Annotated in this window: 102 protein-coding genes and 1 pseudogene (1 of these 103 cut by a window edge); 62 read left to right on the forward strand and 41 right to left on the reverse strand. The window is 71.7% G+C overall.

Annotation, left to right across the window (positions count from 1 at the left end; genetic code table 11):
* Positions 1-402 precede the first annotated feature (402 nt).
* The 14 genes from ABEB00_RS01390 (at position 403) to ABEB00_RS01455 (ending at position 11863) form a co-directional block, all read left to right on the forward strand.
* Positions 403-1329, forward strand: coding sequence for a hypothetical protein (locus tag ABEB00_RS01390; RefSeq protein ID WP_345617020.1), 927 nt, complete (start codon positions 403-405; stop codon positions 1327-1329).
* Positions 1326-2033: a Flp pilus assembly protein CpaB gene (gene cpaB / locus ABEB00_RS01395; protein WP_345616896.1), complete on the forward strand. Its 708-nt coding sequence runs from the start codon at positions 1326-1328 to the stop codon at positions 2031-2033. The genes ABEB00_RS01390 and cpaB overlap by 4 nt, the downstream gene beginning before the upstream one ends.
* Positions 2034-2042: 9 nt before the next feature.
* The gene (locus tag ABEB00_RS01400) at positions 2043-3299 is read left to right on the forward strand and encodes a CpaE/TadZ family protein (RefSeq protein WP_345616897.1); all 1257 of its coding nucleotides are present in this window, start codon (positions 2043-2045) and stop codon (positions 3297-3299) included.
* A gap of 242 nt (positions 3300-3541) precedes the next feature.
* Entirely contained in the window at positions 3542-3865 is a 324-nt protein-coding gene (locus tag ABEB00_RS01405) for a pilus assembly protein (protein WP_345617021.1), read from the forward strand.
* Position 3866: 1 nt separating this feature from the next.
* Entirely contained in the window at positions 3867-4217 is a 351-nt protein-coding gene (locus ABEB00_RS01410) for a TadE/TadG family type IV pilus assembly protein (protein WP_345616898.1), read from the forward strand.
* Positions 4218-4235: 18 nt separating this feature from the next.
* Positions 4236-5573 carry a TadA family conjugal transfer-associated ATPase gene (locus ABEB00_RS01415; protein WP_345616899.1) on the forward strand — a complete coding sequence of 446 codons (1338 nt, stop codon included), beginning with the start codon at positions 4236-4238 and terminating at the stop codon, positions 5571-5573.
* 11 nt (positions 5574-5584) lie between these two features.
* The gene (locus ABEB00_RS01420; RefSeq protein WP_345616900.1) at positions 5585-6529 is read left to right on the forward strand and encodes a type II secretion system F family protein; all 945 of its coding nucleotides are present in this window, start codon (positions 5585-5587) and stop codon (positions 6527-6529) included.
* A 14-nt stretch (positions 6530-6543) separates the two neighbouring features.
* A complete protein-coding gene (locus ABEB00_RS01425; protein ID WP_345616901.1) occupies positions 6544-7431 on the forward strand; it encodes a DUF5936 domain-containing protein in 888 nt (295 codons plus the stop codon).
* 85 nt (positions 7432-7516) lie between these two features.
* Positions 7517-8905 carry a sensor histidine kinase gene (locus ABEB00_RS01430; RefSeq protein ID WP_425586414.1) on the forward strand — a complete coding sequence of 463 codons (1389 nt, stop codon included), beginning with the start codon at positions 7517-7519 and terminating at the stop codon, positions 8903-8905.
* A complete protein-coding gene (locus tag ABEB00_RS01435) occupies positions 8902-9702 on the forward strand; it encodes a response regulator (protein WP_425586411.1) in 801 nt (266 codons plus the stop codon). The genes ABEB00_RS01430 and ABEB00_RS01435 overlap by 4 nt, the downstream gene beginning before the upstream one ends.
* 114 nt (positions 9703-9816) lie before the next feature.
* Complete coding sequence (locus ABEB00_RS01440; RefSeq protein ID WP_345616902.1) at positions 9817-10014, forward strand: Flp family type IVb pilin; 198 nt, start codon at positions 9817-9819, stop codon at positions 10012-10014.
* On the forward strand, positions 10011-10634 hold the full coding sequence (locus ABEB00_RS01445; RefSeq protein WP_345616903.1) for a pilus assembly protein TadG-related protein: 624 nt from the start codon (positions 10011-10013) through the stop codon (positions 10632-10634). The genes ABEB00_RS01440 and ABEB00_RS01445 overlap by 4 nt, the downstream gene beginning before the upstream one ends.
* Before the next feature lie 27 nt (positions 10635-10661).
* Positions 10662-11243: a hypothetical protein gene (locus ABEB00_RS01450; RefSeq protein WP_345616904.1), complete on the forward strand. Its 582-nt coding sequence runs from the start codon at positions 10662-10664 to the stop codon at positions 11241-11243.
* A gap of 8 nt (positions 11244-11251) precedes the next feature.
* Complete coding sequence (locus tag ABEB00_RS01455) at positions 11252-11863, forward strand: OmpA family protein (RefSeq protein WP_345616905.1); 612 nt, start codon at positions 11252-11254, stop codon at positions 11861-11863.
* 23 nt (positions 11864-11886) lie between these two features.
* Here the strand turns inward: ABEB00_RS01455 and ABEB00_RS01460 are convergent, their stop codons facing one another.
* Complete coding sequence (locus tag ABEB00_RS01460; RefSeq protein ID WP_345616907.1) at positions 11887-12264, reverse strand: DUF192 domain-containing protein; 378 nt, start codon at positions 12262-12264, stop codon at positions 11887-11889.
* Between the two features lie 783 nt (positions 12265-13047).
* On the opposite strand from ABEB00_RS01460, the gene phoH2 reads away from it, so the two are divergent.
* The 3 genes from phoH2 (at position 13048) to ABEB00_RS01475 (ending at position 17024) form a co-directional block, all read left to right on the forward strand.
* Positions 13048-14373 (forward strand): RNA 5'-3' helicase PhoH2, encoded by a 1326-nt coding sequence (gene phoH2, locus ABEB00_RS01465; protein ID WP_345616908.1) that lies wholly within the window; start codon positions 13048-13050, stop codon positions 14371-14373.
* Positions 14374-14789: 416 nt separating this feature from the next.
* Positions 14790-15503: an aggregation-promoting factor C-terminal-like domain-containing protein gene (locus ABEB00_RS01470; RefSeq protein WP_345616909.1), complete on the forward strand. Its 714-nt coding sequence runs from the start codon at positions 14790-14792 to the stop codon at positions 15501-15503.
* A gap of 156 nt (positions 15504-15659) precedes the next feature.
* Positions 15660-17024 (forward strand): AI-2E family transporter, encoded by a 1365-nt coding sequence (locus tag ABEB00_RS01475; RefSeq protein WP_345616911.1) that lies wholly within the window; start codon positions 15660-15662, stop codon positions 17022-17024.
* A gap of 87 nt (positions 17025-17111) precedes the next feature.
* Here ABEB00_RS01475 and ABEB00_RS01480 read toward each other — a convergent pair whose 3' ends face one another.
* Positions 17112-17648 (reverse strand): alkyl hydroperoxide reductase, encoded by a 537-nt coding sequence (locus ABEB00_RS01480; RefSeq protein ID WP_345616912.1) that lies wholly within the window; start codon positions 17646-17648, stop codon positions 17112-17114.
* Positions 17649-17654: 6 nt separating this feature from the next.
* Positions 17655-18209, reverse strand: a complete 555-nt coding sequence (locus tag ABEB00_RS01485; protein ID WP_345616913.1) for a peroxiredoxin — start codon at positions 18207-18209, stop codon at positions 17655-17657.
* 140 nt (positions 18210-18349) lie between these two features.
* Between ABEB00_RS01485 and ABEB00_RS01490 the strand changes: the two genes are divergently transcribed.
* Positions 18350-19297 (forward strand): LysR substrate-binding domain-containing protein, encoded by a 948-nt coding sequence (locus ABEB00_RS01490; protein WP_345617024.1) that lies wholly within the window; start codon positions 18350-18352, stop codon positions 19295-19297.
* Between the two features lie 75 nt (positions 19298-19372).
* On the opposite strand, the gene ABEB00_RS01495 is transcribed toward ABEB00_RS01490, so the two are convergent.
* The 5 genes from ABEB00_RS01495 to ABEB00_RS01515 all read right to left on the reverse strand — a co-directional run bounded on the left by ABEB00_RS01495 (position 19373) and on the right by ABEB00_RS01515 (position 24408).
* Positions 19373-21706 carry an ABC transporter permease gene (locus ABEB00_RS01495; protein ID WP_345616914.1) on the reverse strand — a complete coding sequence of 778 codons (2334 nt, stop codon included), beginning with the start codon at positions 21704-21706 and terminating at the stop codon, positions 19373-19375.
* Entirely contained in the window at positions 21703-22392 is a 690-nt protein-coding gene (locus ABEB00_RS01500) for an ABC transporter ATP-binding protein (protein WP_345616915.1), read from the reverse strand. The genes ABEB00_RS01495 and ABEB00_RS01500 overlap by 4 nt, the downstream gene beginning before the upstream one ends.
* On the reverse strand, positions 22389-22913 hold the full coding sequence (locus ABEB00_RS01505; protein WP_345616916.1) for a PadR family transcriptional regulator: 525 nt from the start codon (positions 22911-22913) through the stop codon (positions 22389-22391). The genes ABEB00_RS01500 and ABEB00_RS01505 overlap by 4 nt, the downstream gene beginning before the upstream one ends.
* 188 nt (positions 22914-23101) lie before the next feature.
* The gene (locus tag ABEB00_RS01510; protein ID WP_425586412.1) at positions 23102-23491 is read right to left on the reverse strand and encodes a type II toxin-antitoxin system antitoxin; all 390 of its coding nucleotides are present in this window, start codon (positions 23489-23491) and stop codon (positions 23102-23104) included.
* The gene (locus ABEB00_RS01515; RefSeq protein WP_345616918.1) at positions 23437-24408 is read right to left on the reverse strand and encodes an SPFH domain-containing protein; all 972 of its coding nucleotides are present in this window, start codon (positions 24406-24408) and stop codon (positions 23437-23439) included. The genes ABEB00_RS01510 and ABEB00_RS01515 overlap by 55 nt, the downstream gene beginning before the upstream one ends.
* A 260-nt stretch (positions 24409-24668) precedes the next feature.
* Here ABEB00_RS01515 and ABEB00_RS01520 point away from each other — a divergent pair, with 260 nt between their 5' ends.
* Positions 24669-26978: a transglycosylase domain-containing protein gene (locus ABEB00_RS01520; protein WP_345616919.1), complete on the forward strand. Its 2310-nt coding sequence runs from the start codon at positions 24669-24671 to the stop codon at positions 26976-26978.
* A 70-nt stretch (positions 26979-27048) separates the two neighbouring features.
* On the opposite strand, the gene ABEB00_RS01525 is transcribed toward ABEB00_RS01520, so the two are convergent.
* The 4 genes from ABEB00_RS01525 to ABEB00_RS01540 form a co-directional block, all read right to left on the reverse strand.
* Complete coding sequence (locus ABEB00_RS01525) at positions 27049-29067, reverse strand: SpoIIE family protein phosphatase (protein ID WP_345616920.1); 2019 nt, start codon at positions 29065-29067, stop codon at positions 27049-27051.
* A gap of 287 nt (positions 29068-29354) precedes the next feature.
* The gene (gene fomD / locus ABEB00_RS01530) at positions 29355-30059 is read right to left on the reverse strand and encodes a cytidylyl-2-hydroxypropylphosphonate hydrolase (RefSeq protein ID WP_345616921.1); all 705 of its coding nucleotides are present in this window, start codon (positions 30057-30059) and stop codon (positions 29355-29357) included.
* Between the two features lie 89 nt (positions 30060-30148).
* On the reverse strand, positions 30149-31534 hold the full coding sequence (locus tag ABEB00_RS01535; protein ID WP_345616922.1) for a class II fumarate hydratase: 1386 nt from the start codon (positions 31532-31534) through the stop codon (positions 30149-30151).
* 137 nt (positions 31535-31671) lie between these two features.
* On the reverse strand, positions 31672-33339 hold the full coding sequence (locus ABEB00_RS01540; RefSeq protein ID WP_345616923.1) for a fumarate hydratase: 1668 nt from the start codon (positions 33337-33339) through the stop codon (positions 31672-31674).
* A 180-nt stretch (positions 33340-33519) separates the two neighbouring features.
* On the opposite strand from ABEB00_RS01540, the gene ABEB00_RS01545 reads away from it, so the two are divergent.
* Both ABEB00_RS01545 and ABEB00_RS01550 read left to right on the forward strand, forming a co-directional pair.
* Positions 33520-34218, forward strand: a complete 699-nt coding sequence (locus ABEB00_RS01545; protein WP_345616924.1) for a DUF1707 SHOCT-like domain-containing protein — start codon at positions 33520-33522, stop codon at positions 34216-34218.
* A 118-nt stretch (positions 34219-34336) separates the two neighbouring features.
* Positions 34337-34714: a WhiB family transcriptional regulator gene (locus ABEB00_RS01550; protein WP_345616925.1), complete on the forward strand. Its 378-nt coding sequence runs from the start codon at positions 34337-34339 to the stop codon at positions 34712-34714.
* A 91-nt stretch (positions 34715-34805) separates the two neighbouring features.
* On the opposite strand, the gene glpX is transcribed toward ABEB00_RS01550, so the two are convergent.
* Positions 34806-35843 carry a class II fructose-bisphosphatase gene (gene glpX / locus ABEB00_RS01555; protein WP_345616926.1) on the reverse strand — a complete coding sequence of 346 codons (1038 nt, stop codon included), beginning with the start codon at positions 35841-35843 and terminating at the stop codon, positions 34806-34808.
* A gap of 124 nt (positions 35844-35967) precedes the next feature.
* On the opposite strand from glpX, the gene ABEB00_RS01560 reads away from it, so the two are divergent.
* Positions 35968-36501: a DUF4245 domain-containing protein gene (locus ABEB00_RS01560; RefSeq protein ID WP_345616927.1), complete on the forward strand. Its 534-nt coding sequence runs from the start codon at positions 35968-35970 to the stop codon at positions 36499-36501.
* A 94-nt stretch (positions 36502-36595) separates the two neighbouring features.
* On the opposite strand, the gene ABEB00_RS01565 is transcribed toward ABEB00_RS01560, so the two are convergent.
* The 4 genes from ABEB00_RS01565 to ABEB00_RS01580 all read right to left on the reverse strand — a co-directional run bounded on the left by ABEB00_RS01565 (position 36596) and on the right by ABEB00_RS01580 (position 40447).
* Complete coding sequence (locus ABEB00_RS01565) at positions 36596-37186, reverse strand: malonic semialdehyde reductase (protein ID WP_345616928.1); 591 nt, start codon at positions 37184-37186, stop codon at positions 36596-36598.
* Positions 37187-37344: 158 nt separating this feature from the next.
* A complete protein-coding gene (locus tag ABEB00_RS01570; RefSeq protein ID WP_345616929.1) occupies positions 37345-37602 on the reverse strand; it encodes an exodeoxyribonuclease VII small subunit in 258 nt (85 codons plus the stop codon).
* A 9-nt stretch (positions 37603-37611) separates the two neighbouring features.
* Positions 37612-38820, reverse strand: a complete 1209-nt coding sequence (xseA, locus tag ABEB00_RS01575) for an exodeoxyribonuclease VII large subunit (RefSeq protein ID WP_345616930.1) — start codon at positions 38818-38820, stop codon at positions 37612-37614.
* A 262-nt stretch (positions 38821-39082) separates the two neighbouring features.
* Positions 39083-40447 carry an APC family permease gene (locus ABEB00_RS01580; RefSeq protein ID WP_345616931.1) on the reverse strand — a complete coding sequence of 455 codons (1365 nt, stop codon included), beginning with the start codon at positions 40445-40447 and terminating at the stop codon, positions 39083-39085.
* Between the two features lie 92 nt (positions 40448-40539).
* Here ABEB00_RS01580 and ABEB00_RS01585 point away from each other — a divergent pair, with 92 nt between their 5' ends.
* Together ABEB00_RS01585 and ppgK are read left to right on the forward strand one after the other, a co-directional pair.
* The gene (locus ABEB00_RS01585) at positions 40540-41556 is read left to right on the forward strand and encodes a 4-hydroxy-3-methylbut-2-enyl diphosphate reductase (RefSeq protein ID WP_345616932.1); all 1017 of its coding nucleotides are present in this window, start codon (positions 40540-40542) and stop codon (positions 41554-41556) included.
* A gap of 29 nt (positions 41557-41585) precedes the next feature.
* The gene (gene ppgK / locus ABEB00_RS01590; RefSeq protein ID WP_345616933.1) at positions 41586-42341 is read left to right on the forward strand and encodes a polyphosphate--glucose phosphotransferase; all 756 of its coding nucleotides are present in this window, start codon (positions 41586-41588) and stop codon (positions 42339-42341) included.
* Positions 42342-42381: 40 nt separating this feature from the next.
* Here ppgK and ABEB00_RS01595 read toward each other — a convergent pair whose 3' ends face one another.
* Positions 42382-42978, reverse strand: coding sequence for a DUF6542 domain-containing protein (locus ABEB00_RS01595; RefSeq protein WP_345616934.1), 597 nt, complete (start codon positions 42976-42978; stop codon positions 42382-42384).
* A 174-nt stretch (positions 42979-43152) separates the two neighbouring features.
* Between ABEB00_RS01595 and ychF the strand changes: the two genes are divergently transcribed.
* The gene (gene ychF / locus ABEB00_RS01600; protein ID WP_345616935.1) at positions 43153-44241 is read left to right on the forward strand and encodes a redox-regulated ATPase YchF; all 1089 of its coding nucleotides are present in this window, start codon (positions 43153-43155) and stop codon (positions 44239-44241) included.
* Positions 44242-44288: 47 nt separating this feature from the next.
* On the forward strand, positions 44289-45305 hold the full coding sequence (locus ABEB00_RS01605) for a hypothetical protein (RefSeq protein ID WP_345616936.1): 1017 nt from the start codon (positions 44289-44291) through the stop codon (positions 45303-45305).
* 363 nt (positions 45306-45668) lie between these two features.
* On the opposite strand, the gene ABEB00_RS01610 is transcribed toward ABEB00_RS01605, so the two are convergent.
* The 3 genes from ABEB00_RS01610 to ABEB00_RS01620 form a co-directional block, all read right to left on the reverse strand.
* Positions 45669-47549 carry a DNA/RNA helicase domain-containing protein gene (locus ABEB00_RS01610; RefSeq protein ID WP_345616937.1) on the reverse strand — a complete coding sequence of 627 codons (1881 nt, stop codon included), beginning with the start codon at positions 47547-47549 and terminating at the stop codon, positions 45669-45671.
* Positions 47550-47659: 110 nt separating this feature from the next.
* A complete protein-coding gene (locus tag ABEB00_RS01615; protein WP_345616939.1) occupies positions 47660-49717 on the reverse strand; it encodes a DUF2075 domain-containing protein in 2058 nt (685 codons plus the stop codon).
* Positions 49718-49878: 161 nt separating this feature from the next.
* Positions 49879-50007, reverse strand: a complete 129-nt coding sequence (locus ABEB00_RS01620) for a DUF6408 family protein (RefSeq protein ID WP_345616941.1) — start codon at positions 50005-50007, stop codon at positions 49879-49881.
* 654 nt (positions 50008-50661) lie between these two features.
* Between ABEB00_RS01620 and ABEB00_RS01625 the strand changes: the two genes are divergently transcribed.
* From ABEB00_RS01625 to ABEB00_RS01655, 7 genes and pseudogenes are all read left to right on the forward strand, one after another.
* The gene (locus ABEB00_RS01625; RefSeq protein ID WP_345616942.1) at positions 50662-51798 is read left to right on the forward strand and encodes a DUF4190 domain-containing protein; all 1137 of its coding nucleotides are present in this window, start codon (positions 50662-50664) and stop codon (positions 51796-51798) included.
* 149 nt (positions 51799-51947) lie between these two features.
* Positions 51948-52700: a GntR family transcriptional regulator gene (locus tag ABEB00_RS01630; protein WP_345616943.1), complete on the forward strand. Its 753-nt coding sequence runs from the start codon at positions 51948-51950 to the stop codon at positions 52698-52700.
* A 372-nt stretch (positions 52701-53072) separates the two neighbouring features.
* On the forward strand, positions 53073-53291 hold the full coding sequence (locus ABEB00_RS01635) for an SPOR domain-containing protein (RefSeq protein ID WP_345616944.1): 219 nt from the start codon (positions 53073-53075) through the stop codon (positions 53289-53291).
* Between the two features lie 17 nt (positions 53292-53308).
* Positions 53309-53821, forward strand: a pseudogene (locus ABEB00_RS01640) ((deoxy)nucleoside triphosphate pyrophosphohydrolase); the annotation flags it as partial.
* Between the two features lie 403 nt (positions 53822-54224).
* Entirely contained in the window at positions 54225-54638 is a 414-nt protein-coding gene (locus ABEB00_RS01645) for an ATP-binding protein (RefSeq protein ID WP_425586413.1), read from the forward strand.
* Positions 54639-54888: 250 nt separating this feature from the next.
* The gene (locus ABEB00_RS01650; RefSeq protein WP_345616946.1) at positions 54889-57549 is read left to right on the forward strand and encodes a SpoIIE family protein phosphatase; all 2661 of its coding nucleotides are present in this window, start codon (positions 54889-54891) and stop codon (positions 57547-57549) included.
* A gap of 118 nt (positions 57550-57667) precedes the next feature.
* Positions 57668-58807 carry a glycoside hydrolase family 18 protein gene (locus ABEB00_RS01655; RefSeq protein WP_345616947.1) on the forward strand — a complete coding sequence of 380 codons (1140 nt, stop codon included), beginning with the start codon at positions 57668-57670 and terminating at the stop codon, positions 58805-58807.
* 25 nt (positions 58808-58832) lie between these two features.
* Here the strand turns inward: ABEB00_RS01655 and ABEB00_RS01660 are convergent, their stop codons facing one another.
* Genes ABEB00_RS01660 through ABEB00_RS01675 form a run of 4 tightly spaced genes read right to left on the reverse strand, consistent with a single transcriptional unit; the run spans position 58833 to position 62720 of the window.
* Positions 58833-59618 (reverse strand): succinate dehydrogenase/fumarate reductase iron-sulfur subunit, encoded by a 786-nt coding sequence (locus tag ABEB00_RS01660; protein ID WP_345616948.1) that lies wholly within the window; start codon positions 59616-59618, stop codon positions 58833-58835.
* Entirely contained in the window at positions 59615-61561 is a 1947-nt protein-coding gene (locus ABEB00_RS01665) for a fumarate reductase/succinate dehydrogenase flavoprotein subunit (protein WP_345616949.1), read from the reverse strand. Before ABEB00_RS01665 ends, ABEB00_RS01660 begins: the two co-directional genes overlap by 4 nt.
* Before the next feature lie 17 nt (positions 61562-61578).
* Positions 61579-62415 carry a hypothetical protein gene (locus ABEB00_RS01670; RefSeq protein WP_345616950.1) on the reverse strand — a complete coding sequence of 279 codons (837 nt, stop codon included), beginning with the start codon at positions 62413-62415 and terminating at the stop codon, positions 61579-61581.
* Positions 62416-62435: 20 nt separating this feature from the next.
* Positions 62436-62720: a hypothetical protein gene (locus tag ABEB00_RS01675; protein WP_345616951.1), complete on the reverse strand. Its 285-nt coding sequence runs from the start codon at positions 62718-62720 to the stop codon at positions 62436-62438.
* Positions 62721-63029: 309 nt separating this feature from the next.
* Here ABEB00_RS01675 and ABEB00_RS01680 point away from each other — a divergent pair, with 309 nt between their 5' ends.
* From ABEB00_RS01680 to ABEB00_RS01710, 7 genes are all read left to right on the forward strand, one after another.
* On the forward strand, positions 63030-65327 hold the full coding sequence (locus tag ABEB00_RS01680) for an ABC transporter substrate-binding protein (RefSeq protein WP_345616952.1): 2298 nt from the start codon (positions 63030-63032) through the stop codon (positions 65325-65327).
* Positions 65328-65489: 162 nt separating this feature from the next.
* Positions 65490-67406, forward strand: coding sequence for a translational GTPase TypA (gene typA, locus ABEB00_RS01685; protein ID WP_345616954.1), 1917 nt, complete (start codon positions 65490-65492; stop codon positions 67404-67406).
* 771 nt (positions 67407-68177) lie between these two features.
* Entirely contained in the window at positions 68178-69209 is a 1032-nt protein-coding gene (locus ABEB00_RS01690) for an ABC transporter permease (RefSeq protein ID WP_345616956.1), read from the forward strand.
* A 113-nt stretch (positions 69210-69322) separates the two neighbouring features.
* Positions 69323-71119 (forward strand): ABC transporter substrate-binding protein, encoded by a 1797-nt coding sequence (locus tag ABEB00_RS01695; RefSeq protein WP_345616958.1) that lies wholly within the window; start codon positions 69323-69325, stop codon positions 71117-71119.
* A gap of 113 nt (positions 71120-71232) precedes the next feature.
* Positions 71233-72210 carry an ABC transporter permease gene (locus ABEB00_RS01700; RefSeq protein WP_345616959.1) on the forward strand — a complete coding sequence of 326 codons (978 nt, stop codon included), beginning with the start codon at positions 71233-71235 and terminating at the stop codon, positions 72208-72210.
* A 10-nt stretch (positions 72211-72220) separates the two neighbouring features.
* Positions 72221-73282 (forward strand): ABC transporter ATP-binding protein, encoded by a 1062-nt coding sequence (locus ABEB00_RS01705; protein ID WP_345616960.1) that lies wholly within the window; start codon positions 72221-72223, stop codon positions 73280-73282.
* Between the two features lie 27 nt (positions 73283-73309).
* Positions 73310-74446: an ABC transporter ATP-binding protein gene (locus ABEB00_RS01710; RefSeq protein WP_345616961.1), complete on the forward strand. Its 1137-nt coding sequence runs from the start codon at positions 73310-73312 to the stop codon at positions 74444-74446.
* A gap of 118 nt (positions 74447-74564) precedes the next feature.
* Here ABEB00_RS01710 and ABEB00_RS01715 read toward each other — a convergent pair whose 3' ends face one another.
* The 5 genes from ABEB00_RS01715 to ABEB00_RS01735 are packed head-to-tail and all read right to left on the reverse strand — an operon-like array spanning position 74565 to position 80532.
* Positions 74565-75572, reverse strand: coding sequence for an ABC transporter ATP-binding protein (locus tag ABEB00_RS01715; RefSeq protein ID WP_345616962.1), 1008 nt, complete (start codon positions 75570-75572; stop codon positions 74565-74567).
* Positions 75569-76624 carry an ABC transporter ATP-binding protein gene (locus ABEB00_RS01720; RefSeq protein ID WP_345616964.1) on the reverse strand — a complete coding sequence of 352 codons (1056 nt, stop codon included), beginning with the start codon at positions 76622-76624 and terminating at the stop codon, positions 75569-75571. The genes ABEB00_RS01715 and ABEB00_RS01720 overlap by 4 nt, the downstream gene beginning before the upstream one ends.
* The gene (locus ABEB00_RS01725; protein WP_345616965.1) at positions 76621-77550 is read right to left on the reverse strand and encodes an ABC transporter permease; all 930 of its coding nucleotides are present in this window, start codon (positions 77548-77550) and stop codon (positions 76621-76623) included. Before ABEB00_RS01725 ends, ABEB00_RS01720 begins: the two co-directional genes overlap by 4 nt.
* Positions 77547-78596 carry an ABC transporter permease gene (locus ABEB00_RS01730; protein WP_345616966.1) on the reverse strand — a complete coding sequence of 350 codons (1050 nt, stop codon included), beginning with the start codon at positions 78594-78596 and terminating at the stop codon, positions 77547-77549. Before ABEB00_RS01730 ends, ABEB00_RS01725 begins: the two co-directional genes overlap by 4 nt.
* A 43-nt stretch (positions 78597-78639) precedes the next feature.
* Positions 78640-80532: an ABC transporter substrate-binding protein gene (locus tag ABEB00_RS01735; protein ID WP_345616967.1), complete on the reverse strand. Its 1893-nt coding sequence runs from the start codon at positions 80530-80532 to the stop codon at positions 78640-78642.
* 310 nt (positions 80533-80842) lie between these two features.
* Between ABEB00_RS01735 and ABEB00_RS01740 the strand changes: the two genes are divergently transcribed.
* The 5 genes from ABEB00_RS01740 to ABEB00_RS01760 are packed head-to-tail and all read left to right on the forward strand — an operon-like array spanning position 80843 to position 86457.
* Entirely contained in the window at positions 80843-82471 is a 1629-nt protein-coding gene (locus tag ABEB00_RS01740) for a peptide ABC transporter substrate-binding protein (protein WP_345616968.1), read from the forward strand.
* Between the two features lie 6 nt (positions 82472-82477).
* Positions 82478-83401 (forward strand): ABC transporter permease, encoded by a 924-nt coding sequence (locus ABEB00_RS01745; RefSeq protein WP_345616969.1) that lies wholly within the window; start codon positions 82478-82480, stop codon positions 83399-83401.
* The gene (locus tag ABEB00_RS01750) at positions 83394-84416 is read left to right on the forward strand and encodes an ABC transporter permease (protein WP_345616971.1); all 1023 of its coding nucleotides are present in this window, start codon (positions 83394-83396) and stop codon (positions 84414-84416) included. The genes ABEB00_RS01745 and ABEB00_RS01750 overlap by 8 nt, the downstream gene beginning before the upstream one ends.
* Positions 84417-84425: 9 nt before the next feature.
* Positions 84426-85418 carry an ABC transporter ATP-binding protein gene (locus ABEB00_RS01755; RefSeq protein ID WP_345616972.1) on the forward strand — a complete coding sequence of 331 codons (993 nt, stop codon included), beginning with the start codon at positions 84426-84428 and terminating at the stop codon, positions 85416-85418.
* Positions 85411-86457 carry an ABC transporter ATP-binding protein gene (locus tag ABEB00_RS01760; RefSeq protein ID WP_345616973.1) on the forward strand — a complete coding sequence of 349 codons (1047 nt, stop codon included), beginning with the start codon at positions 85411-85413 and terminating at the stop codon, positions 86455-86457. The genes ABEB00_RS01755 and ABEB00_RS01760 overlap by 8 nt, the downstream gene beginning before the upstream one ends.
* A 135-nt stretch (positions 86458-86592) precedes the next feature.
* Here ABEB00_RS01760 and ABEB00_RS01765 read toward each other — a convergent pair whose 3' ends face one another.
* A complete protein-coding gene (locus ABEB00_RS01765; protein WP_345616974.1) occupies positions 86593-88722 on the reverse strand; it encodes a S9 family peptidase in 2130 nt (709 codons plus the stop codon).
* Between the two features lie 188 nt (positions 88723-88910).
* On the opposite strand from ABEB00_RS01765, the gene ABEB00_RS01770 reads away from it, so the two are divergent.
* The 4 genes from ABEB00_RS01770 to ABEB00_RS01785 all read left to right on the forward strand — a co-directional run bounded on the left by ABEB00_RS01770 (position 88911) and on the right by ABEB00_RS01785 (position 92961).
* On the forward strand, positions 88911-89105 hold the full coding sequence (locus ABEB00_RS01770; RefSeq protein WP_345616975.1) for a hypothetical protein: 195 nt from the start codon (positions 88911-88913) through the stop codon (positions 89103-89105).
* Between the two features lie 19 nt (positions 89106-89124).
* Positions 89125-89988 carry an N-acetyl-1-D-myo-inositol-2-amino-2-deoxy-alpha-D-glucopyranoside deacetylase gene (gene mshB / locus ABEB00_RS01775; protein WP_345616976.1) on the forward strand — a complete coding sequence of 288 codons (864 nt, stop codon included), beginning with the start codon at positions 89125-89127 and terminating at the stop codon, positions 89986-89988.
* Positions 89985-90404 carry a DUF6113 family protein gene (locus ABEB00_RS01780; protein WP_345616977.1) on the forward strand — a complete coding sequence of 140 codons (420 nt, stop codon included), beginning with the start codon at positions 89985-89987 and terminating at the stop codon, positions 90402-90404. Before mshB ends, ABEB00_RS01780 begins: the two co-directional genes overlap by 4 nt.
* 217 nt (positions 90405-90621) lie before the next feature.
* Positions 90622-92961 (forward strand): hypothetical protein, encoded by a 2340-nt coding sequence (locus tag ABEB00_RS01785; RefSeq protein ID WP_345616978.1) that lies wholly within the window; start codon positions 90622-90624, stop codon positions 92959-92961.
* Positions 92962-93040: 79 nt separating this feature from the next.
* Here the strand turns inward: ABEB00_RS01785 and ABEB00_RS01790 are convergent, their stop codons facing one another.
* Positions 93041-93904, reverse strand: a complete 864-nt coding sequence (locus tag ABEB00_RS01790) for a transglutaminase-like and tetratricopeptide repeat-containing protein (protein ID WP_345616979.1) — start codon at positions 93902-93904, stop codon at positions 93041-93043.
* Between the two features lie 26 nt (positions 93905-93930).
* The gene (locus tag ABEB00_RS01795) at positions 93931-94944 is read right to left on the reverse strand and encodes a GNAT family N-acetyltransferase (protein WP_345616981.1); all 1014 of its coding nucleotides are present in this window, start codon (positions 94942-94944) and stop codon (positions 93931-93933) included.
* Between the two features lie 141 nt (positions 94945-95085).
* On the opposite strand from ABEB00_RS01795, the gene fdxA reads away from it, so the two are divergent.
* Positions 95086-95406 carry a ferredoxin gene (gene fdxA / locus ABEB00_RS01800; protein WP_345616982.1) on the forward strand — a complete coding sequence of 107 codons (321 nt, stop codon included), beginning with the start codon at positions 95086-95088 and terminating at the stop codon, positions 95404-95406.
* Between the two features lie 122 nt (positions 95407-95528).
* Entirely contained in the window at positions 95529-96620 is a 1092-nt protein-coding gene (locus ABEB00_RS01805) for a bifunctional succinyldiaminopimelate transaminase/glutamate-prephenate aminotransferase (protein ID WP_345616983.1), read from the forward strand.
* Between the two features lie 80 nt (positions 96621-96700).
* Here the strand turns inward: ABEB00_RS01805 and ABEB00_RS01810 are convergent, their stop codons facing one another.
* Together ABEB00_RS01810 and ABEB00_RS01815 are read right to left on the reverse strand one after the other, a co-directional pair.
* Complete coding sequence (locus ABEB00_RS01810) at positions 96701-97150, reverse strand: ATP-binding protein (RefSeq protein WP_345616984.1); 450 nt, start codon at positions 97148-97150, stop codon at positions 96701-96703.
* A gap of 308 nt (positions 97151-97458) precedes the next feature.
* On the reverse strand, positions 97459-98508 hold the full coding sequence (locus tag ABEB00_RS01815; RefSeq protein ID WP_345616986.1) for a heavy metal transporter: 1050 nt from the start codon (positions 98506-98508) through the stop codon (positions 97459-97461).
* Between the two features lie 85 nt (positions 98509-98593).
* On the opposite strand from ABEB00_RS01815, the gene dapE reads away from it, so the two are divergent.
* Together dapE and ABEB00_RS01825 are read left to right on the forward strand one after the other, a co-directional pair.
* Positions 98594-99673, forward strand: a complete 1080-nt coding sequence (dapE, locus tag ABEB00_RS01820; RefSeq protein ID WP_345616987.1) for a succinyl-diaminopimelate desuccinylase — start codon at positions 98594-98596, stop codon at positions 99671-99673.
* 126 nt (positions 99674-99799) lie between these two features.
* Entirely contained in the window at positions 99800-100558 is a 759-nt protein-coding gene (locus ABEB00_RS01825; RefSeq protein WP_345616988.1) for an LOG family protein, read from the forward strand.
* Between the two features lie 88 nt (positions 100559-100646).
* On the opposite strand, the gene folP is transcribed toward ABEB00_RS01825, so the two are convergent.
* Positions 100647-101507: a dihydropteroate synthase gene (gene folP / locus ABEB00_RS01830; RefSeq protein WP_345616989.1), complete on the reverse strand. Its 861-nt coding sequence runs from the start codon at positions 101505-101507 to the stop codon at positions 100647-100649.
* A gap of 207 nt (positions 101508-101714) precedes the next feature.
* Here folP and ABEB00_RS01835 point away from each other — a divergent pair, with 207 nt between their 5' ends.
* Together ABEB00_RS01835 and ABEB00_RS01840 are read left to right on the forward strand one after the other, a co-directional pair.
* Positions 101715-102080 (forward strand): DivIVA domain-containing protein, encoded by a 366-nt coding sequence (locus ABEB00_RS01835; RefSeq protein ID WP_345616990.1) that lies wholly within the window; start codon positions 101715-101717, stop codon positions 102078-102080.
* Positions 102077-102661: a DNA-3-methyladenine glycosylase I gene (locus tag ABEB00_RS01840; RefSeq protein WP_345616991.1), complete on the forward strand. Its 585-nt coding sequence runs from the start codon at positions 102077-102079 to the stop codon at positions 102659-102661. Before ABEB00_RS01835 ends, ABEB00_RS01840 begins: the two co-directional genes overlap by 4 nt.
* A 3-nt stretch (positions 102662-102664) precedes the next feature.
* On the opposite strand, the gene chcB is transcribed toward ABEB00_RS01840, so the two are convergent.
* Positions 102665-103468, reverse strand: coding sequence for a 2-cyclohexenylcarbonyl CoA isomerase (gene chcB / locus ABEB00_RS01845; RefSeq protein ID WP_345616992.1), 804 nt, complete (start codon positions 103466-103468; stop codon positions 102665-102667).
* Positions 103469-103845: 377 nt separating this feature from the next.
* On the opposite strand from chcB, the gene ABEB00_RS01850 reads away from it, so the two are divergent.
* Complete coding sequence (locus ABEB00_RS01850; protein ID WP_069086806.1) at positions 103846-104013, forward strand: DUF3117 domain-containing protein; 168 nt, start codon at positions 103846-103848, stop codon at positions 104011-104013.
* Between the two features lie 159 nt (positions 104014-104172).
* Here the strand turns inward: ABEB00_RS01850 and ABEB00_RS01855 are convergent, their stop codons facing one another.
* Positions 104173-104871 carry an O-methyltransferase gene (locus ABEB00_RS01855; protein ID WP_425586415.1) on the reverse strand — a complete coding sequence of 233 codons (699 nt, stop codon included), beginning with the start codon at positions 104869-104871 and terminating at the stop codon, positions 104173-104175.
* Positions 104872-105127: 256 nt separating this feature from the next.
* Here ABEB00_RS01855 and sigE point away from each other — a divergent pair, with 256 nt between their 5' ends.
* From sigE to ABEB00_RS01880, 5 genes are all read left to right on the forward strand, one after another.
* A complete protein-coding gene (sigE, locus tag ABEB00_RS01860; protein WP_345616995.1) occupies positions 105128-105832 on the forward strand; it encodes an RNA polymerase sigma factor SigE in 705 nt (234 codons plus the stop codon).
* Positions 105829-106830, forward strand: a complete 1002-nt coding sequence (locus ABEB00_RS01865) for an anti-sigma factor family protein (protein ID WP_345616996.1) — start codon at positions 105829-105831, stop codon at positions 106828-106830. Before sigE ends, ABEB00_RS01865 begins: the two co-directional genes overlap by 4 nt.
* 72 nt (positions 106831-106902) lie before the next feature.
* Positions 106903-108594 carry a S1C family serine protease gene (locus ABEB00_RS01870; protein ID WP_345616997.1) on the forward strand — a complete coding sequence of 564 codons (1692 nt, stop codon included), beginning with the start codon at positions 106903-106905 and terminating at the stop codon, positions 108592-108594.
* Between the two features lie 145 nt (positions 108595-108739).
* Positions 108740-109192, forward strand: coding sequence for a sec-independent translocase (locus ABEB00_RS01875; protein WP_345616998.1), 453 nt, complete (start codon positions 108740-108742; stop codon positions 109190-109192).
* A gap of 295 nt (positions 109193-109487) precedes the next feature.
* The gene (locus ABEB00_RS01880; protein ID WP_345616999.1) at positions 109488-110156 is read left to right on the forward strand and encodes a hypothetical protein; all 669 of its coding nucleotides are present in this window, start codon (positions 109488-109490) and stop codon (positions 110154-110156) included.
* A 112-nt stretch (positions 110157-110268) separates the two neighbouring features.
* On the opposite strand, the gene ABEB00_RS01885 is transcribed toward ABEB00_RS01880, so the two are convergent.
* From ABEB00_RS01885 to ABEB00_RS01895, 3 genes are read right to left on the reverse strand one after another with little or no spacing between them, the layout of a single operon-like run.
* Positions 110269-111402, reverse strand: coding sequence for an Mrp/NBP35 family ATP-binding protein (locus tag ABEB00_RS01885; RefSeq protein ID WP_345617001.1), 1134 nt, complete (start codon positions 111400-111402; stop codon positions 110269-110271).
* Between the two features lie 43 nt (positions 111403-111445).
* The gene (locus tag ABEB00_RS01890; protein ID WP_345617002.1) at positions 111446-112057 is read right to left on the reverse strand and encodes a DUF1003 domain-containing protein; all 612 of its coding nucleotides are present in this window, start codon (positions 112055-112057) and stop codon (positions 111446-111448) included.
* Positions 112047-113339: a magnesium transporter MgtE N-terminal domain-containing protein gene (locus tag ABEB00_RS01895; protein WP_345617003.1), complete on the reverse strand. Its 1293-nt coding sequence runs from the start codon at positions 113337-113339 to the stop codon at positions 112047-112049. The genes ABEB00_RS01890 and ABEB00_RS01895 overlap by 11 nt, the downstream gene beginning before the upstream one ends.
* Positions 113340-113594: 255 nt before the next feature.
* On the opposite strand from ABEB00_RS01895, the gene ABEB00_RS01900 reads away from it, so the two are divergent.
* A protein-coding gene (locus tag ABEB00_RS01900) for a hypothetical protein (RefSeq protein WP_345617004.1) crosses the window boundary here: on the forward strand, positions 113595-113838 show its 5' portion. It continues 503 nt past the right edge of the window; only the first 244 of its 747 coding nucleotides appear in the window; the start codon lies at positions 113595-113597; its stop codon lies off the right edge, out of view.

The following is a 113838-nucleotide window of genomic DNA, read 5'->3' on the forward strand; positions in this document are numbered from 1 at the left end:
GACGGTGGCCACCGCTGGCCCCAAAGGTGGTCCAGACCAATTGCGAAGTCAAGGGGTAGGTCCGTACCAACTCCCCTCCCGCCCGCCCCCGCACCCCCTCGCCCCCTCCCCCTCCCTTCGTTCTCGGTGGGGTGGGTGGTGTGAGACCCCATAGGTCCTGGGCAGGTCCGACATATGACCGAGGCCCGCTCAACCTGTCCCCGTTTCGCACCACTTGTGCCACTGGAGTTCGCGGGTAGCTACAGAAACGCTGTTCTCCGGTCACAGGCGCGTGGTTACAGTGCTGAGGTAGTCACGCAGTGAAGTCATCCAGGTGTGCCGCAGTGACCTCCGGCGGACCGACGGCCATGGGGAGACGGGGAGCCGCGCGTGCCAACTGCCATTGCCGTGACCAGCGCCGACATGGCGCTGCCGCCACAGGACGAACGAACCGTGCCCGCCGTCGTCCTGACGGACATCGCCGAACGGCCGCTGGAACAGGCGCTGGCCGACCTCCAGACCCTCATCGACCAGCACGGACACGTCATCGTGGTCTGCTCGGGGGCCGTCCCCGCCGCCGTACGGCGTCGGCTGTACACCATCCGCGCCCTGCTGGAGACCGACCGGATCGCCCTGTTCCGGCCGCCCCTGCCGCCCCTCTCGGTCGCCGTCCTGGTCCGGCAGTTGCGCCAGCTCGCCTCCTGCGACCTCAGCCCCGGCGTGCTCGCCTCGGCCGGCCGGCTGCTCACCCACTACCTGCACTGCGGCGCGGTGCTCGGCTCCGTCGCCCGGCTCGACCGGGTCCCCGTCGGCCTGACGTCGCACGCCAAGTCCTGGCTGCCGGGCAGTCAGTTCGGCGTCCTCGCCCACCCCGAGCCGCGGCTGCTGCGCATCGACCCCGAGGCCGCCCTGCCCGGCCCGGACTTCGGCACCTGGCTGCTGGTCGCCAAGGGCCAGCTCCACTCCGACTGGGTCACCGGCACCCTCGCCCCCTCCTGGAACGTCTCCGGGGTGCGCGAGGCCACGCTCCCGGCCGAGTCCGCCGACTGGTGGGGCACCCCGCGGCTGACCGAGTTCTGCGCCTTCCTCCCCGACCTCTCGGTCCTCTACCAACTGGTCGCCTCGGTCCGCCGCTCCCTCTGCCACTGGTGCGGCATCGACGTCATCGGCGACCGCTGCGTCTTCTGCTCCGCCACCCCGCCGCCGCCCGACGAGCACCGGCGCCGCGGGGCCCGGCACGCCCTCACCCAGGGCGCGGCCGGCACCCCCGCCGCCGGGATCCCGGCCTCCGGCGCCCTGTCCCCCGTCCCCGCCCGACCGAGATCACCCATGAGGACGTACGGTTCATGAACTCCCGTCAGCGCCGCGGCGTGATCCTGCTCATCCTGTCGGTCCTGTGCGCCCTGGGCGCCTTCGCCGGCGTGCTCTCCGTCGTCGGCGACGTGAAGTCCAAGGTCGGCCCCGAGGTCACCGCGTACCGCCTGAAGGACCAGGTGGAGCCGTACACGGCCCTCAGCGCGGATCAGTTCGAGAAGATCGAGATGCCCGAGCGGTGGCTGTCGGAGAACGCCGTCACCGACCTCGCCCAGCTCCGCGGCAAGATCGCCGTGACCACCCTCGAAAAGGGCTCCCTGCTGCAGAGCGACATGATCGTCGACCGGCCCGCCCTCCGGCCCGGACAGCAGGAGGTCGCCATCATGATCGACGCGGCGACCGGGGTGGCCGGCAAGATCACGCCGGGCTCCACCGTCAACGTGTACGCCACCTTCGAGGGCGCCCGTGAGGGCGACCCCGACCAGTCCAAGATCATCGTGACCGGTGCCAAGGTCATCGACGTCGGCCGGCTCACCGCGCTGCGGCCCGACGAGACCGACGGCGACCGGGAGACCGGCGAGGCCGTGCCGATCACCTTCGCGCTCTCCGCCATCGACGCCCAGCGCCTCACCTACGCCGAGTCGTTCGCCCGGCGGGTCCGGCTCGCGCTGCTGGCGCCGGGCAGCGACACCACCGTTCCCGAGCAGGACCGGACGTACGAACTCGCGAAGGACAAGTGAGAGGCCCGCATGCCCACGAGGATCCTCCCGGCGGTCGGCGACGCGGACGCGGTCCGGTCCCTCACCACCCTGCTCAGCCAGCTCCCGGACGCCGAACCGGTGGCTCCGGTCACCGACTCCACCCAGCTCGTCGACACTCTCGCGCGGCTGGCCGCCGAGTCGGTCGACGAACTGCCCGAGGTCGTCGTCGTCCATGAGCGGATCGGCCCGGTCCCGGCGCTGGAGCTGATCCGCGAAGTGGCGCTGCGCTTTCCGGCCGTCGGCGTCATCCTCGTCACCTCCGACGCCGGTCCCGCCCTGTTCCAGGCCGCCATGGACCACGGCGCGCGCGGCCTGGTCGCCCTGCCGCCGCAGTACGAGGAACTGGCCAGCCGCGTCCACGCCGTCGCCCAGTGGTCGGTGGGGGTCCGCCGCCACCTGGGCAGCGGCGGGGAGGTGAGCACCGGCACGGGCGGCACGGTCGTCACCGTCAGCGGCGCCAAGGGCGGGGTCGGCACCACCGTGACGGCGGTGCAGCTCGCGCTGGCCGCCCAGGCGTCCGGCCGCCCCACCGCCCTGCTCGACCTGGACCTCCAGACCGGCGACGTCGCCGCCTACCTGGACGTGCAGTTCCGCCGCTCGGTGCTGGACCTGGCGTCGATCACCGACATCTCGCCGCGGGTCCTCGCCGACGCCGTCTTCCGGCACGACAGCGGCCTCGCCCTGCTGCTCGCCCCCGCCGAGGGCGAACGCGGCGAGGACGTCACGGACCGGGCCGCCCGGCAGATCGTCGGCGCCCTGCGCTCCCGTTACGAGGTGGTCGTCGTGGACTGCGGCGCGCAGCTCGGCGGGGCGGGCGCGGCGGCCGTCGAGATGGCCGACCGGGCGCTGCTGGTCACCACGCCGGACGTGGTCGCGGTGCGGGGCGCCAAGCGGGTGGTGCGGATGTGGGACCGGCTCCAGATCCGCAAGGCGCAGGAGACGACCGTGGTCGTCAACCGGCACACGAGGAGCACGGAGATCCAGCCCCCGCTGATCGGGCGGATCACCGGCACCGCGGTCGCGGCGACCACGGTCCCCGCCCACTTCAAGGAGTTGCAGGGCGCCGTCGACGCGGGCCGCCTGCACGAGCTGGACGCCCGCGGCACGGTGAAGCAGGCACTGTGGGGCCTCGCCGCCGAACTGGGGCTGGTCAACGCCCCCGAGGGCGAGCGCAGGGCCGGCGGCCGATTCCGCGGCGACCGCGGCGCGGTGAGCCTGCGCCGGCGCAGGGGCGGCACGGCATGAGGGGGTTACGCGGCCTCACGGGCCAGGACTTCGCGGGCCGGAACCGGGTGCGCCGGTACGGCGACGCCGGGCGCCGGTACGGGGACGCCGGGCGGGGGGACGGCGACGCCGGGCGAGGGTACGGCGACGCCGGGCGAGGGCACCGGGACGGGGGGCGAGGGTACCGGGACGGCAGCCGAGGGTACGGCGACGGCGGGCGGCGGTACGGCGACGGCGGCCAGGTCGCCATCGAGTTCCTCGGCATGCTCCCGACGATCCTCGTGACGCTGATCGTGCTGTGGCAGCTCGTGCTCGTGGGATACACGTTCACCCTCGCGGGTAATGCTGCGGACGAGGCGGTACGGGCGGGGACGGCGGCCGGCCCGGGGGAGCGGCAGGGCGTCTGCCGGCAGGCGGGGCTGGACAAACTGCCGAGCGCGTGGAGCGGCAGCGCGGGCTGCGAGACCGGGGGCGGCTACGTCAGGGCCACCGTCACGCTCCGGGTGCCCGTGCTCTTCCCGGGCTCGGTCGGCTTCCCCTTCGAGGTGGAGGGGCACGCCGGTGCGGTGGAGGAGGCGAAGGACTGACATGGCGCACTCGGGCAGCAGACGCGACCGGGGGCAGGCCGCCCTGGAGTACCTCGGGTTCGTCCCGATCCTGATCCTCGTCGCGCTGGCCGGCGTACAGATCGGACTGATCGCCTACACCGCCCAGCAGGCCGGCACGGCGGCCCGGGCCGGGGCGCGGGCCGCGTCGCTGGACGACAGCGCCCAGGAGGGCTGCGCGCGGGCGGTCAGCGACTGGCTCTCCGTGTCCTGCTCGGCCGCCGAGGGCGCCGACGAGGTCACCGTCACCGCCACGGTGACGATCCCGTCGATCGTCCCCGGCTGGAACTTCGACCCCGCCCGGAAGACCGCCACCATGCCGCTCGACCACTGACCGAGGAGCACGGACGCCATGAGTCTGCGCGCACGCATCCACTCCCCCGAGGAGCACGGCAGCCGGGGCGAGGACGGCCACCTGGTCGCCTCCTACCGGGCCAAACTCCTGGAGGAGATCGACCTCGCGGAGATGAGCGCGCTGGCCGCCGCCGAGCGGAGGGCCCGGCTGGAGCGGGTGCTCGGGCACATCATCAGCCGCGAGGGCCCGGTCCTGTCGACCGCGGAACGCGCCCAGTTGATCCGCCGGGTCGTCGACGAGGCCCTCGGCCTGGGCATCCTGGAGCCGCTGCTGGAGGACGCGTCGGTCACCGAGATCATGGTCAACGGCCCCGACGCGATCTTCGTGGAGCGCGGCGGCCGGGTCGAGCAGCTCCCGCTGCGCTTCGCCTCCCACGACCAGTTGATGCAGACCATCGAACGGATCGTCTCCACGGTCAACCGCCGGGTGGACGAGGCGAACCCGATGGTCGACGCCCGGCTGCCGTCGGGGGAGCGCGTCAACGTCATCATCCCGCCGCTCTCCCTGACCGGCGCCATCCTCACCATCCGCCGTTTCCCGCGCTCCTTCACCCTCCAGGAGCTGATCGGCCTCGGCTCGCTCGACGAACACATGCTGTACCTGCTCGCCGGTCTGGTGCAGGCACGGTTCAACATCATCGTCTCGGGCGCCACCGGCACCGGCAAGACCACCCTGCTCAACGCGCTCTCCGGGCTGATCCCCGAGACCGAACGCATCATCACCATCGAGGACTCCGCCGAACTCCAGCTCCAGCAGGCCCACGTCATCCGCCTGGAGGCCCGCCCGCCCAACGTCGAGGGCCAGGGCAAGGTCTCCATCCGCGACCTGGTCCGCAACTCGCTGCGCATGCGCCCCGACCGCATCGTCGTCGGCGAGGTCCGCGGCGGCGAGTCCCTGGACATGCTCCAGGCGATGTCCACCGGCCACGACGGCTCGCTCGCCACCGTCCACGCCAACAGCGCCGAGGACGCCCTGATGCGGCTCCAGACCCTCGCCTCCATGTCGGACGTCGAAGTCCCCTTCGTCGCCCTGCACGACCAGATCAACAGCGCCGTCGACGTCCTCGTCCAGCTCACCCGCTTCGCCGACGGCGCCCGCCGCATCACCGAGATCGCCCTGCTGGCCAGCCACGGCGGCGAACCGTACCGGCTGGCCACGGTCTCCCGCTTCCACGCCCGGCCGATGGCCGCCGACGGCCGCGTCCACGGCCACTACGAGCACCACCCCCTGCCGGGCCGCACCGCCGACCGGCTGTACATGGCGAGCCAGCCCATCCCGCAGGCGTTCGGCGTCGCCCGTACGGCGGAACAGCTCGCCACCCGAGAAGCCCGGTAGGAGCCGACCCGATGGAACTGTCCGCCCTCGTCCGGCTCACCACCGGCATCACGCTGCTGGCCTGCGTCCTGGCCGTCACCGGCCTGCACTCCTACGCCTCGGGCCGGGCCCAGCGCCAGGCCCTGGTCGACCGGCTCTCCGCCACCGGCCAGGCCCCGCCCCCCGGCCGCCGCCGGTACTTCCCCACCCTCGACCGCCGGCTGCGCCGCACCCGGCTCGGCCGCGGGCTCGAACTGCGGCTCTCCGCCACCGGCCTGGGCGTCACCCCGGGCGAGTTCTCGGTCTGCCTGCTCGCCGCCGTGGCCGGCCTCTGGCTGGTCGGCCAGGCCGCGCTGGCCCCGTTCTTCGGCCCGCTCGCCGGACTGCTGGGCATCTGGGCGGCCGCCCAGTTCCTGCACTGGCAGCGCCAGAAACGCATCGAGAAGTTCATCAACCAGCTCCCCGAACTGGCCCGCATACTCGCCAACGCCACCCACGCCGGACTCGCCCTGCGCACCGCCATCGGCATGGCGGCCGAGGAACTGGAGGCACCGGCCGGCGAGGAACTCGGCAAGGTCGCCAACCAGCTCGCCGTCGGCGCGTCGATGGACGAGGCGCTCGGTGAACTCGCCGAGCGCCTCCCCTCCCGCGAACTCGTCGTCCTCGTCACCACCCTCGTCCTGTCCAACCGGGCCGGCGGCCAGGTGGTCAGCGCGCTGCGCAACCTGACCGAGACCCTGGAGGAACGCAAGGAGACCCGGCGCGAGGTCCGCACCCAGCTCTCCCAGGTGAGCATGACCTCGTACGCCGTCCCCGTCCTGGGGGTCGGCTCGTTGTTCCTCATGAACGGGGTGAAGGACGGCGCCCTGGCGCGCATGACGGGCTCCCCGGCCGGCCAGGCGGCCGTCCTCGTCGCCTTCGCGCTCTACGCCGTCGGCTTCCTCCTGATCCGCCGCCTGTCCCGCATCGACGTCTGAGGGGAGTGAAGGACATGGAACTCCTGCTCGCGCTCGCCATGGGCATCGGCGTCTGGGGCGTCTTCGCCGGGCTGCGCATGTACCGGGCGGAGGTCAAGCTCCCCAGCGACCTGGCCCTCGCCCTGGAGATCGGCGCCACCCGCACCGGCGCCGTCGACTCCCTCGTCGACCGCCTCGGCATGCGCTACGCCCCGGCCGTGCTGCGCCTGATGGGCCCGCGCCTGACCGCCAGGTACCGCCGCCGGATCGACCTCGCGGGCAACCCCGGCGGCCTCACCATCGACCGCTACGCCGCCCGCCGCGCGGTCTACGGCTTCCTCGGCGCCCTCGGCTTCCTGGTCTTCCTGCTGCGCGGCCAGTACCTCGTCGCCCTGCTCCTGCTCGCGTTCGGCGCCTTCTGGACCGAGGTCGGCATCTGGTCGGCGATCCGCGTCCGCAAGGACGTCATCGAGCGCACCCTCCCCGACTTCCTCGACGTCCTCGCGGTCGTGGTCAGCGCGGGCCTCGGCTTCCGCCAGGCCCTGGACCGGGTCGCGGTCCGCTACGAGGGCCCCTGGGCCGACGAACTGCGCATCACCCTGCGCCAGATGGACCTCGGCATGAGCCGCCGCCAGGCGTTCGCGGAACTGCGCCGGCGCAACGACTCCGAACAGGTCGCCATGTTCGTCACCGCCCTCCAGCAGGGCGAGGAACTCGGCGCCCCCATCGTCGACACGCTGGTCTCCCTCGCCAAGGACATGCGCCGCACCGACGCCCAGAACGCCCGCCGCAAGGCCGCCCGCGCGGTCCCCAAGGCCACCATGATGATCACCACGTTCATGGTCCCGGCCACGATGATCCTCCTCGGCGCCGGACTGATCCTCGGCTCCGGCACGGACTTCGGCTCCATCACCGGGGAGTAGGGAGGACACCATGGCGACCACGAACCCACCGCTGCGGGCCACGGGCCCCCGGACACCGGAGCGCCTCGGCCGGCGCCCGGCCCGCATGTCCCGCCGGCGGCCGCGCCAAACGGACGGCGGCCCGGCGGGCCCGGCCACCCCGGCCGCCCCGGCGACCGCCGCCGGAGCGTCCCGGACCGGGGCGGCCCCCGTCCGCCCGCCCGCCCTCACCCTCCAGGTCAACGCCCTCCAGGCGATGTGCCGCCAGGTCTTCGGGTTCCGCATGGCGATGATCGCGGTGGCCGCCCCCGCCGCGCTCCTGAACGCCGGCCCCGGCCTGGGCGTCCGGCTGGTCGGCGCCGCCGTCGTCCTCACCTTCATGGGCTCCTACGTCCTCTTCCGGGACTGGGAACGCTTCGGCCCGCTCCTCCTGCGCCACCCCACCCTGCTGGCCGCGGACACCCTCTTCGCCTCGCTGCTCCTCGTCTCCGCCGGCCCGGACACCACCCTCGCCTACGTCAGCGTCTGCACCCCGCTGCTGGCCGGCCTGGTCTACGGCTGGCGCGGCGCGGCCGTCTTCGCCTCGCTCCAGTCGCTCATCCTCCTGGTGATCCAGGCGGCCCTGGCCGACACCCGCCAGGGCCCCTCCCCGAGCGTCGCGGAGTCCCTGCTGGTGCCCGGCCTGTGCGTGATCGCCGGCGCGGTGGGCTCCAGCCTGCGCCAGCTCATGCTCCGCTTCGGCACCGCCACCGAGGCGCTCACCGCGGTCCGGGCCCGGCTGGCCGCGACCGAGGCGGTCGACGCCGAACGCGCCCGGCTCGCCCGGGAGATGCACGACTCGGTCGCCAAGACCCTGCACGGCGTGGCGCTCGCCGCGGACGGTCTGGCCGCCTCCGCGGGCGCCGACCGGATCGACCCGGCGCTGGTACGCGCCCAGGCCGAACTGGTCGCCCGCTCGGCCCGCCGGGCCGCCACCGAGTCCCGGGAACTCCTCGCCGACCTGCGCCGCGAGGCGGACCCCGGCCAGGGCACGGACCTGCTGCGTGAACTGCGCGCCCGCACCCGCGACTTCGCCGGCCGCACCGGCCTCCCGGCCACCTGCGCCCCGTGCGGCGAGCGGTCCGTACCCCCGTCACTCCCCGTCCCGCCCCTGCCGCCCGCCGTGGCCCGCCAACTCCTCACCGTCGCCGCGGAGGCCATGGAGAACGCCCACCGCCACGCCGCCCCCACCCGGGTCGAGGTCAGCGCCGGGATCGAGGACGGCCACCTGTACGTCAGCGTGTACGACGACGGCCGCGGCCTGCCGGCCGGCACCAGCCTGGGACAGCTCCGCCGGGCCGGCCACTTCGGTCTGCTCGGGATGGTCGAACGGGCCGCCTCGGTCGGCGCCCGCATCCGCATCGGCCGGGGCGGCCGCGCCAGGGGCACGGAGGTCCGCGTGGACCTGCCCCTGACGGCCCTCGCCCCGCCGGCCGGGGGGGAGGCAGCCGCATGACGCCCCGCCCCGGCAGGTCCGATCCGGCACCGCCGCCCCCGATGCCGGCGGTGCCCGCCGCGCCGGCCGCGCTGCGGCTCGTCGTCGCGGACGACAACCCGGTCGTCCGGGCCGGCCTCACCGCCCTGCTCTCCGGCCGCCCGGACCTCACGGTCGTCGCGGAGGCCGCCGACGGCAGACAGGCGTGCGAGGCCGCCGAACTCCACCGCCCCGACGTGGTCCTGCTGGACGTCCGGATGCCGGGCGTGGACGGCCTCGCGGCCCTGCCCTTCCTGGTACGGATCGCCCCGGTGCTGATGCTCACCTACAGCGGCGAGTCGGAGACCGTACGGGAGGCGCTGCGCCGGGGAGCGGGCGGCTACCTGGTCCACGGCGAGTTCACCGCGGACCAACTGATCACCGCCGTACGCGACGTCCGCGAGGGCAGAGCGCACCTCACGCCGACGGCCGCGGGAGCCGTACTGGACGGCCTCCGCCACGCACCCAGTGCGACTGCACACGCCCCCTCCCCGCCCAACTCGGCATACTCCGCAACCGATTTCCCCATTTCCGCGAAAAACCTTTCGCGAATGCAACCACCTGTGGGACAGTCGTCGAGGTTCCGGCTGAGTGTCAGGGAGGCGGAGATCATGGACCTCATCGCGTCCGGCATGAACAACCAGCAGATCGCCGCCACCTGCTTCATCAGCGAGAAGACGGTCAAGAACCACATCAACCGCATCTTCGCCAAGCTGCACAGCACGAACCGGGCCGAGGCGACCGCCAAGTGGCACGGCGACGGAGGTGATCCACGGTGATCCGCCGGGGTACGGGTGATTGGGCCCGGATTTGGGCCCTGGGACCCTCCAGGGAACGCGGCACGCCGGCATACGGTGCGCCCACCGACAGCGGCTCCCCGGGAGGCACACACCATGAGCAACTGGCTCCACACCACCGTCACCCACCTCCGCACCCGAGCCGCCCACACCGACCAGGGCCAGACGGCGGTGGAGTACCTGGGCATCATCGCGGTGGTCGTGGCCATCGTCCTGGCGATCACGGGGACGGACATCGGGCAGACGATCTACAACGCCATCACGGACAAGATCACCGAGGTCACCGGCGGTTGAGGCGGGTTCGCCACTACGGTGACACGGGGCAGGCCCTGCCCATCTACGTCGTTGTGGTGGGCGGCCTGCTCTTCCTCGCGTTCGCGTACCTCGCGGTCGGCCAGGCCGCGGCCAATCGCAGTGACACGCAGACGGCTGCCGACGCGGCCGCGCTCGCGGTGGCGCTGGAGGATCGCGATGTGCTGGCGGCCGGATGGCTGGAGAACGTGCTCGACCCGGCGGAATGGCAGGACTACCTCGACGGCAACGCTCTGGTTGGGGGCCCCGCGTGCGGGCGCGCGAGTCGACTCGCCGCACGGAACGAAGCGGACCTTGGGCAGTGCTACAGCCCCGAGCCCTTGCGGTACATGGTCGAGGTCACCTCGCGGGAGCCGGTGGGTGACACCATCGTGCCCGGCACGGAATCCCGGCACTCCACCGCCTCCGCCACCGCGGTGATCGAACCGCGCTGCACCTTCGACGAACCCGGAGAAGAGGCGCAGGAGGAGGTGCCGGAGGAGGCGGCGGAGGAGACTCTGCCCGCCCTCGTGTGTGGGGACGAAGAATGGGAGCTGGACCCTGAGGACCTCTCCGACCTGCCCGGGCCCGAGGACCTGTTCGACGTCCACCTGGCCGACTGACAAGCGAACGACGACGGAAGCGGAGCCATGAGCGTGCGATTCACTACGAAGGCCCGCCGAGGGGCGGCCGGCCTGGCTGTTGTGGCCGGCTTGGCCCTCGGCGTGGTCGGCTGCGGTGGGGGCGGTGACGACGACGAGAAACCGGAAGCTTCGTCCTCCGCGTCCGAGACCAGCGGTTCCCAGCCGAGCACCCAGGAGAACGAGTCGGACGAGCCGCTGGCCGATCTCAAGGGACCCCGCGGCCTGCAGCTCGCCGTCACCGCAGCGGAGCGTGACTCGGGGGGCTTCGTCACCGTGAGCGGTGACATGAAGAACGACGGCGCCAAGACCGCCAACGTGCCGTCCCAATTGAGCGGTAACGAGACCGAGATCATCCGGAACGGAAGATCACTGGGCGGAGCCACCTTGGTGGACTCCAAGGGGAAAAAGCGCTACTACGTTCTGCGGGACACCGACGGCAGGCCTCTCACCACGACCAACTTCCCGGCGCTGAAGTCCGGCGAGTCGCTGCCCGTCTTCATGCAGTTCCCGGCACCGGCCGCCGGTGTCACCGAGGTGACCCTCCAACTGCCCATGTTCTCGACCGCCACCATCACGATCTCCGGGTGAGGCCACCCATGACCCGCGCCCGCCTCACCGTTCTCCTCACCGCCACCCTCCTCCTGCTCACCCCCACCCCCTCCCACGCCGACGACGACCCCGTGGTCCCCCCGGGCACCGAGGCCACCCCCTCCGCCCCCGTGCGGGTCGACCCGAACGACCCCGACCTGAAGCTTCCGGACGGGGCCACGCTCGCCGGTGCCAAGGTGCTGGACATCAAGTCCGTCGTCGAGGACGAGAGCGGGGACGAGCGGCGCGAGGACACCAACTCGGACGTCAAGTTCGCGCTCCAGGCCGAAGTGCTGTTCGGCAAGGACAGCGCCAGGCTCGGCGGCCAGGCCCGATCCCGTATCGCCGGCATCGCCGAGGAGATCAGGACCCAGCACGCCACCCGCATCCGCGTCTTCGGCTTCACCGACGACCTCGGTTCCGCCGCCCACGGCGACGTCCTGTCCAAACGCCGCGCCAACGCCGTCCACGACGTCCTCTCCCAGGAACTGGACGACGCCGGCGTCACCTACGAGGTACGCGGCTACGGCGAGCAGTACCCCATCGCCGACAACGCCTCGGAACCGGGCCGCAAGAAGAACCGCCGGGTCGAGGTCTCCTTCCCGCGTTCAAACAACTGACCGGAGGCGAAACCCGACAGGCCCTAGCCGTCCGTCGGCAGGACCACCACCTCCGCACCGGCCCGCAGCCCCCACCCCGCCATCGCCCCGGCCGCCGCCTCCAGCACATGGCGGGAGCGGAGCCGGGGCAGACCCAGCCGTCCCGGCCGCATCGTGCGCACGGCGACGACGGCGAGCCGGCGGTCGAGGTAGGCGACGTCGACGGACATCCGCATCCGGAAGGTGTGCACGCTCCCGGCGGGGGTCAGGAGCATCGCCCCGTCGACGGAGTCCCGCCCCAGCAGCCCCCTGGTCCGCGCCCGGTACGACGCCGCGATCTCCAGCGGCACCCGGACCTCCGCCCCGCCCCGGCCGCCCCGCACCACCAGCGTGCCCCGCCCGTCCGCCCAACGCCGTCCCATGGCCGGTGACGTACCCACCCGGCTCCGCCCGCCACACCCGATCCCCACCCCCGATCCCCACACCCGCCCGCCACACCACGCTCCCCACGGCACCCCCGCGTCAAGCCCGCGCCGCGCCCCGGGTTCACCCGGACGGGGGGTGTGGAGGCAGAGTCGCGCGCAGAGCCCGGCGCGCGGGAATTCCTTCGAAGAACCCCCCTGTCGCCGGTTCTGCCTGGGAAACCCATGTGGGCCGACGGTGTTCCGGCCATGATCCGAGAGCGGAGGAAGGCTCGACGGCCAGCGGGGCGTTGTCGAGCGACTTCGGAGAGTAGTTTTTCGGTGCCGATGCACCCACGATCCCTCACGAAGGGTTATGGTGGAAACCCCCCCTCGGGCCGGTCCGTATCCCCCCCACGGACCGGCCCGTTTTTTCTGCCCGCACCGATCCCGGCGCCCCCGCGCGTTCCGGGGTGTGCGCAGACGCCCCGTGCGGCACCCGCACCGCCCGACCCGGCACGCGTCACGAGGAGTTCACCAACGCGCTGTCATATGCCGTGGCATGGCCGCGCTCGTTGAAGGGCATAAAGCAACCAGGTCGACACCCGAACCACGGGTGTCGGATCTCAGCGGGCGGCACGGGGCCGTCCGCCCGGGAGGCCCTTTGCACCAGCCCGACCGTGCGGTCACGACAGCAGCAGCGGCGGGCCGGTTCCCGGCCCGCGCCTGCGCGCATCGCGGCCGTCGACCGGTCCAGGTCCACTCCGTCGCTCCCCGACCTCTTCCGAGGGGGTACGTCCTTCCGTGGTGACCAGCACAAAGCGCCACAAGCCCGACCGGCGCACCTACGTTCTCGACACCAGCGTCCTGCTGGCCGACCCCAACGCCCTGAGCCGCTTCGACGAGCACGAAGTCGTGCTCCCCATCGTCGTGGTCACGGAGCTGGAGGCCAAGCGGCACCATCCCGAACTCGGCTACTTCGCCCGGCAGGCGCTACGCCTGCTCGACGAGTTCCGGGTGCGGCACGGCCGCCTCGACTCCCCGATCCCGATCGGGGAACTCGGCGGGACCGTCCGGGTCGAGTTGAACCACTCGGACCCCAGCGTGCTGCCCAGCGGCTACCGCCTGGGGGACAACGACTCCCGCATCCTCGCGGTGGCCCGCAACCTCCAGGCCGAGGGATTCGACGTCACCGTTGTCTCGAAGGACCTGCCGCTGCGGATCAAGGCGTCCTCCGTGGGCCTGCTCGCCGAGGAGTACCGCGCCGAGCTGGCCATCACGGACGCCTCCGGGTGGACCGGGATGTCGGAACTGACGCTCCCCGGCGAACAGGTCGACGTCCTCTTCGAGGAGGGACACGTCCACGTCCCCGAGGCCGCCGGCCTGCCCGTGCACACCGGTCTGATGATCCAGTCGGAGCGGGGCAAGGCACTGGGCCGGATCGCCCCGGAGGGCGGTGTCCGGCTGGTCCGCGGCGACCGGGAGGCGTTCGGCATCAAGGGCCGCAGCGCCGAGCAGCGGATCGCCCTCGACCTGCTCCTCGACCCGGACATCGGGATCGTGTCGATGGGCGGCCGGGCCGGCACCGGCAAGTCGGCGCTGGCGCTCTGCGCCGGCCTGGAAGCGGTCCTGGAGCGCCGCCAGCACCAGAAGGTGATGGTCTTCCGCCCGCTGTACGCGGTCGGCGGCCAGGAACTCGGCTACCTGCCCGGCAGCGAGGCCGAGAAGATGAGCCCCTGGGCGCAGGCGGTCTTCGACACCCTCTCGGCGGTCACCAGCCGCGAGGTCATCGAGGAGATCACCGCCCGCGGCATGCTGGAGGTCCTCCCGCTCACCCACATCCGCGGCCGGTCGCTGCACGACGCGTTCGTCATCGTGGACGAGGCCCAGTCGCTGGAGCGCAACGTCCTGCTGACGGTGCTCTCCCGGATCGGCGCCGACTCCCGGGTCGTCCTCACCCATGACGTGGCCCAGCGGGACAACCTGCGCGTCGGACGCTACGACGGAGTCGTCGCCGTCGTCGAGAAACTGAAGGGGCATCCGCTCTTCGCCCACGTCACCCTGACGCGGTCCGAGAGGTCCCAGATCGCGGCGCTCGTGACCGAAATGCTGGAGGAGGGGCACATCTGACGGATCCGGCCCGACAAGGGCCGGTTACGGCGTCGGGCGCCGTCCGGAAAGGCCAAGAGCCTAGCCGGGCGGCGCCTTCGCGTGCGGGAGTTTCCGGGAAACCCCGGGTGCAAACGGGATGTGAGCTTTCACACGCAGCGCAAGATTGCCTCATCCCCCGGGTTACGGCAGAGTCTCCTTCCTGTCAGGCCCCGCATACGACACACCTGTGCCCCCAGGGGTACGGGCACCCCAGAAGCACCACGTTCAACTCCATAGCAGCGTCGTATGCCGCCCGCGCACCACACGGCACTCCGTCACCGGAGTCGCTCATCGGGCCCGTGCCTCCAGTGACCCGAAGTCGGGGAGGCCAGCGTCAGGGGCACGATCGCGTCCGCGAGGGTCACCGAAGCGGGCGATGCTGGAAGGAAAACCGTGTGAGCCGGATCTCGGTCCGGGGATTCGCAGTGGCTTCGGCCACGGCGGTCACCGCTGTCGGAAGCGTCGTCGGTGTTGCCTCGGGCAGCACCGCCCAGAACAACGACGCGGAAGCGACGGCCAGTGGCACGACGCTCCTCGCGGACCTCCCCGTGGGGCAGCAGGCCCAGGTACAGACCGCTTCCCTGACACAGCAGGCCGACTCCCAGGCCATCGCCGCGGACGCGGGCGCCAAGAAGGAGGCCGAGGCAGCGGCACGCAAGGCCGCCGCCGAGACCGCCGTCGCCAAGAAGAAGGAAGCCGACGAGGCGGCGAAGAAGGCCGCCGAGGAGGCGAAGGAGCGCGAGCAGGCCGAGAAGGAGGCGGCGGTCAGCCGGAGCGCCACCCGCGACGCCGCCGAATTCCAGGTCCAGAGCTCCTATTCCACCGCGCAGATCCAGTCGATGGCGCGGCAGATGGTGCCCAGCGGCCAGTTCCAGTGCTTCAGCAACATCGTGGACCACGAGTCGAGCTGGAACTACCAGGCGGTCAACGCCTCCTCCGGTGCCTACGGTCTCTTCCAGGCCCTGCCGGCCTCCAAGTACTCCTCGGTGGGCGCCGACTGGCAGACCAACCCGGCCACGCAGATCAAGTGGGGCCTCAACTACATGAACGAGCGCTACGGCAGCCCGTGCGACGCCTGGACCTTCTGGCAGGCCAACCACTGGTACTAGGGCCTGACGAAAGGCCCTGGGAAACCCGCGACCCCGGTCGCCGCTCAACCCCGTACAGCCCCTCGCCGTCCTACGGTGGGGGGCTGACGCCATGTACGGTCGGGACCGGTGGCTCCCGGCGGGAGTGGTGGGGCAGGACGGGGGAAGAGGCGCATCATGTCGCGAGTGCAAGGGTGGATCGGCCGGCTCGGCACCGGTCTCACCCGCGTGAGCCGGACGCTGGACGAGCGCCGCGCCGAGGTGGAGCGGGAGGAAGCCGCCGCCGCCGAGGCCGAACGCAGGCAGTCGTACGAGCACGTACCGCCGCCCCCGGACCATCCGCCGACGGTCCCCGCCCGGCCCGACCCCGCGCAGGCGGTGCCGTGGGGCATGCGGGTCGCGGCCGAGGCCGGCTGGCGGCTGCTGATCCTGGCCGGCACCCTGTGGGTGCTGATGCGGATCATCAGCGCGGTCCAACTGGTCGTCCTGGCGTTCGTGGCGGCGCTGCTGATCACGGCGATGCTCCAGCCGACCGTGGGGCGGCTGCGGCGGCGCGGGGTGCCGAGGGGACTGGCCACCGCGCTCACCGCGTTCCTCGGATTCGTGGTGATGGGCCTGATCGGCTGGTTCGTCACCTGGCAGGTCATGGAGAACATCGACACCCTCTCCGACCAGGTCCAGGACGGTATCGAGGAGTTGCGCCGATGGCTGCTCGACAGCCCCTTCCACGTCACCGACAAGCAGATCAACGAGATCGCCAAGAACCTGCGTGAGGCGGTCGGCGCCAACACCGACCAGATCACCTCGGCCGGCCTGGAGGGCGTCACGGTCGTCGTCGAGACGCTGACCGGCATCCTGCTGGCGGTCTTCTCCACGCTCTTCCTGCTCTACGACGGCCGGCGCATCTGGGAGTGGACGCTGAAGCTGGTCCCCGCCGCGGCCCGGCCGGGCGTGGCCGGCGCCGGCCCGCGCGCCTGGCGGACCCTGACGGCGTACGTGCGGGGCACGGTGATCGTCGCGCTGATCGACGCCATCTTCATCGGTCTCGGCATCTACTTCCTGGACGTGCCGATGGCCGTCCCGCTGGCCGTGTTCATCTTCCTGTTCGCCTTCATCCCGCTCGTCGGCGCGGTGGTCTCGGGCGCGCTCGCGGTCGTGGTGGCGCTGGTGACGCAGGGCGTGTTCACCGCGGTGATGGTCCTCGTCGTGGTGCTGGCGGTGCAGCAGATCGAGGGCCACATCCTCCAGCCGTTCATCCTCGGCCGCGCGGTCCGCGTCCATCCGCTCGCGGTGGTGCTGTCCGTCGCCGCCGGCGGGCTGGTGGCCGGCATCGGCGGCGCGGTGGTCGCCGTACCGCTGGTCGCGGTGACCAACACCGTCGTGGGGTATCTGCGCACCCACTCCCAGGAGGCCGCGCTGCGGCAGGCCCCCCGGCCGCGCGACGCCGCGGCCGGGGACGCCTCCCCGGCGGCGGACCCGGTGGAACCGGCCGGTCCGCCGCCCCCCGCCGCCCCCGCCGATCCGGCCCCCACCGCCGAGTAGCCGCCGACCCCGCCCGGGTACGCCGAAGGGGCCCCGCCCACCCGAGTACGGGTGGGCGGGGCCCCTTCGGCTGTTTCGTCGTACGCCCTACTGCCCGGCGAGGACCGCCTCGGCGTCCAGCGTGGCGCCCACGGCCTGGACGACGGCCGCGATCTTGAAGGCTTCCTGGATCGTCTCGCGGTCCAGTCCGGCCTTGCGCAGCACCTGCTCGTGCGAGTCCAGGCACATGCCGCAGCCGTTGATGGCGGAGACCACGAAGGACCACAGTTCGAAGTCGACCTTGTCGACGCCGGGGTTGCCGATGACGTTCATCCGCAGACCGGCGCGCAGGTTGCCGTACTCGTGGTCCGACAGCAGGTGCCGGGTGCGGTAGTACACGTTGTTCATCGCCATGACGGCGGCGGCCGCCTTGGCGGCCGTGTACGCCTCCGGCGACAGGTTGGCCTTGGCCTCCGGCTCCAGCTCGCGCAGGACGATCGGGGAGCGCGAGGCGATGGCGGTGGCCAGCACGGTGCCCCAGAGCTGCTGCGCCGGCAGGTCGGAGTTGCCGATGACCGAGCCCAGGTTGAGCTTCAGGTCCTTGGCGTAGTCCGGTACGGCGGACTTCAGGTTGTCGAGAGACACGTCAGTTCACTCTCCCGAGAGCAGCGCGACGGGGTCGAGCGTCTCGTCGCCCTTGCTCCAGTTGCACGGGCACAGCTCATCGGTCTGCAGGGCGTCGAGGACCCGCAGGACCTCCTTGGGGTTACGGCCGACCGAGCCGGCGGTCACCATCGTGAACTGGATCTCGTTGTTCTGGTCCACGACGAAGACGGCACGCTGCGCGAAGCCGTCCTCCCCCTCGATGCCGAGCGCGCGCATCAGCTCGTGCTTGGAGTCGGCCATCATCGGGAAGGGCAGGTCGGTCAGGTCCGGGTGGTCCTTGCGCCAGGCGTGGTGCACGAACTCGGAGTCACCGGAGAAGCCGAGGATCTGGGCGTCGCGGTCGGCGAACTCGTCGTTCAGCTTGCCGAAGGCCGCGATCTCGGTCGGGCACACGAAGGTGAAGTCCTTGGGCCAGGCGAAGATGACCTTCCACTTGCCCTCGTAGGTCTTGTGGTTGATCTGCTCGATCTCCGAGCCCTTCTCCAGCGAGACGCAGGCGGTCAGGTCGAACTCGGGGAACTTGTCACCGACAGTGAGCACGCACACTCCTTGCAGCGAAGAAACGTCCGCATTGCGAACAGGTTACGGGCGTTTCCCATGGGTTGGACGCTGCTGATGGTGGCACAGGCTGCATTGATTACGGAAATAGCTACACTCGGTCGTGTTGATCGGAGGTAGTTATCAGTACTGTCGGTAAACCGAGGCAGCCCAGTCTCGCCCAGCTCCGCGCCTTCGCCGCCGTCGCCGAACATCTGCACTTCCGCGATGCGGCCGCGTCGATCGGCATGAGCCAGCCCGCGCTCTCCGGTGCCCTCGCCGTCCTGGAGGAGACGCTCGGTGTCACCCTCGTCGAGCGTACGACGCGCAAGGTGCTGCTCTCCCCGGCGGGGGAGCGCCTCGCGGTGCGGGCCAAGGCGGTACTGGCGGAGGTCGGCGCCCTGCTGGAGGAGGCGGCCGCCCTGCGGGCACCCTTCACGGGAGCGCTGCGCCTCGGCGTCATCCCGACCGTGGCGCCCTACGTACTCCCGGCCGTCCTGCGCCTGGTGCACGAGCGCTACCCCGACCTCGATCTCCAGGTCCACGAGGAGCAGACCGCGAGCCTGCTGGACGGACTGGCGTCCGGCCGGCTCGACCTGCTGCTGCTCGCCGTGCCGCTCGGCATGCCCGGCGTCACCGAACTGCCCCTCTTCGACGAGGACTTCGTGCTCGTCACCCCGCTGGACCACCGGCTCGGCGGCCGGGAGGGCATCGAGCGCTCCGCGCTGCGCTCGCTCAACCTGCTGCTCCTGGACGAGGGGCACTGCCTGCGCGACCAGGCCCTCGACATCTGCCGGGAGGCCGGCCGCGCGGACGGGCCGGCCACCACCACGGCGGCCGGCCTGTCCACACTGGTGCAGTTGGTGGCGGGCGGCCTCGGCGTCACCCTGCTGCCGCGCACCGCGGTCCGGGTGGAGACCTCCCGCTCCGCCCAGCTCCGCACCGGTTACTTCGCCGACCCCGCCCCCACCCGCCGCGTCGCCCTGGCGATGCGCACGGGCGCGGCCCGCGCCGCCGAGTACGAGGAACTGGCGGCGGCCCTGCGCGAGGCGGTGCGCGCACTGCCGGTACGGGTCGCGCACCCCGCCTGAGCGGGCCCGCCCGCCGGCCCGCCCGCCGGCCAATACGCCGGGGCCCGTCCGGCGAACCGGCCGGGCGCGCCGGCGCTACTCCGTGCGCAGTCCGTCCGGGCGCATCAGCCGCAGCAGCGGCGGCAGGCTGAGCAGGGTGACCACCAGGACGACCGCGGCGCCGATGCCGGTCATCGACAGCACGCTCGGCCAGTCGATCCGGATCGGGGCGCCGGTCATCCGCAGCAGCACCGCGCCCAGCGTCAGCCCCACCGCCGAGGCCAGCAGCAGCCCCAGCGCGATCGGGACCGCGGTCTGCCACAGCACCGACAGGCCGAGGGTGCGGCGCCGGGTGCCGAAGGCGACCAGGGCGGAGAGCAGCTTGCGGCGTTCACGCAACTGTTCGAGCTGGGACACCAGCAGGCTCGCGCCGATCAGCGCCAGCACACCCGCCGCGCCCACGAGGAGCCCGGTGCGGACCGCGGTGAACCGCTCGGACCGCTCGGTGCTCGACCAGTTCAAGGTGGACGCCAGCGGATCGACGGCCGCCGCGGTGTTGCGCACCAACTCCTGCCCGTCCGGCACCGACCGGTCGAGCCGGAGGTAGATCTGCCCGCGCAGCGCGGGCAGCGCGCCGTCGGCCAACGCCTTGGGGGTGAGCAGGAAACCGCCGGCCTCGATGCCGGTCGGCCCGGTGCGCGGGCGGGCGTCCACCAGCACGTCCGGCACCGTCCACGGGACTTCCCCGCTGCGCGGACCACCCTCGTACGACGGGTCCAGGTACAGCTTCCGCCCCGGCACCGACAGCCCCGCGGTGCCCGTGTCGTACTCGGCGCCCCGCACCACGAACACGTCGCCGTCCCGGCAGGAGTCCAGCCGGGCGATCTCGCGCAGGTCCGCACAGTCGCCGACGTTCACCGACGTCGACTCCTCCGGGTCTGCGCGGGTGTCCCCGACCGTGGTCTCGGAGTAGGCGAAGACGCCCTCGACCCCCTTGGTGGACTCGAACTCGGCGGCGGCCGGGGCGACCGGTACGCCGTCCGGCAGACTCACCTGCATCTGGGCGCGCATGACGTCGTAACCGGTGTCCCGCGTGTAGTCCCCGTCCACGCCCGCGAAGAGCATCTGGAGGGCGATCGCCCCGGCGACGGCCACCGCGATGCCGTTGACCATGCGGGCCGCGGTGCCACTGCTGAGCTGCAGCCGCCGTACCGCCAGTTGCCAGGAGACGCCGCCGGCGCCGAGCCGGGCGACGAACCGTTCCACCGCCCAGGGCAGCAGCGCGGTCACGCCGACCAGCAGCAGGATGACGCCGCCGACCACGAGGTACTGGTTGAAGTCCCCGTCGTCGCGGCCCTGGCCGACCATCGGGTAGAGCATCGCGAGGCCGAGCAGCGGCAGCAGCAGCCGCCACCACAGCCGGCGCCGCGCGGGCTTCGCCGTCCGCACCACACCGAGCGGCTCGATGATCACCCCGCGCAGCGCGACCATGGTGACCAGCACCGCCGCCGCCGGAACCGCGACCCCCACCAGCAGCACCAGCAGCGGCGAGGGGTCGAGGTAGCTGGGGAAGACACTCACCCGGTAGACCTCGGCGTGCCCCGCGAGCTGCCGGCCGATCAGGAAGAACCCGGCGCCGAAGCCGAGTCCGAGCACCGCGCCCGCCAGCGCCTCGCCGGCCGCGATCCGCCGGGTCATCCGGCTGTCGGAGCCGACCAGCCGCAGCGCCGCGAGCCGCCGGTCGCGCCGCTCGCCGCCGAACCGTACGGCCGTGGCGACGAAGACGGCAACCGGCATCAGCAGCACCACGAAGACCACGAGGACCAGCAGGAGCAGTACCGGGTCCATCTCCTCGGGCGAGGGGTGCGGGTCGCCGAACGCGTCGATCCGGACGACCCGGCCACCGTCGATCCGCGAGGCCAGCCCGTCGGCGCCGGCGTAGAAGGCGAGTTCGTGGGAGCCGATCAGCCCCGGCTCGCCGATGGTGCCGACGATCCGGTCCGGCAGCCGCTCCCGCAGCAGCCTCCCCTCGTCCGAGCCGAGCAGTTCCTTCAGCGCCGGGGAGACGACCATCTCGCCGGTCCCGGGGAAGGCGTCCACGCCCGGCGGGAGCGGCGCCCGCAGCCCCTCCGGGTCGAGTTCCCGGCCCCGGACGCTCTCGTCGCGGAAGTCCGTGCCGGCTTCGGCGACGACGAGGGTGTCCGCGCCGCGCGGCAGCTCCGTGACGCCGAAGGTGATGTCGGTGCGGGCGGCCTCCCGCTGGTGCCGGACGGTGAGCGCGTTCGGCAGCGCCGTCGTCAGCAGCAGCAGTGCCACGCCGAGCCCCACCCCGACGGCCGTCAGCAGCGCCCGCGTCCAGCCCTCGCGCCCGCCGGTGAGCGCGAACCGCACCCCCATGGCCAGGTCGCCGGCCCACCGCCGGGCACTCATACGGCGCGCTCCATGTCCCGGGACCGGCCGTCCCGTACGACGATCTCCCGGTCGGAGTAGGCGGCCACCCGCGCCTCGTGGGTGACCAGCACGACGGCGGCGTTGGTGGACCGGGCGGCGTCGGTGAGCAGCTCCATCACGCGCTCGCCGTTGAGCGAGTCGAGCGCGCCGGTGGGCTCGTCGGCGAAGAGCACCCGCGCGTCGGTGACCAGCGCGCGGGCCACGGCGACCCGCTGCCCCTGGCCGCCGGAGACCTCACCCGGCCGCTTCTTCGCCAGGTCCTCGACCTCCAGCCGCTCCATCCAGGCGAGCGCGGACCGTTCGGCCGCCTTGCGCGCGGTGCCGTTCAGCCGCAGCGGCAGCGCCACGTTCTCCACGCAGGTCAGCTCCGGGACGAGCCGGCCGAACTGGAAGACGAAGCCGAACTCGCCGCGCCGCAGCGCGCTGCGCTCGGCGTCGCTCATCGCGGACAGCTCCCGCCCCTGGTACGTGATGGTCCCCGAGTCCGGGGTGACGATCCCGGCGAGGCAGTGCAGCAGGGTGGACTTGCCGGAGCCCGAGGGGCCCATCACGGCGACGACCTCGCCGGGGTGGATGGAGAAGTCGGCGCCGTCCAGGGCGACGGTCGGGCCGTACACCTTGCGCAACTGGTCGGCCGCGAGCAGCGAACCGGGGGGCGGGGTCACCGGGCCACCGCCTCTCGCAGCTTGTCCAGGCGGGCCGCGGTCAGCTCCAGCCAGCGCAGGTCGGCCTCCAGGTGGAACAGGGCGTGGTCGCAGACGAGCTGGTCGGCGAGGTCGCCCTTGCGCTTGCGGTCGGTGAGGACGCGCATGGAGCGCAGGTGCTCGGAGCGCTGGGTGTCGAGGATGTCGGCCGCGTCGCGGCGGGTGAGCAGGGCGAGCACGACCTTCGTGTACAGGGTCGACTGGAGGTACGGCTCCGGCTTCTCCGGCGTGGCGAGCCACCGCTCGACGTCGGTGACGCCGGCGTCGGTGATGGCGTACCGCTTGCGTTCGGGACCGGCGCCGGACTCGATGCCGTCGACCTCCACCAGGCCGTGCTTCAGCAGGCGGGACATGGTCGAGTAGACCTGGCCGTAGTGGAGCGGCCGGTCGTGGCCGAACTTCTCGTCGAAGGCCCGCTTCAGGTCGTAACCGTGGCGGGGGCCGGACTCCAGGAGCCCGAGCAGAGTGTGACCGATGGACATGCGGAGCACTCTACACGCGGTGTATACGCGGGATGTATACGTCGGGTGCGCAGTGCCCGGCGCGGAGCCGGGCGGGGGAGCGTCGCCGCAAGTCGGAGGTGCTTGTCACGGTTCTGTCACGGGTGGCGTACGTGACCGCGACCCCCGCGCCCCGGGAGGGGGCGCGAAGGTCTTCGGGGCCGGCCGGATCAGGCGTCCGGGCCGCGCCGGTCGTCCGGGCCGCGCCGGTCGTCCGGGCCGGGCCGGTCGTCCGGATCGGGGGCCGGGCGAGGGGTGTCGCCCGGCGGACCGCTCGCCGGTGGCCGGCCGCGGCGGGGGAGGGGCCCGGCCTCGCCGGGGAGGCGGCCGGACTCCGCGAGCGCCCGGCGCAGCAGGAACTCGATCTGCGCGTTGGCCGACCGCAGCTCGTCGCCCGCCCAGCGGGCCAGTGCCTCGTGCACCAGCGGGTCCAGCCGCAGCAGCACCTGCTTGCGCTGCTGCCGCGGCCGGCGCCGCGCGGCGGGGTCGTCCCCGGACGGTGCCGTCACTGGTAGAGCGTCCCCGTGTTGAGCACCGGCTGGGCGGCGCGGTCCCCGCACAGGACGACCATCAGGTTGGAGACCATCGCCGCCTTCCGCTCCTCGTCCAGCTCCACGATGTCCTCCTGGGCGATCCGGGCGAGCGCCATCTCGACCATGCCGACCGCCCCCTCCACGATGAGCCGGCGGGCCGCGACCACCGCCCCCGCCTGCTGCCGCTGGAGCATCGCCGAGGCGATCTCGGGGGCGTAGGCGAGGTGGGTGAAGCGGGACTCGATGATCTGCACGCCGGCCGCCTCCACGCGCGCGTGCAGCTCGACGGCGAGCTTCTCGGTGATCTCCTCGGCGTTGCCGCGCAGCGAGAGGCCGTCCTCCTCGTGGGCGTCGTACGGGTACTCGATGGCGATGTGGCGCACGGCCGCCTCGGTCTGGGTGGAGACGAACTCGATGTAGTCGTCCACCTCGAAGGTGGCCTGCGCGGTGTCCTCGACCCGCCACACCACGACCGCGGCCAGCTCGATCGGGTTGCCGTAGGCGTCGTTCACCTTCAGCACCGCGGTCTCGTGGTTGCGCACCCGGGTGGAGATCTTGGTGCGCGAGGTGAGCGGGTTCACCCAGCGCAGGCCGTCGCGGCGGATCGTGCCCCGGTACCGGCCGAAGAGCTGGACCACCCGGGCCTCGCCCGGCGCCACCATGTTCAGTCCGCACATGGCCAGAAACGCGCAGATCGCGATCAGGATGCCACCGATGATCATCGCGGCCTTGGCGCCGGCCCCGTCCACCGCCGTCGCCCCCACGATCAGGCCCGCGCCGGCCAGCAGGCCGAACAGGCCGAGCAGCAGCGCCCAGCCGCCGCCGATGCTCGGTGCCGTGACCTCCCGCACCCGCGGCGCCGGCATCTCCGGCACGTCGGCCGTCACCGCAGCGTCGGCGGTGGCCGATGTGCCGGCCGTGACCTGGGATTTCTTTGTGGTCATGGAGGGTCCCCCGTCTTCCTGGGCGCCCCGGCGGGCGCTCTCCTGATTCTATCTAAGTGATAGCACATTACCCGTCCACGGCAACCCTCAACCGGTCTCGGGCGTCCGTTTCATCGAGTGGGTGCTGATTGTCACGTCCGCAAAAGGCTGGATCGGCGGCCCTTTGTCATACCTGGCGGTGTTAGCTTCTGGAGCTGGCCAGCCGACGGAACCTGTGTGACGTCTGAGCACACGTGAACGAATCGGAGCGGATCGGACTCATGGGACGAGCGGAAGAGAGAAGAGCGCGGCAGCGTGGCGGTCACCGCGCCGCGCCCAAGTCCCGCCGTTCCTCGACCGGGGAGAAGAAGGGCGGCATACGCCGGCTCTTCACCTGGAAGAAGATCCTCGGCACCTTCTTCGGCCTCTGTCTGCTCGGCATGGGCGCCTTCGTCATCCTGTACATGGTGATCGACATCCCCGAGGGGAACGCCGACGCCACGCTCCAGAGCAACGTCTACAAGTACAGCGACGGCACCGTCCTGGCCCGCGACGGCGACCGCAACCGCGAGATCGTCGACCTGGACAAGGTGCCCAAGGAGGTCCAGCACGCCTTCGTCGCCGCCGAGAACAAGACCTTCTACAAGGACGCCGGCGTCGACATCAAGGGCACCGCCCGCGGCCTGCTCAACACGGTCTCCGGCAAGGGCGCGCAGGGCGGCTCGACCATCACCCAGCAGTACGTCAAGAACTACTACCTGACGCAGGACCAGACCGTCACCCGCAAGCTGAAGGAACTGGTCATCTCCCTGAAGCTGGACCAGGAGAAGTCCAAGGACTACATCCTCGCCGGTTACATGAACACCAGCTACTACGGCCGCGGCGCCTACGGAATCCAGGCAGCCGCCCAGGCGTACTACCGGGTCGACGCCGAGGACCTCGACGTCGAGCAGGGCGCCTATCTGGCCGCACTGCTCCAGGCGCCCAACCAGTACGACTGGGCCATCGCCACCGAGACCGGCAAGAAGCTGGCCGAGGCGCGCTGGAACTACGTGCTGGACAAGATGGTCGAGCAGGACTGGCTCGACGAGGGCGAGCGGCGGGCCATGGAGTTCCGGGTGCCCAAGGAGCCCAAGGACGATCCCGGGATGGCGGGACAGACCGGCTACCTGGTGAACGCGGCCAACGCCGCGCTGGAGAAGCAGCTCGTCGCGGCCGGCGGCGCCGAGGACCTCAAGCAGGCCACCGCCATGGTCGAGGCGGGCGGCTGGACGCTCACCCTGAACATCGAGAAGAAGAAGCAGGCGGAGCTGGAGAGGTCCGTCAAGGCCCAGCTCACCAGCAAGCTGGACGCCAAGAAGCGGGACGTCGACGCCGACGTCCAGGCCGGCGCGGTCTCCGTCAACCCGAAGAACGGCGCGGTCGTCGCGATGTACGGCGGCGCGGACTACTTCAAGCACTACGTGAACAACGCCACCCGCGACGACTACCAGCCCGCCTCCACCTTCAAGCCGGTGATCCTGGCCGCCGCCGTCGACCAGGCCGCCGAGACCCAGGACGGCGTGCCGATCACGGCGAACACGCTCTACGACGGCACCAGCAAGCGCCAGGCCGTGGACCACGGCACCAAGGTCGGCTTCGCCCCCGAGAACGAGGACGACGTCGACTACGGCGACATCCCGGTGCAGACGGCGATGAACAAGTCCGTGAACTCAGTCTTCGCGCAGATGGGCATCGACGTCGGCATGGCCTCGGTGGTGGACGCGGCGGGCAAGCTCGGCATGGACACCGACGGCATGGAGGCCGTGCCCGCCCAGACCCTGGGCTCCATGGGCGCCAGCCCGCTGGAGATGGCCGGCGTCTACGCCACCCTCGACAATCACGGCAGGAAGGTCACCCCGGCCGTCGTGAAGTCCGTCGAGCACAACTCCCGCGCGGTCGAGTTCCCCGACCCGGTCGGCGAGCAGGTCATCAGCCGCGAGGCCGCCGACACGGTCACCTCGGTGCTGACCGGCGTGGTCGACGACGGCACGGCCCGCACCTCGGTACGGGACAACCCGCTGCGCGACGGTCAGCAGGTGGCCGGCAAGACCGGCACCTCCGACAACAACAAGTCGGCCTGGTTCACCGGCTACACGCCCGATCTGGTCACCTCCGTCGGCCTCTTCGGCGAGGACGCCAAGACCCACAGCCAGGTCCCGATGTACGAGGCGGGCGGCTTCGACCGGGTCAACGGCGGCGGTTTCCCGGCGCAGATCTGGGCCGCGTACACCTTCGGCGTGATGGACGAGGTCAGCAGATTCGACCTGGAGACCAAGCAGGGCGCGGCGGTCGCGCCCACCACCACGGCCCCGCCCACGACCGAGTCCTCGGCCCCGCCGACCGAGGAGGAGACGACGACGGCTCCGCCCACGCGGGAGGAGACGACCACCTCGGCTCCGCCGACCGAGGAGGAGACGACGACGCCCCCGCCGACCGACGAGGAGACGACCACCTCCCCGCCGACCGGCGAGACCAGCACGTCGGCCTCACCGACCGGCGACGAGGACGACGACGAGGACGACCCCTTCTTCCAGGACGGCGAGCGGTAGCGGTCCAAACCCGGCGAAGGGCGCCCGGTCTCGACCGGGCGCCCTTCGCCGTTCGCGGGTGCGGGGCGGCTCAGCCGGAGTTCAGCTCGAACCAGACCACCTTGCCGGTGCTCAGCCGGGTCGCGCCCCAGCGCCGGGCCAGCCGGTTGACCAGGTACAGGCCGCGGCCGCCCTCGTCGGTGGCGCGGGCCTGCCGCAGCCGGGGCAGTTGCGGCACGTCGTCGCCGACCTCGCAGCGCAGCACGTCGGTGCGGAGCAGCCGCAGGGTCACCGGCCGGGAGGCGTACCGCACCGCGTTGGTGACGACCTCGCTGACCAGCAGTTCCACCGAGTCGGTCAGCTCCTCCAGGCCCCAGCGGACGAGCGCGCGCCGGGCCAGCCGCCGGGCCCGGCCGGGCGCCGCGTCCTCCGGCTCCAGGTACCAGTACGCCACGTCACTCGGCGCGATCCCGTCGAAGCGGGCGGCGAGCAGCGCGATGTCGTCGTCCCGGTCGCCCGGCCCGAGCATGTCCAGCACCTCGTCGCAGAGCGCCTCCAGCGGCGGCGGATGGTCCGGGCCGGTGAGCTGCGCGGTCGCGGCGAGCCGCTCCCGCAACTGCTCTATCCCGGTCCACACGTCCCGCAGCCGCGACTCCACCAGGCCGTCGGTGTACAGGAGCAGGGTCGCGCCGGCCGGGGCGTCCAGCTCCACCGCCTCGAAGTCCACGCCGCCGACGCCGATCGGCGCCCCCGGCGGCACCCGCAGCACCTCGGCCCGGCCGCCCAGGTGCAGCAGGACCGGCGGCGGGTGACCGGCGTTGGCGATGGTGATGCGGTGCGCGACCGGGTCGTAGACCGCGTACAGGCAGGTCGCCATGCGGTCGGAGCCCAGCCGCTGGGCCTGTTCGTCGAGGTGGTGCAGTACCTCCTGCGGCGGCAGGTCCAGCCCGGCGAGGGTCTGCGCGGTCGTGCGGAGCTGGCCCATGATGGCCGCCGACGTCATGGAGTGGCCCATCACGTCACCGACGACCAGGGCGACCCGGCTGCCGGGCAGCGGAATGGCGTCGTACCAGTCGCCGCCGACCCGGGCCGTCTCGGCGGCCGGGAGATAGCGGGAGGCGAGGCGCACGCCGGTGCAGCGGGGCAGGTTCTCCGGCAGCATCGTGCGCTGCAGCTCGTCGGCGATGTACGCCTCCCGGCCGTAGAGCACCGCCTTGTCGATGCCCAGCGCGCTGTGGGTGGCGAGCTGCGCCGCCACCAGCAGGTCGTCGGCCTCGAAGGCGATCCGCTCCGGGCGGCGCAGGAACAGCGCGGCGCCGATCACCCGGCGCCGTCCGCGCAGCGGCGCGAGGATCGCGCGCTGGCCGGGCGGGACGACGAAGTCGCCGTTGTCGCCGAGCAGCTCGGGCAGGGCGGCCTCGGCCGCGGGGGCGTCGGTGAAGACCGGGCGGACCCCGCGCAGCACCTCGGCGAGCGCGCTGCCCGGCCGCACCTCGCACAGTTCGGAGCCGACCGCGTCCAGCTCCGTGGGCTCCGGCTGCACCGGCGGCATGAACCCGCCCTCGGTGTCCCGCTCGGCCGGAATCCGGTCGGTGCGGCGCAGCCGCAGCACCAGCGGGCCGGTGGGCCGCTCGTCGCCGACCGGCAGCGGCTCACGCAGGTAGACGAGGATCGCGTCGGCGAAGGTGGGCACGGTGGCCCGGCACAGCCCCATCACGATCTCGTCGAGGTCCATGCCCCGGGCGATCCGCCGGGTCGCGGCGCCCACGAAGCGCAGCCGGTCCCCGTCCCGCCGCATCGGTGTGGGCCGCCCCGGCGACGGCGCCTGCCCCGTCCGGCGCTCCTGGCCCGCCACCTGCCCGGCCTCGGCGGGCGCGCCGCCGGGCTGGGCCGGGATGCCCTCCGCCACCGGCCGCGGGCGGTGCGTGTCGGGCTCCGCGGTCTGCTCGGACCCGGGCTGGGTGTGCTCGGAGACCCCTGCGGGGTCGGTGCCGGCGTCCCGCGGCGTCGCCGGGGTGTGCAGCAGTGCCCCGCGGGGATCCGCGGGGTCGGCGCCCGTCTGAGGGCGTTCGAAGGAGGTCGGGTGCTCCGTCACGCGTGTCGAATCCATCCGTCCGCGACTGCGCGCAGCGCGTGCAGTTCGTCCCCCAGAAGTCCCGATACCCGGATTACGTGCCCCGGGAACGGAATTGGGGCGTGGTCAGCGGCTGTGTCTGTGCCGGCCGCGGGCCGGCGGCCCGCACCGGCGTTGCCCTCGTACCCCTCGCTCACGTCCTGCCGCCCCTCGGTGACGTTCGGTCAAACCCAGCGCGTGCTTCGGTCGTTGCCGGTCGTTGCCACCGCGCGCCCTTGCGGAGGACGATCCTACGTTTCGGGCCCGGGGGCGCGGCAAGGGTCTCATGGGGACACATGCGCGGGCGTACGATCCCAGTCTCCCGGAAGCGACGGTACAGGCCAGGACGGATCGGGGCGCCAGTTCTGCCAACCGTCGGAGAACGGCGGTCCCCAGCCGCGGATCACCTCCACCGCGGCCCGTCCGGCCGCCCGCACCCGCCCGGCGAGCGCCGGGTCCATCAGCCCGTCCCGCTGCGCCTGCGCGAACTCGTCCTCGTCCCGCCAGTGCCAACTGCGGTCCGGGTGCACCGAGATGTCCAGGAAATGGTCCTCGGAGTCGACGCCGCCCGCCCAGCGGGCCAGCGGCTCCTCCAGGTTCACGTACCAGTTCTTGAAGCGCCAGCCGGGCTCCCAGAACAGCCACACCGACCAGGGCTCGCCGGGCCGGGCCAGCTTCAGCACACCGGTGCCGAACCAGCGGTCGCGCCGCACGGTCCGCGGTCTGGTGTAGCGCGAGGCCAGCGGCTCCAGGTGCACGGGCGTCCCGTCGGCCAGCGCCGGCCGCACGCACGCGGTGCCGGGCGCGAGCCAGACGGCGAGCAGGTCGGCGTCGTCCCGGACGACGGTGACGGGGCGGGCGATGTGGATGCGCGCGCCGCCGTTCTCCCGATAACGCCACAGGATCTGGCTCCCCGGGGCCCATAAGGCCCCCGGCGCCGCCCGTCCGTCCGTTCCCGCCGCCGCGCTCACCGCTTCACCGTCTGCCATGGACAGATTTTAGGTGCCGGACGCACATGACGCTGCGGTACTCGTCACTCCGCGATCGCCGACGACCGGGAACGACGGACAGATTCCGATCAGGGGCGGGTCATCCGCAGCACGTCGAGGGCCTCGTCGAGCTGTGGCCGCGTCAGGTCCCCGCGCTCCACGTACCCGTTCTCCTCCACCACCTGACGGATCGTCTTCCGCTCGGCCAGCGCCTTCTTGGCGACCCTGGCGGCCTCCTCGTAGCCGATGTACTTGTTGAGCGGGGTGACCACGGACGGCGAGGACTCGGCGTACTCGCGGGCCCGGTCGCGGTGGGCGACGACGCCGTCCACGGTCCGGTCGGCCAGCAGCCGGGAGACGTTGGCGAGCAGCCGGACGGACTCCAGCACGTTCTTGGCGATGACCGGCAGCATGACGTTCAGCTCGAAGTTGCCGGCGGCGCCGGCCGTGGCGACCGTCGCGTCGTTGCCGATGACCTGGGCGGCGACCATGAGGACGGCCTCGGGGATGACCGGGTTCACCTTGCCCGGCATGATCGAGGACCCCGGCTGCAGGTCGGGCAGGGAGATCTCCGCAAGCCCGGTCCGCGGGCCCGAGGACATCCACCGCAGATCGTTCGCGATCTTCGTCAGGCCGACCGCGAGGGTCCGGAGCTGCCCGCTGGTCTCCACGATGCCGTCCCGGGCGCCCTGCGCCTCGAAGTGGTTGCGCGCCTCGGTGAGCGGCAGGCCGGTCGCGCGGGCGACCTCCTCGATGACGGCGGCGGAGAAACCGGGCGGGGTGTTGATGCCGGTGCCCACGGCCGTGCCGCCCAGCGGCAGCTCGGCCAGCCGCGGCAGCGAGGCGTTCAGCCGCTCGACGCCGTAGCGCACCTGGGCGGCGTATCCGCCGAACTCCTGGCCCAGCGTGACGGGGGTGGCGTCCATCAGATGCGTACGGCCTGACTTCACCACGTCGGCGAACTCCTCCGCCTTGCGCTCCAGGGAGGCGGCGAGGTGCTCCAGCGCGGGCACGAGGTCGCGGCGGACGGCGGCGGTCGCGGCGATGTGGATCGAGGACGGGAAGACGTCGTTGGACGACTGGGAGGCGTTGACGTGGTCGTTGGGGTGGACGTCCCGGCCGAGCCGCTCGCCGGCCAGGGTGGCGATGACCTCGTTGGTGTTCATGTTGGACGAGGTCCCCGACCCGGTCTGGAACACGTCCACCGGGAAGTGCGCGTCCCACTTGCCGTCGGCCACCTCGGCGGCGGCCTCCTGGATCGCGGCGGCGATGTCCCCGTCGAGCACCCCCAGTTCCGCGTTGACCTTGGCGGCGGCGCCCTTGATCCGCGCGAGCGCCTCGATGTGCGCGCGCTCGATCCGCTGCCCGGAGACGGGGAAGTTCTCCACGGCACGCTGCGTCTGGGCCCGCCACTTGGCGTCGACGGGGACCTGGACCTCGCCCATGGAGTCGTGCTCGATGCGGTATTCGCTCATGTCCGGTACAGCGAACGGGACCCGCGCGTTGTTCCGCGAACGGGCCGAACGGCCTCGAACTTACCCGAACGGGGGTTTCCCGTCCGGGTCCGAGCGGGCCGGGCTGGAGCGGGGCGGAGCGGGGCGGAGCGGGGCGGTCAGCCCAGGCCCGGCCCGCGCACCGGGATCGTGGTGAACGTGGGCGCGGGCGAGGGGTCCTGGAAGAAGTCGTTGCCCTTGTCGTCGACGACGACGAAGGCCGGGAAGTCCTCGACCTCGATCTTCCAGACCGCCTCCATCCCCAGCTCCTCGTACTCGACGACCTCGACCTTCTTGATGCAGTCCTGGGCGAGGCGGGCGGCCGGGCCGCCGATCGAGCCGAGGTAGAAGCCGCCGTGCGCGTCGCACGCGTCGGTGACCTGCTTGCTCCGGTTGCCCTTGGCGAGCATCACCTTGGAGCCGCCCGCCGCCTGGAACTGCTCCACGTAGGAGTCCATGCGGCCGGCCGTCGTCGGGCCGAACGAGCCGGAGGCGTAACCCTCGGGGGTCTTGGCCGGGCCGGCGTAGTACACCGGGTGGTCCTTCAGGTACTGCGGCATCTCCTCGCCCGCGTCCAGCCGCTCCTTGATCTTGGCGTGCGCGATGTCGCGGGCCACGACCAGCGGGCCGCTGAGCGAGAGCCGGGTCTTGACCGGGTACCTGGTCAGCTCGGCGAGAATCGACTCCATGGGCTGGTTGAGGTCGATCCGCACGACGTCACCGGCCTCGTCGAGGTGCTCGTCCGTCGTCTCCGGCAGGAAGCGCGCCGGGTCCGTCTCCAACTGCTCCAGGAAGACGCCCTCGGCGGTGATCTTCGCGACGGCCTGGCGGTCGGCCGAGCAGGAGACGGCTATCGCGACCGGGCAGGAGGCGCCGTGCCGGGGCAGCCGCACCACGCGTACGTCGTGACAGAAGTACTTGCCGCCGAACTGCGCGCCGATCCCGATCCGCTGCGTCAGCTCGAAGACCTTCTCCTCCAGTTCCCGGTCCCGGAAGCCGTGGCCGAGCGGCGAACCCTCGGCCGGGATCTCGTCCAGGTAGTGCGCGGAGGCGTACTTGGCGGTCTTCAGCGCGTACTCGGCCGAGGTGCCGCCCACCACGATCGCCAGGTGGTACGGCGGGCAGGCGGCCGTGCCCAGTGAGCGGATCTTCTCCTCCAGGAACTTCATCATGGAGGTCTCGTTCAGGACCGCCTTCGTCTCCTGGTACAGGAAAGACTTGTTGGCCGAGCCGCCGCCCTTCGCCATGAAGAGGAACTTGTAGGCGCCGCCGTCGGTCGCGTACAGCTCGATCTGCGCGGGCAGGTTCGAACCGGTGTTCTTCTCGTCCCACATGGTCACCGGGGCCATCTGCGAGTAGCGCAGATTCAGGTTCTGGTACGCGTCGTAGATGCCCCGGCTCAGGGCCTCCTCGTCGCCGCCCTCGGTGAGCACCTGCTGGCCGCGCTTGCCCATGACGATCGCCGTGCCGGTGTCCTGGCACATCGGGAGCACGCCCGCCGCCGCGATGTTCGCGTTCTTCAGCAGGTCCAGCGCGACGAACTTGTCGTTGGCCGACGCCTCGGGGTCGTCGATGATCCGCCGGAGCTGCGCGAGGTGGGCCGGGCGCAGGTAGTGCTGGATGTCGTGGATCGCCGCCTCGGACAGCTTGCGCAGCGCCTCCGGCTCCACCTTGAGGAAGGTCCGTCCGCCGGCCTCGAAGGTGGCGACGCCCTCGGAGGTCACCAGCCGGTACGGGGTGGTGTCCTCTCCCATGGGAAGCAGATCGGTGTACGCGAACTCAGGCATCTCGCCCATTCCCTCAAATCGACTGGCGCGTGCGGCCGGTTTCCACGCACGACGGCTCGCCTCCGTTGGCAGCGCCCACCAGCGTAGGACGTACCGTCGGCGCGCAGCTTGTGAGGTCGGGCTCACTTCGTCCGTCACGCCCTCTAGTCGCGATCTATCGCGTTTCGGTACGCTGCTGCCGTGGACCTTCAGAAGCAGGCTCAGCGCCAGGACGCCGCCCCGCCCGTCACCGACCTGCGTGCCTCGGACGCCGACCGTGACCGCGTCGCCGACATGCTGCGCGACGCCCTCGCCGAGGGGCGGCTGACCGCCGAGGAGCACTCCGAGCGCGTGGAGGGCGTGCTGGCCGCGCGGACCGTCGGCGAGCTGGACGTGTTCGTGCGCGACCTGCCCGCCGCTCACGCCGCTCACGCCGGGCGCGCACACCCCTCCGCCGCGCCCCATCGGCCCGCGCCCGGCGCGTTCCCGGCCGAGCCCGACGAGAACGTGGTCGCGGTGTTCAGCAGCGCCGTCCGCAAGGGCCGCTGGCGGGCGGGCCGCCGCGTCCACGCGTACGCGGTCTTCGGCAGCGTCGAGATCGACCTGAGCGAGGCGATCTTCGAGTACCAGCAGGTCGTCATCAAGGCGTTCTCGGTCTTCGGCAGCGTCGAGATCCACGTCCCGGAGAACGTGACACTGCGCGGCGGGGGCGGCGGGGTGCTGGGCTCCTTCGAGGTGGACGCGGCCGACTCGGACGAACCCGAGGCCCCGGCGGTCCTCCTGGAGGGCTGGGCGGTACTGGGCAGCGTCGAGGCACGCCCGAAGCGGGGCAGGTTCGTCGCGGACATCCTGGACCGGGTGCAGCGCAAGGTGGACCGGAGCCTGCGCAAGCACTTGTGAAACCGGCGATCACGGCCTGTGAATCCGGCGGTTCGGGACTCAGTGCATAGGCGCACGTACAGCGGGTAAGGCTTGCTGCATCGTCTCTCGCTCGCGAAGCCGTCGTCAGGAGTAGACCGTGCCGCAACCGCCGCATTCGTCCCTGCAGGTAGCCGCCGTTCCGGCCCAGCGGGTGCCGTCGCGAGAGAGGGACCAGGACGCCCCCTGGCACACCGAGGCGGTGTGCCGGCGTGACGAGGCCGGCCTGTTCTTCGCCCCGTCCAAGGAACCGACCGCCGCCCGGCTCTCCCGCGAGGAGGCGGCGAAGCGCGTCTGCGCCCGCTGTCCGGTCATGGTCGAGTGCCGCGAGCACGCCCTGCTCCAGCCCGAGCCGTACGGCGTCTGGGGCGGCCTCACCGCCGCCGAGCGCCGCGTGGTGCTGGCCCGGCGCCGCCGCCGCGACGTGGAACTGAAGAAGCCGACGCGCACGACGGGCCGCATAGCGGCGGCCGGCTGACCGGCCGGCCGGCACGGCGAAGGGCGCCCCCACCGCACCGGGGGCGCCCTTTCCGGTGACTCCTAGGCGTGCACTCCGGCTTCGCCCGGTCTCACTTCGCCCGGTCGAAGTCGACCGCGCTGTAGGCCCGCAGCTTGCTCAGCCGGTGCTCGGAGTCGATCCGCCGTACCGTGCCGGAGCGCGAGCGCATGACGATCGAGTCGGTGGTGGCCGTCTCCGACCGGTACCGCACTCCCCGCAGCAGCTCGCCGTCGGTGATGCCGGTCGCGACGAAGAACACGTTCTCGCCGGTGACCAGGTCCTCCGTGGTCAGCACCCGGTCCAGATCGTGCCCGGCGTCCAGCGCCCGCTGCCGCTCCGCGTCGTCCTTGGGCCACAGCTTGCCCTGGATGGTGCCGCCCAGGCACTTCACGGCACAGGCCGAGATGATGCCCTCGGGGGTGCCGCCGATACCGAGCAGCAGGTCGATGCCGGTGCCCTCGCGCAGCGCCAGGATGGAGCCGGCCACGTCGCCGTCGGAGATCAGCTTGATGCGCGCGCCGGTCTCCCGGACCTCCTGGATGAGGCCCTCGTGCCGGGGCCGGTCCAGGATGACGACGGTGACGTCCTCGGGCGTGGCCCGCTTGGCCTTGGCGACCCGGCGGATGTTCACCGCGACGGGCGCGTCGATGTCGACGAAGTCGGCGGCCTCCGGCCCGGTGACCAGCTTGTCCATGTAGAACACGGCCGACGGGTCGAACATGGAGCCGCGCTCGGCGGCGGCCAGCACCGCGATCGCGTTGGTCATGCCCTTGGCGGTCAGCGTGGTGCCGTCGATCGGGTCGACGGCGATGTCGACCTCGGCTCCGGTCCCGTCGCCGACCCGCTCCCCGTTGAACAGCATCGGGGCTTCGTCCTTCTCCCCTTCGCCGATGACGACGACGCCGTTCATCGACACGGTCTGGACGAGGGTCCGCATGGCGCGCACCGCGGCACCGTCGGCGCCGTTCTTGTCACCGCGCCCGACCCAGCGGCCCGCCGCCATCGCGGCGGCCTCCGTCACGCGGACCAGTTCCATCGCGAGGTTCCGGTCCGGAGCCTCTGCGGGGACGTCCAGCTCAGACGGCAGATAATGATGATTCTCGGTCATCGAGGCGCACCTTTCTGTACGACGACGGCCGGATGAGGGTAGGAAACCGACTCTATCGTCAGTTCGACTTTATGAGCAGGGGACCCCACGGATGAGCGCTCCGGGGACCTGCGACGATAGGGGCGTGGCAGGTACGAACGGCAAGCAGAAGACGGCTCGGTCCATGGTTCTCTCCCTGGGCGTGATCGTCCTCGCGGGGCTGGTCATGTGGGCGTTCATCCCGCACGACGACAAGGAACCCGACCTCCCCCGGGTCGACTACCGGGTCGAACTGCTCACCGCGCGCCGGGCCGCGCCGTACCCGGTGGCCGCGCCCGAGGGACTGCCCGAGGGATGGAAGGCCACCTCGGTCCGCTACCGGGGCGCCGACTCCGACACCTGGCACCTCGGCTTCCATCTGCCCGACGGCGCCTACGTGCAGGTCCAGCAGTCGACCGGGAAGCCGGCCGCCTTCATCGACGAGGCCGCCCAGGGCGCGACGGCGACCGAGGCCACCGAGGAGATCGACGGCCGGACCTGGACCCGGTACGAGGGCGGCCGGTACGACGCCCTGGTGCTGAAGGACACGGACGGCACGAAGGGCGCGACGACGGTGGTGGCGGGGACGGGCTCGTTCGGCGAACTGACGAAGATGGCGACGGCGCTGGAGATGTCCTGAGCGTGCGCGGTGCCCCGTGACGAGAGAAGCCCCCGGCATGCCGGGGGCTTCTCTCGTCACGGGGGCGCGTCGGCCGGCCGCGCCGTGCCGTCGCTCAGACGGTGGTGACGACCTGGTCGTACGTCAGCCGCGGGGAGCGCGGGTACCAGGCGTCGGCGCCGGGCCTGCCGATGTTGACGATCATCATCGGGGTGTGGTCGTCGTCGAGGAACTCCTTGCGGACGCCCTCGGGGTCGAAGCCGGTCATGGGGCCGGCGGCGAGGCCCGCGGCACGGACGCCGACGATGAAGTAGCCGGCCTGGAGCGCGGCGTTCAGCGCGGCGGCGTTCTCGCGGGCGGCGCGCTCGCTGAAGAAGGCGTCCTTGGCCTGCGGGAAGTGCGGGAAGAGCTGCGGCAGCTCCTCGTGGAACTCGTTGTCCGCGGAGAGGATGGCGACCAGCGGCGCGGCGGCGGTCTTGGGGCGGTTGCCCTCGGCCATGTGCCGCACCAGACGCTCGCGGGCCTCGGGGGAGCGGACCAGGGTGACGCGCAGCGGGGACTGGTTGAAGGCGGTCGGACCGTACTTGACCAGGTCGTAGATCGCCTGTACCTGCTCCTCGGTCACCGGCTCGTCGGTGAAGGTGTTCGCGGTGCGGGCCTCGCGGAACAGCAGGTCCTGGGCGGCGGGGTCAAGAACGAGAGACATGCGCGATCTTCCTCGGAGTGATGCGTCGGGTCCGTGCGGTGCACGGGAGGCCCGTCCACGGGGGAGGCCGTGGGAACAGGGTGGAGGTTACTCCAAGGAAGTTCAAGTTTCAACAAACTCGCGCTGTGCGTGACCCGACTCACACCATCCGGGGGACCCTAGGAGGTTTCCTCCCGGTCCCGGTCCTCGGTCCCGGTCTCCTCGGCCAGGGCCGCGTCCAGGCGGGCCCGGGCCCCGTCGAGCCAGCGCCGGCAGATCTTCGCCAGTTCCTCGCCCCGCTCCCACAGAGCGAGGGACTCCTCCAGCGTCGTGCCGCCCGCCTCCAGCCGGCGTACCACCTCGATCAGCTCGTCCCGGGCCTGCTCGTAGCCGAGCGCCTCGGTCCGGGCCGCCGTCTGCTCCACCTCGCTGGTCATCCACTCACCCTACGCATCGACTCGAACGGAGAAATCACCCTCGGAGACCCGCGCGCGCAGCGTCTCGCCCGCCTCCACCTCACCGGGGTCCCGCACCGCGTGGCCGTCGGCCCGCTGCAGCACCGCGTACCCCCGCTTCAGGGTCGCGGCGGGGGAGAGGGCCACCACCCGCGCGTGCGTGTGCGCCAGCTCGGAGTCGGCGCGGTCGAGGTGGTGGCGCAGGGTGCGCCGGCCCCGGTCCAGCAGAGCCGCCACCTGCTCGGCACGCTCCTGGATCATCCGGTGCGGATCCTGTATCGCGGGGCGGGCGAGCGCGTGGGACAGCCCCCGCTCCTCGCGGTCGAGATACGCCGCCACGCACCGCCGCGCCCGGTCCCGCAGCAGCCGTACCCGCTCGTACTCCTCGCCGACGTCCGGCACCACCTTCTTGGCGGCGTCGGTCGGTGTGGAGGCGCGCAGGTCGGCCACGTGGTCGAGGAGCGGGTTGTCCGGCTCGTGCCCGATGGCGGAGACGACCGGCGTACGGCACGCGGCGACCGTCCGCACCAGTTGCTCGTCGGAGAACGGCAGCAGGTCCTCCACGCTGCCGCCGCCCCGCGTCACGACGATCACGTCCACGTCGTCCCGCGCGTCCAGCTCCCGCACGGCCTGCACCACCTGCGGCACGGCGTGCACGCCCTGCACCGCGACATTGCGCACCTCGAAGCGGACGGCGGGCCAGCGGTGCCGGGCGTTCTCCAGGACGTCCCGCTCGGCGGCCGAGGCGCGCCCGCAGACCAGGCCGACGAGCTGCGGCAGGAACGGCAGCGGCTTCTTGCGCTCCGGCGCGAAGAGTCCCTCCCGCGCGAGGGACTTCTTGAGCTGCTCCAGCCGGGCGAGCAGCTCCCCGACGCCGACCGGTTTGATCTCGACCGCCCGCAGCGAGAGCTGACCGCGCGGCGCGTACCACTCCGGCTTGGCGTGCACGACGACGCGGGCGCCCTCGCCGACGACGTCGGCGACCGCGTCGAACACCTGCCGGTAGCAGGTGACGCTCACCGAGACGTCGTGCGAGGGGTCGCGCAGCGTCAGGAAGACCACGCCGGCACCCGGCCGCCGGGAAAGCTGCGTGATCTGCCCCTCGACCCAGATCGCGCCGAGCCGGTCGATCCAGTTCCCGATGAGCCGGGAGACCTCACCGACGGGCAAGGGGGACTCGGGACTCGTGTTCACCGCCATGCCGCGAGCGTAACCGGAGGGGCTGACATCACGGCCGGGCCGGCCGGGTCGGGTCGGATCGGCGGGACCTTGCGGCCTCCGGCCGGATCGCCGTACCGGTCCTGGGCACGCGGCCAGCCCTTTGCCGTGCGGCCCCCGCCCGGCCGCCTGTAGCGGGCCGCAGCGGCCCATGGAGGTCTGTAGCGGCCCGCGCGTCTCGCGGCCCGCCTCCGCCGCCCCGCTGCCGCCCCCTGCCGTCGCCCACCGCCCCCGCCGCCCCCCGCTACCCTTCCACCCGCCCCCGCTGCACCACCAGCACCGCCAGCCCGATCAGCAGCCAGACGGCGCCCACGATCTGGGCGGTGCCCGACGCCTCCACGATCACCGCGACCGTGATCGCCGCGCCGATCACCGGCACCAGGACGTGCCGCCACCAGCTCACGGGACCGCCCCGGCGCCGGACGGCGAACCAGCCCACCACGCTCGCGTGCAGCAGGGTGAACGCGGTCAGCGCGCCGATGTCGACCACGGACACCAGGTGGTCGAGGCCGTCGTCCCGCCGGGCCGCCCACACCGCCGCCACCAGCGTGATCACCGCCGAGACCAGCAGCGCCACGCGCGGCACCCCGGAGTAGGTCCGGGACAGCACCTTCGGCAGGCGGCGCTCACGGGCCATCGCGAACAGCAGCCGCCCGGCCGCCGCCTGCCCGGCCAGCGCCGCGAACGCCGCCCCGATCGCCTTGCTCACCGCCACCAGGTCGTGCAGCCACGTCCCCACGGAGGAGTCCACGGCGTCGTAGAACGCCGATCCCTGGCGCCCCGGCTCCGCCGCCAGCTCGGCCGACGACACCGGCTCCAGCAGCGCCGCGAGATACGTCTGCGCCACGAACAGCACCCCGGCCAGCGCCAGACAGAACAGCAACGCCCGCGCCACCTTCGCCGACCCGCCCGTCACCTCCTCGGCGAACGAGGCGATCGCGTCGAAGCCGAGGTAGGACAGCACCGCCACCGACACCGCGCCGACCACCGCCGACAGGGCGAACGCCCCCTGCGAACCGTCCCCGGACAGCGGTGACAGCCAGCCGCGCTCGGCGCCGTCACGCGTGAGGACGACGACCGCCGCCACCACGAACACCAGCAGGACGACGACCTCCAGGGCGAGCACCGCGAACCCCACGCGTGCCGCCGCCCGCACCCCCCACAGGTTCAGCAGCGTGGTGACGACCACCGCCAGCGCCGTCCACACCCAGCGCGACACGTCCGGGACCAGCTCGTTCAACGCGATGCCGGAGAAGAGGTAGGCCACCGCGGGGATGAGGATGTAGTCGAGCATCGCCATCCACCCGGCGACGAAGCCGATGCCCTTGCCGAGCCCCGCGCGTGCGTACGCGAACACCGAGCCCGCCTGGGGCACGACCCGCACCATCTGGGCGTAACTGAACGCGGTGAACGCCATCGCCACCGTGGCGACGAGATACACCAGCGCCACCGCGCCGTGCGACTTCGCGTCCAGGGTGCCGAACACCCCCACCGGGGCCATCGGCGCGATGAACAGCAGCCCGTAGACCACCAGGTCACGGAAGCCCAGCGTGCGCCGCAGTTCGCGCTGCTCCTCGGCCCCGTGGGCCGCCCTGCCGGTCTCGGACATCGCGCCTCCGCCTGTACCCGTACCGCTCCCCGCCAGTCTCCCCGGCAACGCGCACACCTCGCGATCTCTGACCCGCCGAACGCGGCCGTACGATGGACCACATGACTGCTTCGCCTGGCCGCCGTGTCCTGCTCGCCGCTCCCCGTGGCTACTGCGCGGGTGTGGACCGCGCCGTGATCGCCGTCGAGAAGGCCCTGGAGCAGTACGGGGCCCCCGTCTACGTCCGGCACGAGATCGTCCACAACAAGTACGTCGTGCAGACCCTGGAGAGGAAGGGCGCCGTCTTCGTCGAGCGCACCGAGGAGGTCCCCCCGGGGAACATCGTCATGTTCTCCGCGCACGGCGTGGCCCCCGTCGTCCACGAGGAGGCCCAGCGCGGCCGGCTCGCCACCATCGACGCGACCTGCCCCCTGGTGACCAAGGTCCACAAGGAAGCCGTCCGCTTCGCCCAAGACGACTACGACATCCTCCTGATCGGCCACGAGGGCCACGAGGAGGTCATCGGCACCTCCGGCGAGGCCCCCGACCACATCCAGCTCGTGGACGGCCCCGCGGACGTCGCCAAGGTCGAGGTCCGCGACCCGTCCCGGGTCGTCTGGCTCTCTCAGACCACGCTCTCCGTGGACGAGACCATGGAGACCGTCGACGCGCTGAAGGACAAGTTCCCGCAGCTCATCTCCCCGCCCAGCGACGACATCTGCTACGCCACGCAGAACCGCCAGCTCGCCGTGAAGCAGATGGGCGCCGAGGCCGACCTGGTGATCGTCGTCGGCTCCCGCAACTCCTCCAACTCCGTGCGGCTGGTCGAGGTCGCCAAGCAGGCCGGCGCCCGTGCCGCGTACCTGGTCGACTTCGCCGACGAGATCGACGAGAGCTGGCTGGACGGCGTCACCGCGGTCGGCGTCACCTCCGGCGCCTCCGTCCCCGAGATCCTGGTCGAGCAGGTACTGGAGTACCTCGCCCGGCGCGGCTACGCCGACGTGGAGATCGTCAAGGCCGCCGAGGAGTCCATCACCTTCTCGCTCCCCAAGGAACTCCGCCGGGACCTGCGCGAGGAAGCGGCGGCCCTGACGGCCGAGCGAGGCGGAACGGGTACCTCCGGGGCGTGACCGTCAGTCCTCCGTCGTAACGTAGGGCCATGCAGATCTTCGGTGTGGACATCGGCGGATCCGGGATCAAGGGCGCCCCTGTCGATCTAGACAGAGGCGACCTGGCCCAGGAGCGCTGCAAGGTGCTCACCCCGCATCCGGCGACGCCCGACGGCGTCGCCGACGGGGTGAAGCAGGTCGTGGAGCACTTCGGCTGGACCGGGGCGGTCGGGCTCACCTTCCCCGGCGTGGTCACCGACGGCGCCACCGTCCGCACGGCGGCCAACGTCGACAAGGGCTGGATCGACCGGGACGCGCGCGCCCTGTTCAGCGACCGCCTGGGCGGACTGCCGGTGACCGTGGTCAACGACGCGGACGCGGCGGGCGTCGCCGAGATGCGCTTCGGCGCCGGGCGCGGCCGGCGCGGCACGGTCATCATGCTCACCTTCGGCACCGGCATCGGCAGCGCCCTCTTCGTGGACGGCACCCTGGTCCCCAACACCGAGCTGGGCCACCTGGAGCTGGACGGGCACGACGCGGAGAAGCGGGCCTCCAGCAAGGTCAAGGAAGACCACGACATGTCGTGGGAGCACTGGGCGCACCGGGTGACGAAGTACCTCGCCCACGTCGAGATGCTCTTCTCGCCCGAGCTGTTCGTCATCGGCGGCGGCGTCAGCCGCAAGGCGGCCAAGTTCCTGCCCCACATCGAGGGCATCCGCGCGGAGATCGTCCCCGCCGAGCTGCAGAACAACGCGGGGATCGTGGGGGCGGCGATGCACGCGTCGGAGGAAGGGGCCGGCGTCTGACCTGCCCACCGGCCGGCCGGATGCCGGACCGGCCCGGTGCTCACGCCGTGGCGCGGCCCCTGGCCGCGGCGCGGCGCCGCATCAGCCGTACCCGGCGTACCAGCGCGGTGGTCCCGGCGATCAGCGTCCCGCCGTACAGCCACCCGGCCTCCGTCGCGAGCGCCGTGACGAAACCGGTCAGCCGGCCCGTGAGGCCGTCGCCGCCGTCGGCGACGGCCGTCAGGCCCACCGCGAAGGCGATCGGCACCACGATCGGGGCGGTCAGCAGGTCGCACCGGCGCACCCAGACGGCCGTCAGCACGCACACCGGCAGGAACAGCACGCCGTAGAACGTCCTCGACGCACCGAACAGCAGTCCGTCGAGGAAGCCCAGCGCGAGCATCAGCGCCGCGCAGAACAGCCCGCCGCCCAGCCCGGTCAGCCGGGGGTTCGGCATCCGGCGCACCGTCCGAGGCGGCGGCGGGCCGGACGGCCGTACCGGCGCGGGGCGGCGCGCGGCAGCCGCGCGGGCCACCGCCTTCGGCGCGCGGGCGAGCGCCGCGCCGGTACGGCCGTCCGCCCCCCGGTCCTGCGGGGGCACCGGCGGTCCGCCGCGTCGCGTTCCGTACTGCGCAGGTCGCGTCCTGTGTCGCTCCACTGTTCCAACTTAGGTCGGTTAATGTGCCGAACAGGCTCTCGGACACGCCGTAGCGCGCACCTTGGCCCAGCGTTCGCCTGCCCGCCGAAGCGGCACCGGACACCCCGTAGACTGGTGGATCGGCCCCGCCTGGCCCCCGCATCCTCCACACCCTCACGTACGGGAAGTCGCAACGTGTCGCTCACGATCGGAATCGTCGGACTGCCCAATGTCGGCAAGTCGACGCTGTTCAACGCCCTGACCAAGAACGACGTGCTCGCGGCCAACTACCCGTTCGCCACGATCGAGCCCAACGTCGGCGTGGTCGGCGTCCCCGACCCCCGCCTCACGAAGCTGGCCGAGATCTTCTCCTCGGACCGGGTCCTGCCGGCCACGGTCGACTTCGTCGACATCGCCGGCATCGTGCGCGGCGCGAGCGAGGGCGAGGGCCTGGGCAACAAGTTCCTCGCGAACATCCGTGAGTCCGACGCCATCTGCCAGGTCATCCGCGCCTTCAAGGACGAGAACGTCGTCCACGTCGACGGCAAGGTCTCGCCCAAGGACGACATCGAGACGATCAACACCGAGCTGATCCTCGCCGACCTCCAGACCGTCGAGAAGGTCCTGCCGCGCCTGCAGAAGGAGTCGCGGATCAAGAAGGACACGCTGCCCAAGGTCAAGGCGGTCGAGGAGGCCAAGGAGATCCTGGAGAAGGGCGACACGCTCTTCACCCACGGCATCCTCCAGGGCAGCGACCGCGCCGAGCTCCTGCACGACCTGCACCTGCTCACCACCAAGCCCTTCCTCTACGTCTTCAACGTCGACGAGGACGAGCTGACCGACGAGGACTTCAAGAACGCGCAGCGCGCCCTGGTCGCCCCCGCCGAGGCGATCTTCCTCAACGCCAAGCTGGAGGCGGACCTCGCCGAGCTGGACGAGGACGAGGCCCTCGAACTCCTCCAGTCCGTCGGCCAGGACGAGCCCGGCCTCGCCACCCTCGCCCACGTCGGCTTCAACACCCTCGGCCTCCAGACCTACCTGACGGCCGGCCCCAAGGAGTCCCGCGCCTGGACCATCAAGAAGGGCGCCACCGCCCCCGAGGCCGCCGGAGTCATCCACACCGACTTCCAGAAGGGCTTCATCAAGGCGGAGGTCATCTCCTTCGAGGACCTCGTCGAGACCGGCTCGGTCACCGAGGCCCGCGCCAAGGGCAAGGCGCGGATGGAGGGCAAGGAGTATGTGATGCGGGACGGGGATGTGGTGGAGTTCCGGTTCAATGTCTAGCCGAGTTCCGGTCTCACTTCTGGTGCGAAGAGGCAGGGAATCACTGAATGGCTGATGTCACTTTCTTGAGTCAGGCTGAACCGGTTGATGAGTACGGTCGTGCTCTTTACGCGGTTTCGCGATCAATCTTGAGAGCTCACTTCGATGAGTTGTCGCAAGCGGACCTCGAAGACCTCAATTGCGATCGGGCGGACGTCACCTTTCGGCAGCTTGCCAAGCTCGCTCGTCTCCACCGTGACAAGGGGTCGCGCGGAGATGGATTCGAGTGGGCCGTTCATGAGGCGATCGTCGGCGGCGAACCACGCGTTGTCGATCTGGTCAGCGAAGCACTCAGGAAGGTGAGTCCTAGGTCATTTTCCGACTTGGACAGGCCGACGTCCCTGATGTTCGGGCACGAGCGTGCCCGCCATCTCGGATTTACTGATGCTGTTGTGAACAACGCGAGTGGTGACGCGGTGCTGCTGCCTGATGGTTCAGGCCGGCCATTCGCGTTTGGATCCTGGGTGCCGATCGCTGCTCGCGGTGTCGCCGCGGAACCACAGCTTCGGGAACGAATCAAGAAGGTGTGGAAGACTGACCTGTTCCTGAGTAGTTCTGAGAAGGCGCGGTTCGCTGCAGCGACTATCAAGAGCAATTGGCACCAGCTCGAAGACGGCAACGGGCTCCGAGTGGCGATCGTTCCCCAGGCGCTGGACCTTCCGGCGGGATATCAGCGATGGAAGAGTCTCCACCTGATTGCGCTACCAGACCCGGATGGCTTCATGGGCTTGTTCAATGATGCGTATGAAGCAGTTGCCGAAGCGGTTCTGACGGTGGGTAGGCACGACCGTGCGCCCTATTACTACAAGCCGAGTGCCAAGGCGCAGAAAATTCAGGCGCAACTAGAGAAGTACGGTAAGGTGAAGGTGGTCGACATTCTCGATGCCCTTAATGAAGCGGCGCAGCAAAATCTGATTACTGTCGATCGAAAGCTCATGTCAGTAGAAGCGCCTACTTGGCTCAACATCAATGAACAGCGCACTCCCGTCATCGCGCCGAGGCCGTCGTTCGAGAAACTTGACTGATCTCTTAGGTGGTAAAGAATCGTTCGGTGATTTCGCGAATTCGATTTCCGGTTCTGCGTAGTGTGCTCGGTCGCCGGGACGTTTATGGGCGAACCAGTCCCGAACGTACATCATAGAAAACCTGCATTGTCTGCGGGTGAGCCCCTTTGTGCAACCTTCGAAGCTCAGGGGCATGTTGCCTTCGGCTTGACCAGTTGGTAGGGCCGCTTGGCCATGCCGGAACACCTCCATTCTCGCGCTTAGTGGAAGATTAACTTCAGAACCTCCTGGACGTCGAAGTCTCCCGTTTAGTCTCGATAGGGATAGGTTGGTGTCGAAGCGGGTCGGGTTACGTCTGGGCTGTTGTGTTTCACCAGAAGTGAGTCACACGGCCGTCAAGCAAGAAACCGCGCCAGTCAGTTCGCGCAGCTTGCGGCGTGTTTCGTTATCAGTCGAGTACACCACCGTGCCGATCATTCCCCGCGTCAGCAGTACCTTGTACGTATTGCGGATCAGCCGGTCGACGTCCGCGTCCGGGACGGACTTCTTGAAGACCGGGTCCTTGGACGCTGTACGGTCGGTGACCCAGTGGTCGCCGCGCCATACCAGATCGGGGCCGATGATGATTCCACTCCAGTCGTACTCAAAGCCCTGCGCCGTGTACACGCAGCCCACTTGTCCGAAGCCGGCCGGATCGGTTGCCCACAGCGCGGCTGGGGGAGCGCCCCCGACGGAACGGTCACCGAAGACATTCCATGGCCGCTCCCAGTCTCCGATGACGACATCGGCGGGCAGCGCCTGTCCGGGTGGCACCTTTTTCGTCCACTTCCAGCAGTAACCCGCTGACATGCGTGCGCTGTATCCCTGCGAGCGGTGGCCGTCAAGGAATGCCTCCATCTCCTGAGGGCTGTCCGCGACCATGAGTTGCATCTTGTCGTCGGGCTGCCATGCCACAGGACCGCCCGGCTCGAGCCCCAGCAGCCGTACCACCCACCGTAGGTACGCATCACTGCCACCGCATCGGAACTGGCTGTCCAGCGGCACCACCTGACAGCGGAGCCCCTTGTCCGCAGCGGCCGCCTTGATCTCCGCGACGGTGCCCATCTCACCGGGCCGAACAACTTGGTGTTCGTCGAGCAGGAAGACCGGCACGCGCCCCGCGTCGATGAGTTCCTCGATCTGGGCTTTGCCGGTGCGGTTCGATGCGGGCGTGTAGCGGTTGGCCGACGTCTCCCGGATGCGATGAGCTTCGTCGCAGATCAGGACGTCGAGACTGTTTCGCTCCGCGGTCATGAAACTGTTGAAGTACTTGAAGAGATCCTGCACCTCACGCTTTCGAGCGCCGGCGACTTTCCTCATGGTGGTCGTGAACGAGCTCGAGCCCGTCGCGTGCAGCGCGGTGGTGCCCTGCCGGTACAGCTCGCCGAGAAGTGACAGGGCGATGACGCTCTTGCCGGTGCCGGGTCCGCCGGTGACGATCACGACTTCCTTGTGATCGGACTGTTTGGCGCGGCGGACGGCGTTCAGGACCGTCCGGTAGGCGACCTGCTGCTCGTCCAGCAGTACGAACTGCTCGCGCTCACGAACCTCTTGGGCAGCCACCGCCATGAGTTGTTTGGACGGGCCGACCTTTCCGTTGACCAGTTCGTCTGCGGCAAGGGCACCGGGCCCCGTCCCCAGCTTCGTACGCAGGAAGTCTATGAACTCCCCGCGCCGTGCACCGATGAAGAGCTGACCGTACCGGTCCTGTTCCGCCTCGAAGAGTCCGCTGACACCGAACTCGGTGGCATTGTGCAGGTATGCAGCGCCGTTGACGCGTTCCGGGTGCTCGGCCAGCGCTCCGTTGAAGGAGACCAGGTATTCGCAGTAGCCGCGCACTTGGTCGACGGGGTTCAGCACCGCCCGGGTGTATGCGCCGACTCGGCACAGCGACGGATCCTCGTCGTCCGGCTCGGCGCTGCTCCACTGTTTCAGCTCCACGACGACGTACGACGGCAGACCCGTCTCGGGGTGCACCCCGGCCAGCACGGCATCGGCCCGCTTGCTGTTCAGTGGCAGCCCGTACTCCAGGAGCACCTCCACCTGCCCGAGCCCCGCGTCGTTGAGCGCGCTCATGAGTACGGGGATGCTCCGCTCCCACGAACGGACCTCGGACAGACTCGGCTTGTGGCCGTGCACATGCACGAACTGCTCCGTCAGGCGGAGAAAGAGAGTACCGGAGAGGCACTCGGCGGCGACCGCGGCGGCGGAGTCACGGAACAGCAAGGGACATCCCCCAGGCAGCACGAAGGAACTCGTGCGGGTGGGGGCGTGTCCTCGGTACTCCGCGTCGCGGAGTGGAAGCCCGGCGGGCCGCAGCTACGACGAGATCAAGGTTACCTGCGACGGGTGCGGTAGGCGGGTGGCAACTGTGATCCCTCAGCGGTGAGCCTGGGCTGGGCGCCATCGTAGTGCTGCATCCCGATGGCACCTGTGATGAGCTTGCGCAGCTCGTTGTGGGTGGCTGGGTCAACGGCGTAGACCACGGTACCGACGACGCCACGGGTGAGGAGTACGTGGTAGGCGTTGAGGACACACCGGGTGACGGTCGCGTCATCGACCGGGCCACGGAAGGCGGGGTCGCACGAAGCGGATCGGTCCACCCTGAACTCCCCGCCGCGGAACAGCAAATCAGGGCCGATGATGACGCCGTTCCAGTCGTACTCGAATGTCTGTGCGGTGTAGACGCAGCCGATCTGCCCAATGCCGCGGCGGTCAGTGGACCACAGGTCCGACCTCGGTGCGCCCTGAACGCTGTGCTCAGGCTTGACGTTCCACGGGCGGTGCCAGTCCCCGATCTGCACGTCGTCGACGAGCCGTTCCCCGTCCGGGTTGCTCCAAGGCCAGCAGAAGCCCGCAGTGATGCGCGCCGTGGCTCCCTCGAGGTCCCGTTCCCGGATGAAATGCTCCATCTGCTCCGGAGAATCCGCGACCGTGAGTGTCATTCGCCCATCAGGCCGCCAAGCCACCGGATCGGAAGAGGAAAGACCCAACAACTGCTGGACCCACCGCTGATACCGCTTGCTGCCACCCGCTCGGAACGTGCCCTCCAAATCAGTCACCTCGACTTCGCAGCCCATCTCTTTGGCGAGCCGCTGGAGATACATGGCAGTACCTACTTCGTCCGGGCGGATCGACTGGTGGTCGTCGAGCAGGAAGATCGGCACTTTTGCGGCCCGGATCACCTCGGTGGCCTGTGGGCGGTCGTCGTCGCGCAGTTCCTTGGGCGTCCAGCGGTACGTCGAACTGCGCCGCATGCGGTGCGCTTCATCGCAGATGAGGACATCGATGCTGTCCGGTGGGCTTTCGCTGAAGCTGTTGAAATACCGGTACAGCCTGTGCGCCGCGCGGCGCTTGTCCGCCAATCGCCCGCGGCGGGCCGTGCCGAGCATGATCTCGCGCAGTGTCTCTGTATACGCGTGTGAGCCGCTGGCCAGCACGGCCTCTCGGCCCTTGAGACCCAGCGTGCGCTGCAACTCGAGCGCCACGGCGCTCTTTCCGCTACCGGGGCCGCCTCGCAGAATATATACGCGTTTGACGCCGGGTTGAGGGGTTGTGCCGTGAGCACTGTCGGGGTGGTAGAACAACCCGACGTCGAGACTGCCGAACCGCGCGGTCTTCTCCAGGTGCCGGGTGATCCGGTCGACCGCGACGTACTGCTCGTCGAGGAGCGTCAGCCCTCCACCGATCACGGACCGCTGCCGGGCCACGTCGGTGACTTTGAGCAAGGGGGCCTGGCGGGCCTGCTCCAGTGCGTGGGCCGCCTGTTTTCCGGATGCGGTGGCCAGTCTCGAAGTGAGGACTCGCCGGAAGCGGTCCAAGTCGTCAAGTGTGTAGAGGAAGCCATGGTCGGTCTCGGGCAGGCCGAACAGAGCCTCGACGTCCGCGTCGTGTGCGTTGTGGAGCAGCACCACACCCGTCAAACTGTTCTCGTTCTCCCGGAGATATGGCAGATAGCGCAGCATGTACTCGCAGTAGCGCTGAATCTGCCGCACCGGATGCAACTTGTTCTTCCCGTCGCCGAAACCTAGATCTACGGCGATCGGGCACAGAGGGTCGACCGTGGCGTGCCGTACTTGCTTCAGTTCGACCGCGAGATATGAGTCCGCCCCTGTGCCGGGATGCTTGCCGCACAGCACCAGGTCTACTGCGGAGTTGGTGTGTGGCAGGTCGACCTCGACCTGCACCTCGACCTCGTCGAGGCCACAGTCCAGCAGAGCTTCGACCACGATCGGGATACTGTTGTTCCAGGAAGCGACATCGCCCTGACCGGCCGCTCCCCCCTTGATCCGGGAATGCTCTCGAATCAGATGCTCAGTGAGCGGTAGGTGCGCGGATCCGTCCCGGGCGACGATGAGCCGACCGAGCTCGGCTGCGGACAGTTGCAGGAGCACGAAGATTCCCCAGGCACGAGATGACTCGTGCGGGTGGGGGCATATCCTTCGTGACTTCGCCGTAGCGGAGCGGAAGCCCGTCGGGCCGCAATGACAATGCGTAGATTAACCCCGCTGTGGCGTAGTGAGGGCGGGCCCTGGGGGCCCGCCCTCTGCCTGGCTCAGCCGAGGCGGTGCACCATCAACTGCGCCAGAGCCCACATCAGGTTCGAGCCAAGGCCCGCCGTGATGCCAACCAGGACATCACGGACCCAGGTGTGGCGCTTGGGCGTGTACTCGACGGCAGCCATAGGAATGCGTCCCCTTTGGTTGTGACCGGTGACGGCGCCGGACGGCTCCCGCCGGGAGCGCATCGACTCTGTGTCACCGAACCAAAGGGCTTACGTGTCCCCAGGTCACGTCGCGTACATCCTCCGGGGAGGACGCAGGGTGCAGGAGAACGCTAACTCACGACCGGGTGTTCGGAGAAAGGAGTTGTCGCACGGAGGTACATCCGTGACCTGCTGCCGGCCTCGTCGGTAGGTGGGCAGATCACCGGCACCGGCGAGCACGCCGTGCGTCGTGGCGGGCAGCCCCGCTCTGCCATGTCACACAGCTCCGGCGTACGGTCGGTCCATAAGGTGACGGCCGTCCCAGGGCTCGTAACGGTCTCGACGCCGCGAGCGGCTCCCTGGCCTTCGCGGCCGACCGGGCGACCCACCGTTTCGACCGGTTCCTCCTGCGCCGGGAGGGCCGTGCCGACGGGCCCCGTCGCGGTCCGACGGGTGGTCAGTTCGCCGGCGTCCCGCCCGGTCGCGGGTGCCTCCGCCCGTTTTGCCCACTCCGCTCACCACCGGTGAACCCCACTGTCCCCGCCCCCGCTTACGATGCCGCCAGCCGTACCGCAGTACGTGTGATGGTCGCGGACGCCTTCGCGTCGGCCCGGAGGCAGGAGCACGGTCATCGTGTCCATACCGCAGTCGCCCCACCCGGCTTGGGGGCACCCTTACGGTCCGTTCCGGCCGGCGCCCGTCAATGGGCTGGCCATCTCCGCCCTCGTCCTCGGTGGCCTGTGCTTCCTGCCGGGTGTGGGGCTGGTGCTGGGCCTGATCGCGGTGCGTCAGATCAACCGGCGCGGTGAGCGCGGGAAGGGGCTCGCGGTGGCGGGGGCCGCGCTGTCCTCGGTCGGTGTGGCGCTGTGGGCGGTGGCGCTCACCTTGGGGGGCGCGAGCGCCTTCTGGGAGGGTTTCAGGGACGCGGCGCGCGGCGAGGGCACCGCCTTCGCGCTCAGTACGGGCCAGTGCTTCGACGCGCCCGGCGGGTCGTTGGAGGGCGAGACGTACGACGTCGACGAGGTGCCCTGCGAGGGTGCGCACGACGGTGAGGTGTTCGCCGCCTTCGACCTGCCCGACGGGTCCTTCCCGGGCGACGGCGCGATCACCCGCGCGGCCGACGACAAGTGCTACGCCCTGCGCGGCGACTACGCCATGGACGCCTGGGCCCTTCCCGCCGACGCCGACGTCTACTACCTCAGCCCCACCCGGGAGAGCTGGCGCGTGGGCGACCGGGAGGTCACCTGCCTGTTCGGCAGCACCGACGCGGGGGGCCGGCTGACCGGTTCGCTGCGCAACGACCCCACCACGCTCGACGCCGACCAGGTCGCCTATCTGAAGGCGGCCGGCCTGCTCGACGAGGCCGTGGACGCCGAACCGGTCGAATACGCCGAGGACGATCTGCCCGCCAACCGGGCCTGGGCGGGCCGCATGGCACGCGCGCTCACCGAGGAGACCGGTCGGCTGCGCGGGCACACCTGGCCCGCGGTGGCCGAGCGGCCCGTCGCCGCCCTCGCCGACGACCTGGACGCGGCCCGCGCGCAGTGGCGGCGCGCCGCCGAGGCCCCCGACGCGGACACCTTCTATGTGCACTACGACAAGGGGTACGACCTCATCGACCCCTCCGGTTCCGTCACCGCGCGCAAGGCGCTGGGGCTGACGTCGACCCCGCCGGCGTACGAGGAGGGCGACGAGTCGGAGGGCGCGGAGGGTGCGGAGGGCGGGGACGGCGACGGAGTGGAGGGGGCGGAACCGGGCTTCGAGGTGTGACAGCCGTCCTGGCTGGGGAGAAAGTGCCTGCGTAAGGCCCCCGACGGCACTGGTAATCACATCGAGTGATTCCTTGGCCTCTGCTTGCCTCGTCCAACCTACGGTTGCCAGGCTGTAGCTGTCTGTACAACCTGATGGGAGAGCGGCCAGTGACATTCGGTGAGCAGCCGGCGTATCTGCGGGTTGCGGGGGATCTCCGCAAGAAGATCGTCGACGGTCTGCTGCCGCCCCACACCCGGCTCCCCTCCCAGGCCCGGATCCGCGAGGAGTACGGGGTCTCGGACACCGTCGCGCTGGAAGCGCGCAAGGTGCTGATGGCCGAGGGGCTCGTCGAGGGCCGTTCCGGCTCGGGGACGTATGTGCGCGAGCGGCCCGTGCCGCGCCGCGTCGCCCGTTCCGGTTACCGGCCGGCCGGTGGCGCCACCCCCTTCCGGCAGGAGCAGGCCGACGCCGAGGTGCGCGGCACCTGGGAGTCCGGCAGCGAGCAGACCGAGGCGGACGCGGCCGTCGCCGAGCGGCTCGGTATCGAGCCGGGCGAGCGTGTGATGCGTACGCGGTACATCTTCCGTGAGGGCGGGGAGGCGGTGATGCTCTCCACCTCCTGGGAGCCGCTCTCCGTGACCGGCCGCACGCCGGTGATGCTGCCCGAGGAGGGGCCGCTCGGCGGCATGGGCGTCGTCGAGCGGATGGGCGCCATCGACGTCGTCGTCGACAACGTCACCGAGGAGGTCGGCGCCCGTCCCGGCCTCGCCGAGGAACTCCTCGTCCTGGGCGGTGTCCCCGGACACGTCGTCCTGGTCGTCCAGCGCACGTTCTACGCCTCGGGTCTCGCCGTGGAGACGGCCGACGTGGTCGTCCCGGCCGACCGGTTCCGTGTCGCTTACCACCTGCCGGTGAGGTGACCCCGCCCTCCCGGTTCCCTCGGGGGGTCTCCCGGGTGTGAGATGGCGCACGCCTCCTGCGCGCCGTGCGCGCCCGCGCGGCCGTTCCCGAGACCTTCCGCGAGCCTCGTCGCCCCGGAGACGGCCCGGGGATGAAGCGGTTCTCGCAGGTCGTCGCGGACGCGTGCGGTGAGCCGCTGAGGTGACGCGTCGACGCGCGCTGACGGCGCGCTCGGTGTTGCGCGCCCCCGCCTTCCGGCTGGTCGCGTACCCCGCTGTGAAAAGCCGTATTCGCAGCGTGAAGGTTGGGCGTAGGCTCGGGCATATGCGGACTGCGGTTTCCTTGGTGGTCGGGGCGCGGCACCGGTCGTGGGCGCGGAGTGGAGGGGCGCGATGAACGACAGCACGGTCACCCTGCCCTGGCTCGTCGTCCGGCAGGACGACAACGGCAACCGCTACCGGGTGGGGCGGTACGCCACCCGGGCGGAGGCCCAGAAGATGGCGGACAGCCTCGACAGCCGCGGCCACCAGCAGCTCTACTGGGTCGAAGAGGTGGAGCAGGCCGAACAGACCGAGCGGGGCCGGCGGAGCGGCACCGACGCGTCCGAGTGAGCCGTAGGCTCCGGCGCATGACGGATCGCACGGATCGCACGGGTCAGACGGACCGCACAGGTCAGACGGACCGCACGGATCACACCGGTCTGACAGAGCGCCCGGGGCGGACGGATCGGGCGCGGGCGGAACGGGTCGTGGTCGGGGCCGCCCTGCTGGACGGTGGACGTCTGCTCGCCGCCCGCCGCAGCGCGCCGGCCGAGCTGGCCGGGCGCTGGGAACTGCCCGGCGGCAAGGTGGAGGCGGGCGAGACGCCCGAGGCCGCGCTCGTGCGCGAGCTGCGCGAGGAACTCGGTGTCGACGCCCGGACCGGCGAGCGCGTCCCCGGCCGCTGGCCGCTCCGGCCCCCGTACGTCCTCCAGGTGTGGACCGCCTTCCTGCGTCCCGGCTCCGCCGCTCCCGAACCGCTGGAGGACCACGACGAGCTGCGCTGGCTGACCCCCGCCGAGATCTGGGACGTACCCTGGCTCGACCAGGACGTGGCCGCCGTCCGGCAGGTGCTCGACACGCACGGCGGCGACCCGCGCGGCGGCCTGCATGACGGCTCGCGCGGCGGCTCGCATGACGGCTCGCGCGGCGGCTCGCATGACGGCTCGTGCGGCGGCCTGCATGACGGCTCGTGCGGCGGCCTGCATGACGATCCGCACGGCGGCCCGCACGGCGGCCCGCACGGCGACCCGCACGGCGACCCGCGCGGCGACCCGCACGGCAACCCGCACGGCGGCACTCGCTTCGGTGTACCTCTCGGCGTACACCCCGGCACGGGGGCGGTCGGAGACGCGCGGGCCTAGTCGGTGGGCGGTGGTGCGGGTTCCGTACGCCCTCCGTGCCACCGTGCGCCGCTCCTGACGGTAGCCGGGCCTGCAATACGGGTATGTGCCCATTAACCCCGCGAAAGCGGACGCGTAGGGAGTGGGCCCACCGGCCGGGGAAGTGATCGGTGTGATCGAGTCCGAGGACGGCCGCGCCGGGGCGGAATGGACCTTCCCCGCGCAGCCGGACGCCGTGCGCACCGCCCGCTCCCTGGTCCGTGGCCACCTGCGCGAGTGGGGCCTGGAAAGCATCGGCGACATCGCCGCCCTGCTGGTCAGCGAGCTGGTGACCAACTCCCTGCGGCACGCCACCGGCCCCATCGGGGTCCGCCTGGTGCACCCCTCGGACGCGGACCCGGTACTGCGCGTGGAGGTCTCCGACCCGCTTCCGGACCCGCCCCGCGAGCGGACGGCACGTCCCGACGACGAGAGCGGCCGGGGTCTTCAGCTCATGTCCTGCGCCACGCGCCGCTGGGGAACCCGGCCCGGCGGGGGCGGAAAGACGGTGTGGTTCGAACTCGCGGTGCCGGGCTGAAGTGGGACCCTGGCCACCTGTGCGACGGCCCGGTTCGACGCCCGCCGACGACCGCTGTCGACGTACGTGATTCGATGACGTGTCCGCTGGTTAGAAGACTGGAAGTGTGGGTCACGGTCCGGTCCGGAAAACACAGGGACCGTGTTGTGATCGTGAACACCGTGTTGTGCGGCGCCGTAGTGCTGGATACTGCGGGCAGCCGCCTCCGGTGACCGGTGCCGGACGCGGTGAGCTGGAGGGGACGGTTCGCGTGAGCGAGATACCAGCGAGGGCCACGGAGTCCGAGCACGCGTCGGACGGCGCGCGGGCCAGGGGCGCGAGCGGCGACGTGGTGCGCCCGGGTGCGGGCGAGGTCCCGCCCGGTGACTCGCTGTGGCTGAGCAGTCCGCCCGGCTCCATCTACGACTACATCAAGGTCGCGTCCTTCTCCATCGGGCCGGACGGACTGGTCAACCAGTGGAGCCTGCGGGCCGAGCAGCTCTTCGGCATCTCCGCCGACCGGGCCGTCGGCACCGACCCCATCGACGTCTTCATCGACCCCGATCTGCGCGAGCGGGGCCAGCGGAAGATGGCCGAGATCCTCGACGGGCGCGAGTGGACCGGCGTGGTTCCCTTCCGCATCCCGGAAGAGAAGACGGGCGAGCGCCCCAAGCGCGGCCTCGCCGAGGTCTACGTCATGCCGACGCGGACCGAGGACGGCGAGAAGGCCGCCGTCTGCATCGTCGTCGATGTGCGGACCCTGCGCAGCATCGAGACCGACCTCGCCGCCTCGCAGTCGATTTTCGGCCAATCCCCGTTCGGATTCCTCCTGATCGACCCCGACCTGAAGGTGCGCCGCGCCAACCAGCGTTTCGCCTCCGTCTTCGGCGGCACCCCCGAGGACCACCGCGGCCGGGGCGTCCACGACTACCTGCCGCGCGGCGAGGCCGAGCGGGTCGTGGCGACCCTGCGCCGGGTGCTGGAGACCGGTGACGCCATCACCGACATGCACGTCACCGGTCATGTGCCGGGCTCCGACGAGCGCCGCCACTGGTCCGTGAACCTCTACCGCGTGCACAGCGGTTCCGGCCGCCCCATCGGCGTCGCCTGGCTCGGCACCGACATCACCTCCCGCCGCGCCGCCGCCCGCGAGGCCGCCGCCGCCCGGCGCAATCTCGCCCTTCTCAACGACGCGGGCGCCCGCATCGGCAACTCCCTCGACCTGGAGACCACCGCCCGCGAACTCCTCGACGTGGTCGTCCCCGGCTTCTGCGACCTGGCCACCGTCGACCTCTACCAGGGACTCCTGGCCGGCGACGAGACCCCGCCCGGCCTCGCCGACGGCAGCGCCGGACTGCGCCGCGTCGCCTACGCCAGCGCCGTCTCCGACGTCCCGTTCCTCGGCACGAAGAAGCGGATCCAGGTCGGCGCCGTCCACCACTACCCGTTCACCTCGCCCTGCGCCGACGCCCTGCGCACCGCGCGGCCCCGTACCGTCCCGGCCGAGGAGGGCGGCCTCGTGCAGTCCACCCTCGCCGTGCCGATGGTCGCCCACGACACGGTGGTGGGGCTGGTGCAGTTCGCCCGGACCAAGGGCAGCGAACCGTTCGGCGAGCGCGACCGCGACCTCGCGGTGGAACTGGCCGCCCGGGCCGCCGTCTGTATCGACAACGCCCGGCTCTACCGGCGCGAGCACGAACGCGCCCTGATACTCCAGCGCTCCCTGCTCCCGCCCGGCGACCCCGAGGCGTCCGGCCTCGACATCGCCTGCCGCTACCTGCCCGGCAACGCGGCCACCGGCCGGCCCAGCGAGGTCGGCGGCGACTGGTTCGACGTGATCGAACTCCCCGGCCACCGCACCGCCCTCGTCGTCGGCGACGTCATGGGCCGGGGGCTGCGCGCCGCCGTCGCCATGGGCGAGCTGCGGACCGCCGTACGGACACTGGCGCAGCTCGACATCGAACCGGCCGAGGTCCTCGCCCAGCTCGACGAGATCGCCCGCGGTCTCGGCGCCCCCGGAGGCGTCCAGCAGGCGACCCGGGCCGCCCGCCGGCCCCGCGAGGCCGACCTCTCCGAGGTGTACCTCGCCACCTGCGTGTACGCCGTCTACGACTCGGTGACCCGGCGCTGCACCTTCGCCAACGCCGGCCACCTGCCGCCGGTCCTGGTCGAACCCGGCGAGCCCGCCCTGATGCTGGACGTGCCGCCCGGACTGCCGCTCGGCGTCGGCGGGGAGCCCTTCGAGGAGGTCGAGGTCGACCTGCCCGAGGGCGCCCTGCTCGCCCTCTACACGGACGGCCTCGTCGAGAGCCGCGACCACCCCCTCGACGAGGGCCTGCAAGCCTTCGTCGGCGCCCTCACGGACCCGCCCCGCGCCGCCGGCTCCGCGCCCCTCGCCGAGGGGCACCGGAACCTGGAGGACGTCTGCGACCACGTCCTGCACACCCTCGACACCCACCACGGCGAGGACGACATCGCGCTCCTCATGGCCCGGGTGCAGGGGCTGCCGGCCGAGTCCGTGGGCGACTGGACGCTGCCGCGCGAGCCCCGCAGCGTGGGCCGGGCCCGCGAGTACGCCCGCGCGCAGCTCCTCGGCTGGGACCTGGAGCCGCTCGTCGACACCACCGAACTGCTCGTCAGCGAGCTGGTCACCAACGCCCTCAGGTACGGCGAGGGCGAGATCAGGCTCCGGCTGCTGCTCGACCGCACGCTGGTCTGCGAGGTCTGGGACTCCGGCCTGGTCCAGCCGCGCCGCCGCCGCGCCCGCGACACCGACGAGGGCGGTCGCGGTCTGCAACTGGTCGGGCTGCTCAGCGCCGCCTGGGGATCGCGGCGTACGCCCCGGGGGAAGACGGTGTGGTTCGAGCTGCCCCTGCCCGGCGGCGACATCGGCCTGCCGGACCCGGCGGAGGCGTTGCTGAGCCTGTTCTGATCCGGTTCGCTCCCGTACGGGCGTTTTTTGGTCCTCCAGGGTCGCAACCGGTGCTCCCGCGTCCCTCGTCCCTGCTGGCGACACCGGCCACAGGGGCGGGCGGCGAGGGAGCACACGCATGGAACGGGCGACCGGACAGGCAGACCCGCAGTCCCAGGCGGACCCGTCACCCCAGGCGGACCCGCAGTCCCAGGCGGACCCGGCGCCCCCGGAAGGACCGCCCCCGCCCCCGCCTGCGACCCCAAGACGCTGGCCCCGCCGCCTGCGCCGTACCGCCCTCGCCCTCGTGCTCGTCCTCGTGCTGCCCGTGCTCGGCGTCGAGGCCGCCGCGCGTCTCCACTACCGCGGTGATCCGGCCGAAGGCACCACCACCCGGAACAAGGACGCGATCTGGCTCGGCCACGCCTGGGTCGACGGCCGGAAGACGGACGCGGATCTCGCCGCGCTCGGCCGGCGACTGGACGGCACCGGCATCCGGGACCTGTACGTCCACACCGGGCCGCTGGAGCACGACGGCACCCTGCCCCGGTCGCTGTACCCGAAGGCCCGCCGGCTGACCGACGCCGTGCACGAGGAACTGCCCGGCGTCCGGGTCCACGCCTGGCTCGGTGACGTCCTCGCCACCGAGTCCCCCGACGGTATGCGACTGGAGCGGGCCGCGACCCGCACCGCCGTCGTCGCCGCCACCCGGCAGGTCCTGCGCGAGGGCTTCGACGGCGTCCACTTCGACCTGGAGCCCGCCCACTCCGGCGACCGCGACTACCTCACGCTCCTGGACGCCGTGCGGCGCGTGACCGAAGAACGGCACGTCGAACTGTCGGTGGCCGCCCATCAGATCGACCCGCTCCCGGCGCTCCACTCCGTCGCGGGCACCGTCACCGGCCACCCGAAGTGGTGGTCGCAGGAGTACTTCGGGCAGGTCGCCCGCCGGGTCGGCCAGATCGCCGTCATGTCGTACGACACCATGCAGCCCACCGAGGGCACCTACGGCGGTTACGTCGCCCAGCAGACCTCCCTCGCCCTGGAGGTCACCCCGGACACCACCGACCTGCTGATGGGCCTGCCCTTCTACCACGAGAACCGCTTCGGGCACTGGGCGCACGCCGAGACCGTCCCCGCCGCCGTCCGGGGCGTCCGCCTCGGCCTGTCGCGCACGGACGCCGGCCGGGAGCGGTTCGGCGTCGCGCTCTACGTGGACTTCGCGGCGACCGAGGCGGACTGGGCGGCCTACCGCGAGGACTGGGTCACGGCCCCCTGACGCGTTCCTCAACCTGACGCGTCCCTCAGCCTGACGCGGACCGTCGCCGGATCTTGTTCCCGAGCCAGACGAGCGGGTCGTACTTGCGGTCGGCGGCCCGTTCCTTCAAGGGGATCAGGGCGTTGTCCGTGATCTTGATGCCCTCGGGGCAGACCTCCGTGCAGCACTTGGTGATGTTGCAGTAGCCGAGGCCATGTTCGTCCTGGGCGGTGCTCTTGCGGTCCAGTCCTGACTCGGCCGCCGCGTCCAGCGGGTGCATGTCCAGTTCGGCGACGCGCATCAGGAAGCGCGGACCGGCGAAGGCCGGCTTGTTCTCCTCGTGGTCGCGCACCACATGGCAGGTGTCCTGGCACAGGAAGCACTCGATGCACTTGCGGAACTCCTGCGAGCGGTCCACGTCCTCCTGCGCCATCCGGTACTCGCCGGGCCCGAGCCCCTCGGGCGGGACGAAGGCGGGGACCTCGCGCGCCTTGGTGTAGTTGAAACCGACGTCCGTCACCAGGTCGCGGACGACCGGGAAGGCCCGCAGCGGCGTGACGGTGATCGTCTCCTCGCGGGTGAAGACGGACATCCGGGTCATGCAGAGCAGCCGGGGCCGGCCGTTGATCTCCGCCGAGCACGAACCGCACTTGCCGGCCTTGCAGTTCCAGCGGACGGCCAGGTCGGGAGCCTGGGTGGCCTGGAGGCGGTGGATGATGTCGAGGACCACCTCGCCCTCGTTCACCTCGACGGTGAAGTCCGTCAGGCCGCCGCCGTCCGCGTCGCCCCGCCACACCCGGAACCTGGCTTCATAGCCGCCGTTGCCGCTCATCGGTACAGCTCCTCCTCGGCGAGGTACTTGGCCAGCTCCTCTTTCTCGAAGAGGGCGAGCAGGTCGGGGCGGATGGGTTCGGTGGTCTCCCGGACGAGGGCGATCTGACCGCGCACCGGGTCCGTGGCCGCGAGGCCCCCGGTGGGGTCGGTGGGCCGGCAGAGCAGGTTGACGTTGCGCCATCCGCGTTCCATCGACGGATGGTCCTCGCGGGTGTGGCCGCCGCGCGACTCGGTGCGCTCCAGCGCGGCCCGCGCCACACACTCGCTGACCAGCAGCATGTTCCGCAGGTCCAGGGCGAGGTGCCAGCCCGGGTTGAACTGCCGGTGCCCCTCCACGCCGGCCCGCCGGGCCCGTACCCGCAGCTCCGCCAGTTTCTCCAGGGCCTGCTCCATCTCGGCCTCGCGGCGGATGATGCCGACCAGGTCGTTCATCGTCTGCTGGAGTTCCTGGTGGAGGGTGTACGGGTTCTCCGGGGGGCCGTCCGCGGGCCTTCGGGCCTCGGCCTCGGACTCGGCGGAGAACGGCCGCAGCGCCTCCGCGGCGGCGGCGTCCACCTGGACCTCGTCCACCTCCGGTCGCGCCCCGGCGGTGCCCGCCGCGTACTCGGCCGCGTGCAGGCCCGCCCGGCGTCCGAAGACCAGCAGGTCGGAGAGGGAGTTGCCGCCGAGCCGGTTGGAGCCGTGCATACCGCCGGCCACCTCGCCGGCCGCGTAAAGACCCGGCACCCCGCGGGTGGCGGCGGTGTCGGAGTCGACCGCGATGCCGCCCATCACGTAGTGGCAGGTGGGCCCGACCTCCATCGCCTCGGCCGTGATGTCGACGTCGGCCAGCTCCTTGAACTGGTGGTACATCGACGGCAGCCGGCGCTTGACGACCTCGGCGGGCATCCGGGTGGAGACATCGAGGAAGACCCCGCCGTGCGGGGAGCCCCGGCCCTCCTTGACCTCGCTGTTGATGGCCCGCGCGACCTCGTCCCTGGGAAGGAGTTCGGGAGGACGCCGGTTCGCCTCCGGGTCCTCGTACCAGCGGTCGGCCTCGTCCTCGGTCTCGGCGTACTTCTCCTTGAAGACGTCCGGGACGTAGTCGAACATGAACCGCTTGCCGTCGCTGTTGCGCAGCACCCCGCCGTCGCCGCGGACGGACTCCGTGACCAGGATGCCCTTCACCGAGGGAGGCCAGACCATGCCCGTCGGATGGAACTGCACGAACTCCATGTTGAGCAGCGGCGCGCCGGCCAGCAGGGCCAGCGCGTGGCCGTCGCCGGTGTACTCCCACGAGTTGGAGGTGACCTTGAAGGACTTGCCGATGCCGCCGGTGGCGAGGACCACGGCGGGGGCCCGGAGCACGAAGAAGCGGCCGGTCTCGCGCTCGTAGGCGAAGACGCCGCTGACCCGCGAGCCGTCCTTGAGGACGCGGGTGACCGTGCACTCCTGGAAGACCTTCAGCCGGGACTCGTGATCGCCGGTCTCCCGGTGGTCCCGCTGCTGGAGCGCGACGATCTGCTGCTGGAGGGTGCGGATCAGCTCCAGGCCGGTACGGTCGCCGACGTGCGCCAGGCGCGGGTACTCGTGGCCGCCGAAGTTGCGCTGCGAGATGCGGCCGTCCTTCGTCCGGTCGAAGAGGGCGCCCCAGGTCTCCAGCTCCCAGACCCGCGCGGGTGCCTCCCGGGCGTGCAGTTCGGCCATCCGCCACTGGTTGAGGAACTTGCCGCCGCGCAGGGTGTCGCGGAAGTGGACCTGCCAGTCGTCGTGCTCGTTGGCGTTGCCCATCGCCGCCGCGATGCCGCCCTCGGCCATCACCGTGTGCGCCTTGCCGAACAGCGACTTGCAGATGACGGCCGTACGGGCGCCCCGCTCGCGCGCCTCGATGGCGGCGCGCAGGCCGGCGCCGCCCGCCCCCACCACGACGACGTCCCAGTCCTGCCGGTCGACCACGGTCATCACAGGGCCCCACTCAGTCAGAAGAAGCGCGGATCGTCGAAGACGCCGGAGGCGACGAGGTACACGTAGAGGTCGGCGAGTGCCACGCTCACCAGTGAGGCCCAGGCGAGCTGCATGTGCCGGGCGTTGAGCTTGCCGATCCACCGCCACGCGCGGTAGCGCACGGGGTGCCGGGAGAAGTGCTTGAGCTTGCCGCCGACGATGTGCCGGCAGGAGTGGCAGGAGAGGGTGTACGCCCAGATCAGCGCGATGTTCACCAGGAACACCAGGGTGCCGAGACCCATGTGCCCCCAGGTGTAGTCCTCGTCGCGGAAGGCGAGCACGGTGTCGTACGTGAGGATGCCGGCCACCAGCAGGGCGGCCCAGAAGAAGTAGCGGTGGATGTTCTGGAGGATCAGCGGGAAGCGGGTCTCGCCGGTGTACTTCTTGTGCGGCTCGGCCACCGCGCAGGCCGGCGGCGAGGCCCAGAAGCCCCGGTAGTACGCCTTGCGGTAGTAGTAGCAGGTCAGGCGGAAACCGAGCGGGAAGATCAGGATCAGGATCGCCGGGGAGATGCCCCACCAGGGCCCGAACAGCTCCCAGTTGGGGCCCGTCCGCATCGGCTCGCAGTTCTCGGCCAGGCACGGGGAGTAGAACGGCGAGACGTAGGGCGCCGCGTAGTAGTCGGCGTTCGCGAACGCCCGCCACGTCGAGTAGACGACGAAGGCCAGCAGCCCGGCCGCGGTGCAGGCGGGCGCGAGCCACCAGCGGTCGGTCCGCAGGTGCGCGGCGGAGATGGCGGCGCGGGTCGGGGTGCGCACGCCCCCGCCGGGAGGTCGGGGGTCGGTGGGTGGTGGTTCCGTACCAGTGGCCACTAGTCGACTCCGGTTCGAGTTCAGGGGGCGCGTCGGTCCCGGGCGCCGAGGCCCTCGTCGTCCGAGTCCGTCCACAGGGACAGGTCGTAGGGCGCGTCGGAGATGGTGACGAGATCCGGGCGCGGCGCGTCCGGGGCGGCGGCCTGGCGCAGCAGCGCGACGCTCTCGCGCAGATGAGCGGCGTCGGTGCGGACCCGCCGGACCTCCAGGCCGTCGCCGCCGATCTGCTGCTCCAGCCGGCCCACCGACCGCGCCAGGTCGTCCAGGCAGCGCTGGATCCTCGTCAACTCGTCGTGCACGGACATGACTGGCCTCACTTCCGTCTGACCCGGCTTTCAGGGCCGGCCGTGAATGGGGACGTTCATGCGCCTGCGAGTGTCGCGTGTCACACCTGTCCCTGTGAAGAGGACGTGCGTCGATTGGCTGGAGCGCGAGGGTGCACAGGAGGGGCGCGTTGGGCCGCCCGGGTGGGGTTACCAGCCGTGTCCGTCGTGTCGCCCACCGTCACCGAATCCTTTCCTTTTCAGTGGCCGCAGAGGTCTGAATACAAATGATCAACTCCATATACCGCCAAAAGAGACCATAGCGACCGCGGCTTACCGGAGGTAGCAGAGATGTCCCACGTCGGTGCCGGACCCCGCGCGCTCACCCGCTCGGTCACCTTCCTCACCGCGGGCGCGCTCGCGGTCCTCACGCTGGCCGGCTGCACCTCCGAGGAACCCGAGGGCAAGCCCCTCGCGGGACCGGACATCGCCACCGCCGCCCGCGCCCGGGTCGCCGACGGCGGCACCCTGCGCTGGGCCGTGGACACGGTGCCGGAGACCCTCAACGCCTTCCAGTCCGACGCCGACGCCACCACCCACCGCGTCGCCCAGGCCGTGCTGCCCTCCCTCTTCCGCGTCGACGCGGCCGGCCGGCCGGTGCGCGACCCCGCCTACCTGGAGTCCGCCGAGGTCGTGCGGACCGAGCCCAAGCAGGTCGTCCTGTACAAGCTCGGCCAGCAGGCCGTCTGGAGCGACGGCCGGGAGATCGGCGCCGCCGACTTCGCCGCCCAGTGGCGCGCCCTGTCCGGCAAGGACGCGGCCTACTGGACCGCCCGGAACGCCGGATACGACCGGATCGAGAAGATCGAGCGCGGGAAGAACGACCTGGAGGTCAAGGTCACCTTCAGCCGCCCCTACGCCGACTGGAAATCGCTGTTCACCCCGCTGTACCCGAAGGACGTCATGGGCACCCCGGACGCCTTCAACGACCGGGCCCGGCGCAAGCTGAAGGTCACCGCCGGCCCGTTCGCCGTGGAGCGGGCCGACCGCGAGGACGGCGAGATCGTGCTCGGCCGCAACCCGCGCTGGTGGGGCGAGCCGGCCAAGCTGACGCAGATCGTGCTGCGCGCCGTACCGCGCGCCGAGCGGATCGCCGCGCTCACCGCCGGCACCCTCGACCTGGCCGAGATCGACCCGGACACCGCCGAGGAGGTCGGCCTCGCCGGCGCCCCGCCCGGCGCCGCCTCCGGCAACCCCCTCGCGAGCCCCGCCGCCCCGTCCAGCGGCGGCCCGGCGGCCGGCCCCGAGGGGCGGTCCGCCGCCGACGCCCTGCGCTCCTGGGCGGTCGCCAACGGCTCCGACGAGGAGGCCGCGCACGACGAGACACTCGCCCGCGCCGAACAGCGCGAGGCCCTCGCCAGGACCCAACGGCGGCGGACCGCCCTGCGCGGCTTCGAGGTCCGCAAGTCGCTGGAGCCCGCCTACACCCAGCTCGCCCTGAACGGCGCCGACGGGCCCCTCGCCGACGAACGGGTCCGCCGGGCCGTCGCCCGCGCCGTGGACCGCGACAAGCTCGCCGAGGCCGTACTGAAGCCCCTGGGCCTGCCCGCCGAGCCGCTCGGCAGCCACCTCGCGCTCGCCGGGCAGGACGCGTACGCCGACGGCAGCGGCGCGCTCGGCCGCCCGGACACCAAGGAGGCCCGCGCGCTGCTCGTGGACGCCGGGTGGGTGCCCGGCGGCCCGGTGCGGGAGCGGCAGGAGAGGAAGGACGAGCAGAAGGAGGACGGGGAGGAGGCCGCGGGCGCCGAGGGGGAGGGCGACGAGGAGAGCCAGGACACCGACGACGGCACCTACATCGTCGGCGAGGACGACAAGGGCGAGGACGACAAGGGCGAGGACGACAGGGGCGAGGACGACAAGGGCGAGGGCGAGCGGCAGGGCGGCGAGCGGCACGAGGCGCAGGGCGGCGCCCCCGGCGCCTACGCCCCGAAGGGCACCGCGGCTCCGGAGGGCACCCCCGCCCCGGAGGGCACCCCCGCCCCGGCGGGCGCCGCGGCCGCTCCCCTCGCCAAGGACGGCAAGGCGCTCACCCTGCGCTTCGTCCTCCCCTCCGGCCCGGGTTCCGGCACGCTGCGCGCGGTGGCCGACCGCATCACGGCCATGCTGAAGCGGATCGGCGTGCGCACCGACCTCACCACGGTCTCCGACGAGAGCTACTTCCGGGACCACATCGCCTCCGGCCAGTACGACCTCGCGCTGTACTCCTGGCCCGCCTCGGCCTTCCCCGCCACCGACGCCCGCCCGATCTACGCCAAGCCGGTCCCGGCCGCCGACGGCTCCCTGAACGTCGAGCAGAACTACACCCGCGTCGGCACCGACCAGGTGGACCAGCTCTTCGAGCAGGCCGCCGGCACCCTCGACGAGAAGGAGGCCCGCACCCTGATCCGCAAGGCCGACTCCCGGATCTGGGCGGCGGCCGGCTCGCTGCCCCTCTACCAGCGCCCGCAGCTCATGGCCGCCCGGAAGAACCTCGCCAACGCGGGCGCCTTCGGCTTCGGGACCCCGGTCTTCGAGGACATGGGCTTCCTGGCCAAGGGGGCGCGGGGCCCCGACGGCGGCGGAAAGCGGGCCGGCAGCCCGGCGCCGTGACGGCCCCGCCGGGGGCTTCGGGGCCCTGCCGCGCAGGGGTGCGAGGCTCCACTTCCCCCCGCCCCGTACCATGGGAGGGAAAAGGCCGAGGCGTCACCAGCCCGGCGAAGGCCAGCGCACAGTGACCTGGCCGTCCTCACCACTTCGGGAGTACGCCGCAACATGGCTGTGTCCGCAACGCGTCACGACATCCGCAACGTCGCCATCGTCGCCCACGTCGACCATGGCAAGACCACTCTGGTCGATGCCATGCTCAAGCAGGCCGGTGCCTTCGCCGCGCACGCTGCCGAGTCGCTCGACGACCGCATGATGGACTCGAACGACCTGGAACGTGAGAAGGGCATCACGATCCTGGCGAAGAACACGGCCGTCAAGTACCACCCGAAAGACGGCGGCGACGTCGTCACGATCAACATCATCGACACCCCCGGCCACGCCGACTTCGGCGGTGAGGTCGAGCGCGGCCTGTCGATGGTGGACGCGGTCGTCCTGCTCGTCGACGCCTCCGAGGGCCCGCTGCCCCAGACCCGCTTCGTGCTGCGCAAGGCGCTGCAGGCCCGCCTGCCCGTCATCCTGTGCATCAACAAGACGGACCGCCCCGACTCGCGCATCGACGAGGTCGTGAACGAGGCGTACGACCTCTTCCTCGACCTGGACGCCGACGAGGACCAGATCGAGTTCCCGATCGTCTACGCCTGCGCGCGGGACGGCGTCGCCTCGCTGACCAAGCCGGAGGACGGCACCGTCCCGGCCGACAGCGACAGCCTGGAGCCGTTCTTCACCACGATCCTGGAGTCCGTCCCGGCCCCGTCCTACGACGAGGCCGCGCCGCTGCAGGCGCACGTCACCAACCTGGACGCGGACAACTTCCTCGGCCGTATCGCCCTGCTCCGGGTGGAGCAGGGCGAGCTGCGCAAGGGCCAGACCGTCACCTGGATCAAGCGTGACGGCACGATGTCCAACGTCCGCATCACCGAGCTGCTCATGACCGAGGCGCTCACCCGCAAGCCCGCCGAGAAGGCGGGCCCCGGTGACATCTGCGCCGTGGCCGGTATCCCGGACATCATGATCGGCGAGACCCTGGCCGACCCCGAGAACCCGATCGCGCTGCCGCTGATCACGGTCGACGAGCCGGCCATCTCCATGACCATCGGCACCAACACCTCGCCGCTGGTCGGCCGCGGCGGCACCGGCAAGGGCGCGGACGCGAAGGCCGCGGTCAAGGACCGCAAGGTCACCGCCCGCCAGGTCAAGGACCGCCTCGACCGCGAACTCGTCGGCAACGTCTCGCTGCGGGTGCTGGACACCGAGCGTCCCGACGCCTGGGAGGTGCAGGGCCGCGGCGAGCTGGCGCTGGCCATCCTGGTCGAGCAGATGCGCCGCGAGGGCTTCGAGCTGACCATCGGCAAGCCGCAGGTGGTCACCCAGGAGATCGACGGCAAGACGCACGAGCCCGTCGAGCGCATGACGATCGACGTGCCCGAGGAGCACATGGGCGCGGTCACGCAGCTCATGGGCGTCCGCAAGGGCCGCATGGACAACATGTCGAACCACGGCTCCGGCTGGGTCCGCATGGAGTTCGTCGTCCCCTCCCGCGGCCTCATCGGCTTCCGTACCGAGTTCCTGACCAGCACCCGCGGCACGGGCATCGCCCACTCCATCCACGAGGGCCACGAGCCGTGGTTCGGCGAGCTGAAGACCCGTAACAACGGCTCGCTCGTCGCCGACCGCTCCGGTGCCGTCACCGCCTTCGCGATGACCAACCTCCAGGAGCGCGGGGTGCTCTTCACCGAGCCCGGCACCGAGGTCTACGAGGGCATGATCGTCGGTGAGAACTCGCGCGCCGACGACATGGACGTGAACATCACCAAGGAGAAGAAGCTCACGAACATGCGGTCCTCCTCGGCCGACTCGTTCGAGGCGATCGTCCCGCCGCGCAAGCTCTCCCTGGAGCAGTCCCTGGAGTTCTGCCGCGACGACGAGTGCGTCGAGGTCACCCCGGAGGCCGTCCGCATCCGCAAGGTGAACCTGGACGCCCGCGAGCGCGCCCGCGCCGCCAGCCGGGCCAAGAACGCCTGACACCGGAGAGAACGGCACCGGACACCGCGGCTGACGCGGCGTCCGGTGCCGTCGTGTTTGGTGTGGCCGCGTCGGCCGCCGTCGGCCGGGCCGATGCCGGGACGGTCCTCCGTGGCAGCGTGCACTGCTCAGTAGTTACGCGCAATCACATTTCGTCACCAAGGCGTCCGATATACGGACAGTGATGATCGCTAGATGTGTAACAAGTCCGTTTCGCAGTGATCTCTCACCAAACCCTTTGTCCGGAATTTGGAAGGTCTGGCCCCTATCTGTGATCGAACCGAGACCTTGGGGGTGTGGTTCGTTGCCTGGCCGATGGCAGATAGTTAGGCGCGTAGACCTCGGATAAACGGGTCATGCGCCGACAGCGCAGTCTCGCGAGCGCAGGGGGCACCTGGCACTCTCCGGCACGAAGATGGCCGGTGTGCGTCGCGTGCTCCCCTTTGCGGTGAAGCAGCGGAATCATGAGGAGGAACCCATGCGAGGTGCCACAAGCGCCATGTGGGTCGGGTCGTCCCCGATGGCAGGTGGAGGCCCCGCGGGTGCGCTCGGTCCGGTCAGGACGGTCACGACGGCGTCGCGGCGCCGCGAACTCCCTTGACGACCTGCTCCGCCGGCCGGTAGCCGCCGGCCGAGAGCCAGGGTTCCCCAGGGGTCGGTGTCGCCCCTTCGTCGTTGTTCCCCCCGCGCGCCGCACATGACGTACGCCGTGCGAAGGCCGTCGGGTCGCCGTGCACTCCGACGACCTCCAACTTGTGAAATGGACGAATCATGACGAGTCCAATCGAGATTGAGGGTGCTGCAGCCTCTTCCGTCTTGGACAAAGAGAGCGTGCCCCAGGGCGACGCCCCAGAGCCGAAGAAGCCCGTGGGGCGCAGCCCCGGGCAGTTGATGTGGGCGCGTTTCAAGCGCGACCGGACCGGTGTGGTCTCCGCCGTCATCGTCCTGTTCTACTTCGTGATCGCGGTGGCGGCCCCGCTGATCGCGAACCTGTACGGCAAGGACCCGTACACCCTGTACGGGCAGGACAACCCCGAACTCCTCGACATGTTCACCATGCCGGCGAAGCCGGCCGGCGGCATCGACGGGGAGTTCTGGTTCGGCATCGAGCCCGGTCTCGGCCGCGACGTCTTCACGCAGCTCCTGTACGGCATCCGGACGTCGCTCTTCACGGCTCTGGCCGCCACCTTGCTGATGACCGTGACGGGCGTGCTGATCGGCCTCGCCGGCGGCTACTTCGGCGGGCGGATCGACTACTGGCTCGGCCGGGTGACCGACTTCTTCATGGCGCTGCCCAGCCAGTTGTTCTTCGTCGCGGCGATGCCCGTCATCACCACGGTGTTCGTCGCCCCCGACGAGGAGACGCCCACCTACGTGCGCACCTCCGCGATCATCATCGTGCTCTCCTTCCTGGGGTGGATGAGCATGGCGCGCATCGTCCGTGCCGCCACGCTGTCCCTGCGCGACCGCGAGTTCGTCGAGGCCGCGCGCATCTCCGGTGCCTCGTCCTGGCGCATCATCCGCAAGGAACTCCTGCCCAACATCGTCACTCCTACGCTGGTACAGGCGACGCTCACGCTGCCGAGCACCATCCTCAGCATCGCGTTCCTGTCCTTCGTGGGTGTCGGCTACGTCGAACCCACCCCGGACTGGGGACGGATGTTCTCCATCGGCGCCCGCATCGTGGAGCAGGACCCGTACTACATGCTCTTCCCCGGCATCGCCATGGTGATCTTCGTCGTCGCCTTCAACCTCCTCGGCGACTCGGTGCGCGACGCTTTCGATCCCAAGACCGGGCGCTGAGCCCCACAGGTCCTCCCCCCACAGTTTCGCCCGGCCGGTCCAGGGGCTCCACGACCCGGCACCGGTCACGTACCAGCAGTGCCCACCACTCACAGGCAGGTGTATTCATCTCCATGAGCATCTTTCGTCACCGCACCGCGACCGCGGCGATAGTCGCGGTCGCCGCCGGCGCCCTGACCCTGACCGCCTGCGGCGGCGGCAGCGACAGCTCCGCCAAGGACAACAGCAAGAGCAAAGAGGACGCCAAGTCGCAGTCGAAGCCGGTGCAGATCGGTGACGTCAAGGCGTCGACCGGTCCGGCCGCCGAGATCTCCGGTGCCCAGACGGGCGGCACCGCGACCGTCTACCAGGAAGCGGACTTCTCGCACCTGGACCCGGGCCAGATCTACGTGTCGGACGGCAAGCTCCTCAGCCGCCTCATCTACCGCGGTCTGACGCAGTACCAGGAGGACGACAACGGCAACCTGACCGTCGTGGGCGACCTCGCCACCGACGCCGGCCAGGTCTCCAACGGCGGCAAGACCTGGACGTACACGCTGAAGGACGACCTGAAGGACGAGAACGGCAACCCGATCAACGCGGCCGACATCCGCAACACGGTCGAGCGCCTGTACTCCTCGTACATCACCGACGGTCCGACCTACCTCCAGCAGTGGCTGTCCGGCGCCGGCACCACCTACCGCAAGGCGTACGCGGGCCCGGACAAGGGCAAGCACCTGCCGAAGGACGTCCTGGAGACGCCGGACGACAAGACGGTCGTCTTCCACTTCAAGGACGCCCAGCCCGACCTCCCGCAGATGCTGACGATGCCGGGTTACAGCGTCGTCCCGGAGGAGACGGACACCAAGGCGAAGTACGACTCCGACCCGGTCGCCATCGGCCCGTACAAGATCGCCGACTTCAAGCCGGGCAAGTCCATGAAGCTGGTCAAGAACACCCAGTGGGACGCCAAGTCCGACTCGGTGCGCCACCAGTACGTGGACGGCTTCGACATCGAGATGAACCACGATGACGAGGACCAGACCAAGACGCTCCTGGCCGACCAGGGCGAGGCCAAGAACGCGATGATGTTCACCGGCCAGGTCGCCACCACGCAGCTCCAGAACGTGGTCAGCGACAAGGCCGCCATGGGCCGCACCATCCAGGGCTACGCGCCCTACGTGTGGCAGCTCAACTTCAACCTGGACCGCGTCAAGGACAAGAAGCTCCGGGACGCCATCGCGCTGGCGCTGCCCTCCACCGCGGTCTTCAAGGCCGACGGCGGTGCCTACGGCGGCGAGGTCGCCAACTCGCTGATGTCGCCCACCACCCCGGGCTACGACGAGGCCTTCGACCCGTTCAACCGCAAGGCCAAGCCGAACGGTGACATCGAGGCCGCCAAGAAGCTGATCGAGGAAGGCGGCTTCAAGGGCAAGAAGCTCGTCTACGCCTACGGCAACACGCCGGTCCGCCAGCAGCAGGCCGTGCTGATCGCCGACGCCCTGGGCAAGATCGGCCTCGACATCCAGAAGAAGGAGATCGACGCCGCCACCTGGTACGAGCAGGTCGGCAAGATCGACAACGGTTACGACCTGTACATGACCGGCTGGGGCCAGGACTGGCCGTCCGCCTCCACGGTCATCCCGCCGTCCTACGACGGCACGCAGCTCCAGGACGGCTCGTCGAACTACGCGCACATCAACGACAAGCACGTCAACTCGGAGATCGCGCGCATCCTGAAGATCACCGACACGACCGAGGCCACCAAGGCCTGGGCCGAGCTGAACGAGTACATCTCCAAGGAGGTCAACCCGGCAGCGCCGATCTACTACACCAAGGTCTTCCAGATCTTCGGTTCGAACATCGGCGGTCTCCGCTACAGCTCCGACTCGAGCTACGTGGACGTCACCCGGGTCTACCTCAAGAAGTAACCGCCAGACCGGGCAACCGGTGGGGGGACGCGCGGCGGAGCGCCCCCCACCGGTCCCCGGACCTCCCGCCGACCCCCTCCCGATCGCCGCCGTCCTGAGAGCAGACGCCTGCCATGCTTCAATTCCTCCTTCGCCGGACGTTCGGCGCGGCGCTGATTCTGCTGTTGATCAGTGCTTTCACGTTCTTCATGTTCTTCGCCATCCCGCAGGACCCGGCCACGCTGGCCTGTGGCAAGAACTGCACTCCGGACGCGCTGGAGATCATCCACAAGAACCTCGGCCTCGACCAGCCGGTCATCCTCCAGTTCTGGCACTTCCTGACCGGCATCTTCGCGGGCCGTGACTTCGCCGTCGGCCACTGCGACGCGCCCTGCTTCGGCGTCTCCTTCGCCAACAACCAGAACGTCTGGGACACGATCCTCGACCGCTTCCCGCTGACCCTCTCGCTCACCGTCGGCAGCCTGGTGGTCTTCCTCGTCGTCGGCCTCGGCGCCGGCATGCTGGCCGCCAAGTACCGCGGTACCTGGCTGGACAAGGTCTTCAGCAGCGGTTCACTTGTCATCAGCTCGCTGCAGATCTACTTCCTGGGCCCGCTCGTGCTGCTCGCCCTGGTCTACACCACCGGCTGGCTGGACAAGCCGAAGTACGTGCCGATCTCCGAGGACCCCGGCGGCTGGTTCATGGGCCTGCTGATCCCCTGGGTCGTCATGGCGACCATCTTCACCGCCAACTACACCCGTATGAGCCGCTCGTCCATGGTCGAGCAACTCCAGGAAGAACACGTGCGGGCGGCCCGCGCCAAGGGCATGTCGGGCAACTACACGTTCTTCCGGTACGCCTGGCGCGGCTCCCTCATCCCCATCATCACCATTCTCGGTATCGACCTGTCCTCGCTGCTGGCAGGCGGCATGGTGACCGAGCTGACGTTCGGCCTGGCCGGGCTCGGCCGGCTCGCCCTGGAGTCCGTCACCAACAAGGACCTGCCGATGCTGATGGGCGTCATGCTGATCAGCGCCGCGCTGATCATCGTCTTCAACCTGATCGTGGACGCCTTGTACGCCGTCATCGACCCGCGCGTGCGCCTGTCCTAGGAGAACCACCGTGACCACTCAGACCAAGCCCGACGAGGCCGCGGCCGCCGCCGCGGGGAACGCCTTTCTCTCGGTGCGCGACCTCAAGGTCCACTTCTCCACCGACGAGGGCGTCGTCAAGGCCGTGGACGGGCTCTCCTTCGACCTGATGCGGGGCAGGACCCTCGGGATCGTGGGCGAGTCCGGCTCCGGCAAGTCGGTGACCAACCTGGCCGTCCTCGGCCTGCACAACCGCAGGAAGACCGCCATCGACGGGTCGATCACCCTGGACGGCCAGGAGTTGACCGACGCCAGCGAGAAGCAGTTGGAGACGCTGCGCGGCAAGAAGATGGCGATGATCTTCCAGGACGCGCTGACCGCGCTGTCGCCGTACTACACGGTCGGCCGGCAGATCGGCGAGCCGTTCATGAAGCACACCGGCGCCTCGAAGAGGGATGCCCGGGTGCGCGCCATCGATCTGCTGGAGAAGGTCGGCATCCCGCACCCGCAGCAGCGGGTCGACGACTACCCGCACCAGTTCTCCGGCGGTATGCGGCAGCGGGCCATGATCGCCATGGCGCTCTCCTGCAACCCGGACCTGCTCATCGCCGACGAGCCCACCACGGCCCTCGACGTGACGGTGCAGGCGCAGATCCTGGATCTGCTCAAGGACCTCCAGCAGGAGTTCGGCTCCGCGATCATCATGATCACCCACGACCTCGGGGTGGTCGCCAACATGGCCGACGACATCCTGGTGATGTACGCCGGCCGTGCCGTGGAGCGCGGCACCACGCGTGAGGTGCTCAAGGCGCCGCAGCACCCGTACACCTGGGGTCTGCTGGGGTCGATGCCGCAGCTCACCTCCGACGTCGACGAGCCGCTGGTGCCGATCCCGGGATCGCCGCCCTCGCTGCTCAACCCGCCCACCGGATGTCCGTTCCATCCGCGGTGCGGCTTCACCGACCTGGTCTCCGGGGAGCGTTGCTCGGGCGAGCGCCCGACGCTGGCCCCGGGACGAGCCGCCGCCTGTCATCTGACGAAGGAACAGCGGCAGCAGGTCTTCATCGAGACGATTCAGCCCCGGCTGGGCTGAGCGGAAACCGGCGACTGGGGCATCACCATGAGCGACAACAGCAAGACGACCACGGCGGTCGCCGACACCATCCCGCAGCAGCGGGACGACGACGCCGCACCGCTGGTCAAGGTCAGCGGTCTGACCAAGCACTTCCCGATCAAGGGCGGCTTCCCGATCCGGCGCACCGTCGGCGCGGTGAAGGCCGTCGACGGCGTCGACTTCGAGGTCTTCCCCGGGGAGAGCCTCGGCCTCGTCGGCGAGTCCGGCTGCGGCAAGTCCACCACCGGCCGGCTGCTGACCCGGCTGCACGAGCCGACCTCGGGCACCATCGAGTACAAGGGCCGGGACATCAGCCGGGCCGGCCGCCGGGAGCTGGCGCCGGTCAGGTCCGAGATCCAGATGATCTTCCAGGACCCGTACGCCTCGCTGAACCCCCGGCAGACCGTGGGCACGATCATCTCGGGCCCGATGGCGATCAACGGGATCAACCCGCCCGGTGGCCGGGAGAAGCGTGTCCGCGAACTCCTGGAGATCGTCGGCCTCAACCCGGAGCACTACAACCGGTTCCCGCACGAGTTCTCGGGCGGTCAGCGCCAGCGCATCGGCGTCGCCCGGGCCATCGCCCTGCAGCCCAAGCTGATCGTCGCCGACGAGCCGGTCTCCGCCCTCGACGTGTCGATCCAGGCCCAGGTGGTCAACCTGCTGCAGGAAGTGCAGCGGGAGATGGGGATCGCGTTCGTCTTCATCGCCCACGACCTGGCGATCGTCCGCCACTTCTCGCAGCGCGTCGCGGTCATGTACCTCGGCAAGATCGTGGAGATCGCGGACCGCGACTCGATCTACACCCGGCCCCGCCACCCGTACACGCACGCGCTGCTGTCCGCGGTGCCGAACGCCGACATCGACGCGGAGAAGGGGGAGCGCATCCGCCTGGAGGGCGACGTGCCCTCGCCGATCGCCCCGCCGTCCGGCTGCCGCTTCCGCACCCGCTGCTGGAAGGCCCAGGACAAGTGCGCCACCGATGAGCCGCCGCTGGTCCGGCTCGACGGCAACAGGCCGGGCCACCTCACGGCCTGCCACTTCCCGGAGGCGCCCACCACCGAGGCCCGCGCCGAGGACGTGGTGATGGACCCGGGGCTGAAGGCGCTGGAGGGACACGGCACCACGGCCGGCCAGATCTGATCCGGCCTGGCCGGCCCGTGGCCGGTACCCGCGCGCGTTCCCGACCGGGGCGGAGGCAGGCGCGTCCGCCCCGGTCCCGGTGTGTGCGGGGCGGCCCGCCGGCGGGTCCGCCGTGCGGTCAGCCGGCCGCCCGGCCCTCGGCCCAGTGGCACGCCACCCGCACCCCCGCGCCGGCGTCCGACAGCCCCGGATCCTCGTCGCGGCAGCGTTCCGCGACCCCGGCCCGCTCCGCCTCACCGCCCGCCAGGACCGGGCAGCGGACCCGGAACCGGCACCCGGAGGGGATGCGGGCGGGGTCCGGTGGCTCGCCGGACAGCACCACCGGGTCTCCCGCTGTGCCCGGGAGCACCGAGAGCAGGGCCCGGGTGTAGGGGTGCCGTGGTGCCGTGAGCACCTCTTCGACGCTCCCCGTCTCCACGATCCGGCCCAGGTACATGACCGCCACCCGGTCGGCGACGTTCCAGGCCAGCCCGAGATCGTGGGTGACGACCAGCGCGGCCAGGCGCAGTTCGGCGCGCAGGCGCAGCAGCAGCGCGAGGATCTCGCCGCGTACCGACGCGTCCAGCGACGCCACCGGCTCGTCGGCGACCAGCAGTTCGGGCGCCAGGACCAGCGCGCCGGCGATCACCACGCGCTGGCGCTGGCCACCGGAGAGTTCGTGCGGAAGGCGGAGCAGGAACCGCTCGGGGGGCCGCAGCCCCGCGCGGGCCAGCGCCTCGGTGACGGCTTCCTTCTCGTCACCGGAGTACCTGTGGACGCGCAGCCCTTCCGCCACCGCGTCGTACACCGTGTGCCGGGGATTGAGTGAGCTGCCGGGGTCTTGGAGCACCAACTGGACGCGCTTGCGGTGGGCCTTCAGGGCCCGGGAGCGGTACGTCAGCGGGCGCCCGGCGAACTCGATCCGCCCCGAGGCGGGCGGGACCAGGCCGAGCAGCGCACGGGCCAGGGTGGTCTTGCCGCACCCCGACTCCCCGACCAGCGCCACGATCTCGCCGGAGCGCACCGCGAGGGCCACGCCGTCCACGGCCCGGACCGGCGGCCCGCCCTGCCGCCCGGGGAAGGTGACGTGCAGCCCGGTCACGCCGAGCAGCGGGGGAGGAGGCGCGGTCGGCGGTGTGGTCGTCATGCGGTCCTTCCGGTGGGGTCGGCCGGGTGCTGCCGGATTGGTGGGGGCGCCCCGGGGGTGGGACCGGCCGCAGTGCCCCGCGGCGGCCGCTGGCCGGGGGCCGCCTCCGGCACGTGGACGCAGGCTGCCCGCCGGTCCCCGGGTGCCTCCCGCAGGAGGACGTCGTGCGTGGCGCAGCCCGCGAGCGCCACCGGGCAGCGCGGATGGAAGGCGCAGCCGGCGGGAGGGGCGGCCGGGTCCGGCGGGTCGCCGGGCAGGCCGCGCGGTGCGAACCGGGAGGCGGGGTCGCCGACGCGCGGGAACGCGGCGGACAGCGCCCGGGCGTAGGGGTGCAGAGCCCCGTCGTGGCCGGCCCCGGCGGGCCCCTCCTCGACCACGCGGCCGGCGTACATCACCGCCAGCCGGTCGCAGGTCTCCGACAGGACGGAGAGATCGTGGCTGATCATGATCAGTCCGAGGTCCCGTTCGGCGACGGAACGCTCGATCAGCCGCAGGATCTGCGCCTGGATCATGACGTCCAGGGCGGTGGTCGGTTCGTCGGCGACGATCAGCCGGGGGTCGCAGGCCAGCGCCATCGCGATCATGACGCGCTGGCGCTGGCCGCCGGAGAGCTGGTGCGGGTACGCCGCCGCCCGGGCCGGCGAGAGGCCGACCTGTTCCAGCAGTTCACCCGCGCGGGTGCGGGCCGCCGCGCGGGACGCCCGCCGGTGCAGCAGGATCGGCTCGGCGATCTGGTCGCCCACCCGGTGCACGGGGTTGAGGGAGTGCATCGCGCCCTGGAACACGATCGACGTGCCGGCCCAGCGGACGGCACGCACCCGGCCCCACCGCATGGTGAGCACGTCCTCACCGTCCAGCAGCACCTCCCCGGTGACCTCGGTGCCGGCCGGCAGCAGCCGCAGCAGGGCGAGGGCCAGCGTGGTCTTGCCGCAGCCGGACTCACCCGCGATGCCCAGCTTCCGCCCGGCCGGCAGCGTGAGGTCGACGCCCCGCACCGCGGCGGCCCCGCCCGGATAGGTGACCGTCAGGCCCCGGACTTCGAGCAGCGTCACCGGGTCACCCCCAGACGGGGGTTGAGCACCGATTCGACCGCCCGGCCGCACAGCGTGAAGGCCAGCGCGACGGCGGCGATGGCGAGGCCCGGCGGCACCAGGTACCACCAGCCGCCGGAGCTGACCGCGCCCGCCTCGCGGGCGTCCTGGAGCAGCCCGCCCCAGGACACCACGGTCGGATCGCCGAGCCCGAGGAAGGCGAGGGTCGCCTCGGCGAGGACGGAGGTGGAGACCATCAGCGTGGTCTGGGCCAGGACCAGCGGCATCACGTTGGGCAGCACGTGCCGGACCATGACGTGCGTGTGCCCGCCGCCGAGCGCCTTCGCCCGCTCGATGTACGGCCGGGACTCCACCGCCAGCGTCTGGGCGCGCACCAGCCGGGCCGTGGTCGGCCACGAGGTGATGCCGATCGCGAGGATCACCGTGCCCAGCGACCGGGACATGACGGTGGCGAGCACGACGGCCAGCACCAGGGTCGGCATGACCAGGAACCAGTCGGTGATCCGCATGACCACCGTCGCGTACGCCCCGCGGAAGTGGCCGGCCGTGATCCCGGCCAGCGCGCCGATCGCCACCGAGAGCACCGCCGCGAGGAGTCCGACGAGCAGCGAGACCCGGGTGCCCTGGACGACCAGACCGAACAGGTCGCGGCCGAACCGGTCGGTGCCGAACGGGAACCGGCCGCTCGGCCCCTGCAGTGGCCGGCCCGGGGCACCGGTCACGCTGGTCACGTCGCCGCCGACGGTGAGCGGCGCGGTCAGCGCGACCAGTACCAGCAGGACGAGCGCGGCCAGCCCCACCAGTCCGGCGCGGTGGGTGCGGTACTGCCGCCAGAAGCGGGCCGCCGCCCGCCGGCGCCGCTGCCGGGCCAGTGCCCGCGCGGCGGCGGGCCCGGCGGGGGCGGGCGGCGCGGGGGCCGCGGTCATCGGCCCACCCGCGGGTCCAGCAGGGGATAGAGCAGATCGGCCAGTGTGTTCAGGATGATCACCGCCGCGGCGAAGAAGAGGAACAGCCCCTGGACCAGGGGCAGGTCGGGCACGCTCAGGGCCTGGTAGAAGAGGCCGCCCAGGCCGGGCCAGGAGAAGACGGTCTCCACCAGCACGACCCCGATGACCGTCCGGCCGAGGTTGACGAAGATCAGGGTGACCGTGGGCAGCAGCGCGTTGGGCACGGCGTGCCGACGGCGTACCAGGTCGTCCCGGAGTCCCTTGGCCCGCGCGGTGGTCAGGTAGTCCTCGCCCATCTCGTCGAGCAGCGCCGAGCGCGTCACCAGCAGGGTCTGGCCGTATTCGACGGCCACCAGGGTGAACACCGGCAGGACCAGGTGGTGGGCGACGTCGAGGACGTACCCGAGGCCCTCCTGCTCGCCGGACTCCATGCCTCCGGTCGGAAACAGGCCGGGCACCGGGCCCGTCCCGACGCCGAGGACGATGATGAGCAGCAGGCCCAGCCAGAACGACGGCAGGGAGTAGAGGGTGAGCGCCAGCCCGGTGTGCAGCCGGTCGGCGGGCCGCCCGTGCCGCCACGCCGACCGCGTGCCGAGGAAGATGCCCAGCGCGGTGTACAGCACGAAGGCCGTGCCGGTGAGCAGCAGGGTCGGTGGCAGCGCCTCGGTGAGCTTCTCGGTGACCGGTGCCCGGAACTGGTACGAGGTCCCCAGGTCCCCGGTGAGTGCCTTGCCGCAGTAGTCGGTGAACTGCTCCCACAACGGCAGGTCGAGGCCGAACTCCGCTCGGTAGGCGGCGAGTTGTCCGGCGGAGACCGGACGGCCCCCGGTCATGGTCTTCACCGGGTCGCCGGGAATCAGCCGGAACAGGAAGAAGCCGGTGACGAGGACGGCGAACAGGGAGACGGCGGCGCCGCCCACCTTCCCCGCCCCGTAGCGCAGGTAGGCGAGGCGGGGGGAGCCGTGCGGGCCGCGGGCCGGCGCGGCCGGTACCGGAGCCGCCTCGGGCCGGGCGTCAGCGGTCATCGGCGGCCGCCCGTTTCCCGCGTCGCCGGGTGAGGTCCATCGGCTACTCGCGGTCGTCGGCGGTCGAGCGGCGGCGCAGGACGAGGAAGGCGGCGGCGCCCACGAGGACGACGGCCCCGGCGACGACACCGATGACGGCCCCGGCGGAGTTCCCGTCCGCCGGACCGTCACCGGTTACGGCCGGAACCGCCGACCACCAGCTCCAGTACCCGTCCTGCCCGAAGATGTTGCCGCCGTTCTCGGGCATCGTCCGCAGCGAGGCCACCTGGTCGGTGCGGTACGCCTCCAGGACGTTCGGGTACGCCATGACGTTCATGTAACCCAGGTCGTACAGCCGGGACTGCATCCGCTTGACCAGCTCCGCACGCCGGTCCGGGTCGTACTCGGCGAGCTGGCGGGCGTACAGCTCGTCGTACTGCCGGTCGCAGATGAAGTTGTCGGTGGTGCCGGTGTCCTCCTTGGTGGCGGGCAGCGCGGCGCAGGTGTGGATCGACAGCACGAAGTCCGGGTCGGGGTTGACCGACCAGCCGTCGAAGGCGAGGTCGTAGGTGCCGGCGAGCCACGGGTCGGAGACGTTGTCGAGACAGTTCAGCTCCACGCCGATGCCGAGGTCGCCCCACCATTCGGTGAGGTACTGCCCGACCGCCTTGTCGTTGGGGTCGGTGGCATGGCACAGCAGCCGGTAGCTGAGGGGCTTGCCGTCCTTGCCGACCCGCTTGCCGTCGGCGTTCCTCCGGTAGCCGGCCCGGTCCAGCAGCCGGGCCGCCCTGGCGGGGTCGTGGGCGAGTTCCTGATCCGCCGAGGGTTTCCAGAAGTACGGGGAGAAGCGGGGCGGGAGGTAACCGGCGCCCTCGACCGCGTGGCCCTGGAACACCCGGTCGACGAGGGTCTTGCGGTCCACGGCGAGGAACAGGGCCTGCCGGACCCGTCGGTCGAGCAGGGAGGGGTCGCCGTCGCCGAAGCGGGTGCCGTCCTTGGCGCGGGCACCGGGGTTGGTGGCGAGGGCGTGGAAGCGGCGGCCCGGGGCGTCGTTGACCTTGATGTCCTCGTGGCCCTGGAGCGCCTCGGCCTGGGCGGGCGTCAGGTTGCTGACGAAGGACACCTCGCCCTTGCGCAGGGCGGCGACGGCCGCGTCCCCGTCCTTGTAGTACTTGAAGACCAGTTCCTCGAACTTCGGCGCCCCGCGCCAGAACCTCGGGTTGGCCTTCAGCCGGACATGGCTGTCGGCCCGGTAGTCGGTGAGGACGTACGGGCCGCTGCCCACGACCGGGAGGTTCTTGTCGCCCGTGAACTTCCCGATGTCGCCGACCTTCTCCCACACGTGCTTGGGCACGATCGGCACGTCCAGCGCCGTCATCGTGGCCTGCGGCTCGTCCAGCTCGATCACGAGCCTGGTGGGATCGGGCGCCGACACCTTCTTGAAGTTGCCGACGAAGCTTCCGTTCGCGGTGCCCGCGGTCTCGTCGGTCATCATCGTGCGGAACGTCCAGGCGGCGTCCTCGGCGGTGATCTTCCGCCCGTCCGACCAGGTGGCGTCGGAGCGGATCGTGTAGGTCCAGGTGAGCCCGTCGGCGGACGGGGACCACTTCGTCGCCAGTCCCGGAACCACGTGGCCGTCGCCCGGGTCGTAGCCCGTCAGGTACTCGTACATCAGCCGCAGGACACTGGTGCTGACCAGTCGGGTGGCCAGGAACGGGTTGAACGAGTCGACGCTCTGCGCGACGGCCGCGGTCAGTACCCGCCCGCCGTCGGCCGCCGCCGCCCGCGGGGGCGCCGGGGCGAGCGGAGTCGCGAGACCGGCCGTGACGAGCAGCGCCGCCGCCGCGGCGCCGACCGCCCGCCGCAGTGCGTTCGAACCCGCCGTCCGGCCCGGCCGGCGACCCCGTGGCCGTGCGGGGCGGGCGGGCCCCGACCCGCGTCGTTCTCCCGTGCTCATGGTGGTGACCTCGCGTCATCGTTCGGACGGACAGAAGTGGCGCCACCTGCGTGAGGAGAGTGTCTATCAGGGCCGTATGCGCCCGTCAACGGGCCCTCAGAACCGCTGTGGCCAGGGGAAACACAGGTGGTGATGTTTTTCCTCGGATCAGTGGTCCAGACCTCTGACGCCCTGCTGGTGCGGGGCTGGCGGCGCGGCGTCCCCCGGACGGAGGGGGTGAACAGGGCATTACGGAGATATGAGGTGATAGTGGGTTGAACAGATTTCTGCGTCCGGAGCCGGGCGCACAGCGCCCACGAGGAGGCACTCCATGCGCGGAGCCACGCAAGCCGCACGAGCCGCGTGCGCGATGGCGGCGGCCCTCGCGGTGACGGCCTGCGGCGGTGGGGGCGACGACGGAGGGGACGGCGGCGCGGTGCTCAGTTCCTCCTGGGGCGACCCGCAGAACCCGCTGGAGCCGGCCAACACCAACGAGGTGCAGGGCGGCAAGGTCCTCGACATGATCTTCCGGGGGCTCAAGCAGTACGACCCGGACAGCGGCGAGGCCCGGGACATGCTCGCCGAGAAGATCGAGACCACCGACTCGCAGAACTTCACCGTCACCGTCAAGGACGGCTGGACCTTCTCCAACGGCGAGAAGGTGAGCGCCCAGTCCTTCGTGGACGCCTGGAACTACGGGGCGAGCCTGAAGAACAACCAGCGCAACGCCTACTTCTTCAGCTACATCGACGGCTACGACAAGGCGCACCCGGAGGACGGCGGCAAGCAGAGCGCCGACACCCTCTCCGGACTGAAGGTCACCGGCCCCCGCACCTTCACCGTCAAGCTCAACCAGAAGTTCTCCACCTTCCCGGACACCCTCGGCTACCCGGCCTACGCGCCGCTGCCGCGCGCCTTCTTCGACGACCACGACGGCTGGCTGAGGAAGCCGGTCGGCAACGGCCCCTACCGGGTCGACAACTACGCCCGCGGCTCCCAGATGTCGCTGCGCAAGTGGGACGACTACCCGGGCGACGACAAGGCGGTCAACGGCGGCGTCGACCTCAAGGTCTACACCGACAACAACACCGCCTACACCGACCTGATGGCCGGCAACCTCGACCTCGTCGACGACGTCCCCGCGGCCCAGCTCAAGAACGTGAAGAGCGACCTGGGCGACCGGTACATCAACACCCCGGCCGGCATCATCCAGACCCTGGCCTTCCCGTACTACGACGACAACTGGAACAAGAGCGGCGCGGAGAAGGTCCGCAAGGGCCTGTCCATGGCGATCGACCGCGACCAGATCACCGACACGATCTTCCACGGGACCCGCACCCCGGCCACCGACTGGACCTCCCCGGTCCTCGGCGCGGACGGCGGCTACAAGAAGGGGCTCTGCGGGGAGTCCTGCGACTTCAAGCCCGACGAGGCCAAGAAGCTGATCAAGGAGGGCGGCGGGCTGCCGGGCGGCCAGGTCAAGATCACGTACAACGCCGACACCGGCTCCCACAAGCAGTGGGTGGACGCGGTCTGCAACTCCGTCAACAACGCCCTCGACAACGACAAGGCGTGCGTCGGCAACCCGGTCGGCACCTTCGCCGACTTCCGCAACCAGATCACCGGCAAGAAGATGAGCGGCCCCTTCCGGGCGGGCTGGCAGATGGACTACCCGCTGATCCAGAACTTCCTCCAGCCGCTCTACTACACCAACGCCTCCTCCAACGACGGCAAGTGGTCCAACGACGAGTTCGACAGCCTCCTCGACAAGGCCAACGCCGAGACCGACAACGCCCAGGCCATCAAGACCTTCCAGCAGGCCGAGGGCGTGGTCCGGGACAACATGGCCGCCATCCCGCTGTGGTACCAGAACGGCAGCGCCGGCTACTCCGACCGGCTCTCCGGCGTGAAGCTCAACCCGTTCAGCGTCCCGGTGTACGACGAGATCACAGTGAGCTGATCCGCCGTGGGACGGTACGTGATCCGACGGCTGCTGCAGATGGTCCCGGTCTTCATCGGGGCCACCCTGCTGATCTTCCTCATGGTCAACGTGATGGGCGACCCGATCGCCGGGCTCTGCGGCGACCGGGAGTGCGACCCGGCCACCGCCGCCCAGCTCAGAAGGGAGTTCGGCCTCGACAAGCCGGTGTGGCAGCAGTACCTGACCTACATGGGCAACGTCTTCACCGGCGACTTCGGCACCGCCTTCAACGGCCAGCCGGTCACCGAGCTGATGGGGACGGCGTTCCCGGTCACCATCCGGCTGACGGTCATCGCCCTCGTCTTCGAGGTCGTCGTCGGCATCGTCCTCGGCGTCGTCACCGGCCTGCGCCGCGGCCGGCCCGTCGACACCGCCGTGCTGGTCCTCACCCTCGTCGTGATCTCCGTGCCCACCTTCGTCACCGGCCTGCTGCTCCAGTTGCTGCTCGGCGTGAAGTGGGCGTGGATCAGGCCCTCGGTCTCCTCCGACGCCCCGTTCGGCGAGCTGATCCTCCCCGGTCTGGTCCTCGCCTCGGTCTCGCTCGCCTACGTCACCCGGCTGACCCGCACCTCCATCGCGGAGAACCGGCGCTCCGACTACGTCCGCACCGCCATCGCCAAGGGCCTGCCGCGCCGCCGGGTCATCACCCGGCACCTGCTGCGCAACTCCCTCATCCCGGTCGTCACCTTCATCGGCACCGATGTGGGCGCCCTGATGGGCGGCGCGATCGTCACCGAGCGGATCTTCAACATCCACGGCGTCGGCTACCAGCTCTACCAGGGCATCCTGCGCCAGAACACGCAGACCGTGGTCGGTTTCGTCACCGTCCTGGTCCTGGTCTTCCTCGTCGCCAACCTCCTCGTCGACCTGCTGTACGCCGTACTCGACCCGAGGATCCGCTATGCCTGAGCCGACGCCCGAGGAGCCGTACCCGGCCGGCGGGGGCCCGGCCGCCCAGGACGGCGCGATCGCGCCGACCGGCATGGGCGGCGCGATGGACCTCGCCGCGAGCGAGGGCGAGACCCTGGAGCGCCCGCCCGGCGGCCCCGACGGGCCCGACGGCCCCGGGCCGCAGGACAGGCCGCGGAGCCTGTGGTCCGACGCCTGGCACGACCTGCGCCGCAACCCGGTCTTCCTGCTCTCCGCGCTGGTGATCCTCTTCCTGGTCGTCATCTCCCTGTGGCCCTCGCTGATCGCGTCCGGCAACCCGCTCAAGTGCGACCTCGCCCGCGCGCAGGAGGGCTCCCGGCCCGGCCACCCGTTCGGCTTCGACGGCCAGGGCTGCGACGTCTACACCCGTACCGTCTACGGCGCCCGCACCTCGGTGACGGTCGGCGTCCTGTCCACCCTCGGCGTCGCCCTCCTCGGCAGCGTCCTCGGCGGACTGGCCGGCTTCTTCGGCGGGGCGGGCGACTCGGTGCTCTCCCGGATCACCGACATCTTCTTCGCCATCCCGGTCGTCCTCGGCGGCCTGGTCCTGCTCTCCGTCATCACCAGCAACACCGTCTGGCCGGTGATCGGCTTCATCGTGCTGCTCGGCTGGCCGCAGATCTCCCGGATCGCCCGCGGCTCGGTGATCACCGCCCGGCAGAACGACTACGTCCTGGCCGCCCGCGCCCTCGGGGCCTCCCCCTCCCGGCTGCTGCTGCGGCACATCGCGCCCAACGCCGTCGCCCCCGTGATCGTCGTGGCGACCATCGCGCTGGGCACCTACATCGCCCTGGAGGCGACCCTGTCCTTCCTCGGCGTCGGCCTCAAACCGCCGAGCGTCTCCTGGGGCATCGACATCTCCGGCGCCGCCCCCTACGTCCGCAACGCCCCGCACGCCCTGCTCTGGCCCTCGGGCGCGCTGGCCGTCACCGTCCTGGCGTTCATCATGCTCGGCGACGCGGTGCGCGACGCCCTCGACCCGAAGCTGAGGTGAGCCGCCGCCATGCTGCTCGAAGTGCGTGACCTGCGGGTGGAGTTCCACACCCGGGACGGCGTCGCGAGGGCCGTCAACGGCGTCTCCTACGGCGTGGACGCCGGCGAGACCCTCGCCGTGCTCGGCGAGTCCGGCTCCGGCAAGTCCGTCACCGCCCAGACCGTCATGGGCATCCTCGACGTGCCGCCCGGCCGGGTGACCGGCGGAGAAGTCCTCTTCGAGGGCCGCGACCTGCTGAAGCTCAAGGAGGAGGAGCGGCGCAAGGTCCGCGGCGCCGAGATGGCGATGATCTTCCAGGACGCGCTGTCCTCGCTGAACCCCGTCCTGACCGTCGGCGACCAGCTCGGCGAGATGTTCACCGTGCACCGGGGCATGTCGAGGAAGGACGCGCGCACCAAGGCCGTGGAGCTGATGGACCGGGTGCGCATCCCGGGCGCCGGGGAGCGGGTGCGGCAGTACCCGCACCAGTTCTCCGGCGGCATGCGCCAGCGCATCATGATCGCCATGGCGATGGCCCTGGAACCCAAGCTGATCATCGCCGACGAGCCGACCACCGCCCTCGACGTCACCGTCCAGGCCCAGGTCATGGAACTCCTCGCCGAACTCCAGCGGGAGTTCCGGATGGGGCTCATCCTCATCACCCACGACCTCGGCGTGGTCGCCGACGTCGCCGACCGGATCGCCGTGATGTACGCGGGCCGGATCGTCGAGGAGGCGCCGGTCCACGACATCTACAAGGCGCCCGCGCACCCCTACACCCGCGGCCTGCTGGAGTCGATCCCCCGCCTGGACCAGAAGGGCCGGGAGCTGTACGCCATCAAGGGCCTCCCGCCCAGCCTCACCCACGTCCCGCCCGGCTGCGCCTTCCACCCGCGCTGCCCGATGGCCCGGGACGTCTGCCGCACCGACGTACCCCCGCTGTACGAGGTGACGCGGCCCGAGTGGACCGGGGCGGCCCGCGGCAGCGCCTGCCACTTCTGGAGGGAGTGCCTGCATGACTGAGCCGATCCTGCGCGTCAGCGGCCTCGTCAAGCACTACCCGCTCACCCGGGGCGTCCTGCTGCGCAAGCAGGTCGGCGCGGTGAAGGCGGTCGACGGTGTCGACTTCCACCTCGACCGCGGCGAGACCCTCGGCATCGTCGGCGAGTCCGGCTGCGGCAAGTCCACGGTCGCCAGGATGCTGGTCAACCTGGAACGGCCGACGGCCGGCCGGATCCGCTACAAGGGCGAGGACATCACCCGGCTCTCCGGGCGCGCGCTGAAGGCCGTACGCCGCAACATCCAGATGGTCTTCCAGGACCCGTACACCTCGCTCAACCCCCGCATGACGGTGGGCGACATCATCGGGGAGGCGTACGACATCCATCCCGAGGTCGCGCCGAAGGGCGAGCGGCGCGGGCGGGTCCAGGACCTGCTGGACGTGGTCGGGCTCAACCCCGAGTACATCAACCGCTATCCGCACCAGTTCTCCGGCGGGCAGCGCCAGCGCATCGGGATCGCCCGCGGCCTCGCCCTGCGCCCGGAGATCATCGTCGCCGACGAACCGGTCTCCGCCCTCGACGTCTCGGTGCAGGCGCAGGTCATCAACCTGATGGCGCGGCTCCAGGCCGAGTTCGACCTCTCGTACGTCTTCATCGCCCACGACCTGTCGATCGTCCGGCACATCTCGGACCGGGTGGCGGTGATGTACCTCGGCCGGATCGTGGAGACCGGCCGGGACGCCGAGATCTACGACCATCCCACGCACCCGTACACCCAGGCGCTGCTCTCCGCCGTGCCCGTCCCCGACCCCGAGGCCCGCGAACACCGCGAGCGGATCATCCTGGTCGGCGACGTCCCCTCACCGACCCACGTCCCCTCCGGCTGCCGCTTCCGCACCCGCTGCTGGAAGGCGCGCGAACGCTGCGCCGAGGAGGTGCCGTCGCTCGCCGTCCCGGAGGCGTTCCGGGGGGCCGGCGGCCCCGCGGCCCACGACTCGGCCTGTCACTTCGCGGAGGAGAAGCAGGTCGTGCCGCCGGAGACCGGGCCTGCCGAAACGTGACGAACTCCGTTAACAGAGCGACAATCTGCCGGAATCCGTCTCGATATACGGACGCGTCAAGCTGTTCGGCGTACGGCCGTGCGGGTGCCGTAGACGGGCCGGGACGCGCCATGTCGTCCCGGCCCGTCGCCGTGCTCAGTGACCCCGGTCGAGTCCCAGTGAGCGCTTGAGGAAGTCGACCTGGAGCCGGAGCAGGTTCTCGGCGACCGACTCCTGCGGGGTCATGTGCGTGACGCCGGACAGGGGCAGCACCTCGTGCGGCCGGCCGGCGGCGAGCAGCGCCGAGGAGAGCCGCAGGGAGTGGGCGACCACCACGTTGTCGTCCGCCAGCCCGTGGATCACCATCATGGGCCGGTGCGGCTCGGCGGCGTCCACCAGACCCGCGTCGTCGATCAGCGAGTTGCGCCGGTAGACCTCGGGCCGCTCCCCGGGATGCCCGAGATAGCGCTCCTGGTAGTGGGTGTCGTACAGGCGCAGATCGGTGACCGGGGCGCCGACGACCGCCGCGTGGAAGACGTCCGGGCGGCGCAGCGCGGCGAGGGCCGCCAGATAGCCGCCGAAGGACCAGCCGCGGATCGCGACCCGGCCGAGGTCGAGCGGGAACCGGTCGGCGAGCGCGTGCAGGGCGTCCACCTGGTCCTGGAGGACGACCGCCGCGATGTCGTCCTTGACCGCCTTCTCCCAGGCGGGCGACCGCCCCGGAGTGCCGCGTCCGTCGGCGATCAGCACCGCGAACCCCTGGTCCGCGAACCACTGCGAGGTGAGGTACGCGTGGTGCGCGGCCACCACCCGCTGGCCGTGCGGACCGCCGTAGGGGTCCAGCAGGACCGGCAGGAGTGAGCCACCGTCGTAGTCCTTTGGCATAAGCAGGGCGCACGGGACACGGCGTGCGCCCCCCTGGGTGAGCGTCACGCGCGGGGACAGCCCCGGATCTTCGGCGTACGAGGCGATCGTCCCGACCGGCTGCCCGTCCCGCAGCACCTGGGCCCGGGTTCCCGGCCGGTCCGGCGTGGCGGAGACCAACACGGTCACCCCCCCGGCGCGGACCGCCGAGTGCACGCCCGGTTCCCGCGAGACGCGCTCCACACCCAGCTCGTTCACCCGGTACACGTGCACCTCGCCGATCTCCGGCTCGGCGGCCTCTTCCCCCGCCGACGCCGAGATCAGCACGTCGTGCGCGGAGACGTCGAGCACCGCGCGTACGTGCAGCCGCGGGCCGGTCAGCAGGCGGTCGCCCACCGCCAGCACCCGGGCGCCGCCCTCGTCGGCGATCCGCACCAACTGCCCCGAGGGGCTCCAGCAGGGCACGCCGGGGAAAAGTTCCAGCCAAGTTCGATCTTCGTCGGCGTGCACCATCCGGGTCCCGCCGGTCGCCGGATCGACCGCCAGGCACACCTGAGCGCGCTGGTCGCGGCTCTGCACGAGCAGCAGCGGCGCACCCGCCGCTGACCAGTGCACACGCGCCAGATAGGGGTAACGGGTCCGGTCCCAGCCGACCTCCGTACGGGTCCCGTCCAGGCCGATCACGCTCAGCCGCACCTCGGCGTTGGGAGTGCCCGCCGCCGGGTACCGGACGTGTTGTGGATCACGCTCGGGGTGGGCCGGATCGGAGATCCACCAGCGCTGTACGGGCGTGTCGTCCACGCGCGCCACCAGCAGCCGGTCCGACTCCGGAGCCCACCAGAAACCCCTGGTCCGGCCCATCTCCTCGGCCGCGATGAACTCGGCGAGACCGTAGGAGACGCCCTCCGACTCCGGTTCGGCCAGCGCCCGGTCGCCCTCGCCCCCGGCGCCGACCACCCGCAGGGCGCCGCCCGAGACGTAGGCGATGTGCCGGCCGTCGGGGGCGGGGCGGGGGTCGATCACTGGCCCCGGGACGGGGAGTTCGCGTGCCGTACCGGCCCGTGGACCGGCCGTGAAAAGCCGCCCTGACAAGGCGAAAGAGGCCAACTCGACGGCCGCGTCGGTGGCCTGGCCGACGATGCCCGCGCCGCCCTCCCGGCTGCGCTCACGCCGGGCCCGCTCGGCGGGTGACAGGCGTTCCTCGACGCCGCCCAGCAGGGCGCGCGGGTCGGCCACCAGGCGCTCCTGTCCGTCCGCCGTGTCGAGCACCCACAGGGCGCCCGCCCGGTCGGTTCCGGAGGCGGAGCGCAGGAAGGCGACCCGCGAACCGTCGGGCGCCACGGTGAACGAACGCGGCGCGCCGAGCGTGAACCGCTGGGTGCGCGCGTGGCGTCTGGGGAAGGAGTCGGGCTCACTCGTCATGCCCTGACCATATTGGCCATGCGCCCCCTTGTGCGGCCGTGCGCCGATCGATGCGCGCGCACGGATAGTTATGATCACTAGCGCATAGTGGGTATCAACCTGCTGCCCGCTGTGTGGATTTATCTGCCTCATGGTTCCGACCGCGTACGTCCCCCCATGTCCCTGGGTTCCTTTGGAGGTGAGCCGCCGTGGCACTCTCGATTTCGGCGGTGGTGCTGCTGGCGATCGTCGTCTTCCTGCTGATCAAGAAGTCAGGACTGAAGGGAGGGCATGCGGTGGTGTGCATGCTCCTCGGGTTCTACCTGGCCTCCTCCACGGTGGCCCCCACGATCAGCGACCTGACGTCGAACATCGCCGGGATGATCGGATCCATCAACTTCTGACCCCCGTACGCTGGGGCCCATGACGGAACAGCCCTCCCGGCGTCTGCTGCTGGTGCACGCGCACCCGGACGACGAGTCGATCAACAACGGCGCCACCATGGCCAGGTACGCGGCCGAGGGCGCCCAGGTGACGCTCGTGACCTGCACCCTCGGCGAGCGGGGGGAGGTCATCCCGCCCGGGCTCGCGCACCTCACGGGGGCCGCCCTCGGGCAGCACCGCCTGGGAGAGCTGACCGCCGCCATGAGCGCGCTCGGCGTCGACGACGTCCGGCTGCTCGGCGGGCCGGGCCGGTTCGCCGACTCCGGGATGACGGGCCTCGCCGACAACGACGACCCCGCCTGCTTCTGGCAGGCGGACGTCGACCAGGCCGCCGCCCTGCTCCTGGAGGTGATCCGCGAGGTCCGCCCGCAGGTCCTCGTCACCTACGACCCCGACGGCGGCTACGGCCACCCCGACCACATCCAGACCCACCGCGTCGCCACCCGCGCCGCCGAACTGGCCGCCGAGGCGGGTCTCGGCATCGCCAAGACCTACTGGAACCGCGTACCCCGGCCGGTGGCGGAGGCGGCCTTCGCCCGCCTCGCGGACGACCTGCCCGGCCTGCCCTTCACCGCGGCGGCCGGCGTCGACGACGTCCCCGGCGTCGTGGAGGACGCGCGGATCACCACCGAGATCGTCGCCGACGGCACCCCGTACGCCGCCGCCAAGGCCGCGGCCATGCGGGCGCACGCCACCCAGATCGACGTCGCCGAGCCGTACTTCGCGCTCTCCAACGCCCTCGCCCAGCCGCTCTTCACCACCGAGTACTACGAGCTGGTCGGCGCCGCCCCGGCCGGCGCGCGCGAGCGGGACCTCTTCGCCGGGATCGAGCAGGCGCGGTGAGCGGCCGGACCGCGGGGACCCCCGCGCTCGCCCAGCCGCTGCGACCGCCCTCCCCGGGGCGGGCCGCCCTCTACCTCGGCCTCTTCCTCCTCGGTGCCGTCCTGGGCGTGGCCGGGGCGCTGGTGCAGCCCGGCTGGTTCCCGGGCGGACTGCTGCTCGCGCTGGCCGGTGAGGCCGGGCTCTGCCTCGGCGCCGCCCGCGCCGTGCGCCGCCGGGCCGCGGCCGTCGCGCCCGCCGCCGGCTGGGCCCTCGTCGTCGTCCTGCTCACCGCCGGCCGCCCCGAGGGCGACTTCCTCTTCGCGGCGGGCAGCGGCTCCTACCTCTTCCTGCTCGGCGGCATCGCCGTCGCTGTGATGTGCGCCACCCTCGCGCCGGTCCGGCGACCGGACGACGACCCCGGCCGACCGGGGAAGTGACGTGGTACGCCGGGCAGGTGCCCTGTCGTGACCGGTGCCGTGAGCGGTGCCCTGACCGGTGCCGTGACCGGTGGGGTGACCGGCCGTGCGGGTCCGGTGTGGGTTTACCCGGCGGTCATGGGATACGCGTGTGAGGCGGCCAGTATGGTGGTGCGCGCCGCCGAGCCGCCCGCTTTGAAGGTGTGACGGGCGGCGGAGCCAACCGGGAGAACCTGCCTTGAGTCGTGAAACTGACACTCCGTCCTCCGGGCCCCACGGGCGTGGTGGAGCCGCATACCCCTCGGGCACGCCGCCCTACGGGACGCCGACGGCTCCCGACGCCGGTGCGGACGCGGGAGGTCCGGCCGCCCGGCCGGACGAGCGCAAGACCGAGACGACGCTGACCACGCGGATCCGGATCAACATCCCCGGGTCGCGGCCCATCCCGCCGGTCGTCGTGCGCAAGCCCGTCGCGGACGGCGAGAGCGGTGCCGGTAACGGGTCCGGAGCCGGCAGTGGGTCCGGTGCCGGCTCGGGTGCCGGCTCCGGAGAAGCGGACTTCGAGGCGTCGGCGCCCGGCGCCCCGGCGCCCGCCGAGCCCGCGCCGGCCGCCGGTGAGGACAAGCCGGCCAGCGACTGGTTCGCGCCCCGCAAGTCCGGCCCCGCCAAGGGCGGTCCGGGCGGCGGCTCCACCAACGGCGCGGGACTGCCCGGCGGTTCCGCCACGGGTGCCTCCGGCGGAGGCGCGGGCGCCGGGAACGCCGGTGCTTCCGGCGGGGGTGGTGTCTCTGGTGGGGGTGGTGCGCGGCCGGGTGGTGTGGTCGGCTCCATGAACGTGCCCGGCGGCTCCCGGTCCGGGTCCGGTTCCGCCGGCGGGGCGGGGCTGACCGGGGCGACCGGCGGCCCGGTGGCGCCCGGACACGGCGGCGGCACCGGTTCCTTCGACGTGACCGAGGCGCTGGCCGCGGGCCCGCTGGGCAACGGCATCCGCCCGGGCACCGACGGCGGCGGCCCGGAGCCGCGCCGCGAGGACCTGGCGTACTTCGCCGACGACGGACACGGTGGCCAGGGCGGGCCCGCGGGTCCGACCGCCGGACCGGTCACCGGCGACGGGTCGCTGACGCCGCCGCTCGCGGGCGGGACCGGCGGCGCGGGCGGGACCGGCGGCGCGGGCGGGACCGGCGGTTTCGCCGGCCAGTCGGGCCCGGGTGGCCCGGGGCCGTTCGCGGGCCCAGGCGGCTCGGGCGGCCCCGGTGGACTCGGCGGCCAGAACATACAGGGCGGGCCCGGCGGCCCGGGCGCACCGGACGGCCCCGGCACGCCGGGCGCCCCGCGCGACCCCCAGGGCGCGACCGCCCCCGGCCGCCCCCACCCCGGTGGTGGCCTGAGCGACGACACCGCGATCCTCACCCCGCAGCAGCAGGTCCCCGAGCCGCCGGGCGGGTTCGCCTTCGGCAACCCGGACAACGTCTCCGGGAACACCGTCACCAGCGGCATCCCGGTCGTGCCCGGCGACCCCGGCGCGCCGTTCCGGAACGGCGCGCCCGTCGGCGGCCCGGTGTCGCAGACGCCGCCGAAGGCGCCCGAGCCGGTCACGCCGCCCCCGGCGAGCACCGCCAAGGCGCCCAAGAAGAAGAAGCGCCGCGGCAAGCTGCCTCTGCTCTGCGGCGGCCTGGTCTTCCTCGGCGGCGTCGCCTACGGCGCCGGTCTGCTGATGAACCACTCCGACGTGCCCAAGGGCACCACCGTGCTCGGCCTCGACATCGGCGGCTCCACCCGGGACGACGCCGTCGAGAAGCTCGACGACACCTTCGAGGACCGGGTGGGCAAGCCGCTGAAGCTCACCGTCGACGGCGACACGGTCTCGCTCCGGCCGGACCAGGCGGGCCTGCAGTTCGACACCCAGGCCACCGTCGGCATCGCCGCCCGCAGCGACTACAACCCGGTCTCCGTGATCGGCTCGCTCTTCGGCAACCACCGGGTCGTGGACCCGGTCATGCCCGTCGACGAGGAGAAGCTGAACGCCGCCCTGAAGCAGGCGGCCGGCGGCTCCGGTTCGATGTCGGAGGGCGGCGTCGAGTTCACGTCCGGCAAGGCCGTCGCCGTCTACCCGAAGGCGGGCCAGGGCATCGACGCCGCCAAGTCGGCCGCCGCCGTCGAGGAGGCGTACCGCAAGCAGGTGCGGACCGGCGCCTCCGCGGCGGTGTCCGTGCCGACCACCGCCCAGCAGCCGAAGGTCACCAAGGCCGAGGTCGACCGGATGATGAAGGAGTTCGCCGAGCCGGCGATGTCGGCCAACGTCACCGTGCAGACCGACCCGGCGCACTCCGTCCCGATGAGCCCGCAGAACTCGCTGTGGAAGTTCCTCAGGGTCACCGCGGTCGACGGCAAGCTGGTCGACAAGCCCGACCTGGACGCCCTGAAGGAGCTGTACGGCGGGGCGTTCGACGGGGTGCTCATCGCCCGGGCCAACGGCGAGAAGACGGCCGTCACACCCCAGGACGTCTACGTCGCCCTGCGCCAGGCCCTGCTGAGCAGGACCGACCGGATCGCGGTCATCGACACCGACCCGAGCTGACCGGGGACCGGCGGAACAGGACTGGGGCGCCCCGGTGAGCACCGGGCGCCCCACTTCCGCGCCCGCGCCGTTTCGCCGGTCAGTTCAACAGCGCCCGGGCCGCCAGCGCCTCGCCGCGCACCCGCCGGCCCACGCCCTCGTCCACGGCCCCCACCACCTCGGCGTACGCCTCCAACTCGGCGGCCCCCGCCAGGAACTCGCCCCGCCGCACCAGCAACCGCGCCCGCTCGTACCGCAGCCGCGCCGGATGCGAGGGCAGCAGCAGTGACAGTTCCACCGCCCACAGGGACACGTCCGACCGCTCGGGCCGCGCCTCGGCCCAGGCCCGTACGTTGTTCAGGATGCGCAGCACCACGTCGAGCGGATCGGCCGGTTCCAGCATCGCCGCCTCCAGCGGCACCCCCGTCGAGCCGGCCACCAGCAGCTCCGCGTCGGGCCCCGACAGCACGCGGCCCCCGTCGAACGGGTCCACGAGCACCCGCGCCTCCCGCGGCCCGCCGCCGTCCCCGAGACCGACGACGAAGTGCCCGGGCAGCGCCACCCCGTACACCGGCGCCCCCGCCCGCCGGGCCACCTCCAGCCACACCACCGACAGCAGGATCGGCAGCCCCCGCCGCCGCTCCAGCACCTGATGCAGCAGGGACGACTCAAGGCGCCGGTAGTCGGCGGCCGTGCCGTGGAAGCCCTGGCCCTCGCCGAGCAGTCGACGCAGCGCCACCGCCCAGTCGCGGGGCCCGCCGGGCCGGAACGGCAGCTCCCCGGCGAGCCGGTCCAGCTCCATCTGGGCGGCGTCGATGCCCGCCTCGTCCAGGGACCCGTCCGCCTCCGCGCCGACCAGCAGACAGAGCGTCGACAGATCGGGCCGCCCGGAGCGGGCCTCCGCGGCGAACCGGCGGCGCAGCTCGGCGGAGCGGCCGGGGGGTGGGGGATGCGGGGAACGCATGGCTGGCAGATGCCCTCTCGCGGCGGTCAGCGCGGGTCCGGTCCGGCGCTTCCCGGCTCCCGGTAGTGGTGGTACGCGTGCTGGGCGGCGAAGCCCATCCCGGTGTACATTCCGCGCGCGGCGGCGTTGTCCAGCTCCACCTGGAGCCAGGCCGCCGACGCGCCCTCGTCCAGCGCCCGCCGGGCCAGCGCGGCCATCACCGCACCGGCCAGCCCCTGGCGCCGCCGCGCGGGGTCCACCTCGACGGCCGCGAACCCGGCCCACCGGCCGTCCACCACACACCGCCCGATCGCGGCCGGCACCCCGCCCGCGCCGGGCACCGTCGCGAACCACACCGACGGCCCGCCGCCCAGCACCCTCAGGGCCACGTCGCTCAGGCCCTTGCGCTGATAGCGCGTCAGCCACGCCCGGTCCGCCGTCCGGGACAGCTCGACCCCCTCGCCCCCGGGCCGGTCCGCGACCGGCGCGAGCCCGCCGGTCCACAGTTCGGCGGTCACCTCCCGGACCCAGCCGCGCCGCTCCAGTTCCACGCCCAGCCACTCCTCGGTGCCCTCGGCCCCGGTCGCGGTCTGCACGTACGCCGGCCGCCCACGCGCCGCGTACCAGCGCCGTACGGCACTCAGTGCCTCGTCCAGGGGCAGCCCGGGGTCGCCCAGCGGCAGCACCGAGTTGGCCCGCCGGGTGAACCCGGCGGCGGCCCGCAGCTCCCACTCGCCGAGCCGTTCGCTCTCCACCGGCCGCCACGCCCGCGCCGCCACCCGCGCCAGCTCCCGGTACGACGCGGCAGGACCCCGTCGCCGCGCCGGCGCGGGCGGCACCACCTTGCCGGCGACCAGCCGGGACGCGTCAACACGGACGGTCTCGCCGTCCTTCCGTGTGATCAGCAGCACAGAGTCGTCCCATGATGTGAGAACACCGAGGGTGTCGGTGAACTTCTCTCCCGGCGCGCCGGGTTCGGACAAACGGCGCACGGAGACACGTTTGCCCACGTCAGCGGCGGTAATGCGGACTTCGAGACGGCCTGCGCCGGAGATTTCCACGGGTCCGTTCACCCCTCCTGTTCGGTTCGTGCCCAGGAACGGAGATACTAGGGGCGGGCATCGACGACGCCGCGCTCCCGCGCGCCAGGCGGCGGAGCCTGAGGAGGCCCGCCGGCGCCCGTATCGAGGAGGAACGACAGCGTGACCTACGTCATCGCGCAGCCTTGTGTCGACGTCAAGGACAAGGCGTGCATCGAGGAGTGCCCGGTCGACTGCATCTACGAGGGCCAGCGGTCCTTGTACATCCACCCGGACGAATGCGTCGACTGCGGTGCCTGTGAGCCGGTCTGCCCGGTCGAGGCGATCTTCTACGAGGACGACACTCCGGAGGAGTGGAAGGACTACTACAAGGCGAACGTCGAGTTCTTCGACGAACTGGGCTCGCCCGGCGGTGCCAGCAAGCTGGGGCTGATCGAGCGTGATCACCCCTTTGTCGCCGCCCTGCCCCCGCAGAGCGAGTGACGCCGTAAGCGGCCCGCACCGTCGCGCCGCCTCGGTCCCGTACGCCCCGATCCCGGTCGGCCGGCGCCCGGGACCGGGGCGTTCGTCGTACGCCCCGCGTACCAGAAAGTGAGTCAATCCCCGTGTCCGCAGTCTCCGACCGCCTCCCCGCCTTCCCCTGGGACCGGCTGGCGCCCTTCAAGGCGACCGCCGCCGCCCATCCGGACGGTCTGGTCGACCTCTCCGTCGGCACGCCGGTCGACCCGGTGCCCGAGCAGGTCCAGAAGGCGCTGATCGCCGCGGCCGACTCCCCGGGCTATCCGACCGTCTGGGGCACTCCGGCACTGCGGGACGCGCTCACCGGCTGGGTGGAACGGCGCCTCGGCGCCCGCGAGGTCACCCACCACCACGTGCTGCCGATCGTCGGTTCCAAGGAACTCGTCGCCTGGCTGCCGACCCAGCTCGGCCTCGGCCCCGGCGACCGGGTGGCCTTCCCGCGGCTGGCCTACCCGACGTACGAGGTGGGTGCCCGCCTGGCGCGCGCGGAGTACGTGAGCTACGACGACCCCACCGAGCTGGACCCGGCGGGACTGAAGCTGCTCTGGCTGAACTCCCCGTCCAACCCCACCGGCAAGGTCCTCTCCCGGGCCGAGCTGACCCGGATCGTCGGCTGGGCCCGCGACCACGGCGTCCTCGTCTTCTCCGACGAGTGCTATCTGGAGCTGGGCTGGGAGGCCGACCCGGTCTCCGTCCTGCACCCGGACGTCAACGGCGGCTCCTACGACGGCCTGGTCGCCGTCCACTCCCTCTCCAAGCGTTCCAACCTGGCCGGGTACCGCGCCGCCTTCCTGGCCGGTGACCCGGCGGTGCTCGGCCCGCTGCTGGAGATCCGCAAGCACGGCGGCATGATGACCTCGGCGCCGACGCAGGCGGCCGTGGTGGCGGCCCTCGCCGACGACGAGCACGTCCGCGTCCAGCGCGAGCGGTACGCGGCCCGCCGCGCGGCCCTGCGCGCGGCGCTGCTCGGCCACGGCCTGCGCATCGAGCACAGCGAGGCGAGCCTGTACCTCTGGGCCACCCGCGAGGAATCCTGCTGGGACACGGTGGCCCACCTGGCGGAGCGCGGCATCCTGGTCGCGCCGGGCGACTTCTACGGCCCGGCGGGCGAGCGCCACGTCCGGGTGGCCTTCACGGCGACCGACGAGCGGGTCGCGGCGGCGGTCGCCCGCCTCTGACGCGCCGCGCACGCACGCGGACCGCACGCATGCCGAAGGGGCCCGGGTGGTGAACCCCGGGCCCCTTCCGCGTGCCGGACTCAGCGGCCGATCGGCAGGCCCTGCAGGGGCAGCGAGCCGGTGGCCGGCAGGCCGCCGGCCGCCGCGTCGCCGGGCAGGCCGCTCTTGGTGGCGGTCTGCGCGGTGTCACCGAGGATGTCCCCGGCGGAACCGGCCGCGTCCCCGGCGGCCTTCTGCGCGACCGGGGTGGCCTTCTTGACGACCGAGCCGCCGGCCTTGCCCGCGGTCGGCACGGCCTTCTTCACGGCCTTGCCGCCGGTGTCGCCCGCGGTCTCGGTGACGTTCTGGGCAGCGGAGTCGACGGTGTTGCCCACGTTCGCCCCGTCCAGGGCGGTCAGCCCGCCGAGGTTCGGGGCGGCGGGCAGCTCGGGGGCCGCACTGGCGGAGCCGGCCGCACCGATCCCGGCAGCCGCTCCCGCAGCGACGAGCAGCGCGGCACGGGCGATCCGGCGGGTCAGGGGGAGGGACATGATGCTCCTTCGACGGGATGTGAACGGTGTCTGCGACCGGACCCGGTGAGTTGAGCGGCGGGCTCGGACGCAGTGACTACCGCTCCAGCGCCGCGAAGGTTGCGGCGGACAAACGTAAAGAGTTGTTAATGCGTCGCATTATCGGGTGCGCAGAAAAGCGGGCAAAGGTCACTCGTCGGAAAGTCTGCTGAATCCTTACGGCCCGGTGTTGCCAAGGGCTCGGCCGGACCGGGGAGGGTGGCGCCGGGAACCCGTCCACGCCGTCGTCGGTCCGCCGGGCGCGTAACCCCCGCGGGGGACGGCTCGTACTACCGAGCGGTGACGATCCGGACCGATCCGGAGCCCCGCTCGGCGCCTCCGGTACCGGCCGCGGCCAGGGAGCGCCACTGGCTGCCGGTGTTCCCGGCGGTCCACTCGCGGCCCGCGTACGACACCCGTTCGATGAGCAGGGCGGAGGAGTTGGCCACCGCCCAGTGCGCGAGCTGCCAGCCGCGCTGCCGCGCGTCCCGGGGGCCCGCTTCGGCGGTGACGGGCAGCGTCATGGTCCGTCCGCCCGAACCGCCAGAACCACCCGAAGGGACTGAAGTGGGTGAACGGTCCGAAGAGGGTGAAGAGGGTGAGGAGGGTGAAGAGGGTGAGGAGTCTGAAGCGCCGGTCGTCGGGGTCGGCGTCGGCGAGGCGCCGACGTCCGCGGCGGTCGGCCGGAGCACGTCGCGCCCGAAGTCCCGGGCGAGCGCCGCGCGTACCGCGTCCGTCCCGCCCGTCCGCGTGGTGCCCGGCCGTCCCTCGCAGGTCAGGGTGGCCGCCGCGTGTCCGGTGAGGGCGGCGGCGAGCAGTGCCGCGTCCGGCTCGTGCTTGGCGTACGCGTCGGGGAAGCCGCTGCGCTGCACGCGCTGCGCGGCGACGGTCAGCGGCAGCCGGGTGTAGCCGGGCACGTCGACCAGATGGTCGTAGAACTTCCCCGCCGCGTACGCGGGGTCCATGATCTGCTCCGGCGTGCCCCAGCCCTGTGAGGGCCGCTGCTGGAACAGGCCGAGCGAGTCCCGGTCGCCGTGGTCGAGGTTGTCCAGCGCCGACTCCTGGAGCGCGGTCGCCAGCGCGATCGTCACCGCCCGCTCGGGCAGGTCGCGGGTGGTGCCCACGGCGGTGATGGTCGCCGCGTTGACCGCCTGCCGGGGCGTGAACTCGTAGGACGATCCGCGGTCACCGGCCGCCACGACCTCGCAGCCCGGCCGGCCCGCGCCCGAGGTGACGTACTGCACCACGAGGTATCCGGCGACCGCGAGCATGGTCACGAGGGCCGCCCCGAACCGGAAGAGGCGGCCGCGGCGCTTGCTGGTGGGGGACGGCTGAAGCACGGGTAACAAGGTACTGGAGGGCGCGGCGGCAGGCGTGCAGGGCCGAGCGCGTGCCCCGCCGGACCGGGGCGTTAGGGTCGACGCCATGGCCGATACCCCGCTTGACCTCACGCTGGACGCCGCGGAGCTGACCGCCCGGCTCGTCGACTTCCCGTCCGTCAGCGGTTCGGAGAAGCCGTTGGCCGACGCGATCGAGAGCGCCCTGCGCGCCCTGCCGCACCTGCGGGTCGACCGGTTCGGCAACAACGTCGTGGCCCGCACCGCACTGGGACGCGAGCAGCGGGTGATCCTGGCCGGCCACATCGACACGGTCCCGATCGCCGACAACGTCCCCTCGCGCCTCGACGAGGACGGCGTGCTGTGGGGCTGCGGCACCTGCGACATGAAGGCGGGCGTCGCGGTGCAACTGCGCGTCGCGGCCACCGTCCCCGCCCCCAACCGCGACCTCACCTTCGTCTTCTACGACAACGAGGAGGTCGCCGCCCACCTCAACGGCCTGGGGAAGATCGCCGAAGCCCACCCGGAGTGGCTGCGGGGCGACTTCGCGGTGCTCCTGGAGCCCTCCGACGGCCAGGTGGAGGGCGGCTGCCAGGGCACGCTGCGGGTGCTGCTGAGGACCACCGGCGAACGCGCCCACTCCGCGCGGAGCTGGCTGGGGTCCAACGCGATCCACACGGCCGCCCCGATCCTCGCCCGCCTCGCCTCCTACACGCCCCGGTGGCCGGTCATCGACGGCCTGGAGTACCGCGAGGGGCTGAACGCGGTCGGGATCTCCGGGGGAGTGGCCGGCAACGTCATCCCCGACGAGTGCGTGGTCACCGTCAACTTCCGCTACGCGCCCGACCGCACGCCCGAGGAGGCACTGGCCCATGTCCGCGAGGTCTTCGCCGACTGCCCGGTGGACGAGTTCGTGGTCGACGACCACAGCGGCGCCGCCATGCCCGGCCTGTCGCACCCGGCCGCCGCGGCCTTCATCGAGGCGGTCGGCGGCACCCCGCTGCCCAAGTACGGCTGGACGGACGTCTCCCGCTTCTCGGCGCTCGGCGTCCCCGCGGTCAACTACGGACCCGGCAACCCGCATCTGGCCCACAAGCGCGACGAGCGCGTGGAGGTGGCCAAGGTCCTGGCCGGCGAGGAGCGCCTGCGTTCCTGGCTGACCGCCTGACCGCCTGACCGCAGCCTCGTTTAGGGCGCTTCATGGCGGACATGCTGATGTCCCCCGTGCGTAACCCGCGTAGATCTACGCTGAGGCGGAAACACCGGCACGACCAGAACGACGGAGGGAGCCCCCATGGCTACCGGCAACCCCGTGGGCAAGAAGCAGCCGCCGGACGAGCAGCGCCTCGGCCCGGTCCTGCGGCGGCGGGGCCAGGTCCAGGCGAGCACCACCGACCAGCGGCTGCTGGACGAGCGGGCGCCCACCGACTGGGTCCACACCGACCCCTGGCGGGTGCTGCGCATCCAGTCGGAGTTCATCGAGGGCTTCGGCACCCTCGCCGAACTGCCGCCCGCCATCAGCGTCTTCGGCTCGGCCCGCACCCCCGCCGACTCCCCGGAGTACGAGGCCGGCGTCCGCCTGGGCCGCGGTCTGGTCGAGGCGGGCTTCGCCGTCATCACCGGCGGCGGGCCCGGCGCGATGGAGGCGGCCAACAAGGGCGCGCTCGAAGCGGACGGCATCTCCGTCGGCCTCGGTATCGAGCTGCCGTTCGAGCAGGGACTCAACCCGTATGTCGACATCGGCCTGAACTTCCGGTACTTCTTCGTCCGCAAGATGATGTTCGTGAAGTACGCGCAGGGCTTCGTCGTGCTGCCCGGCGGCCTCGGCACGCTCGATGAACTGTTCGAGGCGCTCACCCTGGTGCAGACGCAGAAGGTGACCCAGTTCCCCATCGTGCTCTTCGGCACGGAGTACTGGGGCGGCCTGCTCGACTGGCTGCGGAACACCCTGGTCGCCCAGGGCAAGGCGGCCGAGAAGGACCTGATGCTCTTCCACGTCACCGACGACGTGGACGAGGCGGTCGCCCTGGTGTCCAAGGAGGCCGGGCGCTAGACACCGTCCGGACTCGCCGGTACGCCACCCCGCCCCGCCGGTCTCGGCCGGCCCCGGCGGACCCTGCGACGGTCCCCGGTCGCCGGCTCTACGACAGGCCCCGGCGGGCCACCGCCGGGGCGCGGTGGCCCGCTATGGACGCCACCATGTCCAGTACCTGCCGGGTCTCCGCCACCTCGTGCACCCGGTAGACCCGCGCCCCGAGCCAGGCCGAGACCGCCGTCGTCGCCAGCGTGCCGGTCAGGCGCTCCTTGACCGGCCGGTCCAGGGTCTCCCCGACGAAGTCCTTGTTGGACAGGGAGACCAGCACCGGCCAGCCGGTCGCCACCATCTCCCCGAGCCGCCGCGTCGCCTCCAGGCTGTGCCGGGTGTTCTTCCCGAAGTCGTGCCCGGGGTCGATCAGCACCGACTCCCGGGGCACCCCCAGCGCCACCGCGCGCTCGGCCAGCCCCAGCGTCACCCGCAGGATGTCGGCCATGACGTCCTCGTACGTCACCCGGTGCGGGCGGGTGCGCGGCTCGGCGCCGCCCGCGTGCGTGCACACCAGGCCCACGCCGTACCGCCCGGCGACCTCCGCGAGCTTGGGATCGACGCCGCCCCACGCGTCGTTCAGCAGGTCCGCGCCGGCCTCGCACACGGCCTCGCCGACCTCGTGCCGCCAGGTGTCCACGCTGATCACCACGTCCGGGAAGCGCCGCCGCACCTCCGCGACGAAACCGACCGTGCGCCGCGCCTCCTCCTCGGCGCTCACCTCGTCGCCGGGTCCGGCCTTGACCCCGCCGATGTCGATGATCGCGGCGCCGTCGGCCACCGCGCGCTCCACGCGTGCGAGCGCCGGTTCGTCGTGGAAGGTGGCGCCCCGGTCGTAGAAGGAGTCCGGGGTCCGGTTCACGATCGCCATGACCACCGGCTCGTGCGCCTCGAACGCGCGCCTGCCCAGCCTGAGCATCTCCTGTGACCTCTTCCCGTGAAACCGGCGATTCCGGTGAACCCGGTGCATCCGGTGAATCCAGTGCATCCGGTGAATCCTGTGCGTCCCGCGCCCGCGTCGCGCTCCGGGGCCGCCTGCGGCCCCGGCTGTCAGACTCGCATGGCACGATCGACTCGACACACCCGACTCCGATCCATCCGATCATCCGTCCGTGGGGGCCCAGCGATGGTTATGTTCCTGTTCCTGGTCGTCGCGCTCGCCGTCGTGGTCGCCGCGGTCACTCTCGCCGTGGTCGGCGGCGGCGAGGGCGGCCCGCTGCCCGACGTCGCGCCCGAGCGGCTGCGGGACCCGCTGCCGCTGGACCGCCCGGTCGGCCGCGCCGACGTGGAGAGCCTCCGCTTCCCCCTCACCGTCCGCGGCTACCGGATGGCCGACGTGGACGACGCCCTCGGCCGGCTCGGCGCCGAACTCGCCGAGCGCGACGCCCGCATCGCCGACCTGGAGTCCGCGCTGGCGGGCTCCCGCGCCGCCGCCCCCCACACCGCCCCCGACGCCGCCCCGCACCCGTCCGGCCAGGAGGAGCGGCAGTGAGCGCGTCCGAGGCCGTCGCGGGCCCGGACGGCGCGCCGCGCTGCCCCTGGGCGCTGTCCACCGCGGACTACGTGACCTACCACGACGAGGAGTGGGGCCGCCCGGTCCACGGCGACGACGCCCTGTTCGAGCGGCTCAGCCTGGAGGCGTTCCAGTCCGGCCTGTCCTGGATCACCATCCTGCGCCGCCGCCCCGGATTCCGCGCCGCCTTCGCCGGCTTCGAGATCGACGCGGTGGCGGCCTTCACCGACGCGGACCGCGAGCGGCTGCTCGCCGACGCGGGCATCATCCGCAACCGCGCCAAGATCGACGCGACCCTCGCCAACGCGCGGGAGCTGGCCGGGTGGTCACCGGGCGAGCTGGACGGCCTGATCTGGTCGCACGCACCGGACCCGGCCGGCCGGCCGGTCCCGAGGACCCTGGCCGACGTGCCCGCCGTCACCCCCGACTCCACCGCCCTGTCGAAGGCCCTGAAGAAGCGCGGCCTGCGCTTCGTCGGCCCGACGACGGCGTACGCGCTGATGCAGGCGTGCGGACTGGTCGACGACCACCTGGAGAACTGCGCGGCGCGGCGGGCCTGACCCTCACCGGCCCAGGTACCGGGGCTTCTCCTTCCGCACGAAGGCCCGCACCGCGATCGCGTGGTCCTCGGAGGACCCCGCCCGCGCCTGCAGCTCCTCCTCCTTGTCCAGCGTCTCGGAGAACGAGTGCGTCAGCCCGAAGGCCGTCGCCTCCTTGAGCGCCGCGTACGCCACCGTCGGTCCCTCGGCCAGCGACCGGGCCACCTGCTCGGCCACCGCCCGCAGCTCCGCGGCCGGCACCACCTTGTTCGCGATGCCCAGCTCGTACGCCTCCTGCGCGCCGACGCTCCGCGGGAAGAGCAGCAGGTCGGCGGCGCGGCCCGGGCCGACCACCCGCGGCAGCGTCCAGGAGACGCCGGAGTCCGCGCTGAGCGCCACGCCCGCGAAGGAGGTGTTGAACGCCGCCGTGTCCGCGACGATCCGGACGTCCGCGGCGAGCGCGAAGCCGAAACCCGCCCCCGCCGCCACGCCGTTCACGGCCGCCACCACCGGCTTGGGCGCCTCCGCCAGCGCCCGCGCGATGGGGTTGTAGTGCTCCCGCACCGTGCTCATGGTCTGCCCCGAACCCGCCTCCCGGTCGGCGGCCAGCAGCCCGATGTGCTCCTTGAGGTCCTGGCCGACGCAGAACGCCCGGTCGCCGGCGGCCGTGAGCAGCACCGCCCGCACGGTCTCGTCGGACCCGGCGGCCCGCGCCGCGTCCCGGAGCGCGACCTTGGTCTCGACGTTCAGCGCGTTCATCGCCTCCGGGCGGTTCAGCGTGATCGTCGCGAGTCCGTCGCGCACCTCGTAGAGCACGGTGTCGGCCATGGCGTTTCCCCTCCGCGTCGCGGCTCGCGGACGTACTCCTCGGTACGTCCCGTCTGGAGGACAGCATGACCCAGGCCGCGGGGAACGGATGGCGGGGGAGGTGTGACCTGCGTCAAAGAAATCCGGTCCGGATTCGATCGGCTGAAGTGCGCGCGGGCGCGCACTATCGCGGTCACCTCCCCGAATTGAGTGGTTTTGATCGCGTGCGTTGCCCAAGCGATGCCGACCGATGTTGGTCATCGGGTCCTGCGATGCGGGATAATGGCCTGGAGCAATGTGTTCGATGCCGGTGTCGCGTGTCCCGAGTACGGGCGCACGCGTGCCCTCATGGGCCGTCGGCCCTAGACGATGAACTGGTATCAGGAAGGGGAACGAGCATGGCGGCCATGAAGCCGCGGACGGGCGATGGCCCGCTCGAGGTGACCAAGGAGGGGCGGGGCATCGTCATGCGAGTTCCGCTCGAAGGCGGCGGTCGGCTCGTCGTCGAGCTGACCCCGGACGAGGCGGGCGCGCTCGGCGACGCCCTCAAGAAGGTCGTCGGCTGACGCGGAAGCGACCATACCCGTTCAGACGCCCCGGCACCCACGCGGTGCCGGGGCGTCTGGCGTACCCACGTTGACCAGGGCGTTTCGCGGCCGGTCGGGGCCGGCCGCGACCGGCCGGTGCCGGTCCCTGAAGGTGCCCCAGGGCCCGGCGGGCGGTTCCTAGCGCTTGACCGCGCACAGCAGGCCGTCGCCCACCGGCAGCAGGGACGGCGCCAGCTCGTGGCTCTCCCGCACCGCCCGCAGCAGCTCGCGCAGCCGCAGCACCTCGGTGGGCTGCGGACCGGAATCGATCGTGCGCCCCCCGCCGAAGACGCCCTCGAAGACGACCAGCCCGCCCGGCCGCAGAAGGCGCAACGATTCGGCGAGATAGTCGAGGTACTCCAGCCGGTCGCCGTCGCAGAAGACGAGGTCGTAGCCGGCGTCCGCGAGCCGGGGCAGCACGTCCAGGGCCCGGCCGGGGATGAAGCGCGCCCGGTTGGTGGCGAACCCCGAGGCACGGAACGCCTGGCGGGCGAACTGCTGGTGCTCCGGCTCCGGGTCGACCGTGGTCAGCACCCCGTCCGGCCGCATGCCGTGCAGCAGATGGATCCCGGAGACCCCGCAGCCGGTCCCGATCTCCGCCACGGCCTTGGCGTCGACGGCGGCGGCGAGCAACCGCAGCGCGGCGCCCGTACCGGGCTGCACCGAGCGCAGGCCGGCGTCGCGGGCCCGGTCCCGGGCCCAGAGCAGCGCGTCGTCCTCGGCGACATAGGCGTCGGCGAACGCCCAGCTCGTCAGCCGGTTGCCGGTAATGACCCTCTCCTGTCCCCGTGAATGCCTCGGCGTGACTGTATCCGTTGGCGTCGGGAACCCGCAGATGGGACCGGTCGTTTGACGGGGTGCGGGAAGAGAACGGCCGACGACCGGCCGAAGACCGGGGCTGCGACGGGGGCGAGGAATGCGCGGGGACGCCGAGCAAGTGCTGACGCAGCCGTACGAGCCGTGCCAGCCCAGATCAAATTCTCGTAAAACCGCTTATCCGGAGCTAACGGGCGAGGTGGCTATGGTAGGGGCTCCACTGGACACCACCAGAGCCGACAGGGGAGGTGCGGCCCCGCCTGCGGATCGGGGGGGAGTGCTCAGGCGCTTCCTCGGATCGGCGGGCAGGCCGAAATCCGTGACAGACACTGCTGACCACAGCCCCGCCGGCCCCGCCGGCCACCACCGGACCGCGACCTTCACCACCGACGCGGACGGGCAGGCGTGGACTCCGCCCACCTGGGAGGAGATCGTCAGCACGCACAGCGGCCGGGTGTACCGACTCGCCTACCGCCTCACGGGCAACCAGCACGACGCCGAAGACCTCACCCAGGAGGTCTTCGTCCGCGTCTTCCGCTCCCTGTCGACCTACACGCCGGGCACCTTCGAGGGCTGGCTGCACCGCATCACCACCAACCTCTTCCTGGACATGGTCCGGCGAAAGCAGCGCATCCGCTTCGACGCGCTCGGGGACGACGCCGCCGAGCGGCTGCCCAGCCGGGAACCCACCCCGCAGCAGCTCTTCAACGACGCGCACTTCGACGCCGACGTCCAGCAGGCGCTGGACACCCTCGCGCCCGAGTTCCGCGCCGCCGTCGTCCTGTGCGACATCGAGGGGCTGTCGTACGAGGAGATCGCCGCCACCCTGGGCGTCAAGCTCGGCACGGTCCGCTCGCGGATCCACCGCGGCCGCTCGCAGTTGCGCAAGGCCCTCGCCCACCGCTCCCCTCAGGCACGCGCCGAGCGCCGCTCCTTCCGGGCCCGCGTCCCCGCTCTGGGAGGAGGGGGTGCGAGCGCGTGAGCGGATCACGGCCGGAACCCGAGGGACACCTCGCGGAACAGCACCTGGGAGACCGACTCTCCGCCCTGGTGGACGGAGAACTGGGTCATGACACGCGTGAGCGCGTACTGGCGCACGTCGCCACCTGCCCGAAGTGCAAGGCGGAGGTCGACGAACAGCGCCGGCTCAAGAGCGTCTTCGCCAAGGCCGGCGAGCCCGCCCCGTCCGAGAGCTTCCTGGCCCGCCTGCAAGGGCTGCCCGGGGGCGGCGACACCGCTCTGACCGCGGCCGAGGAGAGACTGTCCGGGCTGCCGGACCTGTCCGGCCGCTTCGGCGGCCCGGGAGTCTTCGGGACCAGGCGCGCCGGACGGTTCGAGTTCGACTACGTGCCGGCCCGGCCGCACCCTTCCGTGCTGCCGTCCGCCGTACCGGGCCGGGGCTTTCGGATACACGACGTGGGACGGCACGAGAGCGACCGCTCCGCCTCGCGCGGCCTGCGGTTCGCGTTCGCCGCCGCCGGAGCGGTGTCGCTGGCCGCGATCGCCCTGGGCGGGGTCACCACCGGCACACCGGACGGCACCGCGGAGGCGCGGGGCGGCTCCGGCGCGGGCAGCAATGTCACCCCGGCGCGCACCCAGGGCGGGGTCTCCGCCTCCGTCCCCGAGGCGCAGCGCCGCCGCTCCACCGGACCGCTGCTCGGCCAGGTGGCGCAGGGGCCGCGCACGATGGGCGAGATCCCGGCGGCCGCCACCTCGCTCTCCGCGCCGCTGCTGCCCGGCCTGCCCACGCCCGCCACGGGCCGGGACGGCCGGTCCGGACACCCGCTGACGACGCCGGTGGTGGCCGGTGCCGTGGCGATGTCCCCGCTGATACGGCCGCTCGAAGCCGTTCCGCCGCTCGCGCTGGCCTCTTCCTGGCTGGAGACGGAGGGCACCGGCGTCAGACCGCCGGGTCTGCTCGCCGCACCCGTCGCCGAGTCCTCCTCGTCCCCTTCCGCCGCCCCTCGTCCGCTCCCCTGACCGGGGTCTGCGCGGCGGCGCGCGAACCTGGTTGAATCCTCGGTGGCGCCCATGGCGGGCCGAGGGGAGAACATGGACGAGGGGAAGCCCGCGAAGGCGAAGTGGTGGAGCCGCCCGCGCCCGCAGCACACCGCCGGGTTCCAGGAGGCACCGCCCACCGAGGATCGCGACGGCGACTTCACGCTGCCCCGGCCCCGCCCCCGCCCGGCCCCTGACGGGAGCACCGGGACCGACGACGGCGACTTCACCCTGGCGAGCCCCGCCGCGCGCCCAGGTCCCCCCTCACCCGGGGCCGGTTCTCCGGCACCCGTGGACGGCCGCCCCGAGCCGCTCCACGACCCCGACCCCTACAGCACCCCGCCGTACGGGGAGCCGGGCCCCTGGGCCCCCGCGCCGCCGTTCCAGCACCCGGCGGGGACCCCCGCCCACGGCACGGCGGCCCCGCCCGCCACCCCGCCCGCGCTCCCGACGGCGGCGGACGCCGCACCCCCGGCCCCCTGCCCGCCCCCGCTCCCGCCCGCCCCCGTGCCGGAACCCGGCGCCCCCACCTCCGCCACCTCCGCCGCCGACCCGTGGCGGCGCTACGACCCCTGGGCGCCGGCCCCCGCCGGCCCGCTCCAGCACAGCGGCGCTGCCCCGGCCCCCGGACGGGCCCGCCCGCGCCGCAGGCTCGCCGGCGTCGCCGTACTGCTCGCCCTGGTCTCCGGGGGTCTCGGCGGCGTGGTGGGGACGTACCTGGAGCGCGGCGGCGGGTTCGGCACCGTGGAGCTGCCGCAGGCCGGGAAGGAACCGCAGGCGCGCGCTCCGGGCACCGTGGCCGGCATCGCGGCGCGGGCCCTGCCCGGCGTGGTCACGCTGCACGTGAGCGGCGCCGAGGAGCAGGGCACCGGCACCGGCTTCGTGCTCGACGCCCGCGGCCACATCCTCACCAACAACCACGTCGTGGAGCCCGCCGGGGCCGACGGCGGGATCACGGTGACGTTCCACAGCGGCGACACCGCCGAGGCCACCGTCGTGGGCCGGGACAGCGGCTACGACCTGGCAGTGGTGAAGGTGAGCGGCGTGAGCGGCCTCACCCCCGTGCCGCTGGGCAACTCCGACAACGTCCGGGTGGGCGACCCCGTCGTCGCCATCGGCGCCCCCTTCGACCTGGCGGGCACGGTCACCTCCGGGATCATCAGCGCCAAGGAACGGCCCGTCACCGCGGGCGGCGAGGCGGCCGACGGCAGCGACGTGTCGTACGTCGACGCCCTCCAGACCGACGCGCCCATCAACCCCGGCAACTCCGGCGGCCCCCTGCTGGACGCCCGGGGCCGGGTCGTCGGCATCAACTCCGCCATCCGCTCCGCCGACACCGGCGGCGACCCGGAGAGCGGCGGCCGGGCCGGCTCGATAGGGCTCGGCTTCGCCATCCCCGTCAACCAGGGCAAGCGCGTCGCCGAGGAACTGATCAACACCGGCCGGGCGACCCACCCGGTCATCGGTGTCACGCTCGACATGAGCTACGCCGGTGACGGCGCCCGGGTCGGCACCCGCGGCGGCGACGGCGGTCCGGCGGTCACTCGGGGCGGCCCCGGCGACACGGCCGGCGTCGAGGCCGGCGACGTCATCACCGAGGTCGACGGCAGGCGCGTGCACTCCGGCGAGGAACTCATCGTCAGGACCCGCGCCCACCGCCCCGGCGACCGGCTGGAGCTGACCGTGGAGCGTGCCGGGAAGGTGCGGAAGGTCTCGCTGGTCCTCGGTTCCTCGGACGGCGACTGACCGCGGCACAAGCCCCGCAAGAGACCGGAAAGGAAAACAATCCGGAAAGCGGCCGCGTACACGCATGCGGGAGGTACGGGACTGTACCGGTTCGAGGGGATCGGCGGGTACGGTGGACGCGGCCGGACATCCCAAGGAGCTTCAGGTGTTCAATGACATAGGACCACTAGAGCTGATCACGCTCGTAGTCCTCGCCGTGCTCGTCTTCGGTCCGGACAAGCTCCCCAAGGTCATTCAGGACGTGACGCGCACGATCCGGAAGATCCGCGAGTTCTCGGAGAGCGCAAAGCAGGACATCCGGCAGGAGCTGGGCCCGGAGTTCAAGGACTTCGAGTTCGAGGACCTCAACCCCAAGACGTTCATCCGCAAGCAGTTGGACAACGACGAACTGGGGCTCAAGGAGATCCGCAACGGCTTCGACCTGAAGAAGGAGATGGCCGAGGTCACCGACGCCGTCCACGGCCGGGACACCGAGACGCCGTCCGCCTCCGACGCGTCGGGCTCCTCGGACCCGGCCGCCGGCCGGATCGACATGACCAAGAAGCCGGAGACCCCCGCCCGCGAGGAGCGCCCGCCCTTCGACGCGGACGCCACCTGAGCCCTCACGCCCGCCGCGGGCACGCCCGCAGTCTCACCGGCGGGCGGGCGCCCGCCGTACGTGACGCGTTTCATACTCCGGCCATGCTCCACATGCTCCGCTCATAGTCCGGACCGGTCGTTCCCGGCCGGAGACCCCGCCCGCGCGGGCTCACGCGCCGGGCGCAATCCCGGTTGCCCGCACCGGGGTGGCTATGCTGCCGAATTGATGTGCGGGCCGTACGTGAACCAGCAACGTCGCCCGAAGGGGGGCGGGCCGTATCCGGTCCGTCGAGAACGAGGAGGCGTTCGGTCACATGGAGACGACGAGTCAGGAAGCCGCGCGGACGGCGGCCCCGGCGGACGGGCGGGCCCCGGCGGGGCGGCGCGCGGTCGACGGCTACCTGGGCGCGGACTTCCCGTGGTACGGCCTCGACGAGGCGTTCACGGGTCCGCGTTGGCTGATGCAGGTCGGCACGGCGGCCGACGGGGCCGTGCAGCACGGTTCGATCGGGCACGGCGACGAGCCGTCGGTGCGCAACGAGCACGTGGCCGGTGACGAGCAGGACGCCAAGGAGAAGTTCGCGGTCGTGGTGAGCGTGGCCGCCAACCCGGTGCGGCGCAGCGCGGACGGTACGGGACTGCTGGAGGCCACGTCGGTCTCGTCGGCGGCCTGGCTGGCCGGCGTGGGTCTGCTCTCCTTCACCTGGCCCGGCCAGATGGACCACTCCCTGCGTGACGACTGGCTGGAGCAGCAGACGGAGACGGCGTGGGTGCTCGCCGACGACCTCGACGGCTCGGACTGGTCGACGCTGTCGCTTCCCGTGGACGGGGTGCCGACGTCGTTCCACTACCGGGAGTCGGAGTTCGGGTGGGTGCTCGCCGGTTCCACGGCGCAGGGCGTTCACCTGGGGGCGTACGGGCGCGGGATGAGCGCCTACGGGCTGGGCTTCGCCGTGGTGAAGGACATCACCGCCTACGCGTGATCACCGGGGTGCCGCGGGAGCGCGGCGCCCTTCTCCCCGGCGCGTCGGGCGGCACCGGTCCGGAGCCGTCCGGAGGTGTGCCAGAGCATCGCTGGAACACCCCCGGAGCACCTCAGAACTTGTTCCTCGGGGTGATCCCCAGCGACAGTCCCGAAAGGCCGCGCCGGCGGCCGCCCAGCTTGCCGGCGATGGAGCGCAGGGCCGCGCCCGCCGGGGAGTCCGGGTCGGAGAGGACCACCGGCCTGCCCTCGTCGCCGCCCTCGCGCAGCCGGACGTCGATCGGGATGGAGCCGAGGACCGGGACCGAGGCGCCGGTGGTGCGGGTCAGGCCGTCGGCGACCGTCTGGCCGCCGCCCGTGCCGAAGACGTCGACCATCTCACCGCAGTGCGGACAGGGCAGCCCGGACATGTTCTCGACCACGCCGACGATCTTCTGGTGGGTCTGCACGGCGATGGCGCCGGCCCGCTCGGCCACCTCCGCCGCCGCCTGCTGCGGGGTGGTCACGACGAGGATCTCGGCGTTCGGGACGAGCTGGGCGACGGAGATCGCGATGTCGCCGGTGCCGGGCGGCAGGTCGAGCAGCAGGACGTCCAGGTCACCCCAGTACACGTCGGCCAGGAACTGCTGGAGCGCCCGGTGCAGCATCGGGCCGCGCCAGACCACGGGGGCGTTGCCCGGGGTGAACATGCCGATCGAGATGACCTTCACGCCGTTCGCCGACGGCGGCATGATCATGTTCTCGACCTGGGTGGGCCGCCCGTGGGCGCCCAGCATGCGCGGCACCGAGTGGCCGTAGATGTCGGCGTCCACGACACCGACCTTCAGGCCGTCGGCCGCCATCGACGCCGCCAGGTTCACCGTCACCGAGGACTTGCCGACACCGCCCTTGCCGGAGGCGACCGCGTAGACCCGGGTCAGGCTGCCGGGCTTGGCGAAGGGCACCTCGCGCTCGGTCTGGCCGCCGCGCAGGGCGGTGGCCAGCTCCTTGCGCTGCTCGTCGCTCATCACGTCCAGCGTGACGTCGACCCGCGTGACGCCGTCGAGGCGCGCGACGGCATCGGTCACGCGCTGCGTGATGGTGTCCCGCATCGGGCAGCCGGAGACCGTCAGGTACACGGTGACCGCGACCGTCCCGTCCGCGCCCAGCTCCACCGATTTGACCATCCCCAGTTCGGTGATGGGCCGGTTGATCTCGGGGTCGTTCACCGTCGCCAGCGCTTCGCGCACCGCGTCTTCCGTAGCCATGGTGACGATGGTACGGCGCCCGGCACGGGCCCCGGTAAGCCCTTCAGCGGTCGTCTGCGTCACGTGCCGGCGGCTGATCCGCCGGATGTGCCGGGAATGCGCCGACCACGGGACGGTGGCCGTTCTGCCGCGACTCCAGTTCCTTGATCATGTCCTGGAGTTCGGAGCGGATCCAGTCCCGGGTGGCCACCTCGCCCAGACCGATGCGCAGGGCGGCGATCTCGCGGGTCAGATACTCGGTGTCGGCGATCGACCGCTCGTTCTGCTTGCGGTCCTGCTCCAGATTGACCCGGTCCCGGTCGTCCTGCCGGTTCTGCGCGAGCAGGATCAGCGGGGCCGCGTAACTGGCCTGGAGCGACAGCATCAGGGTCAGGAAGATGAACGGGTACTGGTCGAAGCGGAGCGCGTCCGGCGCGGACACGTTCCACACCACCCAGAGGATGATGACGACCGTCATCCAGACGATGAACCGCCCGGTGCCCAGGAACCGCGCCACCCGCTCCGAGAGCCGGCCGAAGGACTCCGGGTCCCACTCGGGAAGTATCCGGCGGCGCGGCGGGCGCGGCTGGTCCAGGCGGGTGGACCGGGGGCGGGAGGTCGCCGTCGCCCCCGACACCGCCCGTTCCCGGGGCGTCGTCTCACGCTCAGGCACCATCGGCACTCACCTCCCGCTCGGCCGAGTCCAGGTGATACTCGGTCTCCCGCCAGTCGTCGGGCAGCATGTGGTCCAGTACGTCGTCCACGGTGATCGCGCCCAGCAGCGAACCGGACTCGTCGACGACGGGTGCCGCCACCATGTCGTACGTGGCGAAGAACCCGGCGACCACGGGCAGCGCGGCGTCCGGGGACAGGGGCTGCAGGTCGACGTCGATGATCGAGCCGACCAGCGTGTACGGGGGGTCGCGCAGCAGCCGCTGGAAGTGGACCGTGCCCAGGTACTTGCCGGTCGGGGTCTCCTCCGGCGGGCGGCAGACGTAGACCTGGGCGGCGTGCGCCGGGGACAGGTCGGGGTTGCGGATGCGGGCCAGCGCGTCGGCGACGCTGGCGTCGGGCCGCAGCACGATCGGCTCGGTGGTCATCAGACCGCCGGCCGTGTGCTCCTCGTACGACATCAGGCGGCGCATGTCGGCGGCGTCGGCCGGTTCCATGAGGTTCAGCAGCCGCTCCTTGTCCGCCTCGGGCAGCTCGGCGAGCAGGTCGGCCGCGTCGTCCGGGTCCATCGCCTCCAGTACGTCCGCCGCCCGCTCCTCCTTGAGTTTGCCGAGGATCTCGATCTGGTCGTCCTCCGGCAGTTCCTCCAGCACGTCGGCCAGGCGGTCGTCGTCCAGGGCCGCGGCCACCTCGGCGCGGCGCTTGGCGGAGAGGTGGTGCAGCACGTTGGCGAGGTCGGCGGGGCGGAGCTGCTCGAAGGTGGCGAGCAGGTTCTCGGCGCCCTGGCCGTGCTCCTCCAGGGAGAAGCCGGTGACGCCGGACCACTCCACGGTCAGCGTCTCGCCCTTGCCGCGCCGGAAGGCACCGGCCTTGCGGCCCTTGCGGACGAAGACCTTGTCGATCTCCCAGTCCCGGCGGGCCGGCGACTGCCGCACGGCCAGGTCGAGGACGGTGACCTCCTCACCGGTGCCGGCGAGCGTGACCCGGCGGTCGAGCAGCTCACCGAAGACGAGGCGCTCGGCGGGCCGCTGCTCGAAGCGCCGGACGTTGACCACACCGGTGGTGATGACCTGGCCGGACTCGATACCGGTGATCCGGGTCATGGGCAGGAAGATACGGCGGCGGGTGGACAGCTCGACGACCAGGCCCAGCACCCGCGGGGGTTTGGGGCCGACGCGGAGCATGACGACCAGATCGCGCACGCGCCCCACCTGGTCGCCGCCCGGATCGAAGACGGCGACACCGGAGAGGTGCGAGACGAAGATCCGGGGGGCACCCGCTGCCATGGCCGCGGCTCCTTTTCCTCAAGTCCGATGCGTGCGCCCGCTGTGCGCGGGCTGCCGCGTCAGGGCTGTCGCGTGCGGTGTTCCTGTTCCGAATTGCCCACTCGGACGGCCTTCAGGCTAGCCCGTCCCGAAGAGGTCCGTCCTGGTGGCCGGTCCGGACGGACTGGCTCCTTCCCCTTCGCCCGGCCCCGGTACGCTGCCGTACGCCGTACCCGGTCCCCGCGCGGGACCTCCGCGAGAAAGGCAGCCCCACCTGTGACTGTGACTCCCCGGCGCCGAACGTCCAGGGCCGCTCTGGCGGGCGCGGTCTGCGTCCTGGCCGTGACGGGCGCGGGGCTGACGGGATGCGGTGGTGGCGAGGACCCGGACGCGGGCACCAACGGGGTCGGCAAGCTGTCGGCCGAGCAGATCCAGCGCAGGACCCGGGCCGCCGCCGACGCCGCCGGCACGGTCCGGCTGCACGGCACCGTGGTCACCAGCGGCAGTACGTACTCTCTCG

It is taken from the genome of Streptomyces ziwulingensis (assembly GCF_039542605.1).
GTDB lineage: Bacteria > Actinomycetota > Actinomycetes > Streptomycetales > Streptomycetaceae > Streptomyces > Streptomyces ziwulingensis.

What these genes read in the sequence shown, in the direction of transcription:
- ABEB00_RS01450 (WP_345616904.1), top strand. Translation starts at nt 10,662, where the DNA reads ATGAGCGTGCGATTCACTACGAAGGCCCGCCGAGGGGCGGCCGGCCTG.
- ABEB00_RS01505 (WP_345616916.1), bottom strand. Translation starts at nt 22,913, where the DNA reads ATGTCCATCGGTCACACTCTGCTCGGGCTCCTGGAGTCCGGCCCCCGC.
- ABEB00_RS01680 (WP_345616952.1), top strand. Translation starts at nt 63,030, where the DNA reads ATGTCCCACGTCGGTGCCGGACCCCGCGCGCTCACCCGCTCGGTCACC.
- ABEB00_RS01540 (WP_345616923.1), bottom strand. Translation starts at nt 33,339, where the DNA reads ATGCCTGAGTTCGCGTACACCGATCTGCTTCCCATGGGAGAGGACACC.
- ABEB00_RS01715 (WP_345616962.1), bottom strand. Translation starts at nt 75,572, where the DNA reads ATGACGACCACACCGCCGACCGCGCCTCCTCCCCCGCTGCTCGGCGTG.
- fomD (WP_345616921.1), bottom strand. Translation starts at nt 30,059, where the DNA reads ATGGCAGACGGTGAAGCGGTGAGCGCGGCGGCGGGAACGGACGGACGG.
- cpaB (WP_345616896.1), top strand. Translation starts at nt 1,326, where the DNA reads ATGAACTCCCGTCAGCGCCGCGGCGTGATCCTGCTCATCCTGTCGGTC.
- ABEB00_RS01585 (WP_345616932.1), top strand. Translation starts at nt 40,540, where the DNA reads ATGGACCACATGACTGCTTCGCCTGGCCGCCGTGTCCTGCTCGCCGCT.
- ABEB00_RS01400 (WP_345616897.1), top strand. Translation starts at nt 2,043, where the DNA reads ATGCCCACGAGGATCCTCCCGGCGGTCGGCGACGCGGACGCGGTCCGG.
- ABEB00_RS01455 (WP_345616905.1), top strand. Translation starts at nt 11,252, where the DNA reads ATGACCCGCGCCCGCCTCACCGTTCTCCTCACCGCCACCCTCCTCCTG.
- ABEB00_RS01835 (WP_345616990.1), top strand. Translation starts at nt 101,715, where the DNA reads ATGGTTATGTTCCTGTTCCTGGTCGTCGCGCTCGCCGTCGTGGTCGCC.
- ABEB00_RS01460 (WP_345616907.1), bottom strand. Translation starts at nt 12,264, where the DNA reads ATGGGACGGCGTTGGGCGGACGGGCGGGGCACGCTGGTGGTGCGGGGC.
- ABEB00_RS01405 (WP_345617021.1), top strand. Translation starts at nt 3,542, where the DNA reads ATGCTCCCGACGATCCTCGTGACGCTGATCGTGCTGTGGCAGCTCGTG.
- ABEB00_RS01885 (WP_345617001.1), bottom strand. Translation starts at nt 111,402, where the DNA reads ATGGCTACGGAAGACGCGGTGCGCGAAGCGCTGGCGACGGTGAACGAC.
- ABEB00_RS01675 (WP_345616951.1), bottom strand. Translation starts at nt 62,720, where the DNA reads ATGTCCGTGCACGACGAGTTGACGAGGATCCAGCGCTGCCTGGACGAC.
- ABEB00_RS01390 (WP_345617020.1), top strand. Translation starts at nt 403, where the DNA reads ATGGCGCTGCCGCCACAGGACGAACGAACCGTGCCCGCCGTCGTCCTG.
- ABEB00_RS01430 (WP_425586414.1), top strand. Translation starts at nt 7,517, where the DNA reads ATGTCCCGCCGGCGGCCGCGCCAAACGGACGGCGGCCCGGCGGGCCCG.
- ABEB00_RS01665 (WP_345616949.1), bottom strand. Translation starts at nt 61,561, where the DNA reads ATGACCGTGGTCGACCGGCAGGACTGGGACGTCGTCGTGGTGGGGGCG.
- chcB (WP_345616992.1), bottom strand. Translation starts at nt 103,468, where the DNA reads ATGGCCGACACCGTGCTCTACGAGGTGCGCGACGGACTCGCGACGATC.
- ABEB00_RS01825 (WP_345616988.1), top strand. Translation starts at nt 99,800, where the DNA reads ATGGCTACCGGCAACCCCGTGGGCAAGAAGCAGCCGCCGGACGAGCAG.
- ABEB00_RS01520 (WP_345616919.1), top strand. Translation starts at nt 24,669, where the DNA reads ATGGGACGAGCGGAAGAGAGAAGAGCGCGGCAGCGTGGCGGTCACCGC.
- ABEB00_RS01695 (WP_345616958.1), top strand. Translation starts at nt 69,323, where the DNA reads ATGAGCATCTTTCGTCACCGCACCGCGACCGCGGCGATAGTCGCGGTC.
- ABEB00_RS01420 (WP_345616900.1), top strand. Translation starts at nt 5,585, where the DNA reads ATGGAACTGTCCGCCCTCGTCCGGCTCACCACCGGCATCACGCTGCTG.
- ABEB00_RS01475 (WP_345616911.1), top strand. Translation starts at nt 15,660, where the DNA reads ATGTCGCGAGTGCAAGGGTGGATCGGCCGGCTCGGCACCGGTCTCACC.
- glpX (WP_345616926.1), bottom strand. Translation starts at nt 35,843, where the DNA reads ATGACCGAGAATCATCATTATCTGCCGTCTGAGCTGGACGTCCCCGCA.
- ABEB00_RS01580 (WP_345616931.1), bottom strand. Translation starts at nt 40,447, where the DNA reads ATGTCCGAGACCGGCAGGGCGGCCCACGGGGCCGAGGAGCAGCGCGAA.
- ABEB00_RS01425 (WP_345616901.1), top strand. Translation starts at nt 6,544, where the DNA reads ATGGAACTCCTGCTCGCGCTCGCCATGGGCATCGGCGTCTGGGGCGTC.
- ABEB00_RS01565 (WP_345616928.1), bottom strand. Translation starts at nt 37,186, where the DNA reads ATGTCTCTCGTTCTTGACCCCGCCGCCCAGGACCTGCTGTTCCGCGAG.
- ABEB00_RS01635 (WP_345616944.1), top strand. Translation starts at nt 53,073, where the DNA reads ATGAACGACAGCACGGTCACCCTGCCCTGGCTCGTCGTCCGGCAGGAC.
- ABEB00_RS01880 (WP_345616999.1), top strand. Translation starts at nt 109,488, where the DNA reads ATGGAGACGACGAGTCAGGAAGCCGCGCGGACGGCGGCCCCGGCGGAC.
- xseA (WP_345616930.1), bottom strand. Translation starts at nt 38,820, where the DNA reads ATGGCGGTGAACACGAGTCCCGAGTCCCCCTTGCCCGTCGGTGAGGTC.
- ABEB00_RS01740 (WP_345616968.1), top strand. Translation starts at nt 80,843, where the DNA reads ATGCGCGGAGCCACGCAAGCCGCACGAGCCGCGTGCGCGATGGCGGCG.
- ABEB00_RS01535 (WP_345616922.1), bottom strand. Translation starts at nt 31,534, where the DNA reads ATGAGCGAATACCGCATCGAGCACGACTCCATGGGCGAGGTCCAGGTC.
- ABEB00_RS01620 (WP_345616941.1), bottom strand. Translation starts at nt 50,007, where the DNA reads ATGGCTGCCGTCGAGTACACGCCCAAGCGCCACACCTGGGTCCGTGAT.
- ABEB00_RS01750 (WP_345616971.1), top strand. Translation starts at nt 83,394, where the DNA reads ATGCCTGAGCCGACGCCCGAGGAGCCGTACCCGGCCGGCGGGGGCCCG.
- ABEB00_RS01850 (WP_069086806.1), top strand. Translation starts at nt 103,846, where the DNA reads ATGGCGGCCATGAAGCCGCGGACGGGCGATGGCCCGCTCGAGGTGACC.
- ABEB00_RS01890 (WP_345617002.1), bottom strand. Translation starts at nt 112,057, where the DNA reads ATGGTGCCTGAGCGTGAGACGACGCCCCGGGAACGGGCGGTGTCGGGG.
- typA (WP_345616954.1), top strand. Translation starts at nt 65,490, where the DNA reads ATGGCTGTGTCCGCAACGCGTCACGACATCCGCAACGTCGCCATCGTC.
- ABEB00_RS01870 (WP_345616997.1), top strand. Translation starts at nt 106,903, where the DNA reads ATGGACGAGGGGAAGCCCGCGAAGGCGAAGTGGTGGAGCCGCCCGCGC.
- ppgK (WP_345616933.1), top strand. Translation starts at nt 41,586, where the DNA reads ATGCAGATCTTCGGTGTGGACATCGGCGGATCCGGGATCAAGGGCGCC.
- ABEB00_RS01410 (WP_345616898.1), top strand. Translation starts at nt 3,867, where the DNA reads ATGGCGCACTCGGGCAGCAGACGCGACCGGGGGCAGGCCGCCCTGGAG.
- mshB (WP_345616976.1), top strand. Translation starts at nt 89,125, where the DNA reads ATGACGGAACAGCCCTCCCGGCGTCTGCTGCTGGTGCACGCGCACCCG.
- ABEB00_RS01415 (WP_345616899.1), top strand. Translation starts at nt 4,236, where the DNA reads ATGAGTCTGCGCGCACGCATCCACTCCCCCGAGGAGCACGGCAGCCGG.
- ABEB00_RS01790 (WP_345616979.1), bottom strand. Translation starts at nt 93,904, where the DNA reads ATGCGTTCCCCGCATCCCCCACCCCCCGGCCGCTCCGCCGAGCTGCGC.
- ABEB00_RS01690 (WP_345616956.1), top strand. Translation starts at nt 68,178, where the DNA reads ATGACGAGTCCAATCGAGATTGAGGGTGCTGCAGCCTCTTCCGTCTTG.
- ABEB00_RS01700 (WP_345616959.1), top strand. Translation starts at nt 71,233, where the DNA reads ATGCTTCAATTCCTCCTTCGCCGGACGTTCGGCGCGGCGCTGATTCTG.
- ABEB00_RS01570 (WP_345616929.1), bottom strand. Translation starts at nt 37,602, where the DNA reads ATGACCAGCGAGGTGGAGCAGACGGCGGCCCGGACCGAGGCGCTCGGC.
- dapE (WP_345616987.1), top strand. Translation starts at nt 98,594, where the DNA reads ATGGCCGATACCCCGCTTGACCTCACGCTGGACGCCGCGGAGCTGACC.
- ABEB00_RS01760 (WP_345616973.1), top strand. Translation starts at nt 85,411, where the DNA reads ATGACTGAGCCGATCCTGCGCGTCAGCGGCCTCGTCAAGCACTACCCG.
- ABEB00_RS01605 (WP_345616936.1), top strand. Translation starts at nt 44,289, where the DNA reads ATGGCTGATGTCACTTTCTTGAGTCAGGCTGAACCGGTTGATGAGTAC.
- folP (WP_345616989.1), bottom strand. Translation starts at nt 101,507, where the DNA reads ATGCTCAGGCTGGGCAGGCGCGCGTTCGAGGCGCACGAGCCGGTGGTC.
- ABEB00_RS01440 (WP_345616902.1), top strand. Translation starts at nt 9,817, where the DNA reads ATGAGCAACTGGCTCCACACCACCGTCACCCACCTCCGCACCCGAGCC.
- ABEB00_RS01660 (WP_345616948.1), bottom strand. Translation starts at nt 59,618, where the DNA reads ATGAGCGGCAACGGCGGCTATGAAGCCAGGTTCCGGGTGTGGCGGGGC.
- ABEB00_RS01495 (WP_345616914.1), bottom strand. Translation starts at nt 21,706, where the DNA reads ATGAGTGCCCGGCGGTGGGCCGGCGACCTGGCCATGGGGGTGCGGTTC.
- ABEB00_RS01755 (WP_345616972.1), top strand. Translation starts at nt 84,426, where the DNA reads ATGCTGCTCGAAGTGCGTGACCTGCGGGTGGAGTTCCACACCCGGGAC.
- ABEB00_RS01765 (WP_345616974.1), bottom strand. Translation starts at nt 88,722, where the DNA reads ATGACGAGTGAGCCCGACTCCTTCCCCAGACGCCACGCGCGCACCCAG.
- ABEB00_RS01895 (WP_345617003.1), bottom strand. Translation starts at nt 113,339, where the DNA reads ATGGCAGCGGGTGCCCCCCGGATCTTCGTCTCGCACCTCTCCGGTGTC.
- ABEB00_RS01735 (WP_345616967.1), bottom strand. Translation starts at nt 80,532, where the DNA reads ATGAGCACGGGAGAACGACGCGGGTCGGGGCCCGCCCGCCCCGCACGG.
- ABEB00_RS01435 (WP_425586411.1), top strand. Translation starts at nt 8,902, where the DNA reads ATGACGCCCCGCCCCGGCAGGTCCGATCCGGCACCGCCGCCCCCGATG.
- ABEB00_RS01525 (WP_345616920.1), bottom strand. Translation starts at nt 29,067, where the DNA reads ATGGATTCGACACGCGTGACGGAGCACCCGACCTCCTTCGAACGCCCT.
- ABEB00_RS01810 (WP_345616984.1), bottom strand. Translation starts at nt 97,150, where the DNA reads ATGTCCCTCCCCCTGACCCGCCGGATCGCCCGTGCCGCGCTGCTCGTC.
- ABEB00_RS01655 (WP_345616947.1), top strand. Translation starts at nt 57,668, where the DNA reads ATGGAACGGGCGACCGGACAGGCAGACCCGCAGTCCCAGGCGGACCCG.
- ABEB00_RS01515 (WP_345616918.1), bottom strand. Translation starts at nt 24,408, where the DNA reads ATGACCACAAAGAAATCCCAGGTCACGGCCGGCACATCGGCCACCGCC.
- ABEB00_RS01725 (WP_345616965.1), bottom strand. Translation starts at nt 77,550, where the DNA reads ATGACCGCGGCCCCCGCGCCGCCCGCCCCCGCCGGGCCCGCCGCCGCG.
- ABEB00_RS01710 (WP_345616961.1), top strand. Translation starts at nt 73,310, where the DNA reads ATGAGCGACAACAGCAAGACGACCACGGCGGTCGCCGACACCATCCCG.
- ABEB00_RS01730 (WP_345616966.1), bottom strand. Translation starts at nt 78,596, where the DNA reads ATGACCGCTGACGCCCGGCCCGAGGCGGCTCCGGTACCGGCCGCGCCG.